The sequence below is a fragment of the Mesorhizobium sp. WSM3860 genome (assembly GCF_002294995.1).
GTDB lineage: Bacteria > Pseudomonadota > Alphaproteobacteria > Rhizobiales > Rhizobiaceae > Mesorhizobium.
Map to the genome: position 1 here is coordinate 1 of NZ_NSGF01000023.1, position 82,226 is coordinate 82,226.

Annotated in this window: 88 protein-coding genes; 41 read left to right on the forward strand and 47 right to left on the reverse strand. The window is 63.7% G+C overall.

Translation table 11 applies throughout. The features are described 5' to 3' along the window. Positions 1-469: 469 nt before the first annotated feature. The 7 genes from CK220_RS26570 to CK220_RS26600 all read right to left on the reverse strand — a co-directional run bounded on the left by CK220_RS26570 (position 470) and on the right by CK220_RS26600 (position 8,700). Positions 470-1,594, reverse strand: a complete 1,125-nt coding sequence (locus CK220_RS26570; protein WP_095814367.1) for a DUF2333 family protein — start codon at positions 1,592-1,594, stop codon at positions 470-472. A gap of 16 nt (positions 1,595-1,610) precedes the next feature. Beyond that, entirely contained in the window at positions 1,611-2,918 is a 1,308-nt protein-coding gene (locus CK220_RS26575) for a DUF6638 family protein (protein ID WP_095814368.1), read from the reverse strand. Positions 2,919-3,027: 109 nt separating this feature from the next. Further along, positions 3,028-3,444, reverse strand: coding sequence for a DUF559 domain-containing protein (locus tag CK220_RS26580; protein ID WP_095814435.1), 417 nt, complete (start codon positions 3,442-3,444; stop codon positions 3,028-3,030). 102 nt (positions 3,445-3,546) lie between these two features. Continuing rightward, on the reverse strand, positions 3,547-5,457 hold the full coding sequence (locus CK220_RS26585; RefSeq protein WP_095814369.1) for an ATP-binding protein: 1,911 nt from the start codon (positions 5,455-5,457) through the stop codon (positions 3,547-3,549). A gap of 24 nt (positions 5,458-5,481) precedes the next feature. Further along, a complete protein-coding gene (locus tag CK220_RS26590; protein ID WP_095814370.1) occupies positions 5,482-6,627 on the reverse strand; it encodes a hypothetical protein in 1,146 nt (381 codons plus the stop codon). 34 nt (positions 6,628-6,661) lie between these two features. Continuing rightward, positions 6,662-7,750 carry a hypothetical protein gene (locus CK220_RS26595; RefSeq protein ID WP_095814371.1) on the reverse strand — a complete coding sequence of 363 codons (1,089 nt, stop codon included), beginning with the start codon at positions 7,748-7,750 and terminating at the stop codon, positions 6,662-6,664. A gap of 338 nt (positions 7,751-8,088) precedes the next feature. After that, on the reverse strand, positions 8,089-8,700 hold the full coding sequence (locus tag CK220_RS26600; protein ID WP_095814372.1) for a thymidine kinase: 612 nt from the start codon (positions 8,698-8,700) through the stop codon (positions 8,089-8,091). 86 nt (positions 8,701-8,786) lie between these two features. On the opposite strand from CK220_RS26600, the gene CK220_RS32855 reads away from it, so the two are divergent. The 5 genes from CK220_RS32855 to CK220_RS26620 all read left to right on the forward strand — a co-directional run bounded on the left by CK220_RS32855 (position 8,787) and on the right by CK220_RS26620 (position 13,166). Next, a complete protein-coding gene (locus CK220_RS32855; RefSeq protein ID WP_280952759.1) occupies positions 8,787-8,909 on the forward strand; it encodes a hypothetical protein in 123 nt (40 codons plus the stop codon). 22 nt (positions 8,910-8,931) lie between these two features. Then, positions 8,932-9,867, forward strand: a complete 936-nt coding sequence (locus tag CK220_RS26605; protein ID WP_095814373.1) for a choline ABC transporter substrate-binding protein — start codon at positions 8,932-8,934, stop codon at positions 9,865-9,867. 121 nt (positions 9,868-9,988) lie between these two features. After that, entirely contained in the window at positions 9,989-10,843 is an 855-nt protein-coding gene (gene choW / locus CK220_RS26610; RefSeq protein ID WP_095814374.1) for a choline ABC transporter permease subunit, read from the forward strand. Further along, complete coding sequence (gene choV, locus CK220_RS26615) at positions 10,840-12,021, forward strand: choline ABC transporter ATP-binding protein (protein WP_095814375.1); 1,182 nt, start codon at positions 10,840-10,842, stop codon at positions 12,019-12,021. The genes choW and choV overlap by 4 nt, the downstream gene beginning before the upstream one ends. A 107-nt stretch (positions 12,022-12,128) precedes the next feature. Further along, on the forward strand, positions 12,129-13,166 hold the full coding sequence (locus CK220_RS26620; protein WP_095814376.1) for an MBL fold metallo-hydrolase: 1,038 nt from the start codon (positions 12,129-12,131) through the stop codon (positions 13,164-13,166). 12 nt (positions 13,167-13,178) lie between these two features. Here the strand turns inward: CK220_RS26620 and CK220_RS26625 are convergent, their stop codons facing one another. Next, positions 13,179-15,245, reverse strand: coding sequence for a BTAD domain-containing putative transcriptional regulator (locus CK220_RS26625; RefSeq protein ID WP_095814377.1), 2,067 nt, complete (start codon positions 15,243-15,245; stop codon positions 13,179-13,181). A 171-nt stretch (positions 15,246-15,416) separates the two neighbouring features. Between CK220_RS26625 and CK220_RS26630 the strand changes: the two genes are divergently transcribed. Then, entirely contained in the window at positions 15,417-16,502 is a 1,086-nt protein-coding gene (locus tag CK220_RS26630) for a pyridoxal-phosphate dependent enzyme (RefSeq protein WP_095814378.1), read from the forward strand. Between the two features lie 88 nt (positions 16,503-16,590). After that, positions 16,591-18,072 (forward strand): aspartate aminotransferase family protein, encoded by a 1,482-nt coding sequence (locus CK220_RS26635; RefSeq protein ID WP_095814379.1) that lies wholly within the window; start codon positions 16,591-16,593, stop codon positions 18,070-18,072. 26 nt (positions 18,073-18,098) lie between these two features. Here CK220_RS26635 and CK220_RS26640 read toward each other — a convergent pair whose 3' ends face one another. Continuing rightward, positions 18,099-18,473, reverse strand: coding sequence for a YciI family protein (locus CK220_RS26640; protein ID WP_095814380.1), 375 nt, complete (start codon positions 18,471-18,473; stop codon positions 18,099-18,101). A 17-nt stretch (positions 18,474-18,490) separates the two neighbouring features. On the opposite strand from CK220_RS26640, the gene CK220_RS32120 reads away from it, so the two are divergent. Further along, positions 18,491-18,643: a hypothetical protein gene (locus CK220_RS32120; RefSeq protein WP_176479224.1), complete on the forward strand. Its 153-nt coding sequence runs from the start codon at positions 18,491-18,493 to the stop codon at positions 18,641-18,643. 38 nt (positions 18,644-18,681) lie between these two features. Here the strand turns inward: CK220_RS32120 and CK220_RS26645 are convergent, their stop codons facing one another. Together CK220_RS26645 and CK220_RS26650 are read right to left on the reverse strand one after the other, a co-directional pair. Next, positions 18,682-20,091, reverse strand: coding sequence for an ATP-binding protein (locus CK220_RS26645; protein ID WP_095814381.1), 1,410 nt, complete (start codon positions 20,089-20,091; stop codon positions 18,682-18,684). Next, the gene (locus CK220_RS26650) at positions 20,088-20,804 is read right to left on the reverse strand and encodes a response regulator transcription factor (protein WP_095814382.1); all 717 of its coding nucleotides are present in this window, start codon (positions 20,802-20,804) and stop codon (positions 20,088-20,090) included. The genes CK220_RS26645 and CK220_RS26650 overlap by 4 nt, the downstream gene beginning before the upstream one ends. 238 nt (positions 20,805-21,042) lie before the next feature. Between CK220_RS26650 and CK220_RS26655 the strand changes: the two genes are divergently transcribed. The 4 genes from CK220_RS26655 (at position 21,043) to clpS (ending at position 22,551) form a co-directional block, all read left to right on the forward strand. Beyond that, positions 21,043-21,345 carry a hypothetical protein gene (locus CK220_RS26655; RefSeq protein WP_066994286.1) on the forward strand — a complete coding sequence of 101 codons (303 nt, stop codon included), beginning with the start codon at positions 21,043-21,045 and terminating at the stop codon, positions 21,343-21,345. Between the two features lie 40 nt (positions 21,346-21,385). Then, positions 21,386-21,634, forward strand: coding sequence for a hypothetical protein (locus CK220_RS26660; protein ID WP_095814383.1), 249 nt, complete (start codon positions 21,386-21,388; stop codon positions 21,632-21,634). Positions 21,635-21,778: 144 nt separating this feature from the next. Next, positions 21,779-22,120, forward strand: a complete 342-nt coding sequence (locus CK220_RS26665; protein ID WP_245429414.1) for a hypothetical protein — start codon at positions 21,779-21,781, stop codon at positions 22,118-22,120. Between the two features lie 125 nt (positions 22,121-22,245). After that, positions 22,246-22,551, forward strand: coding sequence for an ATP-dependent Clp protease adapter ClpS (gene clpS, locus CK220_RS26670; RefSeq protein ID WP_095814384.1), 306 nt, complete (start codon positions 22,246-22,248; stop codon positions 22,549-22,551). Positions 22,552-22,614: 63 nt separating this feature from the next. Here clpS and CK220_RS26675 read toward each other — a convergent pair whose 3' ends face one another. From CK220_RS26675 to CK220_RS26690, 4 genes are read right to left on the reverse strand one after another with little or no spacing between them, the layout of a single operon-like run. Beyond that, positions 22,615-24,702: a hypothetical protein gene (locus tag CK220_RS26675; RefSeq protein ID WP_095814385.1), complete on the reverse strand. Its 2,088-nt coding sequence runs from the start codon at positions 24,700-24,702 to the stop codon at positions 22,615-22,617. A 3-nt stretch (positions 24,703-24,705) separates the two neighbouring features. Further along, positions 24,706-27,522, reverse strand: a complete 2,817-nt coding sequence (locus CK220_RS26680) for a DUF4159 domain-containing protein (protein ID WP_095814386.1) — start codon at positions 27,520-27,522, stop codon at positions 24,706-24,708. Next, positions 27,519-28,478 carry a DUF58 domain-containing protein gene (locus tag CK220_RS26685; RefSeq protein ID WP_095814387.1) on the reverse strand — a complete coding sequence of 320 codons (960 nt, stop codon included), beginning with the start codon at positions 28,476-28,478 and terminating at the stop codon, positions 27,519-27,521. Before CK220_RS26685 ends, CK220_RS26680 begins: the two co-directional genes overlap by 4 nt. Continuing rightward, positions 28,478-29,482: a MoxR family ATPase gene (locus CK220_RS26690; RefSeq protein ID WP_095814388.1), complete on the reverse strand. Its 1,005-nt coding sequence runs from the start codon at positions 29,480-29,482 to the stop codon at positions 28,478-28,480. Before CK220_RS26690 ends, CK220_RS26685 begins: the two co-directional genes overlap by 1 nt. Before the next feature lie 153 nt (positions 29,483-29,635). Between CK220_RS26690 and CK220_RS26695 the strand changes: the two genes are divergently transcribed. From CK220_RS26695 to CK220_RS26705, 3 genes are read left to right on the forward strand one after another with little or no spacing between them, the layout of a single operon-like run. After that, positions 29,636-30,265 (forward strand): DUF1285 domain-containing protein, encoded by a 630-nt coding sequence (locus tag CK220_RS26695; RefSeq protein WP_095814389.1) that lies wholly within the window; start codon positions 29,636-29,638, stop codon positions 30,263-30,265. Continuing rightward, entirely contained in the window at positions 30,265-30,897 is a 633-nt protein-coding gene (locus CK220_RS26700) for a CoA pyrophosphatase (protein ID WP_095814390.1), read from the forward strand. Before CK220_RS26695 ends, CK220_RS26700 begins: the two co-directional genes overlap by 1 nt. Next, positions 30,894-32,162 carry a CCA tRNA nucleotidyltransferase gene (locus CK220_RS26705; RefSeq protein ID WP_095814391.1) on the forward strand — a complete coding sequence of 423 codons (1,269 nt, stop codon included), beginning with the start codon at positions 30,894-30,896 and terminating at the stop codon, positions 32,160-32,162. Before CK220_RS26700 ends, CK220_RS26705 begins: the two co-directional genes overlap by 4 nt. 24 nt (positions 32,163-32,186) lie before the next feature. Here the strand turns inward: CK220_RS26705 and CK220_RS26710 are convergent, their stop codons facing one another. From CK220_RS26710 to hemF, 6 genes are all read right to left on the reverse strand, one after another. Continuing rightward, positions 32,187-33,167: a S8 family serine peptidase gene (locus CK220_RS26710; RefSeq protein ID WP_095814392.1), complete on the reverse strand. Its 981-nt coding sequence runs from the start codon at positions 33,165-33,167 to the stop codon at positions 32,187-32,189. Between the two features lie 88 nt (positions 33,168-33,255). Beyond that, positions 33,256-33,834, reverse strand: a complete 579-nt coding sequence (locus CK220_RS26715; RefSeq protein WP_095814393.1) for a hypothetical protein — start codon at positions 33,832-33,834, stop codon at positions 33,256-33,258. Between the two features lie 269 nt (positions 33,835-34,103). Then, the gene (locus CK220_RS26720; RefSeq protein ID WP_059188453.1) at positions 34,104-34,289 is read right to left on the reverse strand and encodes a DUF1059 domain-containing protein; all 186 of its coding nucleotides are present in this window, start codon (positions 34,287-34,289) and stop codon (positions 34,104-34,106) included. 56 nt (positions 34,290-34,345) lie between these two features. Continuing rightward, complete coding sequence (locus CK220_RS31645; RefSeq protein ID WP_141245236.1) at positions 34,346-34,618, reverse strand: hypothetical protein; 273 nt, start codon at positions 34,616-34,618, stop codon at positions 34,346-34,348. After that, the gene (locus CK220_RS26725) at positions 34,615-34,875 is read right to left on the reverse strand and encodes a DUF1344 domain-containing protein (protein ID WP_095814394.1); all 261 of its coding nucleotides are present in this window, start codon (positions 34,873-34,875) and stop codon (positions 34,615-34,617) included. The genes CK220_RS31645 and CK220_RS26725 overlap by 4 nt, the downstream gene beginning before the upstream one ends. A gap of 243 nt (positions 34,876-35,118) precedes the next feature. Then, entirely contained in the window at positions 35,119-36,033 is a 915-nt protein-coding gene (gene hemF / locus CK220_RS26730) for an oxygen-dependent coproporphyrinogen oxidase (protein WP_095814436.1), read from the reverse strand. A gap of 118 nt (positions 36,034-36,151) precedes the next feature. Between hemF and CK220_RS26735 the strand changes: the two genes are divergently transcribed. After that, positions 36,152-36,409, forward strand: a complete 258-nt coding sequence (locus CK220_RS26735) for a hypothetical protein (RefSeq protein ID WP_066994316.1) — start codon at positions 36,152-36,154, stop codon at positions 36,407-36,409. 6 nt (positions 36,410-36,415) lie between these two features. Here the strand turns inward: CK220_RS26735 and soxR are convergent, their stop codons facing one another. Further along, positions 36,416-36,859, reverse strand: coding sequence for a redox-sensitive transcriptional activator SoxR (gene soxR, locus CK220_RS26740; protein WP_095814395.1), 444 nt, complete (start codon positions 36,857-36,859; stop codon positions 36,416-36,418). 148 nt (positions 36,860-37,007) lie between these two features. Next, positions 37,008-37,466 carry a tRNA (cytidine(34)-2'-O)-methyltransferase gene (locus CK220_RS26745; RefSeq protein ID WP_095814396.1) on the reverse strand — a complete coding sequence of 153 codons (459 nt, stop codon included), beginning with the start codon at positions 37,464-37,466 and terminating at the stop codon, positions 37,008-37,010. A 510-nt stretch (positions 37,467-37,976) separates the two neighbouring features. Between CK220_RS26745 and CK220_RS26755 the strand changes: the two genes are divergently transcribed. The 5 genes from CK220_RS26755 (at position 37,977) to CK220_RS26775 (ending at position 44,501) form a co-directional block, all read left to right on the forward strand. Beyond that, positions 37,977-38,414, forward strand: coding sequence for a hypothetical protein (locus CK220_RS26755; protein ID WP_245429415.1), 438 nt, complete (start codon positions 37,977-37,979; stop codon positions 38,412-38,414). Further along, positions 38,398-40,278, forward strand: a complete 1,881-nt coding sequence (locus CK220_RS26760) for an ABC transporter ATP-binding protein (protein WP_095814398.1) — start codon at positions 38,398-38,400, stop codon at positions 40,276-40,278. Before CK220_RS26755 ends, CK220_RS26760 begins: the two co-directional genes overlap by 17 nt. A 129-nt stretch (positions 40,279-40,407) precedes the next feature. After that, complete coding sequence (locus CK220_RS26765; protein ID WP_095814399.1) at positions 40,408-42,300, forward strand: ABC transporter ATP-binding protein; 1,893 nt, start codon at positions 40,408-40,410, stop codon at positions 42,298-42,300. Further along, on the forward strand, positions 42,297-44,180 hold the full coding sequence (locus CK220_RS26770) for an ABC transporter ATP-binding protein (protein WP_095814400.1): 1,884 nt from the start codon (positions 42,297-42,299) through the stop codon (positions 44,178-44,180). The genes CK220_RS26765 and CK220_RS26770 overlap by 4 nt, the downstream gene beginning before the upstream one ends. A 9-nt stretch (positions 44,181-44,189) precedes the next feature. Continuing rightward, on the forward strand, positions 44,190-44,501 hold the full coding sequence (locus CK220_RS26775; RefSeq protein WP_095814401.1) for a DUF6665 family protein: 312 nt from the start codon (positions 44,190-44,192) through the stop codon (positions 44,499-44,501). Here the strand turns inward: CK220_RS26775 and CK220_RS26780 are convergent. Then, the gene (locus CK220_RS26780) at positions 44,498-45,355 is read right to left on the reverse strand and encodes an alpha/beta hydrolase (protein ID WP_095814402.1); all 858 of its coding nucleotides are present in this window, start codon (positions 45,353-45,355) and stop codon (positions 44,498-44,500) included. The genes CK220_RS26775 and CK220_RS26780 overlap by 4 nt on opposite strands. Before the next feature lie 90 nt (positions 45,356-45,445). Beyond that, entirely contained in the window at positions 45,446-45,790 is a 345-nt protein-coding gene (locus tag CK220_RS26785; protein ID WP_095814403.1) for a cupin domain-containing protein, read from the reverse strand. A gap of 313 nt (positions 45,791-46,103) precedes the next feature. On the opposite strand from CK220_RS26785, the gene petA reads away from it, so the two are divergent. From petA to CK220_RS26810, 5 genes are all read left to right on the forward strand, one after another. Beyond that, positions 46,104-46,664, forward strand: a complete 561-nt coding sequence (gene petA / locus CK220_RS26790; protein ID WP_095814404.1) for a ubiquinol-cytochrome c reductase iron-sulfur subunit — start codon at positions 46,104-46,106, stop codon at positions 46,662-46,664. Between the two features lie 17 nt (positions 46,665-46,681). Then, positions 46,682-47,986 (forward strand): cytochrome b N-terminal domain-containing protein, encoded by a 1,305-nt coding sequence (locus tag CK220_RS26795; RefSeq protein ID WP_095814405.1) that lies wholly within the window; start codon positions 46,682-46,684, stop codon positions 47,984-47,986. A gap of 19 nt (positions 47,987-48,005) precedes the next feature. Next, entirely contained in the window at positions 48,006-48,860 is an 855-nt protein-coding gene (locus CK220_RS26800) for a cytochrome c1 (RefSeq protein ID WP_095814406.1), read from the forward strand. 138 nt (positions 48,861-48,998) lie between these two features. Then, positions 48,999-49,694 carry a phosphatase PAP2 family protein gene (locus CK220_RS26805; RefSeq protein ID WP_095814437.1) on the forward strand — a complete coding sequence of 232 codons (696 nt, stop codon included), beginning with the start codon at positions 48,999-49,001 and terminating at the stop codon, positions 49,692-49,694. 205 nt (positions 49,695-49,899) lie between these two features. Beyond that, complete coding sequence (locus CK220_RS26810; protein WP_066994354.1) at positions 49,900-50,445, forward strand: adenine phosphoribosyltransferase; 546 nt, start codon at positions 49,900-49,902, stop codon at positions 50,443-50,445. Between the two features lie 207 nt (positions 50,446-50,652). On the opposite strand, the gene CK220_RS26820 is transcribed toward CK220_RS26810, so the two are convergent. The 5 genes from CK220_RS26820 to CK220_RS26840 form a co-directional block, all read right to left on the reverse strand. Continuing rightward, positions 50,653-51,132, reverse strand: coding sequence for a MaoC family dehydratase (locus tag CK220_RS26820; protein ID WP_095814408.1), 480 nt, complete (start codon positions 51,130-51,132; stop codon positions 50,653-50,655). Then, a complete protein-coding gene (locus CK220_RS26825; RefSeq protein WP_095814438.1) occupies positions 51,129-51,590 on the reverse strand; it encodes a MaoC family dehydratase in 462 nt (153 codons plus the stop codon). The genes CK220_RS26820 and CK220_RS26825 overlap by 4 nt, the downstream gene beginning before the upstream one ends. Before the next feature lie 104 nt (positions 51,591-51,694). Beyond that, positions 51,695-52,798 carry a redox-regulated ATPase YchF gene (gene ychF, locus CK220_RS26830; RefSeq protein ID WP_095814409.1) on the reverse strand — a complete coding sequence of 368 codons (1,104 nt, stop codon included), beginning with the start codon at positions 52,796-52,798 and terminating at the stop codon, positions 51,695-51,697. Positions 52,799-52,892: 94 nt separating this feature from the next. After that, positions 52,893-53,615, reverse strand: coding sequence for an aminoacyl-tRNA hydrolase (gene pth / locus CK220_RS26835; RefSeq protein ID WP_095814410.1), 723 nt, complete (start codon positions 53,613-53,615; stop codon positions 52,893-52,895). Positions 53,616-53,640: 25 nt separating this feature from the next. Continuing rightward, on the reverse strand, positions 53,641-54,285 hold the full coding sequence (locus tag CK220_RS26840) for a 50S ribosomal protein L25/general stress protein Ctc (RefSeq protein WP_095814411.1): 645 nt from the start codon (positions 54,283-54,285) through the stop codon (positions 53,641-53,643). Between the two features lie 381 nt (positions 54,286-54,666). Between CK220_RS26840 and CK220_RS26845 the strand changes: the two genes are divergently transcribed. The 6 genes from CK220_RS26845 to CK220_RS26870 all read left to right on the forward strand — a co-directional run bounded on the left by CK220_RS26845 (position 54,667) and on the right by CK220_RS26870 (position 60,212). Further along, positions 54,667-55,320: a glutathione S-transferase family protein gene (locus tag CK220_RS26845; RefSeq protein ID WP_095814412.1), complete on the forward strand. Its 654-nt coding sequence runs from the start codon at positions 54,667-54,669 to the stop codon at positions 55,318-55,320. A 239-nt stretch (positions 55,321-55,559) separates the two neighbouring features. Continuing rightward, complete coding sequence (gene msuE / locus CK220_RS26850; RefSeq protein WP_095814413.1) at positions 55,560-56,117, forward strand: FMN reductase; 558 nt, start codon at positions 55,560-55,562, stop codon at positions 56,115-56,117. A 36-nt stretch (positions 56,118-56,153) separates the two neighbouring features. Continuing rightward, on the forward strand, positions 56,154-57,518 hold the full coding sequence (locus CK220_RS26855; protein WP_095814414.1) for an LLM class flavin-dependent oxidoreductase: 1,365 nt from the start codon (positions 56,154-56,156) through the stop codon (positions 57,516-57,518). 22 nt (positions 57,519-57,540) lie between these two features. Then, a complete protein-coding gene (locus CK220_RS26860) occupies positions 57,541-58,389 on the forward strand; it encodes an ABC transporter permease (protein ID WP_095814415.1) in 849 nt (282 codons plus the stop codon). A gap of 45 nt (positions 58,390-58,434) precedes the next feature. Continuing rightward, positions 58,435-59,433 (forward strand): ABC transporter substrate-binding protein, encoded by a 999-nt coding sequence (locus CK220_RS26865; RefSeq protein ID WP_095814439.1) that lies wholly within the window; start codon positions 58,435-58,437, stop codon positions 59,431-59,433. A 17-nt stretch (positions 59,434-59,450) separates the two neighbouring features. Beyond that, positions 59,451-60,212 carry an ABC transporter ATP-binding protein gene (locus CK220_RS26870; protein WP_095814416.1) on the forward strand — a complete coding sequence of 254 codons (762 nt, stop codon included), beginning with the start codon at positions 59,451-59,453 and terminating at the stop codon, positions 60,210-60,212. Positions 60,213-60,235: 23 nt separating this feature from the next. Here CK220_RS26870 and CK220_RS26875 read toward each other — a convergent pair whose 3' ends face one another. Then, positions 60,236-60,679, reverse strand: coding sequence for a MarR family transcriptional regulator (locus tag CK220_RS26875; protein ID WP_095814417.1), 444 nt, complete (start codon positions 60,677-60,679; stop codon positions 60,236-60,238). Positions 60,680-60,829: 150 nt separating this feature from the next. Here CK220_RS26875 and CK220_RS26880 point away from each other — a divergent pair, with 150 nt between their 5' ends. After that, positions 60,830-61,693 (forward strand): alpha/beta hydrolase, encoded by an 864-nt coding sequence (locus CK220_RS26880; protein ID WP_095814440.1) that lies wholly within the window; start codon positions 60,830-60,832, stop codon positions 61,691-61,693. A gap of 71 nt (positions 61,694-61,764) precedes the next feature. Here the strand turns inward: CK220_RS26880 and CK220_RS26885 are convergent, their stop codons facing one another. Next, positions 61,765-62,994 carry an MFS transporter gene (locus CK220_RS26885; protein ID WP_176479225.1) on the reverse strand — a complete coding sequence of 410 codons (1,230 nt, stop codon included), beginning with the start codon at positions 62,992-62,994 and terminating at the stop codon, positions 61,765-61,767. Positions 62,995-63,121: 127 nt separating this feature from the next. Between CK220_RS26885 and CK220_RS26890 the strand changes: the two genes are divergently transcribed. Then, positions 63,122-64,006, forward strand: a complete 885-nt coding sequence (locus CK220_RS26890) for a helix-turn-helix transcriptional regulator (protein ID WP_095814419.1) — start codon at positions 63,122-63,124, stop codon at positions 64,004-64,006. Here CK220_RS26890 and CK220_RS26895 read toward each other — a convergent pair. From CK220_RS26895 to lgt, 6 genes are all read right to left on the reverse strand, one after another. Next, on the reverse strand, positions 64,003-64,938 hold the full coding sequence (locus tag CK220_RS26895) for a ribose-phosphate pyrophosphokinase (protein ID WP_066994382.1): 936 nt from the start codon (positions 64,936-64,938) through the stop codon (positions 64,003-64,005). The genes CK220_RS26890 and CK220_RS26895 overlap by 4 nt on opposite strands. A 163-nt stretch (positions 64,939-65,101) precedes the next feature. Continuing rightward, on the reverse strand, positions 65,102-65,713 hold the full coding sequence (locus CK220_RS26900) for a hypothetical protein (RefSeq protein WP_095814420.1): 612 nt from the start codon (positions 65,711-65,713) through the stop codon (positions 65,102-65,104). Between the two features lie 55 nt (positions 65,714-65,768). After that, on the reverse strand, positions 65,769-66,920 hold the full coding sequence (locus CK220_RS26905; protein ID WP_095814421.1) for a Xaa-Pro peptidase family protein: 1,152 nt from the start codon (positions 66,918-66,920) through the stop codon (positions 65,769-65,771). Then, positions 66,920-67,708, reverse strand: a complete 789-nt coding sequence (gene pgeF / locus CK220_RS26910) for a peptidoglycan editing factor PgeF (protein ID WP_095814422.1) — start codon at positions 67,706-67,708, stop codon at positions 66,920-66,922. The genes CK220_RS26905 and pgeF overlap by 1 nt, the downstream gene beginning before the upstream one ends. 106 nt (positions 67,709-67,814) lie before the next feature. Further along, complete coding sequence (locus CK220_RS26915) at positions 67,815-68,882, reverse strand: class I SAM-dependent methyltransferase (protein ID WP_095814423.1); 1,068 nt, start codon at positions 68,880-68,882, stop codon at positions 67,815-67,817. Then, a complete protein-coding gene (gene lgt / locus CK220_RS26920; protein WP_095814424.1) occupies positions 68,879-69,733 on the reverse strand; it encodes a prolipoprotein diacylglyceryl transferase in 855 nt (284 codons plus the stop codon). The genes CK220_RS26915 and lgt overlap by 4 nt, the downstream gene beginning before the upstream one ends. A 132-nt stretch (positions 69,734-69,865) precedes the next feature. On the opposite strand from lgt, the gene CK220_RS26925 reads away from it, so the two are divergent. From CK220_RS26925 to CK220_RS26935, 3 genes are all read left to right on the forward strand, one after another. Next, positions 69,866-70,168 (forward strand): accessory factor UbiK family protein, encoded by a 303-nt coding sequence (locus CK220_RS26925; protein ID WP_095814425.1) that lies wholly within the window; start codon positions 69,866-69,868, stop codon positions 70,166-70,168. Between the two features lie 321 nt (positions 70,169-70,489). Then, positions 70,490-70,990 (forward strand): YbjN domain-containing protein, encoded by a 501-nt coding sequence (locus tag CK220_RS26930; protein ID WP_066994911.1) that lies wholly within the window; start codon positions 70,490-70,492, stop codon positions 70,988-70,990. A gap of 18 nt (positions 70,991-71,008) precedes the next feature. Next, entirely contained in the window at positions 71,009-71,368 is a 360-nt protein-coding gene (locus CK220_RS26935; protein ID WP_066994400.1) for a tRNA-binding protein, read from the forward strand. On the opposite strand, the gene CK220_RS26940 is transcribed toward CK220_RS26935, so the two are convergent. Genes CK220_RS26940 through CK220_RS26955 form a run of 5 tightly spaced genes read right to left on the reverse strand, consistent with a single transcriptional unit; the run spans position 71,360 to position 75,332 of the window. After that, positions 71,360-72,424, reverse strand: a complete 1,065-nt coding sequence (locus CK220_RS26940; RefSeq protein ID WP_095814426.1) for a glycosyltransferase family 1 protein — start codon at positions 72,422-72,424, stop codon at positions 71,360-71,362. The two genes, CK220_RS26935 and CK220_RS26940, sit on opposite strands and share 9 nt — an antisense overlap. Beyond that, the gene (locus tag CK220_RS32125; protein ID WP_176479226.1) at positions 72,412-72,573 is read right to left on the reverse strand and encodes a hypothetical protein; all 162 of its coding nucleotides are present in this window, start codon (positions 72,571-72,573) and stop codon (positions 72,412-72,414) included. Before CK220_RS32125 ends, CK220_RS26940 begins: the two co-directional genes overlap by 13 nt. A 54-nt stretch (positions 72,574-72,627) precedes the next feature. Next, positions 72,628-74,043, reverse strand: coding sequence for an ATP-binding protein (locus CK220_RS26945; RefSeq protein ID WP_095814427.1), 1,416 nt, complete (start codon positions 74,041-74,043; stop codon positions 72,628-72,630). Positions 74,044-74,092: 49 nt separating this feature from the next. Continuing rightward, positions 74,093-74,812 carry a response regulator transcription factor gene (locus CK220_RS26950; RefSeq protein ID WP_095814428.1) on the reverse strand — a complete coding sequence of 240 codons (720 nt, stop codon included), beginning with the start codon at positions 74,810-74,812 and terminating at the stop codon, positions 74,093-74,095. Then, entirely contained in the window at positions 74,799-75,332 is a 534-nt protein-coding gene (locus tag CK220_RS26955; protein ID WP_095814441.1) for a MarR family transcriptional regulator, read from the reverse strand. Before CK220_RS26955 ends, CK220_RS26950 begins: the two co-directional genes overlap by 14 nt. A 264-nt stretch (positions 75,333-75,596) precedes the next feature. Here CK220_RS26955 and CK220_RS26960 point away from each other — a divergent pair, with 264 nt between their 5' ends. Together CK220_RS26960 and CK220_RS26965 are read left to right on the forward strand one after the other, a co-directional pair. Continuing rightward, positions 75,597-76,490 carry a branched-chain amino acid aminotransferase gene (locus CK220_RS26960; protein WP_095814429.1) on the forward strand — a complete coding sequence of 298 codons (894 nt, stop codon included), beginning with the start codon at positions 75,597-75,599 and terminating at the stop codon, positions 76,488-76,490. 346 nt (positions 76,491-76,836) lie between these two features. Then, the gene (locus CK220_RS26965; protein ID WP_095814430.1) at positions 76,837-77,478 is read left to right on the forward strand and encodes an MBL fold metallo-hydrolase; all 642 of its coding nucleotides are present in this window, start codon (positions 76,837-76,839) and stop codon (positions 77,476-77,478) included. 66 nt (positions 77,479-77,544) lie between these two features. On the opposite strand, the gene CK220_RS26970 is transcribed toward CK220_RS26965, so the two are convergent. From CK220_RS26970 to CK220_RS26980, 3 genes are all read right to left on the reverse strand, one after another. Continuing rightward, positions 77,545-77,955, reverse strand: coding sequence for a BA14K family protein (locus tag CK220_RS26970; protein ID WP_095814431.1), 411 nt, complete (start codon positions 77,953-77,955; stop codon positions 77,545-77,547). 191 nt (positions 77,956-78,146) lie between these two features. Next, positions 78,147-78,359: a cold-shock protein gene (locus CK220_RS26975; RefSeq protein ID WP_008877668.1), complete on the reverse strand. Its 213-nt coding sequence runs from the start codon at positions 78,357-78,359 to the stop codon at positions 78,147-78,149. Between the two features lie 238 nt (positions 78,360-78,597). Then, complete coding sequence (locus CK220_RS26980; protein WP_006202520.1) at positions 78,598-78,810, reverse strand: cold-shock protein; 213 nt, start codon at positions 78,808-78,810, stop codon at positions 78,598-78,600. A gap of 458 nt (positions 78,811-79,268) precedes the next feature. Here CK220_RS26980 and CK220_RS26985 point away from each other — a divergent pair, with 458 nt between their 5' ends. Then, positions 79,269-79,679: a Kazal-type serine protease inhibitor domain-containing protein gene (locus CK220_RS26985; RefSeq protein ID WP_095814432.1), complete on the forward strand. Its 411-nt coding sequence runs from the start codon at positions 79,269-79,271 to the stop codon at positions 79,677-79,679. Positions 79,680-79,865: 186 nt separating this feature from the next. Continuing rightward, positions 79,866-81,506, forward strand: coding sequence for a tetratricopeptide repeat-containing sulfotransferase family protein (locus tag CK220_RS26990; RefSeq protein WP_095814433.1), 1,641 nt, complete (start codon positions 79,866-79,868; stop codon positions 81,504-81,506). A gap of 263 nt (positions 81,507-81,769) precedes the next feature. On the opposite strand, the gene CK220_RS26995 is transcribed toward CK220_RS26990, so the two are convergent. After that, a complete protein-coding gene (locus CK220_RS26995) occupies positions 81,770-82,123 on the reverse strand; it encodes a DUF1428 family protein (protein WP_095814434.1) in 354 nt (117 codons plus the stop codon). Between the last annotated feature and the right edge of the window lie 103 nt (positions 82,124-82,226).

Sequence of the window (82,226 nt, forward strand, 5' to 3'; positions counted from 1 at the left end):
TCGTAGGGGATGCCGATCTTGGCGCCGATCTCCTGGATCGGTTTCTTCCTGGCGGCGCGCGCGATCTCGATGTCGGACTTCACTTCGGCCATGACGGCTTTCCTCTGGATTGAGCGGTGGAGGGGAGGGGTTCGATCACTACAGCAATTCCGGGAAAAGTGTGAGACGGTTTTCTGTTCGGAATTGCCTGAAAACGAGGAAACAGGGCGGTTCTACGTTGCCGCCCGGACGCAAGGGCATGTTCTAACCCTGTCGCTGTCACGGCGTCAACTTTCATGCAACTATGTTTCCTGTGAAGAAATTATTGCAGTTCCCGGCCGACCTCCCCAAGGGTCTTCGGCGCCCGGTCGTTGCGCCCGTATAGAAGCCAGAGCGGGGGTCGTTCCGCCGTCTCAAAACAGCCGCGCAATGCACGGAATGCGACAGACGCGACGGCGCAAATCCGCCACTGTCCTGCGTGGCGGCGGCGCTATTGGCTAAGCACGTTGCTGATCTCGACCATGTTGGAGCGCACGCGCAGGATATAGAAGCCCATGGTCGTCAGATGCGTCGGCAGCAGCCAGCCGTCCTCGCGGCCGTTGGCGATAATGAAGGGCTGGATGCGCAGTGCCGAGACGAATTGCGCGTCCATCGTGTCCCACAAATTCTGCAGGTGCTTTTCCTTGATCACGTCCTCGAAGTCGGCCTGCGCCGCTTTCATCAGGCCGTAATAGGCGTAGAGCTGGCCATAGGCGAACCAGAAGCGGTCGTCGGCGCGGAAGTCGAACCAGCCGTCATTATGGTTCTCGGCGCGCTCCTTCAAGATCGCGGAGGTCGAGCCGATGTCGCTGGCGATGCGGTCGATATATTGCTTCAGATTGTCGGCGCGGGCATCGAACGTCGCCTGACAGCTGGCGAGGCGAGCGTTGAAGGAGCGCAGCTTGCGCACCGCGTCGCGGTAGTAGCTCGGCGTCGGCGTCTTGGGGCCGAACGGGTTAAGACCGAAATACCAGGTCTCTTCGTCGAATTGCAGATTGCCGCGTGCATCCTGCAGGTCGGCGTCGATCTGCGAGGTGGTGCGCACGCGGCCGAGATTGTCGGCTAGCTCGGTGGCGGTGCGCCGGACCGCCTGGTTGATGCCGCGCTGGAAGGACGCCTTGTTGTCCATCCACGGCGTGTGGTCCCAGTCGATGCCGAACAAGCCGAGCTTGTAAAGGATCATCGAGGAGACCCAGGCATTCTGGTTGACGTTAAAGTCCGTCAGATCGGCAGCCACCTGGGCTATCCCTGAGTTGCCGCAGGTCTTGGCGGTGTCGGTGCCGGCGCCGGCGGAGACCTGCTCGCCGGCCGAGACGCTGCGCTTCTCGAAGGTGTATTTGTCGGGATAGTTCGGGTCGAAATTGTTCCACCACTGGGTGGCGTAAAAGAAGTTGGCGTAAAGGCCGATCAAAACCAGCAAGGCAAGGCCGACCACCGCCTTCAGGATCCAGCCGCGCTGGCCATACCAGCGGCCGACCCATATGAACGGCCAGAGAATAATGCCGACGACGAAGCCTATGCCGCGGCCGATCCACTGGAAAATCCGGGTGAAGAAGTTCACGATCGGATCAAACATGGCTCTCGTCACCCCCTCAGTCCGTCAAGCCGTAAAGACGCGCGCGGAACGCCGCCTTGTCCTTCAAATATGTGGTTTTCAGAACGTCCACAACATGCGATCGCCAGGCATCGCTGAAGCCGTCGAAGTCCTTGTAGAAACCCGGTTTATTGAAGACGTAGCGCGAGACGAAGTCCTGCGGCACGAAATCCGAGATCAACTGATTGGTGAGCCAGGTATCGGGATGATCGGGCTTGGCGCGCACAACCAGGAAGCGCTGGCGCGGCGGCACATCTTCAAGCTTCAGGTGGCCGAACTGGGCGATCTCGCGCTTAGCGGCGTTGAGGAAGGGGAAATTGCCGTCGCTGGCGATCAGGTCGGCATGGCCGTGGATCCAGGTCTGCAGCCAGACCTTGTCGACGTCCGTCAGGTTGCGGTTGGGCTCGGCATCGCGGATCAGCGCCCGGACCACCATCTCGGCGCGGTGCTCGAGATAGCCCGAGGTTTCCACCCAGGAAGCGCGAGGCAGGTCAAGGCGGCCCGTGGCGGCGAGGAAGCGGAACACCTTGTCGGCGTCGTTGATCGACAGATAGCTCACCTGCCACGGCCGCGAGCGGCGGAAGCCGGGGGCGGCCGGATCGCTGATCACCGTCGTCATGTCGGGGTCGACGAAGACGTAGAGCCCGCCGAAATGGCTGGTCCAGTATGCATTGTGGCGGAAGATCACCTGATCGGGCACCAGCGCGTTCTCGCGGATGTCGCCGCAGACCTTGGCGAGATCGACCATGCGCTCAAGCATGGCGTTGTCGCGCCAGGCGTCGGGCTCCTGCTTCAGCCGGTCGACCAGCTTGCCGAGCTCGGCCGCCTTGCCGAGCACGTCCTCGGCCGACAAAACCTTGAACTCGACCTGATTGATCGACAGCAGGTCCTCGATGTCGTTGACCTTGGGAACGGAGTCCTCGATCTCGCCGTAGATGACGTCCTTGATGGTCAGCGCGTCGATGGCGCGCTGGTTCTTGGACATGAACTCGAACATCAACTGCGAGGTGTTGGAGAAGGCGGTGTGCACGACCGGCAGATCGATCTGCGACGGCGTCAGGATGATGAAGCGGCGGTTGACCTCGTTGGGATCGAGATAGTCGTAATCGCCGCATTCCTCGGCCACCTCGGGCGAGAAGCCGGTGCGGTCGATCTGGAAGCTCGTCAGCTTGGTCGGCTCGAGGCCGAAGGCGACGAGAGCCTTGTTGTAGCGCTGGATGAGATGCGGCTCGTCAACGACGAGCAGCCTGCCGTAGATCAGCTCGTTGTCGCGCAGAAGGTCGGGCTTTTTGGCGGGACGGGTCATTGGCAAGGGTCCGACGGATGTGGCCTCGAAAGGCGAAGCGGCGACGCCGACGCCCCCCTCTCCCCGTTCTTGACGGGGAGAGGGTAAGGGTGAGGGGCGGCGCCGACGATCAAAGATTTGTCTCCCCGTAGCCGCTGGCAGCAATAAATCGCAGCTCGTGCGTTTCGATCAGACGATCGAGACGGCATTCGATTGCAGCAAGTATGGTTTCGAGCACCTCATCCCGCTTCTTCAAGACATCGACATTCCAGAAGCGGAGAACGGACCAGTTGTTTGAGACCAGGAAGCGATCCCTGATCTGGTCGTAGCTGTTGCCTGCATGCTGGCTGCCATCGACCTCGACAACGAGCTGGCACTCCCTGCAGGCAAAATCAGCGAAATAGTTGCCTATCGGAAACTGCCGCACAAATTTAAGGCCGTTCAATCGTCTGTCGCGCAGTTCCATCCAAAGAGCTGTTTCCGCCTCGTTATCCGACTGCCGGAGGCGTCTTGCCCGTTTCGTTGTAGCGACTTCTGGTCCACGCACGGCGCTGCCCCTCACCCTTACCCTCTCCCCGTGAAGGACGGGGAAAGGGAGGCGCCGATGTCGGCACCACACCCTTCCGCACTTGCGGGCAGCGAAGGAAGCCTACGCATTCCAAAGCCCCTTCTTCTTCAGCTCCTCCATCTCGCGCGCAGCGCGTTCGCGCAGCCGCGCGTCGCGCAAAAGCTTCTCGACCGCCGCGTCGTCGGACTTGTCGGAGTAGCGGAATTCGGAATCGGCGTAGCGGTTGATCTCCTGCATGACCATGTCCATCGAGAACGGCCCGCGCAGATCCTCGATCATTGCCTTCTTATCGTCGTAGCTCTTGTGCATGAAAGCTTCCGGCTTCTCGAACCATTCGTCCGGCAGCTCGACGTCCATGGCGCGCATCTTGATGGCGTCGGTGACGTTCTTGATGGCGCGGCCGGTGAAGCGCGGCTCGGCGTCCTTGATCATGTGCAGGTAGGTGCCGATATCGGCCATCGTCTTCGGCGCGCCGTTCTCCTTCATATAGCGCTCATAGACCTTCATCAGCCCGTTTTCCTGCGGCTTCTCGTGCTCCTCATAAGCCTCAGTCACGGCGCGCTGTATTTCCTGCGCCGCATAGAGCTCGTGCTCGCCCAGCGGGATCTTGTGGTTCTTGCCGGCGAGCAGCACGAAGATGTCGATATAGTCGTCGCGCGACTGCGGGCCGTCGACCAGCCAGCGGGCGCCGGCGCGCTGGCGCAGCGCATCGTCGACATTTTCGGGGTAGTTGGAAAACATCCCGAAGGAGCAGTTGCCGCGCACCACGGTGGAAGCGCCGGCAAAGGCATCCATGAGCACGCCCGTGATCTCCTGCTGGCCGGCGGATGCGCGGTCGTCGGAGCGGCGCGCAGCCACCTGGTCGATGTCGTCGATGGTGCCGAAGCCGATGGCCCGCGGATTGAGCACGTTGTTGATGAACTGGCGGCAGTTCTGGCCGGACTTGCCCTGGTAGGAAGAAATCTGGTCGACCCCGAAATTCTCATAGACGAAGGGATAGCCGGCGACCTGACAATAGTTGTTGACGAGCCCGGCTATCATCTGGATCAGCGTCGTCTTGCCGGTGCCGGGCGCGCCGTCGCCGATGAAGGTGAAGAGAAAGCCGCCGAGCTCGACGAAGGGGTTCAGCTCGCGTTCGAAATCATAGGCCATCAGCATCTTGGCGAGCTTGACCGACTGGTATTTGGCGATGTGATTGCCGACGACCTCTTCCGGCTTCTTGAAGGTCATCACCAGCGGCTTCAAGCGCTTGCCGGGCGCCACGTCGAAACCGTCGAGCGTGAAGTCGTCGACATCGATGCGGATATGCGCGTTCTCGAACGGACCGATGCCGTCGAAGCGTCCCTTGCGCGCGAGCAACCCGTCGATGGCGACGCGGGCGAAGGCGCGCGCCCTGGTCATCAGATCGGCATCGTCCTTCGAGCCGGCAATCGCCTTGTCGAGGCCTGCCACGATCGACTTCACCGCGTCCTGCGGCGTGTCGAACAGGAAGTCGGGTTCGGGACTATCGTTCGGCGCCTCGCCGTCGCTGTCGATCAGTTGGAACAGGTAGGAGGCGAAGCTGAAAGCCGAAACATAGGCGGAGGCAGACAAAAGCTTCTTGAACCTCGCCGCCTCGTCGCCTTCGAGCGGGGCACGCGCGTTCTTGGCCTGCAGGCTTTCGAGATCGGAACCCTCGGCAAAGACATCCGCGATGGCCAGCGCGATCGCCAGCCCTCGCCGGGCGCGGTATAGAAGCATGTGCTGCGGGATGCTCATCAGCTGGTCGTCGGGATGGATTGCGGCGACCGTTTTCGACAGTTCGACCTCGCGCGTGCGGCGCACCGAACCGGCCGAGACGGTCGAGACGAAGCGCCGGTTGGTGCCGGCAAGCGCCGTGCCGGACTCGCGCGATGGTTCCTCCAGCACGACGATGCGGGTGATGAAGCTCTGCGCGGTGGCGCGGTGCTTTTCGATTGCCGCTTCCGAGATCGTGGTCAGCCCGGTGTCCATTACGGATGCTCCGCGGTTTGACGGTCACACATCGCTGATGACCTGCCCTTTGGACAGGATGTGGACCTTGTAGCCGGAAAAGATCTTCTGCGCTTCGCCCGCGGCATAGAGCGCCTGATAGGCCTCGTGCGGGATCAGCGCGTGGTTGTCATAGCTGGAGACGCCCTGGCGCGCCGCTTCGAGGTCGTCGGTGTTGATGAAGAATTCCTGCGTCGTCTTTTCGCTGGAGAACAGGCCCCTGCGGCCGGGCTTCTCGGACTTGGAAAAGACTTCCTGGATGGTCCAGGTGAGCAGCCAGGCGTTCTCCGGCTTGCGCACCTTGGTCAAAACCTCGGTCACCGTTGAATTGTTCTCGGTGATCCCGGCCGAATAGAAGGGGCCGAGCACGACGCGCCGCAGCTGCTTCGGATGCAGCGGCTCGAAATCCTTGTCGAGATTGACCGCGATGGTCGCCGGCGACAACGTGTAGGCGGAATTCTTCTCGGTGAAATCGTCGAAGCGATGGGCAAGCTCGGGGTTGAGCAGGCCGTCGACGGGGAGCGGAATGTCCACCTTCTCGTTCAGCTTGCCGTTGGCGTCGACGAGCTGGCGCACCATGCTCTCGGAGGAGTCCTCGACCGTCACCATATAGATCAGCGGCAGGTTGGCACTGCCGTCGAACGAGGCCCAGTGGACGAGGTAATAAGGCCGCATGGTCTTGGGATTGACCGAGACTTTGGCCGTCTGCGCCAGGCTGAACGGACCGAAGGTGGTCTCGCTCTTGATGCCCTCCAGATAGAGCCGCTCGGCCAGCGACCTTTGCAGCGCCACAGGAAATTCCTTGTGGCGCAGGATGAAGTCGGCCATCTCCTCGCGCAACTCGCCGGCCTGCGGAATGTTGGCCAGCCGGCTATCTGCCTGACGGCGGTCGTTCTCCAGCTCGAGCAGGTTCTGGAACACCGGATAGCCGCTGTCGGCGCGCGAGATGCGGAACGTATCCATGAAGCCCAGCCGGTTGCGCCAGCAGGCGAAAGAATTTTCCAGCCGGGCGATATATTCGGCGACGATCTTGGCGACGATGCCGTGCCGGTAGAGCGGCGAGCGGTCGTCGCGCATGAACACTTCCAGCCCGCTCAGCGCCGCGGTGATGGCGAAGAAGTAGCGCGCCGCCGCTTCATTTTCGGGGGTCATGGCACCGCCCTGGAGAAGAATGCCGTCACGCCGCCTACTGCTGCACGTAATTCGCCGAATTGTGCTTCTTCATCACCTCGTCGAAGCGGCGGGCGAAGGCGTCGTCGGCAAGTTTCTTGCGGCGCTGGATGTCGGCGGTGGCCACCATATTCTTCTCGTGCATCTCCAAGAGATCGCCGATGTGCTTCTGCGAAGCGGCGCCGATGCCCGCCATCGTCTCTTCGGCCGTGTTGTCGACCTGGCTGCCCAGCGTGTTGATCTTGTGGGCGACGTCCTGCTGGGCGGCCGTCTTCAGCGAGTCTTCCAGAGCTTTGTAGAGCACGATGCGCTGCTCGGTGTCGATTGTCAGCTTGTTGATCAGCGTCGACTGCGCGGCGATCTGGTTGTTGAGGGAATCGACAAACGTCTGAAACATCGAGGTGTAGCGCTCCAGCGTCTGGCTTTCGGCCAGCAGCTCCTGCTCCTTGGCCTGCTTCTCGTTGTATTCGGTCGCCATCTTCGAACGCTCGCCCTCGAGCTGGGTGCGCTCCTTCTGGCTGGTCGAGGCGGCGATCTTGTTCTCGATGTCGAGCAGCATCGGGTTGAGTTCCTCGATGCGTTTCTGCACCGCCTCGAGATTGGTCATCGTCGCCTTGCGGCGCTCGATCACCTGCGACAGGCTTGCTTCCGAGGTCTTGTAGCGCTGGTCGAGGATCTGCTTCTGGGCTTTCAGGATGCCGACGATGGTGTCTGATTTCGCCAGCAGCTCCTGCAAATTGCCAGCGAGCGACATGTTGCGCACGCGGTCGGTGCGCATGCGCTGCTTGCGCTGCTCGGAGAAGACGCCGACGAGATTTTCCCAGCCGGTGTAGCTCTTCATGCTCTCGAATTCGGCGCCGAAGACATTGGTGGCGTCCTCCAGCCCGATAATCAGGTCGGCAATATTGCCTTCCATGACCTTCTGCTGCTTCAGCACGTCCTCGATGCGGGCGTTCTCGATGTCGAAATTGGCATCGCCGATCTTCCTGTCGGCCTGCGCGAGCGTGTCGAGCACGGTTCCGGACTGCTCGATCTTGGTGCGCATGTCCTCGACGACCTGCTTGGTCTTGGCAATCTCGGCATCGAAATTCTGCAACGTCGCCATAGGGGCCTCCCGCTTCGGCATCCGGTTTCGTGTCGCACGTCGCTGCGAATATATGTGGGGGCTCAAGCGATTGAAAGAAGGAAGACAAAGAGCCGTGGCAAAACAAAAGAATTGGCCAGGCCCTTGAAAGATAAGGCAAGCATGCTCATGGCCAGAGTAATGCCGGTCGCCTTCAGGCAGCTTTAGCTGGCATGCCTTAAGCTCTTGTTTTTGCGAACAAGCTGCGGCGCTGGGAAGTGTGCAAAATCTCTTGTGCCGAATCGTGGCAAATCACCGGCCACCAGCCGGCCGATGGCAGCGATTGCCCGACTTAGCCGGCCGTCGCGAGGCTCCCCGTCTCAGTTGCGGGCAAAGCCGATGAAGTCGTCGGGCGCAGCCCTGCCCATTTCCTCTTCCCAGTGCCGGCGGCAGAGCGATACATAGACGTCCTTGCCGATCGCCACCTGCTGGCCTTGCTTGGCCACCTTGCCGTCGGGACCGAGGCGAACGACCATCGTCGCCTTGCGGCCGCAGCGGCAGATGGTGCGCACCTCGCGCAGATCGTCGGCGATGGCGAGCAGCGCGCGCGAGCCGGAAAACAACTTGCCCTGGAAATCGGTGCGCAGGCCATAGCACATGACCGGGATGTTCATCCGGTCGGCGATGCGGGCAAGCTGCCAGACCTGCTCCTCCTCGAGGAACTGCGCCTCGTCGACGAAGATGCAATGCACGGTGGTGTGCTCATGATGCTCGGCGACGCGGGCGTAGAGATCGTCGCCGTCGCGAAACATCTCGGCCTCGGTCTCGAGACCGATGCGCGACGAGATCAGTCCCTTGTCGCCCTTGCGATAATGGCCGGCGACGAACAGCATCGTCGTCATGCCGCGTTCGCGATAGTTGTAGGATGCCTGCAGCAGCATCGTCGTCTTGCCGGCATTCATCGTTGCGTAGTTGAAGTAGAGCTTGGCCATATGGGTCTTTAAGCTCAATTGCCGCGGCGCGGGGAGGGGGCCGCGGGCTCATTCCACCAAAAAGCGGACCCGGCGGAAAGCGCGGCATGTCGCTGAATGGCAAGCGCGCGCCGTTGATCGCGGTGTGGAACCGCTTGAAACCGCATCAAAATGGTGTTTGGCTGACGAAACGAGGCGGGCGCAAGAACCGTGACTTCGCGCCGCTTTAAGAACCGCAATGGGAGAAAGTTCATGTCGCGTATGAAATCCTTCGTCGCCGGCCTCGGGCTGGCGGCGCTTCTGTCCACGACCGCGGCCTATGCCGGCGATCCGGCGAGCTGCAAGGCCGTGCGTCTGTCGGATGTCGGCTGGACCGATATCCAGGCAACCACCGGGCTGGCTTCGGTGCTGCTCACCGCTCTCGGCTACGAGCCGCAGGTGATCCAGCTTTCGGTGCCGGTAACCTATGCGTCGCTGAAGAACAAGGACCTCGACGTCTTTCTCGGCAACTGGATGCCGTCGATGACCAATGACATCAAGGACTATACCGCCGACGGCTCGGTCGAGACGGTAAGCACCAACCTGACCGGCGCCGGCTACGGCATCGTCGTGCCGACCTATGTCGCGGATGCGGGCGTCAAGACACTGACCGATCTCGGCAAGTTCAAGGACAAGTTCAACGGCAAGATCTACGGCATCGAGGCCGGCAATGACGGCAACCGCATCATCCTCGACATGATCAAGAACCCGAAGGACAATCTCGAAGGCTTCGAGCTGGTCGAGTCCTCGGAAGCCGGCATGCTGACGCAGGCCGAGCAGTCGATGAAGAACAATGAGTGGATCGCCTTCCTCGGCTGGACGCCGCATCCGGTCATGGGCGCCATGAAGATCACCTATCTCGAGGGCATGGGCGACAGCGGTTTCGGGGCCGCGACCGTTTATACCAACACGCGCAAGGGCTACGCCGCCGAGTGCCCGAATGCCGGCAAGTTCATCTCCAACCTGAAATTCAATCTCGACATGGAAGGCGAGATGATGGACGCGATCCTGAAGGGCGGCGATGCCCAGACGGTCGCGACCGACTGGCTGAAGAAGCATCCGGACGCGATCGCGCCCTGGATCGCCGGCGTGACCACCTTCGACGGCGGCGATGCGGCTGCGGCCATCAAGACCGCGCTCGGGGGCTGAGCCGGCTTTGAGTCCGGCATGATCTCCGGAAAGGGGCAGCCGCTGGAAAAGGCTGCCCTTTTTCATATGCTGTGAAAAGGTGACCGCCCGGCAAGGGCGGCGAGGATCAACGAGGGGAAAGATGGATCCGATCTCTAAATTTCTGGTCGCCTACAAGATTCCCATAGGTCCATGGGGCAAGGCCTTCTTCGGCTTCCTCACCGACAATTTCGACACCGTCTTCAGGGCCTTTTCGAACGGCCTGAACTTCATCCTCGACGGGGCGGTGGACATCCTGCTCATGGTGCCGCCGGTGCTGCTGGCCCTGGTCGTCGCCGTCATAGCCTGGTTCCTGCAGCGCTCGCGGCCGCTGGCCATCGGCGTCTTCATCGGCCTCATCTTCATCATCAACCAGAACCTCTGGAAGCAGACGGTGCAGACGCTAGTGCTGGTCGTCGCCGCCGCCGCCATGGCAATGGCGATCGGCGTGCCGCTCGGCATCTGGGCGGCGCACAAGCCGAAGGTCTACCGCGTCATGCTGCCGGTGCTGGACCTGATGCAGACGCTGCCGACCTTCGTCTACCTGATCCCGGTGTTGACGCTGTTCGGGCTCGGCAACGCGCCCGGCCTCATCGTCACCATCATCTTCGTCATCCCGACAGCCGTGCGGCTCACCCATCTCGGCGTGGTCTCTGTGCCAAAGGCGATCATCGAGGCGGGTGAAGCCTTCGGTGCCACCAAACGCCAGCTCCTGTGGAAGGTCGAGCTGCCCTCTGCGCTCCCCACCATCATGGCGGGGCTGACCCAGTCGATCATGCTGTCGCTGTCGATGGTGGTGTTCGCCGCCCTGATCGGCGCCGGCGGCCTCGGCACCGAGATCAACCGCGCTCTCGGCTCACGCCGCATCGATCTGGGACTTGAGGCAGGCCTGGCCATCGTCGTGCTCGCCATCGTGCTCGACCGGATGACCCGCATCGGCGTTGGAGGCAAGAAATGACCGTCGCGGTTGACTTCAAGAACGTCGACATCGTCTTCGGCGCCGATCAGGCCGGTTCGCTGGCCCTGATCGACAAGGGCGCAACCCGTGCCGAAATCCTCGAAAAGACCGGCAACGTGCTGGGCTGCGCCGGCGCCAACCTCACCGTGCATGAGGGCGAGATTTCGGTGCTGATGGGCCTTTCCGGCTCCGGCAAGTCGACGCTGCTGAGGGCCGTCAACCGGCTGAATGTAGTGTCGCGCGGCCAGGTTCTGGTCAAAGACGGCGACCGCACGGTCGACGTCGTCACCTGCGACGAGCCGACGCTGAGACGTCTGCGGCAGAAGCAGGTGGCGATGGTGTTCCAGCAGTTCGGCCTGCTGCCATGGCGCACGGTCGAGGAGAATGTCGGCTTCGGTCTGGAGCTCGCCGGCGTGCCGGAGGCCGAGCGCAAGGCACGGGTGCAGAAGCAGCTCCAGCTGGTCCATCTCGACCAATGGTCGAAGAAATACGCGCATGAGCTTTCGGGCGGCATGCAGCAGCGCGTCGGCTTGGCGCGTGCCTTCGCCACCGAGGCGCCGATCCTGTTGATGGACGAGCCGTTCTCGGCGCTCGATCCGCTGATCCGCACCAAGTTGCAGGACGAGCTCCTGCAGCTCCAGGCGGAGCTGAAAAAGACCATCATTTTCGTCAGCCACGACCTCGAGGAGGCGCTGAAGATCGGCAGCTACATCACGATCATGGAAGGCGGGCGCATCGTCCAGACCGGCGCGCCGGAAGACATCGTGCTGCGCCCGGCCAACGACTATGTCCGCGACTTCATCGCCAATGTGAATCCGCTCTCGGTGCTCACCGCCTGGAACGTGATGCGCGACCGCCGCGATCTCGAGCAGGGCGAGAATGGCTGGGTCTGGCTCGACCGACGCAAGACGACGCGCTTCAAGATCGACGAGCACGGCCTGGTGGCGGCGGCCGAACGCGACGGCAAGCCGGCGGTGTGGGTATCCTGCGCCGAGGTCGAGAGGCAGCCGGAGGAGGGTGCGCAGGTGTTCTGGGCCAATCCCGGGACGTCGCTTAAGACGGTGATGCTCGCCATGCACCGCTCGCAGACGGCACCGGTCGCGCTGTTCGACGAAGGCTCGCGCTTCGTCGGCGCGATCGGCATCCGCGACGTGCTGAGCGCGGTGCTCAGGCGGTAGCAGTTCGGCCTTTGGATCAAGCATGAAGTGTTCGCTGGCGGGCATCTCATGCTTGTTCTAGACTTGGTCGGCAGCCGGGTGGGCCGCTCGCGCATGGGGCCGATAAAATGATCTTCCGTCAGCTTTTCGATTCCGTTTCGGGCACTTATTCCTACCTTCTCGCCAGCCGGCCCGGCGGCGAGGCGCTGATCATCGATCCGGTGCTGGAGAAGGTTGAACGCTACCTGCAGCTGGTCAACGAGCTCGACCTCAGACTGGTCAAAGCGGTCGACACACATCTCCATGCCGACCACATCACCGGGCTCGGCGCGCTGCGCGACAAGACGCATTGCGTGACCGTGATGGGTGAGCAGACCAAGGCCGACGTCGTGTCGATGCGGCTTGCCGACGGCGACAAGCTTGCCATCGAGGGGCTGGCGCTGGACGTCGTCTATACGCCCGGCCACACCGACGATTCCTACAGCTTCGTCCTGCCGGACCGCGTCTTTACCGGCGACACGCTGCTCATTCGCGGCACTGGCCGCACCGACTTCCAGAACGGCGATCCGCGCCAGCAATATGAATCGATCTTCGGCCGTCTGCTCAAGCTTCCCGACGAGACGCTGATCTTTCCGGCACACGACTACAAGGGCGAGACCGTGTCAACGATCGGCGAGGAAAAGGCGTTCAACCCGCGCCTGCAGGTGAAGTCGGTGGACGAATACGTGAACATCATGACCAATCTGAAGCTGTCCAATCCGAAGATGATGGATGTGGCCGTGCCGGCCAACATGCGGGTGGGGCTGCATCAGGACGACATCGCCAGCCGCGGCTGGGCAGTGACCGCCGAACAGGCGCTGGCGCTGGTCGGTCGGCCCGATGTGGCGCTGATCGACCTGCGCGAGCAGTCCGAACGGGATCGCCACGGCGTCATCCCCGGCGCGATCCATCTGCCCTATGCGCGGCTGCAGGAGAACATCGCCGCCGGCGGCATGCTGCATGAGCTGGCGAAATCGACAGCCAAGCAGATCCTGTTCTATTGCGCCTTCGGCGAGCGCTCGGCGATGGCCGTGCAGGCGGCGCAGGATCGCGGGATATCGAGCGCCCGCCACATCCAGGGCGGCATCGATGCGTGGCGGAAGGCGAGCGGGCCGCTGATGCACTGAAAAAGCGCTTGTTCAGTTCAGCCCGATGAGCTTCGCGCCCCTGCGGAACAGGGCTTCGCCGTCCCGGTCGAAGCGGAAGGTGGCGATGAAATCGTCCGCCCGATAGTCGGGCCATGTGGTGCGGATCGCGGCGGCGAAGTTTCGCGCCTCGTTCTGGCGGCCGGCCAGCGCCAGGCAATGCGCGGCGATCGCCAGGATGATGACATGCGCGTTGGGCCTGGCCGCAGCTTTCAGCGCCCATTCGGCGGCTTCGTCGTATTCGCCCAAGCGTGCATGGGCCATGGCCCGCGCGCCCATCATGCCGAACAGCAGTGGGTCAAAGGGGCTGAGATGGCGCGAGTGATCGGAGGAGCCGATCGCCGATTGCGGATCGCCCGACTGCGAATGGACAAAGGACAGGGCATAGTGGCCGAGCGCGAAGTTCGGGCTGAGGTCGACGGCCTTTGCCAGCTCGAGCAGCGAACCGTCCTGCTCGCCGCGCAGCCATAAGGCGCGGCCCATCGCCCAGTGCGCGGCCGGATTGCGGTCATCGACCAGGAGGCTGTGACCGGCAGTTGCGAAAGCCAGTGACGCCTCACGGTCGCGATCGCCCCAACGCTGGAAGGCATTCTGCCAATGCGTGAAGGAGAGGCCTGCATAGGCGCGGGCAAAGGTCGGGTCGAGCTTCAGGGCGTCATTGAAGAATTGCTGCGCCCGCTCATTTTCCTGGCGGGTGAACCGGTACATATGCCAGAGCCCGCGATGATAGGCTTCCCACGCATTCAGCGAATTCGGCGCCTTCAGCATTGCCCGGTTTCGTTCGACGGTCGCGATCTCGGCGGCGATCGACGACACGATGCTGTTGCCGATATCGTCTATCACCGTGAAGATCTCGTCCGGCCTGTGCTCGAAGGTCTCGGCCCACACGATCCTCGCGGTGCGGACCTCAACGAGCTCGACCGAGACGATGACCCTGCCCGAAAGGCTGCGGAGCGAGCCTGTCGCTACGTAGTCGACATTCAACCGGCGCCCGGCGTCCTCCGGCGCGATGTCCTTCTCGGCCAGCGCGAAGACCGATCCGCGGGCAATGACGAAGAAATCGCGAAGCTTGGCGAGCCGCGTGATGATGTCGTGGGTCAAGCCGTCGGCAAGCCCGCCGCGAAAATTGACGGCGCTTTCCGCGAACGGCATCACCGCCAGCGAGGCCCGGCGCACCGCGGCGGGTTCGGATTCGACGGCAACGATCGGTGCTTGCGGGGCCGGAAGAGCTAGCCCGGATCGCGCGCATGGCGTTGCGCTGGAATGGCGGGCTTTTATCTCATGCCATGCTTCCCGCAAGGGAGCGACATCCAGCTCCTCGGAGCGGAAGAGTTCCGCCGCGGTCGCGAGATGCTCCTCACCGGCGCCGATCTGTCCTCGCCGCGCAAGGTTTTCCAGGAGCGCCACATGTGCGCGTCCATCGAAGGGCGCGAGTTCCAGCCATCTGTCCAGATAGGCGCCCGCTTCATCGGCTCCCTGCGGGAGCAGGCCGATGATGTGCTCCAGAACGGCGACGTGGCATGAGCTGAAACGGCGGCGTTGCGCGGTCAGCCAACTGGTGAAATGCGGGCTCCGATCGAGCTCCAGCCCGTCAAGGAAATCGCCGGCGAAGAGCTGCGCAAGCGCCCGAAGACGCCCGAGGCTGAGCGTCTCAATCCCCTCGGCGACCGCCGCGGCCGCTTCGACGGCATCGACGTTCGTATCGGCAAGACGAAGCGCCACGGTGTCGCCTTCGGTCTCTACCCTGTGCCGGCCCGGTTCGTTAAGCGCGCCGCGAAGCTTGCTCAGGCACCAGCGAAGCTCGCCGCGCGGATCGTTCGGCACGTCCCACAGAAGCTCGCAAAGCCGGCTGCGGCTGACGGGATGTGGCGCAAGCGCAAGATAGGCCAGCAGCGCGCGCAGCTTGCGCGAGGAAGGCAATTTAACCGGCTCGCCGCCACGGGCGAGCGTCAGTTGCCCAAGCAGTCGCAAGCACAGGCCGGCGGCAGTGTCGTTCGGGCTCGATCGGCTGGATTCCACGTATGTTCCCACGCTTTCTCCAACGCTCACCAGTTGGTCCATGTTCTATCACCAAAGACGACAGGAAGCATCCGGCAGCCCAATTCCATGCCGGAATGCCGCCGTTGCCGCATTCGCGGCAGGTCAAGCAACCTAACGCGGCAAGGTGTCGAAACCGCGCCGCCCAAGCCGCCGGTCTGTAACCGGCGCGTGAGATAGCGAGGAGCAAAGCCCATGTTGCAGCAGTTGAAAATCAGGACCACTGCCGGTCGCGGCCGTCTGTTCGATAGCATTCTCGACACAGTCGGCGACACGCCGGTGATCCGCATCAACAATCTCGGCCCCGGCCACGCGACCATCTATGTGAAGGCCGAGTTCTTCAATCCGGCGGCCTCGGTGAAGGACCGGCTGGCGCTCAACATCATCGAGGAAGGCGAACGCAGCGGCAAGCTGAAGCCGGGCCAGACCGTCGTCGAGGCGACAAGCGGCAACACCGGCATCGGCCTTGCCATGGTCTGCGCGCAGAAGGGCTACCCGCTGGTGGTGACGATGGCCGACAGCTTCTCCATCGAGCGCCGCAAGCTGATGCGCATGCTGGGCGCCAAGGTGGTGCTGACACCGCGCGCCCAGAAGGGTTTCGGGATGTACAAGAAGGCGGTCGAGCTCGCCGACGCCAACGGCTGGTTCCTGGCCCGCCAGTTCGAGACGGAAGCCAATGCCGCCATCCATGAGGCGACCACGGCGCGCGAGATCATCAACGATTTCGCAGGCTCGCGGCTCGACGTGCTGGTCACCGGCTACGGCACCGGCGGCACCGTGGCCGGTGTCGGCCGGGTGCTGCGCCGCGAGCGGCCGGATGTCCGCATCGTGCTTGCCGAACCGGCGAACGCGCAGCTTATCGGCAGCGGCAAGGCGCAGGAGCGTGGCCAAGGCGGTGCCCCGTCCGCCAGCCATCCCGCCTTCGAGCCGCATCCGATCCAGGGCTGGACGCCCGACTTCATCCCCAACGTGCTGCAGGAGGCGATCGACAAGCGCTACTATGACGATGTGGTGCCGATCGCCGGTCCGGAAGGCATTAAATGGGCCAAGGCCCTGGCGCAGCAGGAAGGCATCTTCACCGGCATTTCAGGCGGCGCCACCTTCGCCGTCGCGCGCCAGATCGCGGGGACCGCTCCGGCCGGCTCGGTGATCCTGTGCATGCTGCCCGACACCGGCGAGCGCTACATGTCGACGCCGCTCTTCGACGGCATCGAGGCTGAGATGAATGCCGAGGAGATGGCATTGTCGCGCTCGACACCAAGCTGCCGGTTCGACGCCTGAAGACAAATCGCGGCGCTGCTGTCCACTGGGATGGCGGCGCCGCGCGACGATCCAGGAAATGATCGGGTGCCTTTTGGGGGTGGAGCGAATGGACAGCGTGCAGGAAACAGCGGTGATGGATGAGACGCTCGACCCGCCAGACTGGGCCGAGACGCAGGCCCTGTCGCATCGGATCGTCGAGGATGCCGTCGCTTATCTCAAGGATGTCCGGGATCGTCCGGTGTGGCGCCAAATGCCGGCCGAGGTTCGCGCCTTCTTTTCGGCGCCGCTGCCGCGCGAGCCGGCGCCGATAGCCGACGTCTATGGCGATGTCGCCCGCAATGTCATGGCCTATCCGATGGGCAATATCCATCCGCGCTTCTGGTCCTGGTATATGGGCTCAAGCAATTTCACGGGCGCGCTCGGCGATTTTCTGGCGTCGGTACAGGGCTCGAACCTCGGCGGCGGCAATCACGCCGCCGGGCTGCTGGACAGCCAGGTGGTCGACTGGTGCAAGGAGATGGTGGGCTTCCCGGCTTCGGCCAGCGGCACGCTAGTCAGCGGCGGCTCGATGGCCAACCTCATCGGGCTGACCGTGGCGCGCAATGCCAAAGCCGGCGTCGATGTGCGCGAAAGAGGGGTCGGGGCGATCCCAAAGCCGTTGCGCTTCTACGCCTCGGACCAGGTCCATTCCTGTCATCGCAAGGCCATGGAAGCGCTCGGCCTCGGCAACCGGGCGCTGCGGCGCGTCTCGACCGACGCGGATTTGCGCTTCGATGTCGATGCGCTGAAGACCGCCATCGCGGAAGACCGCGCGGCAGGTTTCAAGCCGGCTTGCATCATCGGCACCGCAGGCACCGTCAATACCGGCGCGATCGACGACCTCAAGGCGTTGGCCGTGTTGGCGGCGGAGGAAGACCTCTGGTTTCATGTCGATGGCTGCATCGGCGCCCTGATCGCCATCGCGCCTGAAAACAGATCGCTTGTTGCCGGCATCGAACGCGCCCATTCCATCGCGCTCGACCCGCACAAATGGCTGCACGCGCCCTTCGAAGCGGGCTGTGCGCTGGTTCGCGATGCCGTCGCCCACCGCAACACGTTCGCCGTCACGCCGGAATATCTGGAATCGACGCCGCGCGGCCTCGCCTCCGGGCAATGGCTGCACGACTATGGCCTGCAGACATCGCGCGGCTTTCGGGCGCTCAAGATCTGGATGGCGCTCAAGGAGCATGGCATCGAGAAATTCGGGCGGCTGATCGACCAGAACATCGCTCAGGCCGGTTATCTGACCGAGCTGATCCGGGCCGAGCCGGCGCTCGAGCCGACGGCGCCGACCACCATCAACATCGTCTGCTTCCGCCATCGCCTGGACGGCGCCTCCGAGGAACGGCTCAAGGCATTCAACACCGAAATCATGCTCAGGCTGCAGGAAGACGGCATCGCCGCCGTCTCCGACACCACGGTGCACGGGCAGCATTGCCTGCGGGTGGCGATCACCAACCACCGAACGCGGCGCGACGACCTCGATCTCCTGCTGCATGAGACGCTTCGCATTGGAGCGGAAATCAAGGCTGCGAGCCCACCGGTCTGAAGCGAGGCAAGACCGAAAGCTCTATCTCAGCTGACCGCCAGCGGCGCTCCCGGCAGATAAAGCGCGATCGGCCGGATCTCATAGACAGCGGTGGGATTCACGCGCTTGAGATCGCGAGCCACCGCTATCGCCTCGTCCTGGTTGGCGCAATCGAGGACATAGAGGCCGAGCAACTGCTCCTTGGTCTCAGCAAAGGGGCCGTCGATCACCAGGCCGTCGCCCGGACCGCGCAGCGTGACGGCTTTCGCCGTCTCGCCCAGCCTGGCCGCCGGGCCCAGCTTGCCGGCGCGGGTCAGCCTGTCGTTGATCTCGAGCAGATCTTTCATGACGGCGGCATCCTCGTCGGGCGTCCAGGACTGGACGGTCTCTTCGACGTGATAGGCAAGGATCGCGTAGAACATGGTTCGGCTCCTTGTGCATGGACCTGAAAATCGGAGTCGATTTTGCGTCGCTGACCTTCGGTTCGGTAAGGATCATGCACCAAATTGAAGTGCTGCAGCGTCCTTTGCGCGACCTGGAGGATGCACGGCGCTGTAGGCGTGCCGCACTATCACAAGTATGGCGCGGCTGATCCAGTCCCTCGCAGCAGCCGGGAAAGCGCCTGCTGACTCAAGCTGCCAGCGGCAGGCGCAGTTCCGTCAGCAGGCCGCCGCCGGGATGGTTGGAAAGGCTGATCTCGCCGCCGGCGCCGCGGGCGATGTTGCGGGCGATGGTGAGGCCGAGGCCCAGCCCGCCGGTCTCGCGGTTGCGCGACTGTTCGAGGCGCACGAAGGAACCGAACACCTGATCCAGCTTTGCCTGCGGAATGCCCGGTCCTTCATCGCGGATGCCGAGCGTGATGGTGTCGCCAGAGCGCCGCACGCCGATATGCGCCTTCTTGCCATAGGTGACTGCGTTCTGGACGAGATTGGTGATGCAGCGGCGCAGCGCCACCGGCCGCGCGATGCAGACCAGGCCGCGCGAAGGCGTGGCGTCCTCGTCGAACGAAGCATCCTCGAACATGTCGGCGACCGACTCCACGAGCGACCAGAAGTCGATCCGCTCGGCCTTTTCCTCGGTGACCTCGAATTTGGCGAAGTCGATCACCGAGCTTGCAATGCTCTCGATGTCGGCAAGGTCATGCGCCAGCGCTTCACGGGCCCGCGATTTGCGCAGCAGCTCGAGACGCAATCGCATCCTGGTCAGCGGCGTGCGCAGATCATGCGCCAGTGCCGCCGCCAGGTGCTCGCGGTCCTCGACATAATCGCGCAGGCGCATTTGCATGGCGTTGACCGCCTTTGCCGCGGCGCGGATCTCGCGGCTGCCGGTCTCGGCGATGGGCGGGCTTTTGAGGTCCTTGCCGATGCGGTTCACCGCGGTCTCCATCATGCGATAGGGCGCGGTCAGCCGGCGCAGCGACCAGATCGACATCACGATGATCAGTCCTGCTATCAGCGAATAGAGCGGCAGGCTGTCCCAACTCAGGATCGGCCCAGCCGGCGTGATCGGCTCGGTGAAATTCAGCCACTGGCCGTCGGAAAAGCGCAGCGATGCCGTCAGCTTGTCGCTCTGGGCGAAATCCGCGGCCAGCACCAGCAGATCGCGCTCGACCTGGCCGACATCCTTGTTCATCACCTGGCCGTCCGGGACATCGGCTTCCTGGGTCGCCGGATCGCGTCGCACGCGGGCGTCGGTGATGCCGAACTTGGACAGCCGGCCGACCAGGATGTCCTCCAGCTCGGCAAGCTGGTCATCGCCGGCGATCGAGGAGGTGACGGCGGGGGTGTCCGAAACGGTCAGCGCATAGGTGGCATTGAAAAGACCGGACGCGGTCGCCTTGCGTTCTTCAGGCGTGGCGTCATGCATCAGCTGCACCAGCGAATAGGCGCGGTCGTTCAGCCGGTAGAGATCAACCACATCGTTGGCGGCGGCGCGGTCGCGCGCCACGATATAAAGCGTCGCGACCTGGCTGATCATCAGGCCGGCAATGACGATGAGCAGAACCCAGACAGGCAGGGTTTGCGGCAGCAAGCGTCTCATTCGGAGGTCGTTTCGGGCAGAAACTGATAACCGCCGCTGCGTACGGTCAAGATCAGTTTCGGCGTCTTCGGATCGTCCTCCATCTTGCGGCGCAGGCGGCTCACCAGGATGTCGACGCTGCGGTCGAAGCTATAGCCGGTGTCGCCGCCGGACAGCTCGATGAGTTGCTCGCGGGTGAGTACGCGCTGCGCGCTCTTGACGAAGGTCTGCAGCAGGTTGAACTCCGCCATCGTCAGTTCCACCCGCACGTCGTCGGGCGCCGTCAGCCGGCGGCGTGAGCAATCCATCGTCCAGCCGGCAAAGCGGTAGATCTGCTTGGCTGTGGGCCGGCGCGGCTCGGCAGTGCCGTTGCGCCTCAGTACCGCGCGGATGCGGGCGAGCAATTCGCGCGGATCGAAGGGTTTCGGCACATAATCATCAGCGCCCATCTCGAGGCCGACGACACGATCCGTCGTCTCGGTCACCGCGGTCAGCATGATGATCGGTGTCGTGTGGTTGGCGCGGATCTCGCGGCAAAGTTCCAGCCCGCTTTTTCCGGGAAGCATCACATCGAGGACGATCAGGTCGACCTGCGCGCGGCGCAGGATCGCCTCCATCTCGGTACCGTCGGCAGCCACCGTCGTGCGCAGCCCCCGCTTCTGGAAAAATTCCTGAAGCAGGTCCCGTATGCCCTTGTCGTCATCGACGATCAGTATGTGCGAGTCGGATTTCACGAGAACCCCGCGATTTGCTGCAGCCAAGCCGCCCTTCGGTGATCACCCACACGATAGAATTCGGGCCACATCTTGGCCAGTGGTGGCGACGTGGGACGGAATGGCTTCCCCAGAAACAATTCAGAAACAAAATTCTACAGTCGGGAAAAACTCGTGAAAAATTTCAAGGGCATAACTGGTGCCGTGGCGGTCAGGTCATCGGCTGCGACGCAAGTTTCCGGAGTAACGGGCAAGACCGATGCAGAGGTTCTGGATCAGCGTGATGGGTGCTTTGCTCAGCATGTCGCTCATCACAGCCGCGGTCGGGGCCTCCAACGCAAAGGTAACGCCGCTGACCCGGACCGAGCGCTGCACCAATCTCAACCGTCAAGTTGACGAAGCCCTCGAAACCCATGCCGCGGCAACGCAGGTCACCGCGGCGAAGGCACTTCAAAGAAAGGGAAACCGGTTCTGCGCTGCCAAGAAACAGGCGCAGGGCATCCGGATGCTCGCAAACGCTTTGAAGCTGCTTGGAGTGACACCGATCGACCCGGTTCAGTGACGCTCAACTCCTCGACCCGCATGAAAAAGGAAATGAAGCCATGAAAAAGTCCCTCCTCTCCGCCCTCGGCCTCGCTGTTGCTCTCGCTTTCTCGATGCCGGCTGTCGGCAACGCCGCCGCCACGACGACCGCTGCTCCTGCCGCCTCGACCACGACCACGGCTCCGGCCGCTGATGCTACGGCGAAGACCGCTCCGAAGAAGGTCGCCGCCAAGAAGGTCTGCAAGGTGACCAAGACCCACAAGTGCCCGGTCAAGAAGGCCCCGAAGAAGGACGCGAAGAAGTCCTAATCCAGGCTTCGGTCCTGATCTTTCAAGACCGCTCCGGCCGAAACCGGCCGGGGCGGTTTCCGGCGGCCGAAACCTGACACCGGCAGCTTGCGCCGCGCCACTTCCTTAACCCGATCGCAATGCCGGTGCCGTAGGACAATCCGCATGAAGAAGCGGCGTTCGTCCATGATGCGCTCGCTGGCTCTCGGCGGCTTGATTGCCACCGCGGCGGCAAAAGCGCTGATCATCTTTAGAGCCAGCCCAGTGCCGGATCCCGCCAGCGGCAGGACCGAGCCGGAACTTTTCGCGCCGGCGATCTCATCGAGCTTCGACTACATCACGCCGGCACAGAGCTGGATCCTGATCGTGCTGTCGGGCGCGACGCTGATCGGGTTCGTCGCCTGGATGTTTGCCGCCTTCATGGAGCGCGGTTTCAACATGGACGACGGCGACTCCGGCAAAACCGACACCGTGATGCGTCGCACGATCGGTCGACAGGGGCGTTGAAGCGCAAACAACGCTGTCCCACCTTCATCGTCCTTCGATCCTCCGCCCTCCAGCGGACAGATGGACGAATGCTTCCTTGGATGAGAGAGTGCAAGCCAGACCCAGTTTCCAACTGGTGAATTCCGATGCCTGAGACCGTCCTCAAACCGCGTGCCAAGACCCAGCCGAAGACCGAGCGGCCGAAGCTCTACAAGGTGATCCTGGTCAATGACGACTTCACGCCGCGGGAGTTCGTGGTGACGGTGCTGAAAGGCGAATTCAAGCTCAGCGAGGATCAGGCGCATCGCGTGATGATCACCGCGCACACGCGCGGCGTCTGCGTGGTCGCCGTCTTCACGCGCGACGTCGCCGAGACCAAGGCCGCGCGAGCAACCGACGCGGGCAAGGCCAAGGGCTATCCGCTGCTGTTCACGACCGAGCCGGAAGAGTAGGGCGGCTCTACCTCAGCCCATGTACTGGGAGAGGGAGAGCGAGACGGGCAGAAGGAAAAGGCTCTACCTTCCTTCGCGATACCACATCGAGCCGATGGCCAAGAGCAGCAGGCCGAGGCCGAGGAAGCCGCCGAACAGCGGCACGCGCGAGACGGCCTTCAGCGTGCTGTCGTCGGTGGTGCGGAGCCCGATCCAATCGTTCCCCGATGCCGCGCCCGAGGAGCGGACCGGCACGATCGAAGGCAGCGCCACACCGCCCGCCAGATCGCCAAGCATGGAGGATGGCGCGAGCCGGCGCACGCTGCCGCCGGTCGCCTCGGCCGGCGCCTTCAGCCTGTCCTCGGTGGAAACGACATCGGCGAATTCCGGCGCATTGATCGGGCCGACATGGGCAAGCGCGGTGAGGTCGCCGTTGCCGACCTGATAGAGGCCGATCTCGCTGGTCTGCAGGCTGCCCGTGAAAATCCCTGGTTCGGCCTTTTCCAGTTTGACCGTCATCGTCTTGCCGGAAGGCGTGATCACCTGGGCGGGCCCGGGATCATCGCTCATCGTCTGGCGGCGAATTTCCAGCACCATGCCACGACCGTCGGCGGTCAGCCGTTCTTCTTCAAGGTCGGGTTCCTTCATCAGCCAATGGGCGATGCGCCGATAGAGCTGGACATGCGGCCCGCCGCCTTCGAAGCCGCGCGCCCACAGCCAGCCCTGATCGGAAAGCAGCATGCCGACCCGCCCTTCGCCCTTGCGGTCAAGCACAAGCAGGGGGCGGTCGTCGGCCCCTTTCATCACCACCTGGCCCTCGGGGTTCTTGACGCCGATGGTGCGGAACCAGCGGCTCCAGCGCGGCGGATCGGCGGCGGAGCCGTCGAGCCCGCGCGTGACCGGGTGGCGCTGGCCAAGATCGGTGAGACGCGGATAGAAGGCCTTGTCGACGACCTCGCCGCTCGGCATCGCGGGCAGGGCCGACATCAGCGGTGTGCGGGCGATGGAGCTGTCGCCGGCATATTCGGGGCCGGCGGCAATCAGCAGCGCGCCACCCTTTTCGACATATTCGGAGATGTAGTCGTAATAGAGGATCGGCAGCACGTCGCGATGCTGGTAGCGGTCGAAGATGATCAGATCGAAATCCTTGATCTTCTCGACGAACAGCTCGCGCGTCGGGAAGGCGATCAGCGACAGCTCGTTGATCGGCGTGCCGTCCTGCTTTTCCGGCGGCCGCAGAATGGTGAAGTGGACGAGGTCGACCGAAGCGTCGGATTTCAACAGGTTGCGCCAGGTGCGCTCGCCGGCATGCGGCTCGCCGGAGACCAGAAGCACGCGCAGATGATCGCGAATGCCGTCGACCAGCGCGATGGCGCGGTTGTTGGCGTCGGTCAGCTCGCCCGGCTCGTGATCGATCGAAAGCTGGACGATGTTGCGGCCGGCGTTGGGAATGGTGACTTCAAGCTTCATCGGCTGGCCGATGGTCGCATGCTCGACAGAGACCTGCTCGCCATTGACCGAGACCCGCACGTCGACCGGGCCGCCCTGGCCTTTCGTGGAAATGACCCGATAGCTCATGTCGAGCGGCTTGCCGACGAGGCCGAAGCGCGGCGCGTTCTCGAAGCGGATGCGGCGGTCCTTCTCGTGCTCGTTGCCGGTGATCAGCGCATGAAGCGGCGCGTTGAATTCCGGAGCGCCGGCCGGCGCGTCATGCACCTCGCCATCGGTGATCATGATGGCACCGCCGATGCGCGAGGGCGGCACATCGCGGAAAGCGCTTTCCAGCGCGCCGAACAGCCTGGTTTCCGTGCGCTCATCGGCGGCCTCGGATTTGCCGGCCTCGACGACGCGGACGTCGAATTGCTTGAAGCGGCCGAGGCGCTGCTGAAGGCCGGTCAGCGCCTCGTCGGTCTGCTTGGTGCGCTCGCCGATGTCCTGGCTCTGGCTGCGATCGACGATGACAGCGACGACGCTCTTCAATGCCTCGCGTTCCTCGTCGAGGAAAACGGGATTGAGCAGTGCCGCGCCCAGCGCGAGCAGGGCGATGAAGCGCAAGACAGAGCCGCGCTGACGGAACCACAGGCCGGCCAGCGCGAGCAGCGCGAGCGGCACGATGACGGCCCAGAACAGCGGCCAGGAAACGAGCGGCTCGAAGGAGATCGACCAGTTCATGATCTACTGTCCCAGCCGTTCGAGCAGGACGGGCACATGCACCTGGTCGGATTTGTAGTTGCCGGTCAGCATGTACATCATGATGTTGACGCCGGCGCGCAACGCGTAGACGCGCTGCATCGGATCCGGCGGCACGGTCGGCAGCATCGCATCGCCGTTCTCGTCGACCGCCCAGGCGCCGGCGAAATCGTTACCGGTGATCATGATCGGAGAGACGCCGTCGCCGGTGCGCACGGGACGGTTCTCGGTATTGCTGGCGTCGAGCGAGGCCTCGACCCAGAGCGGACTGCCGTTGAAGCGGCCGGGAAACTCGGGAAGGATGAAGAAGGACTTCGTCAGCACATGGTCCGAGGGCACCGGCTCCAGCGGCGGCACGTTCAGATTGCCGAGGATGTCGCGCAGCCGCTCGGTGGCCGGGCTTGCCGAGCCGGCGCCGATGCCGTTGGAGAACTGGTCGCGCGTGTCGAAGAGAACCGTGCCGCCCTGCTGCATATAGGCGTCGATGCGGGCGATTGCCGCTTGGCTGGGCATCGGCGCGGTGGCGTCGATCGGCCAATAGATCAGCGGATAGAAGGTCAGTTCGTCCTTGGAGATGTCGACGCCCGCCGGCGGGCCGGGTTCCAGCGCGGTCTTTTCGATCAGGAAGCGGGTGAGGCCTTCGAGGCCGGCGCGGCTGATTGAATCGACGCCGGGCTCGCCGGTGATCACATAGGCGATCCGAGTTTTCGAAATGTCCTCGATCGCCTGGGAATCGCCCGGCTTCGAATCATCGGCGCGGGCAAGATCGGCGTGGCCGAAGAGCCCACCGAACACGATCAGCACGGCAGCGGCGGTCGCCGCGGCGCGGCGCGGCCGGCGCGAGAACAGCCCACCCATCCAGAACACGGCAAGTGTGTCGAGCACCATCAGCAAGAGGGCCAATGTGACCAGCGGGCCTTTCAGGTTCTCCGATTCGTCGAAGGCGTAAGGGATGGCTGTCACCGGCAGCGAGATCTGCGGCCGAGCAAGCGGCGCGAATGTGCTTGAGGCGTTGAGCAGGTTATGCGCAAAAACGCCGGTTTCCGAACCGTAGAGGCCGGGCGGGTTTTCCAGCGTCACCGGAAGCAGGCCGGCCGCCGGCACGAGCGGCCGCGCATCGGGCGTCGGCGGCACCAGTGCGCCGTCGGCGCCGATCATACGATAGGGCGCCAGCGATGCTGCGGCGGCCTCGGCATTGGCGACCGCGGCGCCCTGGTTGCGCGACAATTGCACTATGCGCCTCAGCATCTCGACGAAACTGCCGGAGATCGGCAGGTTCGACCAGGTCGCCTCCGGTGTCACATGGAAGAGCACCAGCGTGCCCTTGTCCTTCTTCATGCCCGTGACCAGCGGCGTGCCGTCGGCAAGCGTCGCCCAGGTGCGCTCGACGATGTCGGGCGTCGGCTCGGCCAGCACCTGCCGGCTGACCGTCACCTCGGTCGGCGGCGCGAGATCGGCGAACGGGCCGTTCTTCGGGAATTCGATGACCGGTTGCGGCGTCGTCCATGAAAGTGCGCCGCCCAGCGCGCGCTCGCCGCTGCGCAGCCGGACCGGCAAGAGATCATCGTCGTTGCCGGCGGCGGCTAGCCTTGAACCGGCAAAGCGCACCAGCGTGCCGCCATTGTTCACCCAGTCGACCAGCCGTTGCCGGACCTGCGCGGGGATGGTCCCGACATCGGCCATGATGATCATCGCCGGCTTCTGGTCGAGAAGCTGCGGAATGGCATCGGCCAGATCGGCGCTCGACGGCTCCACCAGATCGGCGAAAGGCTGCAGGGCGCGGCGAATGTAATAAAGCGGCGACAGCAGCGGCTGCGCCTGGTCTGCCTCGGCCTGCGAAAGCAGACCGACACGGCGGCGCTTGGAGCTCTCGTCCAGCACGCGAACGGCACCGGCCTGGTGCTCGCCATCGAGTGCTATCGAGGCGAAGTCGTTGCGCAATTCGAAGGGCACCCTCATCGTTCCGGTGGCGGTGGCCTGACCCGGCGCGAAGGTTAGCGTCGCGTCGGCGATGCGGCGGCCCTTGTCGTCGAAGGCGCCCGCCGTGACCTGCGCCGGCGCCGGGTCGCCCGGCGCGCGGATGGCTGTGAGCGTGAAACCGTCGACCTGATTGTCGGCGCCGGTCAGGCCGGTGACAGAGAGCCGGTCCGAGGTGGCCCAGACCAGCCTCGCGGCATTCTTTTCCAGGAGCGTCTTGAACGCCGCTTCGTCGCCATTGGCGGCAAGGCCATCGGCAAGCACGGCGACGCTGGCGCCAGGCAGGCGCTCCAATGTGGCTGCGACGCGGCCATAGACGGCAGGGCGGTCGGTCGGGATCGGGCGCGGCTTTGCCGCGCGCAGGCGGTCGAGCGCGGCCGATGCATCGAAGGGGCCGATCTCGGCATTCGGTTTCTCGGCGGTAAAGGCGATGACGACCGGCACGCCGTTCGAGCCGGCGTCGGCAATCAGCCGCTCGGCGGTGGCGACGCGCTTGCCCCAGTCGGCGGCGCTTGCCCAGTCGTTGTCGATCACCAGCGCGAGCGCCGAGCCCTCCGCCGGCAGCTTTTCGCGCGGATTGAAGATCGGCTCGGCGAGCGCGGTGACGATGAGGGCGGCCATCAGCAGGCGAAGCAATGTCAGCCACCAGGGGCTTTGATGCGGCGTCTCCTCGCGCCTCAGGACGCGGGCGAGGATCCTCAGCGGCGGAAAGACCTCGGTCCGCGGCCTGGGCGGCGTCAGCCTCAGCAGGTACCAGATCACCGGCAGGGCCAGCAGACCCCACAGCACCATCGGCGCGCCGAAGGATAGCGGCAGCCAACTCATGCGACCGCCTTTCCGGCATCGCCACCGGCGGTCAGCCCGGCATGACCCGAGGTCAGCCCCGGACGGCTGCTGTCGGCGGTCATCGCCATGTGGACCCGCACGAGCGCCTCGGAGGCGAGGCGGTCGGTATGGTTGACGGTAAAGCTCCAGCCGAGGCGCTTGCACCAGCCGGCCAGTTCCTGGCGGCGAGCGATATAGAGCAGGCGGTATTCGTCTTTAAGCGTTTCGGCGCGGCCGGCGGTCAGCTTGTCGCCGGTCTCGGGATCGGTGAATTCGGTGCGGCCGGCATAAGGGAAGGTCTCCTCGGCCGGGTCGGCGACCTCGATCAGATGCGCGCGCACACCGTGACGCGCGAGCACGTCGAGCCAGGCCATGGTCTCCTCGACCGGGTCGAGGAAGTCGCTGACGATGACGATGTCGCAGAAGCGGCGGATTGCCGAGAGATCGGGCTTGGCCGCCAGGTTGCCGGCATGGCTGAGCTGGGCCGCGATGCGTTCGGCGCCGTTGCGGGCGGTGAACGGGTCTGTGAGGCCCGGCCAGGCGATGCGCTCGCCGCTGCGCGACAGGAGCTCGGCCAACGCAAGCGCCAGCACCAGCGCACGCGATTCCTTGGAAACGCCGGCTCCCGCTGACTTGTAGAGCATGGACGGGGAGGGGTCCGACCAGAGCCAGACGGTATGGGCCGCCTCCCACTCGCGGTCGCGCACATATGTGTGGTCGTCGCGGGCTGACCGGCGCCAGTCGATGCGCGAGGCATCGCCTTCGACATAGGGGCGGAACTGCCAGAAATTCTCGCCGATGCCGCGCTTGCGGCGGCCATGCCAGCCGGCGATCACCGTGTTGACGATGCGGCGCGCCTCGACCAGCAGATCCGGCACCAGAGAGGCCCGCAACCGGCCACGGGCGAGCGCGTCGCGCGTCGCAACCGGTGCCTGGACCTCGCCTATTCGACCCATCAGATGCCTTTTGCCAGTTTCGCCACCACGTCGCGCACGGATGTGCCTTCGGCGCGGGCGGCGAAAGTCAGCGCCATGCGATGCTGCAGCACCGGCTCGGCCAGGGCACGGATGTCGTCGACCGATGGCGCCAGCCTGCCATCATATAGGGCGCGTGCTCGGGCGCACAGGGTCAGCGCCTGGCTGGCGCGCGGACCAGGACCCCAGGCGACATGCTTGTCGGTGTCGGCAATGCCCTGACCGGGACGAGCCGAGCGTACCAGCTTGAGGATCGCTTCGACGACGGTTTCTGGCACCGGCATGCGGCGGATCAGCGTCTGAATCTCCTTCAGCCTGGCCGGCTGCAGCACATTGTCGGCCCTGGCCTCCTCGACGCCGGTGGTTTCGAGCAGGATGCGGCGTTCGGCCTCGATCTCCGGATAGAGGATGTCGACCTGCATCAGGAAACGGTCGAGCTGGGCTTCCGGCAGCGGATAGGTGCCTTCCTGCTCCAGCGGGTTCTGCGTCGCCAGCACATGGAACGGCGAGGGCAGGTCGTGGCGAACGCCGGCAATGGTGACGTGATATTCCTGCATCGCCTGCAGCAGCGCCGACTGCGTGCGGGGCGAGGCTCGGTTGATCTCGTCGGCCATCAAAAGCTGCGAGAAGATAGGCCCGCGGATGAAGCGGAAGGATCGTTTGCCAAGCTCATCCTGCTCCATCACCTCGGAGCCGAGAATGTCGGACGGCATCAGGTCGGGCGTGAACTGGATGCGGCGGGAATCGAGGCCGAGCACGATGCCAAGCGTCTCGACCAGCTTGGTCTTGGCGAGGCCCGGCACGCCGACGAGCAGCGCATGGCCGCCGGCAAGCAGCGCAACGAGCGTGCGCTCGACGACGGCTTCCTGGCCGAAGATCACGCGGCCTATGCCGTCGCGAACCTTGGAGATGTCCGACAGCGCCTTCTCGGCTTGCTCGATCATCGCCTTGTCGCTCAACGGGCTTTCCTTGATCATCACGCTCATGCCGCTCGATCCTTGTGGTTGGAAATACCGGCTTGCATTCTCGATTCGCAGAATGCCGCGATTCGGCCTCGCCCGGCGCCTGCGATTGAACTTAAATCACAGGCTAGGGCTGACAAGGCTGACAATCGGGACAACAGTGACTATTTCGTGACCATGACGCATCGCACAGAATCCGGTGAAAAGGGCCTGACCAGCGCCACCGAGGCGCGCGGGCTGGAGGCGCTGATCTCGCGAGCGGCGCGCGCCGGCAAGGGGCCGGCTCCGGTGGAGCGTTGGAATCCGGACTTCTGCGGCGATCTCGATATGGAGATCAGGGCCGACGGCACCTGGTTCTATCTGGGCACGCCGATCGGGCGGATGCCGCTGGTGCAGCTCTTTTCCAGCGTCTTGCGCAAGGACGCCGACGGCAAGACTTATCTGGTGACGCCGGTGGAGCGCGTGGGCATCCGCGTCGTCGACGCGCCCTTCATCGCCGTCGAGATGAACGTGTCCGGGACCGGCCACGGCCAGGTCTTTACCTTCCGCACCAATGTCGGGGACGTGGTCACCGCCGGGCCCGGCCATCCGCTGCGCTTCGTCGACGAGGACGCCACCGGCGGGCTCAAGCCCTATCTGCTGGTGCGCGGGCGGCTGGAAGCCTTGGTGGCGCGGCCGGTGATGTACGAACTGGTCGAGCATGGCGAGGTGATCGACGTCGGCGGCAGGGCAATGTTCGCCGTCCGCTCCGGCGGCGAAGTCTATCCGATCATGCCGGCCGAAAAGCTCGAGCGGCTAAGCGCGTGATGGATCAGGTGGCGCCGGTACCGTTCTCGATCGCGGATTTTCGCGCCCGCGCAGCGGCGCAGGCCGAGGTGCAATACGGCGACGAGTTCGGCGACCACCGCTTCAATCCAGGCCATCCCAGGCTGAAGCATATAAAACCGTTGCGCGACGCCGCGGTTCTGATCCCGGTCATCGATCATGCCGACGGCGCCACGGTGCTGCTCACCAAGCGGGCCGAGAAGCTGCGCAGCCATTCCGGCCAGGTCGCTTTTCCCGGCGGCACCATCGATCCGACCGATCCCGGTCCTGAGGCCACCGCGCTGCGGGAGAGCTTCGAGGAGATCGGCCTCGACCGGGATCACATCGAAATCATAGGCCGCATGCCCGACTATGTCTCCGGCAGCGGCTACCGCATCGTGCCGGTGCTTTCGGTGGTGCGGCCGGGCTTTTCGCTGATGCTCAACGCCGACGAGGTCGACGCCGCCTTCGAGGTGCCGCTGCGCTTCCTGATGGACCCTGTCAACCACGCGCGCGACAGCCGCATGTGGAACGACCTCGAATGGTTCTTCTACGAGATGCCCTATGGCGGCCAGCGGATCTGGGGCGTCACCGCCGGCATCATCCGCACACTCTATGAAAGGCTCTATGCGTGAGCGCTGAGGTGTCTCTCTCGGGCAGGGCCGATTGGCTGGGCGAAAAGCACCTGCAGAAGCTGCTTGCCGCGCTGAAGGAGGGCGGCGAGGAGGCGCGCGTGGCCGGTGGAGCGGTGCGTAATGCACTGATCGGCCAGCCGGTCGCCGACATCGACATCGCCACGACGACGGTGCCAGAGGACACGATCCGCCGCGCCCAGGCCGCCGGCTTCAAGACCGTGCCGACAGGGATCGAGCACGGCACCATCACTGCGATCGCCGGCGGCAAGGCCTATGAGGTCACGACGCTCAGGGCCGACATCGAGACTGACGGTCGGCGGGCGAAAGTCATCTTCGGACGCGACTGGAAGGCCGACGCGGCGCGGCGCGACTTCACCATCAACGCGCTTTACGCCGAAGCCGACGGCGCCATCGTCGATCTTGTCGGCGGCGTCGCCGATATCGAGGCGCGGCGGCTGCGCTTCATCGGCGACCCGGAAGCGCGCATCCGCGAGGATTATCTGCGCATCCTGCGCTTCTTCCGCTTCTTCGCCTGGTATGGCGATGGCCGGCCCGACGCGGAGGGCCTGAAGGCCTGCGCCAGGCTGAAGGACGGGCTCGGCAGGCTTTCGGCCGAACGCGTCTGGTCCGAACTGAAGAAGCTGCTTTCGGCGCCCGACCCCTCGCGCGCCCTGCTGTGGATGCGCCAGGCCGGCGTTCTCACCGCCGTGCTGCCGGAGAGCGAGAAATGGGGCATCGACGCCATCCACGGGCTGGTCAGGACCGAAAAGGATCTCGGCTGGGATGCCGATCCGCTGCTCAGGCTGGAGGCCGTCGTTCCGCCGGATGCCGCGCGCATGAAGACGCTTGCTGAAAGGCTGAGGTTTTCGACCGACGAGGGGGAGCGCCTGCGACACTGGGCCCTGACGGTTCCGCCTGAACCCAAGACGACCGAGACGGAATTGTCGAAGAAGCTCTATTTCGGCGACCGCGAAGGCTTTGTCGATCGGCTGCGGCACGCGCTCGCCGCCGCGCGGACACGGGCCATCGAGGACAATCGGGCGATGATGGAAGCCGGTGGTTTCTTGCGCCTGCTCGGCTTCGCCTTGAAATGGCAAAAGCCGACCTTTCCGATCAAGGGCGCCGACCTGACCGAACTCGGCGCCGCGCCCGGCCCGAAGCTTGGCGCCACGCTGAAGAATCTCGAAAGGGAATGGGTGGATTCAGCATTCGCCATGGATCGCGGCGCACTGCTCAAACGCGCCGCGCAGGCACTTCAGGCTTAGATGAGGCCTAAATCGTTGGCCCGCTCAGTGTATCGCCACTGGGGCCAGGGCACGCGAAAGGCTTGCCTCGCCCTTGCCGTAGACGGAGGGGTCGTAGTTGACCAGCGTGTCGGTGCGAGCCGTGTTGAGCAGGTCATTGGTGATCTGAACCGGGGTCGCCTTGGTGAATTTGCTGCCGATGATTGCGGCATATCCGGAGATTATCGGCGCGGCGAAGGACGTGCCGTAAAGGCCGGTCTTGTCCCCTTCGACGCCGACCACCAGGAAGTGGCTCTGCACGGTCGGGTCGGAGCCGGCGTAATTGGAATACCAGGCAAGCTGCGCCTTGTTGGACGTCGTGCCGTTTGTCGACAGCGCGCCAACAAAGATCGCCGTCGGTTTGCCGATCAGAGCGAGATCGAGATAATCCTGCTGGCCGCTGGTGACGCCGCCGACCGCGACCGAATCGTTGCCCGCCGCTTTCGAGACGATGGCCGATCCCTTGCTGGCGTAGGAGATGATCGATTGCTCCTCCTTGGCCCAGCCGATCTGGTTCACGCTGTAACCAGCGTTCGCGTACATGCCGTAGCTGAGGTTGAGCACGTTGCGGCCACTTGCCAGCGGGACGGCCGAACCCGTCGAGAAGTCCTTGGAGCGGATGGTCGCCGCAGGAGCGATCATGCTTGCTTCCTCGCGCGTCCACTCTCCGTGCCGCTGGTACCGCGTGCCGATGCCGAAATTGCCGGAAAAGCGCGATGAACTGCTGAAGTCGTCGACGATGGTGATGGTGACGCCCTTACCCTTGTAGCCAGCCGCCCACGCGGCGCCGACATCGGGGCTCATCCAGCTCTGCACCGCTTGTGTCGTTCGCGCAACCGGTATCTTTGCGCTTACGCATATGGACCCGCCGCCGTGGCAGAGTGCGGCCGCCTGGTCGGCGTCGAGAGCTTCCTGCGCCGACGCGATGGATGCCGGCAGAATGGTCAGTGCCGCGGCAATGCCGAGCTTCCAGAAATTACCAGACATGGTCTTACTCCCGGTCAAAGCAGTAACGAGGACGGATGATCGCGAAGTTCGGGAGCAGGAAGATTTCTCATGCGCGGCATCCCGGCGATCAGAAAGTAACACGGTAATTGAGCCACAGGCGCAGCCTTTCGGGGGTAGCGTTAACCAGATATTTCAGCGTGTCCTCAGGCGCCGTCTCCCCGGCCGCAAGCCGGCAGTTGACGCTGTAGGTGCCCAGTTCCCCGTAGTCGGCCACGCAGGGCTTTTCGCTCAGGTTGCCGCCGACGGTCGAGGTCACCGAAAGGGAGAGAGTGCTGTTGAGGCTCGGATGGGTCTGGGTGAGAAAACCGAGCTTGAGGCTCGGCGCGATGCGGTATTTCTCGGCTCGTTCGCCGGTTCCCACTCCCCACAGAATGCCGCTGTTTTCGGTAAGTTGCGTGAGGAAGTCGACCTGCATGTCGACCCAATTGCTGTGGTACCAACGATTGAACGAGACCCAGCTCCCGTCCTGCAGCTCATAGCCGCCATTGGCGAGGCCTCTGGCCCGGTCGCTGAGCCATGACCCCTGGTGGATGTTCACGAGCGACGTGGTCACTTCCTGGGTCATCGCCGGCGAGGCGCCAACGACTACGCACAGCAACAGTGCGGCTGCGCCGAAACCGTCTCGATTGTTGGATCTTTCGCGCATGCGCGAAGCACCTCGCCCCACCGGATCCAGACGCGCCTTGTGGCGAACGGCTCCTCGGGCAGCCGCCGTGGCCGGATCATGCGCGCGACGATCGCATGGAGACCGTTACCGCGGGGTTATCCAAGCCGGTATGAATATAAGTTTTTGCTTGAATTCGGCGAAGCCAGCCGCTGCCAGCGATGAGACGCAAACGAAGCGAGATGCGCCTGGATGCTGCATCCAATTGGCCGTCTTTGCTGATGGTCGTACGAAAATGGCGACCGGATGCCTCAGGCCGCGTCGCGGACCTTTTGGATGCGCGAACGGATCGCCTCGATCATGGTCTCGCGGATGATGGTTTCGCCATGGGTTTCACGCATGTGCTCGACGGCGCGGCGCATGACCTCGGCTTCCTCCTCGGCGCGCGTGTGCCAATCGCAGCCCGGGACGAGTGTCCCGCATTGGAACTCCTTCATGGTGTTTTTCCTTTCCTAGGTCCGGAGCCATGATCCGCTCCAGCTGTTTGTTGCCGTTACGCAATTCCGCATGCAAAGACGCTTCGAATTTTTTCCTGAAATTGCCCCGATGGAAAACCATAACACATGTCGCCGGCTTCGGTTGCATTGGAGCCGGTGGCGAATTGTTTTTTCAGGGTCTCCGCGCGAAATGAAAGGCGGAGCATTGCTGCTCCGCCCGTTGCCACCTGGTTTCCATGAAACGATGAACCGCTCTGCATTTTTGTTTTGACGCAATTCCGGCGGACCGCTTCAACCTTTCTGCAATTGCTAGCCGTGCGCGCCGTCACTTCATGATCTTGACAGCCTCGGCAATCTTATCCTTGCCGCTCATATCCCAGGAAACGCGAACCTTCTCGCCCGGCTTGATGCCCGGGTCCTTGAAGGCCTTGGACAGCGTGAAGGTCGATCCGTTGTCCAGAACAAGGCTCATGGCCGTTCCATCAAAGCTCTTGACCGTGCCCGTGGTGTGCTTGACCGCGGCGAATGCGGTGCCACCGGAAGCGAGAAAGGCAGCGGTTGCCGCCGTCACAATAAGTTTGCGCATAGATGCTCTCCTGGAATGCGGGCACCGTTTGGGAAGGCACTCCGCTCGATCAGGGCCGTCCGGACGCGTCGGGTCGCGGCTCGTAGCAGTGACGAGCCGCCGGCGCTTCCCGACCCGGCGACCTTAAATAAATCAATTTTTTCAAAAGCATATTAGACGAAAAAGAAATCTCCCCTGCCACATTGGCGGTCAAAATTCGGCGAATGGGACAGCAATGCGGCTGGCCTTCCGCTCACCGGATTTTTACGGCCACTTTACCTCGGGCGGCAGGCTGGAGAGGATCGAGGCGACATTGCCGCCGGTTTTCAGGCCGAAGATGGTGCCGCGATCGTGAAGCAAGTTGAATTCGACGTAACGGCCGCGCCGGACGAGCTGTTCCTCGCGGTCGCCGTCGGTCCAGTTCTGGTTGAAATTGCTTCGGACCAGATGGGAATAGACGACGAGGAAAGAGCGACCGACATCCTGGACGAAGTTGAAATCGGCGTCCCAGTCGCCCTTGCCCTCATCCGAATGCAGCCAGTCGAAAAAGATGCCGCCGACGCCGCGCGCCTCGTTGCGATGCGGCAGGAAGAAGTACTCGTCGCACCACGCCTTGAATTTCGGGTAATCGGCCACGGCGGCGTTCTTCTCGCAGGCGAACTGCATGGCGCGGTGGAAGGCGATCGTGTCGGGATCATCCTGGGTACGGCGTCGGTCGAGCACCGGCGTCAGGTCGGCGCCGCCGCCGAACCAGTGGCGCGTGGTCACGACCATGCGTGTGTTCATATGCACGGCCGGAACGTTGGGGTTCCAGGGGTGCGCGATCAGCGAAATGCCGCTCGCCCAGAAGCGCGGATCCTCGTCGGCGCCCGGGATCTGCTTGCGGAATTCGGGAGAGAATTCGCCGTGAACGGTCGAGGTATGCACGCCGATTTTCTCGAAGACGCGGCCGCGCATCATCGACATGGTGCCGCCGCCCCCTTTGCCCTCGTCGCGCTCCCAGGGCGACTTCTCGAAATGCCCGGGCGACCATGCCGATTGCGGTCCAGTGAGTTCCTGCTCGATCTGCTCGAAGGCGGCGCAGATGCGCTCGCGCAGCGCTTCGAACCAGAGGCAGGCCTTCATCTTCTTCTGCTCGATGTCGTCAGGCAGGCCCACCGCAATGTCGGATCGTTCCAATTCCGTCTCCAGTCCAGGCGGCTTGCCCGACAAATGACTCGTTTTTTCTGCGCGCGATCCCTAATCTCTTAAGGGCAAGGGTCAAGTCCTGTCTGACCAAGGTGCAAGGAGTTTGCTCGTGCGCACCCCGGCAAGGCCGCCGCTGGATGGCTTGAAGAAGAGGCTGGAGCGCTCACGGGCCGAGCGCGAAAGAGAGCCGCGCGACGGATTTTTGCGCGAGACTTTCGTACTGCCGCGGCCGGCCGCGCGCCTCAAGGCCAAGGAATGGTTCGAGCGCTTTCCCAAGCAGGCCTATTGGACCGAGATCGAAAGCTGGTTCGAGCGCCCGGGCGACGTCATCGAATTCACGATGCGACGGCTGCCGGCGGCGGATTGAAAATCCTCAGGGCACCAGTAGCCGTCTCGCTCCAGTTCCCTCTCTGGCCAGTCGGTCCTCGTTGTTCCGAAGCGGGCATTTGTCGATCGACATGCAACCGCAGCCGATGCAGTCGGTCAGGCCGTCGCGCAGCTTCTTCAATTGGGCGATCTTATGATCGAGGCCGTCGCGCCAAGCCGTTGAAAGCTGATTCCAATCCTCGCGCGTCGGCGTGCGGCCCTCGGGCAGGGATTGGAATGCCGCGGCGATTTCGGCGAGTGAGATGCCGACCTCCTGGGCGACGCCGATGATCGCCACCCGTCGCAGCACGTCGCGGCCGTAGCGCCGTTGGTTGCCCGCGGTGCGATGGCTGCGGATCAGCCCGCGCGCTTCGTAAAAATGGAGCGCCGAGACCGCGACGCCACTGCGCATCGCCACTTGGCCGACCGTCAATTCCTTCACCGGAGCCATCTCGCACTTTCCGCTTGACCTCAAGTTAGGTTGAGCTTGTAGCGAGGAAACCCTGACAAGGCAAACTGAGGAGAAGGCGATGTGCGCCTGGGTGAGACTGACGCCGCAAGTGGGAGGCGTTCGCGACAACGAGCCAGGCTTGAGCACCCTATCCGAGCTGGCGGACCGCTTCGCCCGCGACCATCGCGACGGACAGCGCGACATTGATGCTGCGGGCGCCCGGCCGCATCGGAATGGTCAGTCGCGCATCCGCCGCCTGATGAACCTCTTCCGGCACGCCGGCGGATTCGCGGCCGAACAGAAGGACGTCGCCGGCGGCGAAGGCAAACTCCGTGTAAGCGGTCGCGGCCTTGGTGGTGAGCAGCACAAGTCGGCGCGAATTCGTTCGGCGCCATTCCTCGAAGGCGTGCCAGTCGGCATGGCGGGAAAGCGCCGCCATTTCGAGATAGTCCATGCCGGCCCGTTTCAGCGCCCGATCGGAGAGCGGGAAACCGGCCGGCTCGATGATGTCGACGCCAAGATCAAGGCAGGCGGCGAAGCGCAGGATCGTCCCGGTATTGCCGGCGATATCCGGTTGGTAGAGCGCGATGCGGAGACGGTCGTTCATTTCCGCATCCTTCTAATAAGTGGCAGAACGGCCACAGGCGGCTCCAGCTTTTGGCGATTTCTAGACTGGCGGGTGGCCATTTTCTGCGAAGTCGAGTATATGCCCATCATCGTCAACCCGAACCGAAGGAGGGGGACCACATGAAGACCATGCATTTTTTCCAGCTCCTCTCCGGGCAGCTCCTCTCCGGGGCTCACGTATGCCCAAGGGCGGTTTCGGTACGACGATTCTTCTGACACTTTAAGACCTGATCGCACCGATTCCCGCCGAACCCAGTTTTCGGCCTTCGAAGGAATCTTGCGATGTTTCTCAAACTGGCAAAGGGGCGCCGTGCCCCACCTCAACGTGTCGACACCGACGCTGGTCGTCGTGTCGGGACCGACGCTTGTCGTCGTGTCGGGACTGGCGCTTGCCGTCATGTCCTGACCGCGTTGCGTCCCTCCGGCCCGAATGCCGGAGGTCGGGCTCGCATCACCCTTTTTAACGCATTTGCACATGGAGGACGGACCGATGTTCGATCCCTTTAAAATACCGGGTTCAAGAAGCTTGCATGAGCGCAAGGTGGCGACCTGGGCCCTGCTGATCGGCGAGACTTACTCGTCGGCGGTGCACGCCGAGACGCGCCGGCGTCCGCATCGCGGCATGCTGCCGGACGTCGACTTCTCGCGCGCCGTGCCCGACCCGGGCCGACCCTCGCTGGTGCGCCGGATCATCCGCATGGTCCGGCCGGGTAAAACCAGGGCTGGCGACAGCTTGTCGTCAGGATCCTCTGGCAAGCCTGTCGGCGAAAGGCCCGCGACACCCTATATTGCGCGAAGCAGGGCCGGCGATACGGACAATTCCGTATCGCCGGCCCGCGGCGCCGTGCGGCCGAAAAGGCCTTACCAATCGATCCCGCGCCGCGTGAGCGCACAGCCGTCGAGTGCCTTGAATGTTCCGCTGGTTTGAAAAGAGGCTCGATCCGTTTCCCGCCGCGGAGCCGGTCGAGCCGCCGAAGACGCTGGTCGCCTTCTGCGTGCATTATACGCGCGGGGCCTGGCCCTATATCCTCGTCGATGCCGTGCTGGTGGCAGCGATAGCCCTTGCCGAAGCGTGGATGTTCGGTTTCATGGGCCGCATCGTCGACTGGCTGTCGGCGCAGAATCGCGAAACCTTCCTTGCGACGGAGAGCTGGAAACTCGCCGGCATGGCTTTCATCGTGCTGTTCGCGCTGCCCGGCACGGTATGGCTGCATTCGCTGCTCAACCAGCAGACGCTGATGGGCAACTATCCCATGCGCATCCGCTGGCAGGTGCATCGCTACCTGCTCAAGCAGTCGATGGCCTTCTACCAGGACGAGTTTGCCGGCCGTATCGCCACCAAGCTGATGCAGACCGCTCTTGCCGTGCGCGAATGCGTCATCAAGCTGATCGATGTCCTAAACTATGTCGTGGTCTACTTCCTCAGCATGCTGTTCATCGTCGGCTCGGCAGACTTGCGACTGGCGGTGCCCTTGGGTGTATGGCTGGTCGGCTATATCGGGCTCTTGCGCTTTTTCATCCCGAAGCTCGGCAAGGTCGGCGAGGAGCAGGCCAATGCGCGCTCGACCATGACCGGCCGCGTCGTCGACAGCTACACCAATATCCAGACGGTGAAGCTGTTTTCGCATGCCCGCCGCGAGGCAACTTTCGCCAAGGAGGGCATGGCGAGCTTCCTCGATACCGTCTACCGCTCGATGCGGCTGGTGACGCAGTTATACGGGATGCTCTACATCCTGAATTCGCTGCTTCTGTTTTCCGTGACGGTGATCTCGCTGTGGCTTTGGCTGGGCCAGGCGGTGACGATCGGCGCAGTCGCCGTGGTTATCGGCCTGGTGCTCAGGATGTGGGGCATGTCGCAGTGGATCATGTGGGAGATGTCGAGCCTGTTCGAAAATATCGGCACGGTGCAAGACGGCATCCAGTCGATCTCGCTGCCGCGCCTGGTCGAGGACCGCCCGGGCGCCAGCGACATCGCCGTCAGCCAGGGCGAGATCCGTTTCGAGGAGATTCGCTTCCACTACGGCAAGCAGAAGGGCGTCATCGAGAACCTGTCGCTCACTGTGAAACCCGGCGAAAAGGTCGGCATCGTCGGCCGCTCCGGCGCCGGCAAGTCGACACTGGTCAACCTGTTGTTGCGCTTTTACGACCTGGAAAGCGGCAGGATACTCATCGATGGCCAGGAGATCGCCGGGGTAACGCAGGATTCGTTGCGCGCGCAGATCGGCATGGTGACGCAGGATACCTCGCTGCTGCACCGGTCGGTGCGGGAGAATATCCTCTACGGGCGGCCTGACGCGACCGACGAGATGCTGATCGAGGCGGCCCGGCGCGCGGAGGCGCTCGATTTCATCGGCGCGCTTTCGGACCATAACGGCCGCAAGGCATTCGATGCCCATGTCGGCGACCGCGGCGTCAAATTGTCCGGCGGCCAGCGGCAGCGCATCGCCATTGCCCGCGTTATGCTGAAGGACGCACCGATCCTCATCCTCGACGAGGCGACGTCGGCGCTCGATTCGGAAGCCGAGGCGGCGATCCAGGAGAACCTCTACAAGCTGATGCAAGGCAAGACCGTGATCGCCATCGCGCATCGGCTGTCGACCATCGCGGCGATGGACAGGCTCGTCGTCATGGACAAGGGGCGCATCATCGAGGAGGGCTCGCACGAAGAGCTTGTCGCCAAGGGCGGCCTTTATGCCCAGCTCTGGCAGCGCCAGTCGGGTGGCTTCCTGCTCGATGATGCGCCGGCTGAGTCCGATGCCAAAGGCCCTCAATCCGAGATGGCGGCGGAGTAACGCGATCGCGATTGGCATCAAGGTTACGGCAATTGCGGGGAATCGATCCGGGGCGTAACCACGACCTGTCAGAGGCCTGCCGGCGACCAAATCGGGTGCCGGCGGGTTTCCGGCGTCTATGAGAGAAAAATGTTCGACCGCATCTTCACCTGGTTCGAAAGCCATTATTCGCCGGTGGCGCTGGCCGAAGACAGGCAGCCGCCAATGGGACTTTGGCGGTTCTACTGGTATTTCATAAGGCAGTTTCGCGCCGCCTATTGGCTGCGCATGATCATCGTTGCCGTCGCGGCAATAGTCGACGCGATGCTGCCGATTTTCGTCGGCCTGATCGTGGGCCTGCTCTCCAACACCAGGCCGGGCGATTTCTTCGCCGCGCATGGGCCGCTGCTCGTCATGATGGCGATCGTCGTGCTGCTGCGTCCGCTGTCGATGGTCATCGACGCGCTCATCCGCAACCACGCCATCGCGCCGAACCTCATCGACCTCATCCGCTGGCAAAGCCATTGGCATGTCGTGCGCCAGGACTGGTCATTCTTCCAGAACGACTTCGCCGGCCGCATCGGAACAAAGGTCATGCAAAGCGGCGACTCGGTGGAGATGAGCGTCAATCTTACCGTCGATGCCGTCTGGTACGCGCTGGTCTTCGTTGCCGTCGCCATCGTTGTGCTGGCGCGGCTCGACCCGCTTCTTCTGGCTGTGGTGGCGGTCTGGCTGGTGTTCTATTGCCTGATCTTCTGGTTTGCGATGCCGAGGATCACCCAGCGCTCGTCCCAACTGTCGGAGCGGTGGTCGCAGGTGAGCGGCCGCATGGTCGACAGCTACACGAACATCCTGACGCTGAAGACGTTCTCGACCGGCGAGCACGAAGACAAATATGTCTCGCAAGCCGTCGTCGAGCACGCCGACACGTTTTACCAGCTGATGCGCGTTTTCACACTGATGTGGTCGGCCCTGTTCGTCCTCAACGCGGCGCTGCTCATCGCCATAAGCTGGCTGGCGCTGGCCGGCTGGAACGCCGGCGCCATGACCACGGCGGCCGTGGCGACGGCGATACCGTTCGCGCTGCAGATCGCCAACATCTCCGGCAGGATCCTCGATGTCGGCGCAAACGTCTTCCGGCAGATCGGCGTCGCCAGCAATTCGATGACGACGATCGCGCGCCCCATCACCATGCAGGACCAGTCGGACGCGCCGGCCCTCGTGGTCAAAGCCGGCGGCATCGAGTTCGACCAGGTGAACTTCAACTATTGGCGCAAGGACGGCAAAGGCGGCGTTATCGACAATCTGTCGCTGAAGATCGCGCCGGGCGAGCGGGTCGGCCTGATCGGCCGTTCCGGGGCCGGCAAGTCGACGCTGGTCAATCTCGTGCTGCGGCTGTTCGACGTGCAGGACGGCAAGGTGCTGATCGACGGACAGGATATCCGCAACGTCTCGCAGGAAAGCGTTCGCGCGGCGATCGGCTTCGTCAATCAGGATACGTCGCTCTTGCATCGATCCGTTCGCGAGAACCTCAAGTATGGACGCCAGTCCGCCAGCGACGAGGCGATGTTCAGCGCCGCCAAGGCCGCACAGATCGACGATGTGATCGCGGGGCTGACAGATCCGCATGGGCAAAGCGGCTATGAGGCGCTTGTCGGCGAGCGCGGCGTGAAGCTGTCCGGCGGCCAGCGGCAACGCATCGCCATTGCCCGCGTTATGCTGAAGGACGCGCCGATCCTCATTCTCGACGAGGCTACGTCTGCGCTCGATTCGGAGGTGGAGGCCGCCATCCAGGAGAACCTCTACAAGCTCATGCAGGGCAAGACGGTCATCGCCATCGCCCACCGCCTGTCGACCATCGCGGCGATGGATCGGCTCGTCGTCATGGACAAGGGCCGCATCGTCGAGGACGGCTCGCATGAGGCGTTGATCGCCAAGGGCGGGCTCTATGCCCAGCTCTGGCGGCGCCAGTCGGGCGGCTTTCTGCTCGAGGAAAAACAGGCGGCCGAAGATCTGCCGACGAAAGGTGAAGCCGCGGAATGATGCAGGCCGTCTATCGCTGGTTCGAAAGCTGGGTCTACCCGTTCCGCGAGCCAGCGAATCTTCGGCCACCTGCCAGCGTTGGCGGCTTCCTCTGGCACTATGTCGGGCAAGCGAAGCTCGCCTTCTTCGCCATGCTGATCATCGGCGGCATCGCGCCGCTGGTCGAGGCTGGGCTGTTCTATTTCGTCGGACGGCTGGTCGATATCCTCGACCAGCTTCCCGGCGAACGCAGCTGGCACGCGCTGTGGGCCGCCGCCGGGCCAGAGCTGCTGTTCATGGGCGCGGTGGTGCTGATCATCCGCACGCTGGTGGTCGGCCTTTCGGCGCTGGTCGACGAGCAGACGATCACGCCGGGCTTTTACAGCCTCGTGCGCTGGCAGGCGCACCGGCACGTCTCGCGCCAGTCCTACGCTTTCTTCCAAAACGATTTCGCCGGGCGCATCGCCACCAAGGTCTGGCAGGCGGGGCAGGCCACCGGCGATCTCATGGAAAGTTTCATCGAGGTCGTCTGGTTCATGATCGTCTACACGGTGACGACGCTGGCACTGGTCGCCGGCCTCGACCTCAGGCTGGCGGTGTTGGTGGTGATCTGGATCGTTGCTTTCGGCTGGCTGGCCAGGCTCTATTTGCCGGCGATCCGCAAGCATGCCGAGGCAACCGCCGAGGCCGGCTCGATGATCACCGGCCGCATCGTCGATTCCTATTCCAATGTGCAGACGCTGAAGCTGTTCGCGGCCGACGGCGACGACCGCTACATCCGCAGCGGCTTCGACATCTATCTCGATGCGCTGCGGCCCTTCACCCGCCGCCTGACCGGCGTGCGCATGGCGCTGACGACGCTTTCCGGCGTCATGATCACGACGATCGCCGCCTTTGCCGTCTATCTCTGGGTGGAAGGCTCGATCACCGTCGGTGCCGTCGCCTTCACGCTCTCGCTGGTGCTGAGGCTCAACATGCTGTTGGGACGGGTGATGATGCAGCTCAACGGCATCCTCAGGAACCTCGGCGTGCTGGAGAATTCCAAGGCGCTGATCTCGCAGCCGCTCGGCCTGACCGACGCTCCGGACGCCAGGCAGCTGGTGGTGGCCGGTGGCCGCATCGACCTCAAGAACGTCACCTTTCACTACGGCAAGGGGGCAGGGGTCCTCGACGGCATCGACCTCGTCGTGCGTCCGGGCGAGAAGGTCGGGCTGGTCGGGCCGTCCGGCGCCGGCAAGACGACGCTGGCCAATCTCATTCTGCGCCTCTACGACCTCGAGGGCGGCAGGATCCTGATCGACGGCCAAGATATCGCCGGGGTTACGCAGAATTCGCTGCGCGCGAATATCGGCGTGGTCAGCCAGGACACGGCGCTGTTCCACCGCTCGCTGCGCGACAACATCAAGCTCGGCATGGCGGACGCTACCGACGCTCAGGTGATCGCCGCGGCGCGCAGAGCCGAGGCGCATGACTTCATCATGGGGCTGCGCGACAATCGCGAGCGCCTTGGCTACGAAGCCTATGTCGGCGAGCGCGGCGTCAAGCTCTCCGGCGGCCAGCGCCAGCGCGTGGCGATCGCCCGCCTCTTCCTCAAGGATGCGCCGATCCTCATCCTTGACGAGGCGACCTCGGCACTCGATTCCGACATCGAGGCGGCGATCCAGGAAAACCTGGCAAGGCTGATGGAGAACAAGACCGTCATCGCCATCGCCCACCGGCTTTCCACCATCGCAGCGCTCGACCGGCTGGTCGTGCTCGACGGCGGCCGCATCGTCGAACAAGGCACGCATGACGAGCTGGTGGCGCTGGACGGTCTTTATGCGCGGCTCTGGAAACGGCAGTCCGGCGGCTTCCTGTTCAATGAGGAAAGCGTGCTGGAAGAGACGCGCCCGGCGGAGTAGAACGCAGCCATGTCGGTCAGAATGCCCAGCAATTTCGGACGGTCAGGCGCGCAGGAGAGCGCTCTCGATCTGCTCGGCCACGAAATACTCGCCGAAAAGGCCGCCGCCCTCGGTCGCGCCGGCCAGCGCGTCGAAGAGACCTTGACGAAGCTGCGCGAAAATGGGGAAGGCGGTAATCGCAACCGGCTGCTGAAAGAAGCGGCAGAAGCCGTCCACGCCTATTTCATCCAGCGCGAACTCTGCGGGCCGCGCAAGCACGAGGCCGTGATCCGCGAATACGACATCCCGCGCGCGGTGCTGGTCAGGCTCGGCGCCAGCTAGACTAGGCCGACTTCCTTGCGAAACCGCGCCAGGCGCAAGGCGAGCGCTCCGGGATTCTCATCGGCGACGAAGTGCCCGCTATCAGGAATGATGTCGCCCTCGACATTGGAGAGGCCGGCGGCCTTCAAGCCATTGAGGTAATCGGTGATCTCGCCGGTCTCGGCTGCGCCCCTGAGGCAGAGCACCGGCGTATCGATCGGGCTTGCCGGCGGAACGGCATTGGCCTTGGCGTCCTCGGAAAAGGCGCGGTACCAGTCGAAGCCCGCCTTGAGGCTTTCCGGCCGCGAGTAGGCCTTGGCGTAGATGTCTCTTGCCTCGGCCGGGATAGCGGATTTTTCCTTCGACAGGGTGTCGAAGAAGAAGTCGAAATAGGCGCGCTCGTGACGCCCAACCAGCAGTTCCGGGAGAGCAGGAACCGCGTGGAAGGCGAAGTGCCAGAGGTTTGGATTGCGGATGACCTTGTCCCACGGCGCCACGCCCGGAACCACAACATCCATGATCGCGGCGGTGGAGAGGATTTCGGGATGGTTGCGCAAAAGCGCGAAGACGATCTGGCCGCCGACATCATGGCCAGCCACTATAACTTGTCGCAGGCCGCAGGCTTCAATCAAGGCCGCTATCACCCTGGCCAGATCGGCTTTCTCGCCGGTTTTGCGCGTCCCTTGCGAGCCGCCTATACCCGGCAGGTCCGGCGCGATCACGCGCTGATCGGTGGCCAGCCGACCGATCACGTTCTCGAAGGCATGGGAACTTTGAGGCCAGCCGTGGAGCAGCACGAGGCCGGGCGCATCCCGTGGTCCGGCTTCTCGGATCGCAATGGTCAGTCCTTCAACCACGATGCTGGAAGGTTCCATCGCCCGGCTTCCATCTGTCCGATCGCTCCGACCGACAGAACTAGGCGGGAATCGGTCCGGGGACAGGCCTGGCCTCTCGAATAAGCCGGATCACTCCAGCCATTCGGTGATGAAGCTGCCGTTCTCGTGGATGTCGGTGGTCTCGAGCGGACCGGGGCCGAGATTGGTGAATTTGTGCGGCGTGTCTGCCGGCACGATCAGAATTTGGCCTGCGGTAGCCGTTATCTGCCGGTCGCCGACCGTGAACAGGCCGGTGCCGGAACGGATGACGAAGATCTCCGCGTAAGGATGCTTATGCAGACGCGGGCCGCCGCCGATCTCGGGCTGATAGTTGAAGATCAGGCAGGAGTTGGAGCCAAATGCGCCGCATTGCAGCTCGCCTTGCCAACGGTCGGGCGTGCTCGCCCATCTGTCGCGGTCGATGACATGCGCCATGGCTCGACAATAGACCGGGCCGGCGGTTGCTGTCGAGGCAAGCGGAGCTCCGATTTACCGCTGAAGTTAGCGCTATTTAGCGCTGTTCGGTGGCCCGATCATGAAGCCGTGGCGCGGGCCGCGGCATATGCCCGCGACAATGTGCCCTTGTGCCTCCGCGCGTCTGGACAAAAACGGGCTTCACGCATAAACGGAACCTCCAAATGCCGGAGCAATTCGCTAGCCTGTTCGCCATGCGCTGTCGGGCCGGCGCGATTGAGCGGGGACAAGGCTCGGCCGCCGGCACGGAAAGAGGCGAAAGGATCAGGCACCCGTGAGCGCAACCGATATCCACGATCCCAACCGTCGCGATTTTCTCTATATTGCCACCGGCATGGCCGGCGTGGTCGGCGCAGGGGCCCTCGCCTGGCCGTTCATCGACCAGATGCAACCGGATGCCTCGACGCTGGCACTGGCTTCTGTCGAGGTCGATGTCTCCTCGCTGCAGCCCGGCAGTTCGCTGGTCGTCAAGTGGCGCGGCAAGCCGGTCGTAGTGCGCAACCGCACCGACAAGGAAATGAAGGACGGCGCGGCGGTCAGCCTCAACGATCTCAAGGATCCGATCGCCCGCAACGCCAACTTGCCGGCCGATGCGCCGGCGACCGACGCCAACCGCACAACGCCCGGCAAGGAGGCCTGGATGGTCATGGTGCAGGTCTGCACCCATCTCGGCTGCATCCCGCTCGGCCAGGAAGGTGATTTCGGCGGCTGGTTCTGCCCGTGCCACGGCTCGGTGTACGATACCGCCGGCCGCATCCGCAAAGGCCCGGCGCCGGAGAACATGGCGATCCCGGTGTTTAAATTCATTTCCGATACCAAGATCCTTATCGGTTGAGGCAGGGGGATATTTCGATGAGCGAGGGACACTCCACCTACACACCGAAAACGGGCCTCGGACGCTGGTTCGACGCCCGTATGCCGCTTCCCCGGCTTGTCTATGACAGCTTCGTTGCCTATCCGGTGCCGCGCAACCTCAACTACATGTGGACGTTCGGCGGCATCCTGTCGATCATGCTGGTGTCGCAGATCCTCACCGGCATCGTGCTGGCCATGCACTACACGTCCGACACCACACTCGCCTTCGATTCGGTCGAGAAGATCATGCGCGACGTGAATTCGGGGTGGCTGCTGCGCTATCTCCATTCCAACGGCGCCTCCTTCTTCTTCGTCGCCGTCTACATCCATATCTTCCGCGGCCTGTTCTACGGCTCCTACAAGACGCCGCGCGAGCTGCTCTGGATCCTCGGCTGCATCATCTACCTGCTGATGATGGCCACCGGCTTCATGGGCTACGTGCTGCCGTGGGGACAGATGAGCTTCTGGGGCGCCACCGTCATCACCGGCTTCTTCAGCGCCATCCCGCTGGTCGGAAACTGGATCCAGGAACTGCTGCTCGGCGGTTTCGCCGTCGACAATCCGACGCTGAACCGCTTCTTCGCGCTGCATTACCTATTGCCGTTCATGATCGCCGGCGTCGTCGTGCTGCACATCTGGGCTCTGCATGTCGTCGGCCAGTCGAACCCGACCGGCATCGAGGTCAAGTCGAAGACCGACACCGTCGCCTTCACGCCCTATGCGACCATCAAGGACGCGTTCGGCATGATCGTGTTCCTGTTTGTCTTCGCCTATTTCGTCTTCTACCTGCCGAACTTCCTCGGCCACCCGGACAACTATACGGTCGCCAATCCGCTGAAGACGCCGGCCCACATCGTTCCGGAATGGTACTTCCTGCCGTTCTACGCGATCCTGCGCGCCATCACCTTCAACATCGGACCGATCAACTCCAAGCTCGGCGGCGTGCTGTGCATGTTCGGCGCCATCGCCATGCTGTTCCTGGTGCCGTGGCTCGACACCTCCAAGGTGCGCTCGGCGGTCTACCGGCCCTGGTATAAGCTGTTCTTCTGGCTGTTCGTGGCCGACGCCATTCTGCTCGGATGGCTCGGCTCGCAGCCGGCGGAAGGCTCTTACGTGTTCATGGCGCAGATGGCGACGCTGTTCTACTTCGCCTTCTTCCTGGTCGTCATGCCGGTGCTCGGCCTGATCGAGACGCCGCGGCGCCTGCCGAACTCCATCACCGAGGCTGTGCTGGAAAAGAAAAACAAGGGGGCCGGCGGGCATCCGGCAGGCGCGGTCAGCGCGCCGGAAACCAAGGGCTGAGAATCTGAGGGGATTTGGCATGAAGAAGATTCTCACCTCGCTGGCGCTGCTTGGCCTGGTGGTCGCGGGCACCGCTGCCATCGCCGAAGAGGAACACAACGCGGCGGCCCCGACGCATTTCCCGATCAATGAACCGAAGGAAATGAGCTGGAGCTTCGCCGGGCCGTTCGGCACCTACGACAAGGCCCAGCTGCAGCGCGGCCTGAAGGTCTACAAGGAAGTCTGCTCGGCCTGCCACTCGATGAACCTGGTGGCGTTCCGCACGCTGGAAGGCCTCGGCTATTCGGAAGCGCAGGTCAAGACGCTTGCCGCCGAGTACACCATCCATGACGGCCCGAACGATGCCGGCGACATGTTCGACCGCCCGGGCAAGCCGTCGGATCACTTCCCGGCGCCGTTCCCGAACGAACAGGCCGCCGCATCCGCCAATGGCGGCGCCGCTCCGCCCGACATGTCGCTGCTCGCCAAGGCGCGCGGCGTCGAGCGCGGCTTTCCGCGCTTCGTCTTCGACATCTTCACCCAGTACGCCCAGGGCGGCCCGGACTACATCCACTCGCTCTTGACCGGCTACGACCAGACGCCGCCGGCCGGCATGGTTATCCCGGAAGGCACGCACTACAATCCGTACTTCCTGTCCGGCGTGTCGCTGAAGATGCCGAAGCCGCTTTCGGACGGCCAGGTGACCTACGACGACGGCTCGCCGCAGACGGTCGACCAGTATTCGCGCGACGTGTCGGCCTTCCTGATGTGGGCCGCCGAGCCGCATCTCGAAGACCGCAAGAAGACCGGCTTCCGCGTGCTGGTGTTCCTGCTGCTGTTCGGCGCGCTGGTCTACCTGACCAAGCGCAAGGTATGGGCCGAAGTGGCGCACTGAGCCGCGATCGGTCGAACACCTTCGAGGGGCGCCGCAAAGGCGCCCTTTTCATATTTCCGGACCGCTTTGATCCGGCCATGTCACATGGCTGTCATTGCGCATGGCGATCCTGCGTTGCCCACCTCAAAGGATCATCCCATGAAAAGACTTGCGCCGCTTGCAGCCGTGGTGCTGCTTCTTGTCGCCAGCTCGGCAGTCCGCGCCGAGGACGCTCAGCCCTTCGTCACCAACAAGGACATCGACCTGACGATGATCCTGCCGCCGCCGCCGGCCAATGACTCGGCCGAGACCAAAGCAGAGCTCGGCGAGGTACTGACCCTGCAGGTGACGCGAACTCCCGAAATGGAAAAGCGTGCCGTCGCCGATGCGGAAGAGGATGTGTGGCGCTTCGCCGATGTCATGGGACCGAAATTCAGCAAGGAGACGCTGCCGAAGTTCAGCGCCTTCTTCGACCGCGTGGTGGCGACCGAAGGTGCGGTCGTCGATCCTGCCAAGGACGTCTGGAAGCGTCCGCGTCCGCATCAGCTCAGTGATCTGGTCAAGCCCGCGGTGAAGCTGTCGAATTCAGGTTCCTGGCCGTCGGGCCATGCGACGGTCGGCACCATGATGGGCATCATCCTGTCCGACATGGTGCCGGAGAAGCGGGCCGAGATCATGGCCCGCGCGGCCGATTATGCCCATAACCGCGTGGTCGGCGGCATCCATTATCCGTCGGATGTCGAGACGGGCAAGATTTCCGGCAGCGTGATCGCAGCGGTGCTGCTCAGCCGGCCCGATTTCAAGGCCGAGTTCGAAGTGGCGCGGTCCGAGCTGCGGTCCGACCTCGGCATGTGACCCGCCCGCCACCGACGTTTCTGCAAGGGCGCCATGGGGCGCCCTTTTCGATTGCGGCGCCGGCACGGGAGCAAGGCAGGCGATGCCGATCGTTTGCCGGATGCGCTTGTCTCCCGGGCTCCATCGCGGTAGCCGTTGTTGGTTGCGTTGCGCCGGGCGCGCCGACGCCGTTATACCCGACAGCCGGACACGCGGAGCTCGTCTCATGAAACCCTCGCTCGAAGACACGCTGCTTGCCGCCATCCGCACCATTCCGGATTACCCCAAACCCGGCATCCTGTTTCGCGATATCACGACGCTGCTCGGTGACGCTCGCGCCTTTCGCCGCGCCATCGACGAGCTGGTGCATCCTTACGCCGGGCTGAAGATCGACAAGATCGCCGGCATCGAGGCGCGCGGCTTCATCCTGGGCGGCGCAGTGGCGCACCAGCTTTCGGCGGGTTTCGTCCCGATCCGCAAGAAGGGCAAGCTGCCTTACGAGACCGTGCGCGTCGCCTACAGCCTCGAATATGGTCTGGACGAGATGGAGATGCACAAGGACGGCGTCTCGCAAGGCGAGAAGGTGATCCTGGTCGACGATCTGATCGCCACCGGCGGCACGGCGGAGGCGGCCGTCAAGCTGCTCAGGCAGATCGGCGCCGACATCGTCGCCGCCTGCTTCGTCATCGACCTGCCGGATCTCGGCGGGCGCCAGAAGCTGGAAGCGCTCGGCGTGCCGGTGAGGACGCTGATCGGTTTCGAGGGGCATTAGGCAGTGGTGAATGGTGAATAGGGAATAGGGAATAGGGAATAGGGAATAGGGAATAGGGAATAGGGAATAGGGAATAGGGAATAGGGAATAGGGAATAGTCAATAGTGAAGCTCGGTCTCAATGAAGAGCGTCCGCGCCCATTGCTTACTACTTACTACTCACTACTTACCATTCACCATTCACCATTCACCATTCACCATTCACCATTCACCATTCACCATTCACCTTCACCAGCACCGCGCTGTCGAACTCGATGACCTTGTCGCCGGTGGAGTCAAAACCTTCGGAACGCAGCGTGAGCAGGCTCCAGCCGGGGCGGCCGGCGAGGGGACGGTGGGCAAGCGCTGTGCGGGTGAAGGTCACGGTCTCGCCGGCATAGACCGGCTTCAGCCATTTGAGATTGCGAAACCCGGGCGAGGGGCCGAATTCGGGCTGCGGGCCCGGACCGGTCCAGCGTACGCCCTCGGTCTCCATGCGCTTTTCGAGGTTGTATTTCATCCATGTGGCGGCGGTGTGCCACCCGGAGGCGCAGAGCCCGCCAAGCACGCTTTTCGTCGCCGCCTCCTCGTCGACATGGAAGATTTGCGGATCGTATTTCCTGGCGAACGCCTTGATCTCGTCCGCTTCGAATTTGTGCGAGCCGAGCGTGACGGTTTCGCCGATCAGGAAATACTCGTCGAGGGTCATGCCGCGGCCTCGCGGGTCAGGAACATGCCGGTGTTCTCCAACTCGAACACGCATTCGCCGCGCTGGTTGAACAACTCGCTGCGCATGCTGACCAAGCCGAGCTGAGGCCTCGATTTGGACTGGCGCTTGGTAAGCACGGTGACCTTGCCGGTGAGCCGGTCGCCGGCCAGAACCGGCTTCTTCCATTTCACAAGCTCGATGCCGGGCGAACCTTGCGAGGTCGAATCGAGCAGGAAGGCGTCGCACAGCATGCGCATGAACATCGCGCAGGTATGCCAGCCCGAAGCCGAAAGCCCGCCCAGGATGCTGGCCTTGCCGGCCGCCTCGTCGAGATGCATCGGCTGGGCATCGAATTCGCTGGCGAATTCGATGATCTCGTCAGCACTGACAGTCTTGCTGCCGAGGTCGAGCGAGGCGCCCTCGACGAAATCCTCATAGGCCCAGGTCTTTCCTGTCATGTCGGCAATCCGGTTGACGAATGCGTCATCCCCAAGGTCGGGCATCCCGGATGACGGCCCGGGGCAATTTGGTCAAGTGATTTCTGGTAAGCCAGCCAAGCCGATCAGGTGTTGAACTTGAACAGCATGATGTCGCCGTCCTGGACGACATACTCCTTGCCTTCGTCGCGCGCCTTGCCGGCTTCCTTGGCCGCCACTTCGCCGCCGAGCGTGACGAAGTCGTTGTAAGAGATCGTCTGGGCGCGGATGAAGCCGCGTTCGAAGTCGGTGTGAATGACACCGGCCGCTTGCGGTGCCTTGTCGCCCTTGTGGATCGTCCAGGCGCGCGTCTCCTTCGGCCCGACGGTGAAATAGGTGATCAGGTGCAAGAGCTCGTAGCCGGCGCGGATCACCTTGTTGAGGCCCGGCTCATCAAGGCCGATCGAGGCGAGGAACTCCATTTCCTCCTCGTCGGAAAGCTGGGCAACTTCCGCCTCGATCGCCGCCGAGATCACCACCGTGCCGGCGCCCTGCGAGGCGGCCATTTTCTCCACCGCCTTTGTGTGCTCGTTGCCGGTGGCAGCGTCCGCCTCAGCGACGTTGCAGACATAGAGCACGGGATGCGATGTGAGCAGGTTCAGGCCCTGCAGGATGCGCAGATCCTCCGCCGCGATGCCATTGAGGAGGACGCGGGTCGGGCGGCCTGCCTGCAGCAATTCGAGCGCCGCCTCCATCATCGGCAGAACGGTCATTGCTTCCTTGTCCTTGCCGGCGGCGCGCTTGCGGACCTGCACGATGCGGCGCTCCAGGCTTTCGAGATCGGCGAGCATCAACTCGGTCTCGACGGTCTCGGCGTCGGCGACCGGATCGATGCGGCCCTCGACATGGGTGATGTCGTCATCCTCGAAGCAGCGCAGCACATGCACGATGGCGTCGACTTCGCGGATGTTGGCGAGGAACTGGTTGCCCAGCCCTTCGCCCTTGGAGGCGCCGCGCACCAGTCCGGCAATGTCGACGAAGGAGATGCGGGTCGGGATGATCTCCTTCGACTTGCCGATCGCGGCGATCTTCTGCAGCCGCGGGTCCGGAACCGCGACCTCGCCGGTGTTCGGCTCGATGGTGCAGAAAGGATAGTTGGCGGCCTGCGCGGCGGCCGTCCTGGTCAACGCGTTGAACAGCGTCGACTTGCCGACGTTGGGCAAGCCAACGATGCCACATTTGAAACCCATGTTCGTCCGGTCCTATTGGGAATTCGAGATTTGGTGAGGGCTATGGGCGAAAGCGCGGACGATCGTCAAGCCCTTGGCATGATCGTTTGGGCGCTCAGTCTTTTCCGAACAGCTTCTTCAGCATCGCGGCCATCGGCCCGCTCTCGGGAACCTTCGCCGGAGGCTGCTGCGCGCGGGCCTGGCGGATATGGCTCTGCTGTTTTGGCGCCTTGGGCGGCGGCCGATCGTCCTCGCCGGTCGGCACGAGCTTTTCGCGCAGCGCCAGCGTGATGCGGTTCATGAAGGAGTTGTCGTCGCCCATGGCCAGCAGTCCGGCGTCCTCGGCGATCGCGTCGAGCAACACGTCGAGCCATTCACGGTCGGCCTTGGCGAAATCGCCGAGCACATGCCCGTGCACCATCTCTTTGACGCCGGGATGGCCGACGCCGATGCGGACCCGGCGATAGGCATTGCCGACATGCTGGTCGAGTGAGCGGATGCCGTTGTGGCCGCCGGAACCGCCGCCGACCTTGACCCTGAGCTTGCCGGCGGCAAGGTCGATCTCGTCGTAGAAGACGGTGAGGGCAGCGGCATCGAGCTTGTAGAAGCGCAACGCCTCGCCGACCGACTGGCCGGATAAATTCATGAAGGTCTGCGGCTTGATCAAAAGGATCTTCTCGCCGCCCAGCGCGCCCTCGGCGATCAGGCCCTGGAACTTCTTCGACCAGGGCGAAAAAGAATGGCGGCGGGCAATCGCGTCCGCCGCCATGAAACCGACATTGTGTCGGTTGTTCTGATATTTCGCGCCCGGATTGCCGAGGCCTGCAAAGACAAGCATCGTCGTCTCCTGGCGCCGAGAGAAACTACTTCTCTTCGGCCTCAGCGGCCTCAGCTTCCGGCGCTGCCGGTTCGGCAGTCTCCTCCGTCTCCGGCTTCATTGCCGCGGAGCCGGCAATGGTCGCGATGGTGAAGTCGCGATCGGAGATCACCGGCTTGACGCCGGCCGGCAGGGCAACCGCCGAAATGTGGATCGAGTCGCCGATTTCGGTGCCGGCGAGATCGACGGTGATGAATTCGGGGATCGCGTTGGCAGGGCAATGGAACTCGACTTCGTGACGAACGATGTTGAGCACGCCGCCGCGCTTGATGCCGGGCGACTTGTCCTCATTGATGAAGTGGACGGGCACGTCGACATTGACCTCGGTGTCCTTGCCGATGCGCAGGAAGTCGACATGGACCGGGAAGTCCTTGACCGGGTCGAGCTGAAAATCCTTCGGCAGGACCTGGATCTTCTTGCCGTCGACATCGATCGTCGCGATCGTGGTCAGAAACCCGCCGCCGTGGATCTTGTAGAAGATGTCCTTGTAGTTGAGGGCGATCGCCAGGGGGGGCTGCTTGTCGCCGTAAATAACTGCAGGCACTTTGCCGTTGCGACGAACTGCACGGGCGGACCCCTTACCGACCTGTTCGCGCGCTTCGGCCTTGAGCTCGTAAGCCTCGTGGCTCATGGCATTTCCTTTCGCGTGTTATGGAGCGTTCGCGGCGGGCAAGCCCCTCCGTAAACGTCGAAAGCCGTCGCGGCCTTGCATAGTCGATCCAAACGCTTTTGGCTGTCCAAATGCTTTGGGGATCATGCAGGCCTGGCCGGCCTTCCTCCGCGTTGCCTCCAAGGGTGTCTACGCGGGTGGCGGCTCTATAGCGGAAGGCGACGAGAGGCGCAAGCCGTTGACCCGGAAGCCTTTGACCAAGGTCGGTTTGAGCATAGTCGACGCTTCCCCCTGACGCCAAGTTGGATCTGCCAGCCTGCTCCGAGCGCCGTCTGCGTCCGTCATGTAGCATCGGCCAGGTTTCAATCGTCCTTAGCATTGGAAGGACCTCTGGAGATCAACATGAAACTTCTGTTCAGCCGCAATCCCAATCCTCGCCTCGCTGTCGCGACGGCGCGCTATCTCAAGGCGGAGGTCGCGTACGAATTCGCGTCGCCCATGGCGCCTGGGCAAGCCGAGCGCTATCGCGCGCTGAACCCCAATTTGACCTTGCCCATCTTGGCCGGCCCGGGATGGAGCCTCTGGGAAGCCGATGCGATCGCCTGCCGGCTCTCACGCGACATGCGTTCGGATTTCTGGCGCACCGGCGACGACGAGCCGGAGATGATCCGCTGGCTGAGCTGGGGCAAGGAAAATTTCGTCAGGGCCTGCGACATGGTGCATTTCGAGCGCGGCACGAAACAGCGCTGGGGGCTGGGGCCGATCGACAAGGCATTGGTCGAGGAGGGGCTGAGGCAGTTCCACGTGACAGCCGCCATCCTTGAAGCCGAGCTTTGCGGGCGCCAATGGCTGGTCGGCAATTCGGTTTGCTATGCCGACTTTCGTATGGCGACCTTTCTCGCGTTCAATGATGCCGCCCGGTTGCCGCTTGAGGACTATCCGTCGCTCAGGCGCTGGTATCGGCGGATCGAGGATATCGATGCCTGGCGCGACCCGTTCCAAGGGCTGGATGCGCCGCAACTGCCGCCGGTCAGCAGCGAGGCGGTGCCGGGCTAAGCAAGGATTTTGAACGGTCCTTCTTGAATCGACGATGCCTGCGAGTCCGTGGGGGAAATGGCTATAGCCGCGCCGTCCGGACGATGGGCCTCGGGCCGGAACTCCGCATCCGCTGAACCAATCAACGGTCAAAGGACGCAAACTCAATCCCTCTCCCGGGCTCGTTTTGAAATCATCTCGCTCACTTAATTCTATAAAGTTTGTAGCCTTAATGAATAAAGCAGCGTGGAGAGGCGGAGATGACGAAGAAGCTGGTGGTGGGGATATCCGGCAACCTGACCCGCCCGTCTAAGACCAAGGCCTTCATCAGCCATATTGCCGGCGACGTCGCCGGCCGGATCGGTGCGGCACCTGCGGTCTTCGACATCGAGGACCTCGGTCCATCCTTTCCTCCGGCACGGCGCCTCGGCGATCTCGACCCGGCGGCGCGCGGGATCGTTGAGCAATTCGTCAACGCCGGCGTTCTGGTGGTTGGGTCGCCGACTTTCAAAGGCAGTTATACCGGCCTTTTCAAGCACTTGTTCGACCTCCTCGATCCGTCGTCACTGCGCGGAAAGCCAATCATTCTGGCGGCGACCGGCGGCGGTGAGCGCCATTCGCTGATCGTCGAGCACCAGTTGCGGCCGCTGTTCGGCTTCTTCGAGGCGCTGACGATGCCGACCGCGATCTACGCCTCGGACAAGGATTTTGCCGACGGCCTCCTAGTATCGGAAGCCATCCACGCCCGCGCCCGGCAGGCGGTCGCCGAGGTTGTCAAGGCTGTTGGCGCCAGCCGCAACGTCGGCCTCGCCGCCTGACTCAAAACCAGTCTTTTCCGAACCGAAGGATCAGCCATGACCAGCCCCAGCAAGTCTCGACAGATCAAGCTTGGCGCCTTCCTGCCCGGCGGCGGCCAGCATGTCGCGGCCTGGCGTCATCCGGACTCGCCGGCCGACGGTGCGACCAATTTCGAATTTCACAAGAAGCTCGCACTGGCCGCCGAGCGCGGCCTGTTCGATGCGTATTTCCTCGCCGACAATCTGACCGTCGGGCTCGGCGCCCGCGAAGGCGGCAACGCCAAGATCGCCGGTTTCGAGCCGGTGACTTTGTTCGCGGCATTGGCGCCGCTCACTACCCATCTCGGCTTCATCGCCACCGCCTCGACCACTTATGAAGAGCCTTACACGCTCGCCCGCAAATTCGCTTCGCTCGACCTTCTGTCGAATGGCCGGGCCGGCTGGAACGTGGTGACCTCAGCGGGCGACGACACGGCGCGCAACTTCAATCGCGACGTCCAGCCCAACCATGCCGAGCGCTACGCGAGGGCGCATGAGCATGTCGAAACCGTCAAGGCGCTGTGGGACAGCTGGGAAGACGACGCCTTCATCCGCGACAAGAAGACCGGCCGCTTCTACGACCAGGACAGACTGCACGACATCAACCACAAGGGCGAGCATTTCAGCGTCAAGGGGCCGCTCAACGTGCCGCGGCCGGTGCAAGGCCATCCCGTGGTGGTGCAGGCCGGGCAATCCGAGGACGGTCGCAGGCTTGCGGCTGCCTCGGCCGAGGTGATCTTCACCGCACATCAGAACCTCACCTCCGCGCAGGAATTCTACCGCGATATCAAGGCGCGCGTGGCCGCGGCCGGCCGCGATCCGGCGCAGGTGCTGATCATGCCGGGTGTGGCGCCTTTCGTCGGCCGCACCGAGGAGGAAGCCCGCGCCAAGTACCAGCAGTTGAACGACCTAATCCTGCCGGAGGATGGCGTGGCGCTGCTCAACGCGCTTGCCGGCCAGACGCTCGACCTCCGGGACTATCCGCTCGACGGGCCGCTGCCGCCGAGCAAAGAGACCGAAGGCATGAGGAGCCGGCAGGCGCTGATCCGCCAGATCGCCGACGAACACAATTTTACGATCCGCCAGCTCTATCAATGGGTGGCGACCGCGCGCGGCCACTATACGGTGATCGGAAGCGCCGCCCAGATCGCTGATCAGCTGGAGGAATGGTTCACCAGCGAGGCCGCGGACGGCTTCAATATCCTGCCGCCCTGGCTGCCCGGCGCGCTCGACGATTTCGTCGACCTGGTCATCCCCGAACTGCAGCGCCGCGGCCTGTTCCGCACCGCCTATGAAGGCAGGACGCTGCGCGAAAATCTCGGCCTCAGGCGGCCTGAGAATCCGTGGACGGTCGCACGCTCGACCGTGCTCGCCGCCGAATGATCCTCAAACGAAAGGCAAGACGATGATGATGCAGCACATCGAACGAGCGGTCGGCATCGGCGGGCGCAATGGCGGCAATGGCTTCGGCACCGAGGCCGTGCGGCTGGCCGGTCGCGCCTCGGCGCGGATCCTGTCGCGCTATGGCGTGCTTCTCGGCTTCCTGGCGCTCTGGCAGGTGGCGGCGGCGAGCGGCTGGGTCAACACGGCGGTGCTGCCGCCGATCGACACAATTGCCGTAGCGCTGTGGAAGGGGCTCGCCGGCGGCAGCCTGCTCGGCGATATCGCCATCAGCCTGCAGCGCGCCGGCCTCGCCTTCGCGGCGGCGGTCATCGTCGCCATTCCGCTCGGCCTCGTGATGGGGCAGGTGCGGGCGGTCGAAACCGCGTTGGACCCCATCCTGCAATTGTTCCGCCAGACTTCGGCACTGGCGCTCTATCCGGTGTTCATCCTGCTCCTGGGCCTGGGCGAGGCTTCCAAGGTGTTCGTGATTTTCTGGGCGACGCTCTTTCCGTTGCTGCTCAACACCATCAGCGGTGTGAAAGAGGTCGATCCGAAGCTGCTCGAAATGGCGCGCGTCTACGGCGCTCGGCGGCTGACCATATTCCGCCGCGTCGTGCTGCCGGGAGCCGTGCCTTCGATCTTCGTCGGCTTGCGGCTCGGCGCCACCACCGCGCTGCTGCTGCTGATTGCCTCCGAAATGATCGGCGCCAACAAGGGCATCGGCTTCCAGGTGATGAATGCGCAGTACAACTTCCAGATCCCGCTGATGTTCGCGGCGATCGTCATCCTCGCAGCCCTTGGCCTGATCGCCAACCAGGCGCTGGTTGGCCTGCAGCGGCGGCTCTGCCGCTGGAGCAACTCCGTCGGCTGAGCAGCCAATCTTCCCAGTCATCCTGTAACCATGAAAGGCCGGACCATGACCATCACACGCCGTTCATTTCTCCTGCGGGCCCCGCTTGCCGCCGGCATCATCGCCGCCGGTCTGCCCGGCATCGCCCGCTCGCAGGCCGCTTCCGTCAAAATCCGCTACCTCGCCAGCCGCGGCGGCATTTCCCCGCACGAACTCGCCGACGAACTCGGCTATTTCAAAGGCCTCGGCATCGAGCTCGAGAATGTCGGCTATGCGGCGGGGGGTCCGGAATCGCTGTTCGCGCTCGCCTCCGGCAGCGTCGATTTGGGTTCGGCCGCGACGCCGGCCGTGATCAACTCGATCGCCGGCGGCAATGACTTCGTCGCTGCCTATCCGAGCAACGGCATCAACAAGGATGTGAAAAGCGTCTTCTATGTGCTGGAAGACAGTCCGATCAAATCGATCGCTGACATCGCCGGCAAGACGATCTCGGTCAACACGCTCGGCGCCCATCTCGACTACACGGTGCGCGAGGCGCTGCACAGTGTCGGCTTGCCGCCGGATGCGGCCAAACTGGTCGTAGTGCCGGGGCCGCAACTCGAGCAGACCCTGCGCTCGCATCAGGTCGATGTCGCCGGGCTCGGTTACTGGCAGGCGACTTTCGCTGGCCAACTGGTCAGCAATGGCGGGGTGCGCGGTGTCTTCAACGACACCGATGTGCTCGGCGAGATCGCCGGCGGTTTCGTGGTGCTGCGGCGCGATTTCATCGCCGCCAATCCGGACGCTGCCCGCAACTTCGTCGAACAGTCAGCGCGCGCCGCCGACTGGTCGCGACAGAACCCCGACCAGACGCGCAAGCTGCTCGCCGACATCCTCAACAGGCGCGGCGAGAATGGCGAACTGGCGCGCTACTGGACCGGCTTCGGCCTTCGCGAGAAGGCGGCGGTGACCGACCGCGACGTCGACTTCTGGGTGAGCATTCTAGAGCGTGACGGTCGTCTGCCGAAAGGCAAGCTCAAGGCCGCCGACATTCTCTACCGCCCGGGCGAAACCAAGATCAACTGAGCACGGAGGCAAGCGCCATGGCCACCGCACGCGGCGGCGAGGTCACGATACGCGACCTGTCCAAATCCTTCACGCTCGGCGGGCGTCAGCTTGCCGTGCTGCGCTCGCTCAGCCTCGACGTCCGCTCCGGCGAGTGCCTCGTCATCGTCGGCGCCAGCGGCTCCGGCAAGACGACGCTGCTGCGCGTCCTGGCCGGGCTGGAGCGGGCCGACGGCGGCGCCGTCGCCATCGACGGGAGAGAGATCGAGGGCGTCGGCGAGGAACGGGCGGTGATCTTCCAGGAGTCGCGGCTGCTGCCCTGGCTGACCGTGCTCGGCAATGTCGCTTTCGGCCTTGAAGTGCGCGGCGTACCCAAGCCGGAAGCCGAGAAGCGGGCAAGCTTCTATATCGCTCTGGTCGGCCTCGCCGAATTCAGCGATGCCTACCCAAGACAACTTTCGGGCGGCATGGCGCAGCGCGTCGGCATCGCCAGGGCGCTGACCGTGCAGCCGGAAATCCTGCTGCTGGACGAGCCGTTAGGGGCTCTCGACGCCATGACCAAGATCTCCATGCAGGAGGAACTGGCGCGCATCTGGAACGAGGAGGACGTCACCATGGTCTTGGTCACCCATGACCTCGAGGAGGCGATCTATCTCGCCGATAGGGTGCTGATCCTGCCCAAGGAAAAGGGCAAGGCGGCAAGGCTGATCGATGTCGATTTGCCACGCCCGCGCGACCGCAGCGAAACCCGCTTCGTGCGCTACCGCGAGGAGCTGCTGCGCGAGTTCGGCCTGCACTAAGCAGACCTTATAGCGCTTGGAGGTCAGGCAGCATCTGCCGTTCGGTCGCCGCTCAACGCATCCCGCAACGCCCGGACTTTTCGGGTGAGGGCATCGATCTCGGCCGAGGTCATGCCTGAGCGCTCGACCAGCGTTTCGCCCAGACAGTTGCATTGCGTGAGCAGCGCCCGGCCGGCCGCGGTGAGATCGACCTGCACCTGCCGCTCATCGTCATGGCTGCGCTGGCGGGTCACCAGCCCCGCCTGTTCCATGCGCTTGACCAGCGGCGTGACGGTGCTCGATTCCAGCGCCAGCCGGCGCGCTATGGTGCCGACCGACATGCCATCGGCCTCTCCAAGCGCATTGAGCACGAGATACTGGGGATAGGTGATCCCCATCGCGTCGAGCATGGGCTTGTAGGTGCGGTTGATCGCCATGCTCGTGGCGTAGAGTGCGAAACAGAGCTGATTGTCCAGCGGCAGAGGCATCGCGCCAATTTCCTTTTGTCGACGTCGCGAGGCTATTTAACACAAAACAAGATATCGCGACACATATTATCGTAGACAAGACGTGGCGGCTGCGATAGGCATTTCATTATCGCGATATCATTTATCGCGACATTGACCAAGGAGATTGAGATGACTGAAGCTTCGCATGCGAAGGCTGGCTCGGGCAGCGGCACGATCACCACCAAGGACGGCACGCAGATCTACTACAAGGATTGGGGCACCGGTCAGCCGGTTGTCTTCCACCATGGCTGGCCGCTGAGCAGCGACGACTGGGATGCCCAGATGCTGTTCTTCCTCTCCAGGGGCTATCGGGTCATCGCCCATGACCGTCGCGGCCACGGCCGTTCCAGCCAGACGGACACCGGCAATGAGATGGACACGTACGCCGCCGATGTGGCGGCGCTGGCTGCGCATCTCGACCTCGAGGACGCCATCCATGTCGGGCATTCCACAGGCGGTGGCGAAGTGGCGCGCTATGTCGCGCAGTACGGTTCCGGAGGCCGCGTCGCCAAGGCTGTGCTGCTCGGCGCGGTGCCGCCGATCATGCTCAAGACCGATGCCAATCCCGGCGGCCTGCCGATCGAAGTGTTCGACGGCTTTCGCTCAGCGCTGACAGCGAACCGCGCCCAGTTCTTCCGCGACGTTCCGGCCGGTCCGTTCTACGGCTTCAACCGTCCGGGCGCGACGGTGTCGGAAGGCGTCGTCGACAATTGGTGGCGGCAGGGCATGATGGGCAGCGCCAAGGCGCATTACGACTGCATCAAAGCGTTTTCGGAAACCGACTTCACCGAGGACCTGAAGAAGATCGAGGTGCCGGTGCTGGTCATGCATGGCGACGACGACCAGATCGTGCCGATCGCGGATTCGGCCCTGCTCGCGATCAAACTGCTCAAGAAGGGCGAGCTCAAAGTCTACAAGGGCCTTCCGCACGGCATGGCGACGACCCATGCGGACGTCATCAATGCCGACCTCCTGGCCTTCTTCCAGGCTTGAGTCCCAGCGCCAAAAAGCACCCGCCGTCGGGCGGGTGCTTTGCTCGCTGGAGCTCGTTCGGAGCAGCCGGCTCAGGCTTTCCTGGCCTCCTTCATGTTCGGCAGGAACACGGTCAGCAGGCCGAGGAAGGGCAGGTACGAGCAGACGTGGTAGACGAAGTCGATGCCCTTCATGTCGGCGACGACGCCGAGCACGGCCGCGGCGATGCCGCCCATGCCGAAGGCGAAGCCGAAGAAGATGCCGGCGATCATGCCGACGCGGCCGGGCACCAGTTCCTGCGCGAAGACGACGATGTTGGAGAAGGCCGACGACAGGATCAGGCCGATCACAACGGTAAGCACCATCGTCCATTCCAAATTGGCGTAAGGCAGGGCCAGCGTGAAGGGCAGAACGCCGACGATCGAGAACCAGATCATCGCCTTCTGGCCGTAGCGGTCGCCGAACGGGCCGCCGAGCAGGATGCCAAGCGCCGAGGCGCCGAGGAACAGGAAGAGCATCACCTGCGACATCTGCACCGAAACGCCGAACTTATGGATGGCGTAGAAGGTGTAGTAGCTGGACAGCGAGGCGATATAGGCGTTCTTGCTCAGCACCAGCAGCGTCAGCACCGCCAGTGCTCCCATGACTTTTTTGCGCGGGAAGGGCGAGACGTGGGCCGCCTGCTTGCGGGTGGCCATCGAAGCGCGCAACCGGCTGTACCAGCCGCCGACCTGCCACAGCACGACGATGCCGATCAGCGAGCCGACCGTGAACCAGGAAATGCTGGTCTGGCCGAAAGGCACGACGATGAAGGCGGCGAGCAGTGGGCCCATCGCCTGGCCGAAATTGCCGCCGACCTGGAACAGCGACTGCGCCAGGCCGAAGCGGCCGCCCGAGGCGAAGCGGGCGATGCGCGAGGATTCCGGATGGAAGATCGCCGAGCCGATGCCGATCAGCGAGGCGCCGATCAGGAGCAGCCAGTAATGGCCGGCATGCGCAAGCACCACCAGCCCGACCAGTGACGAGGCCATGCCCCAAGGCAAAGAATAGGGCATCGGCCGCTTGTCGGTGATCATGCCGATCACCGGCTGCAGCAGCGATGCCGTCACCTGGAAAGTGAAGGTAAGAAGGCCGATCTGCCAGAAATCGAGACCGTAATTCTCTTTCAGCAGCGGATAGATCGCCGAAAGCAGCGACTGCATGATGTCGTTGACGCAATGGCAGAAGCTCACCGCAAGAATGACGGTGAAGGCCGTCGCTTGCGCCGAGGTGTGGCTTGCCGGTGCTGGGGTGCCGACGGCGGCGGCGGTCGTATCGGTCAAGGCAATGGCTCCGGTCTTTTTGGCGGCGAACCGCAGGCAGCTTTATAGGACGCTTGCCTTATAATCGGCTTGAATGGCGACTTCTTTCGTGGTTTGGTCCAATAGTTTCGCAAGTGGGCCACATCGAATGCCGCATGGCCGGGAAATCTTCAGGGGCGATGCCGCCGAACTCGGCCGGCTGCATGAAAGCCGCTGGCAATGGCTGGAAGAGGCGATCGGGCCGGCGGTCGCGCTGCCGACCGAATATCCCGACCGCTACCACGTGCCGCAGCACCGCCACAGCCGCAGCCAGTTGCTGCATGCGCTTGTCGGCGTCGTGCTGGTGACGACCAAGCACGGCCGCTGGATGGTGCCGCCCGACCATGCGATGTGGATACCGGCCGGCATCGAGCACTCCGTCGAGATGCTTGGCGACGTCTCGATGCGCTCGGTTTATGTCGTGCCGGATGCGATTCCCGGCCTGCCTGAGGGCTTGCGCGTCGTCGGCATCACCGAGCTCATGCACAGCCTGATCGTGGAATCGGAGAAGCTGCCGCAGGGCGGCGAGCTCGAAGGGCGCGCCGGGCTGATCATGGGGCTCCTGCTGCATGAGATCCCGAACCTGCCGGAGCGGCCGCTCGGCCTGCCTTTTCCGTCGGATCCGAAGCTCGCGGCGCTCTGCCGGCGCTTTGTCGCGGCGCCCTCGCCACATGCGACGATCGACGGATGGGCGGATGCCGCGGGCATGAGCCGGCGCTCCTTCACACGCGCCTTCCACCGCCAGACCGGGCTGTCGCTCTCCACTTGGCGCCAGCAGGCCTGCCTGTTCGCGGCGCTGCCGAGGCTCGCCGACGGCGAGCCTATCACCAGGGTGGCGCTCGATCTTGGCTATGACAGCGTGCCGGCCTTCATCACCATGTTCAAGCGCATGCTCGGCAGCTCGCCGCGCGACTATATGCGCGGCGCGCGCGAGTCAGGCGAGGGGCCAAAGCGATCAAGCGGCCCGGTTCAGGCCAGCAGCGCCGCGGTCTAGTCGAACAGGCTCGACACCGATTCCTCGGTCGCCGTGCGCGAGATCGCCTCGCCCATCAGGTCGGCGATCGAGATGACGCGGATGTTGGGCGCGTCGAGCACCGCCTGGCTCGGCTGGATGGAATCGGTGATCACCAGTTCCTGCAGTTTCGAGCCACTGATGCGGGCAACCGCGCCGCCCGAGAGCACGCCATGGGTGATGTAGGCAGTGACGCTGGTCGCGCCGTTGGCGAGCAAGGCATCGGCCGCGTTGCAGAGCGTGCCGCCGGAATCGACGATGTCGTCGATCAAGAGGCAGTCCTTGCCGGCCACGGCGCCGATGATGTTCATCACCTCGGATTCGCCGGGGCGCTCGCGGCGCTTGTCGACGATGGCGAGCTGCGCATCGAAGCGTTTTGCAAGCGCGCGCGCCCGCACCACGCCGCCAATGTCGGGCGAGACGACGACGACATTGCCGAGCTGCTTGTATTTCGCCTTCACGTCGCGGGCCATCACCGGCACCGAGAACAGATTGTCGGTCGGGATGTCGAAGAAGCCCTGGATCTGGCCGGCATGCAGGTCGAGCGTCAGCACGCGATCGGCGCCGGCGCGGGTGATCATGTTGGCGACGAGCTTGGCCGAAATCGGCGTGCGGCCTGAGGCGCGGCGGTCCTGCCTGGCGTAGCCGAAATAGGGAATGACCGCCGTAATCCGCCTTGCCGAGGAGCGCATGAAGGCGTCCATCATGATGAGCAGTTCCATCAGATGGTCGTTGGTCGGATAGGAGGTCGACTGCAGGATGAAGACATCCTCGCCGCGCACGTTCTCCTGGATCTCGACGAAGATCTCCTGATCGGCGAAGCGCCTGACGCTGGCCTTACCCAGCGGGATGTTGAGATAGCGAGCGACCGCTTCGGCCAGCACCCTGTTGGAATTGCCCGCGAAAAGCTTCATGCACCGTTCCTGGTGAAGGATGGAGAGACCGGACAGACTCTCATGAGCCTTTTAAGCGGGCTTTTAGCGGCCCGCGCCGGTATTGCAAGCCTCGTGATCGGGAATCGTTCGACAAGGCGCAACAAAGGCCGGCTGGATCGCAAGCCGGCAACAGGTTGGTCGATCAACCGGCGCCGCCGCTGCCGAGCCAGGCGGTGAACTGGTCGATCGTCTGGTCGGCGATGGCCTGCATGGTTGCCGGCGCTACCGCCGGCCAGCCTTCGCCGCTGCCGACGGAAGCCGCTTTCTGTTGCCCATTGATGCGATGCAGGCGGTTGCCCGACGGATCGTAGATGTCCCAGACATAGATGACGGTGGTGTCCTTGCCTTCGGACATCGTCGAAAAATAGCCCTTCAGCACATGCGTCGCCGTCTGATCGGTGCTGCCGACAAGGGTCACGCCGCGCTGCCTGGCGCGCGTCTGCAATTCCGCCGTCAAGGGGGCTGCGGCCTCCACCGAGGCGCCGACGATCGGCGCAACTTGCAGCCGGGTCTTGGCGATGGCGGCGGCCTGAGCCGGCGTGGCGGGCGTTGGAGCCGCCGCGGTCGCTGTGGGCGCAGGCGCGGTCGTCGTTGGCGGTGTGGTGGCCGACGTGCCTTGGGTGGCAGGCAATGCCTGGGCCGAATTCGTCGGCGGCTTGACGGCAGAAGGATCGAGGACGTCCTTGGCGTTGGTGCAGGCGGCAAGCGCCAGCGCCGCAAGCAATGACACGGTCGTCACCTGCGATCGTCTCATTTGCCCGACAACTCCCTGGTGGCGAACGCCCCCGCGTGAACCAACCATTATGGATTCACTGCACGATCAAGTCGAGATCATGGCGCGACAGCGGCTTCGGCGCCGATTCCGTGGTAAGATAGGTGCGGCCGAGCGTCATCGCCGTCTCGGTTTCCGAATCCATGATGATCATGTGCGCGAACAGCGTCATGTTGGGCGCGATCGGCTCCAGATTGCCCTGGTAGAACATCGGCATATCCATCCAGGACGGCGTGAAACGGGCGCCGAGCGAATAGCCGCAGGCGTTCAGCCGGTGCTTGGTCAGATTATGCGCCTCGAGCGTACGGGCATGCGCATCGAAGACGTCGCCGAAAGTGTTGCCCGGCGTCATCGCCTTCTCGACCGCAAGCAGAGCCGCGCGGGCGGCGTCGAACAGTTCCTGGTGGCGCTTCGATACCTTGCCGGTCAAAACGGTGCGCATCATCGCCGCGTGATAGTGATGGAAGACGCCCGCCCATTCGAGCGTCAGCTGGTCGTTCTTGGTGAGCTTGCGGCGGCCGGCCTTGTAGCGGCAGAGCAGGGCATCGGCACCGGAGCCGATGATGAACTCGTTGGCGGGATAGTCGCCGCCGCCGGCAAAAATTGCTCCTTGCATCGCGGCCAGGATCAGCGCCTCGTCGCCGCCCTGCTTGATCAGGGGCAGAGCGGCATCGAGCGCATCGTCGGCGAGGCTTGCGGCTTTTTCGGCTTTGGCGATCTCGGCCGGACTCTTGAAGAGGCGCAGCCGGCCGACGATTCCGGAAGCATCGGCGATCTGGCCGAAGGTCTGCAACTGCTCGTCCACACGGCGGCCATTGTAGGCGGTCAGGCCATGCGTGTCGTATTCGACGCCGATGCGCGCGCCGAGCAGGTCGAGATCGTTGAGCAGGTTGCGCAGATCGATCGCGGGATTGGCGCCATCACGATCGGTCCACAATAGGATATTGTCGATGGTCGAGGTGTTTCGCGCCTGCCTCAAATCGGCCGAGCGGGTGAGCAGCACCATCGAGCCGTCGGCCTTCACCACCAGACACTGGAAGAAACAGAAGCCGAAAGTGTCGTAGCCGGTCAGCCAGTACATGCTCTCCTGCGCGAACAAAAGCACAGCGTCGAGCTTCTTCTCGGCCATCTCGATCAGCAGCCGGTCGCGCCGCGCGTCGAATTCCGAACGTTCGAAATGCAGCGCCATTAGTCTTTCTCCAGAACGATTGCCGAGACCTGCCGCCCGTAATCCGCTTCCTTGCGGTGGGTGGTGCGCCGGTAGGAATAGAAAAGGTCTTCTTCCGCGTAAGTGCAGCGGCCGAGCCCGTCGGCGGTCACGCCGGCCTTGCGCAGCCGGTCGACCGTATATTGGTTGAGGTCGAACATCGAGTGGCCGGGGTTCTGCGACGACCTGAAATAGCGCTGATTGCCAGCGTCGGCCTCGACGAAGCGGGCGAGGAATTCCGGGCCGACCTCGTAATTGTCGGGGCTGATGGAAGGGCCGAGCACGGCCACGATGCGATCGCGGCGGGCGCCGAGCCCTTCCATCGCGGCCACGGTGTTTTCGAGCACGCCGGTGAAGGCGCCTTTCCAGCCGGCATGGGCCGCGCCGATGACGCGCGCCCCCGCGTCGGCGAACAGCACCGGTCCGCAATCGGCCGTCGAGGCGCCGATAGCGATGCCCGGCCGGTCGGTGACGATGGCGTCGGCCTTGGGGCGAGGGACGGCGAAAGGCTCCCTGGCGATGACGACATCGGGAGAATGGACCTGATGCGCGGTGAGGAGACGATCCGCCGGCACGCCCATCCAGTCGGCGACGCGGCGACGGTTCTCGGCGACCAGCGTCTGGTCGTCGCTGGAGCCCGTGCCGATGTTGAGGCCTCGATAGATGCCGCTGGAGACGCCGCCGATGCGGGTGAAATAGCCGTGGCGTATGCCCTGCGCCTGCTCAAGCAGCGGCGAGCGCACTGGATCGGGTCTGGTCTGATTCAGCATGGAAGGGTTTGTTGTCCGCGCGGGCGATTTCGTCAAGGTGGAGTTCGGTTGGGGGGTGAGGCTCGGGCAAGTGGCAGGGCCAGCTTGCACGGGTTGCCCGCCGATGTCAGCCAGTTTTCGCCGCCGGCCGGATCTTCATCACCTTGAACAGCTCGCCCATCGAATCGAGGCCGGCAAGGCGCTCGACCGCGTCGGAAATCGCCTGCCGCGCGACGTCATCGGCCCTGGCGCCAAGCGCGCCGGCGCGCTCGAGCAGGCCCATGCCGAGCAGGAATTCACCCTGCGTGGTCAGCTCCGCCTGGAGGCCGTGCTCCCGGACGGCTGCGGCCAACGCGGCGAAATCGACATGAGCGGTAAGGTCGGCCTCGCCGGGATTGGCCAGCACGTCTTCGTGACCGTGCCTGCGCACAGCCTGCAATGTGTCGCCGATGCCCGGCTCAAGATGGCCGTAATCGATGAACAGCCCGGCGCCGCCATGGCCGGCGATACGCTTGGCAATCGCCGCCATCAGCGCCGCGCGGGCCGGCGCCAGCTCGACGATCGCGCCTTGCACAGCATCGGCCGCGCCAGCCGGCAGCAGCGCCGGGTCGACGGAACCCGCGCCGGCGAAGAAATGAAGATTGTCGGCATCGTCTAGCCCGACCATGCGCTCGCGCCAGCCTGCGCCGACATAGACGAACTGGCGGATCGGCACCGCGTCGAACAGCTCGTTGCCGACGATGAAGAGCGGTTGCAGCGGCAGCGTGTCGATGGTTTGGTGCCAGCTCAGGGCCGAACTCTGGCCGGCAAGCGTCTCTTTCTGGATTTCGGCCAGGCGCGGACTGGTCTCGATCATGGCGAAGGAAGCCTCGGCGGCAAGCGCCGGATCAAGCCGCGACCAGGTGCGCAGCATGTCCTTCATCAGCGTGCCGCGACCGGGACCGATTTCGGCGAAGGTGGCTGGGAGCGGCCGGCCCACACCTTGCCAGGCCTGGTAGAGCCAGACGGCGACAAGCTCGCCGAACATCTGGCTGATCTCCGGCGCGGTGACGAAGTCGCCGGCGGCGCCGAAGGGCTCGCGCGTCGTATAATAGCCGTCCTCAGGGTCGAACAGGCAGAGCGCCATGTATTCGCTGACCGGGATCGGCCCCACCGCGCCGATCAGGCCGACCATGCGCTCCTTCAGCCCGGTCATGCCGGCTGCGTCTGCGTCATCGGCTTTGCGGTGGCCATGGCCCAGATGCCGGCGAGCACCATCGGCGAGGACAGGACCATGCCCATGGTCAGCCAGTTGGTGCCGAGCAGATAACCGAGCTGCTGGTCAGGCTCGCGGAAGAACTCGACGAAGATGCGCGACAGGCCGTAGCCGCAGATGAAGGCGCCGCCGACGAAGCGCGGTGTCTTCAGCTTCAGCCGCGAGTGGGTGAGGAAGCGTAGCACAAGGAAGAGCACAAGACCTTCCAGCAGCGCCTCGTAGAGCTGGCTGGGATGCCGGGTGAACGGGCCGCCATTGGGGAATTCGATCGCCCAGGGCACGTCCGACGGCCGGCCCCAGAGTTCCGAATTGATGAAATTGGCCACACGCACCAGCCCAAGGCCGACCGGCACGCCGGCCGAGACGACGTCAAACAGCGTCCAGGTGTGAATGCCGCGCTTGAGCGAAAAGAGCGTCATGGCGAGGATGACGCCGAGCAGTCCGCCATGGAACGACATGCCGCCCTGCCAGACCGCAAAGATGTCGAGCGGATGCGCGATATAGCGTGGAAGGTCGTAGAAGAGGACATAGCCGGTCCGCCCGCCGAGCACCACGCCGATCGCCGCCCAGACGATGAAATCGTCAAGGTCCTCGGGCTTCATCGGCAGCTTGCCGTCCGGCCAAAGGCTGGCATTCGCGGCCAGACGCTTGGCGTACCACCAGGCGAAGAGAATGCCGACGATGTAGCCGACCCCATACCAATGCACGGCCAGCGGCCCGATATGGACGATGACCGGGTCGATATTGGGGAAGGGCATGGAGGCCAGCGGCAGCAGGAAATATTCGCTCAAACTGGGTCTCTCCGGTTGCGGTCGTCTATCGGGCGCGGACCATGCGGCAGGGTTTTGGCGGGGTCAAGGCAGGCTTCGCTTGCAATCCGTGCCGCGCGCCACTACGTCAAAATAGCCAAGCGAGGATTTGCCATGTCGACCGGAACGAACCGCATTCTCGATGAATTCGCCAAGCTGATGACCGATGCCGCGGGGGCAGCCCAAGGCGTCAGGCGCGAGATGGAGACGGCTTTCCGCAGCCAGGCCGAGCGCCTGCTCAACTCCATGGATGTCGTGAAACGCGAAGAGTTCGAGGCCGCCCGCGAGATGGCCGTCAAGGCAAGAGAAGACAACGTCCAGCTTGCGGTGCGCCTCGAAGCGCTGGAGGCCAAGCTCGCCGAATTGACCGGGCAGGCCGCACCTGCAGCTGCGGCGAAGCCCAGATCAAAAAAATAATCGTAAACTTTTCCACAAAGCGCGATCCGAAAAATCGCTTTGCCGTGAATCGCTTACCGGCATTGCATGAATCTTTTTGACAGCGCCTTTCCACATGCGAATGACGCAGTGCGAAAAATTGGGCTGTTCACGCGACTCCCGATCAATAGACTGAATTTGTTGCATGATTCGAAGCAGGGTCATGCGCCGGGCGGTGGGGTCCGGTTGGGGTCTTCGCGTTTGGAAAGTCCTGGCCGTCCGAGTTCTAGACAAGATTGTTCGTTGTGCGTGCCCTCTCTCGCGGAGCGTGTGGCGGCGCTCTCAGAACGACAGGAAGCATTCATGGAACTCCTCGAACTCGAATTCTCCCGCGAAATCCACCCGGTGGACGTCATCGAGCAGGTGGCCCACAACAATGACTGGTCCTTCGAACGCGCCGGCGATGACGAGATCTCGATTTCGGTGACAGGCAGCTGGACCGACTATCATGTCTCCTTCTCCTGGATGGAAGATTTCGAGGCGCTGCATCTGGCCTGCGCCTTCGACATCAAGGTGCCGGAAACGCGCGCGCTGGAAGTGATGCGGCTTCTGTCGCTGATCAACGAACAGATGCTGTTCGGCCATTTCGACCTGTGGGAGCAGGAGGGCGCGATCATGTTCCGGCAATCGCTGCTGCTCGCCGGCGGCGTGGAGCCGTCGAGCCAGCAGGTCGAGGTGCTTCTGTCCTCGGCGTTGGAGGCCTGCGAATGCTATTTCCAGGCCTTCCAATTCGTCGTCTGGTCGGGTACGTCGGCCAAGGACGCGCTGTCCAGCGTGCTCTTTGAAACCCATGGAAGCGCCTGAGCCAAGCCAACACCGCCGATGAGTTCCAGCAGCGAGCGCAAGCCCGAGATCAGCTTTGCCGATTTCGATCGTGTCGACATCCGTGCCGGCACGATCGTCGAGGCTGAGCCCTTCCCGGAGGCGCGCAAGCCGGCATTCAAGCTGAAGATCGATTTCGGCCCGGCTATCGGGGTGAAGAAGTCGTCGGCGCAGATCACCAAATATTATGCGCCGGAGACGCTGATCGGCCGGCAGGTCTTCGCGGTGGTCAATTTCCCGCCGCGCCAGATCGGCCCGTTCATGTCGGAAGTGCTGACGCTTGGCTTTCCGGACGAGGAAGGCGCCGTCGTGCTCGGGGCCATCGAGCGCAAAGTGCCGGATGGCGGGCGTCTATTCTAGGACAAGCCTGGGCCGGCCTGACGTTACCGCATCCTGATCGGCGCGTTTGCGCGGCATCCCCAGCGCTTCTTCGACCGCGTCGAGGAACATCTCGGCGCATGCCCTCCAGCTGTAGCGCAGGGCGCGCTGACGCGCCTCCGCGCGGTCAATGTGAAGCGCTTTGAGCGCCGCCTCGCGCAAATCCTCGGATACGGCCCCGCCGACCCCGTCGCCGACGATGTCGATCGGTCCGGTCACCGGATAGGCGGCCACCGGCGTGCCGCTGGCCAGAGCCTCGATGATGACGTTGCCGAAGGTGTCGGTGCGGCTCGGAAAGACAAAGACGTCGGCCGAGGCGTAGATTTCCGCCAGTTCGTCATTCGGACGATGGCCGAGGAAATGCGCGTTCGGATAGCGGGCGCTGAGCTTTGCCAGTTCCGGCCCCTCGCCGACCACCACCTTGCTGCCGGGGAGATCGAGATCGAGGAAGGCGGTCAGGTTCTTTTCGATCGCGACACGGCCGACGCAGAGGAAGATGGGGCGGGGAAAGCTGGTGTCCTTGCGTTTGTCCGGCCGGAAATGATCGGTGTCGACGCCGCGAGTCCAGGGCCTCAGCTTATCGAAGCCGCGCGAGGCAAGGTCGTCCGCCAGCGATTGCGTGGCGACCAGCGTGCCCTGTCCGGAATTGTGGAAGTCGCGCAGCCAGCTATAGGCCCAGCTCTCCGGAACCGGCAGGCGAGCGCTGAGATATTCGGGAAAACGCGTGTGGTAGCTGGTGGTAAAGGGACGGCCGGCCTTGCGGCAGTAGCGGCGCGCCATGATGCCGAGCGGCCCTTCGGTGACAATGTGGATGTGGTCGGCCTTGCGCGCTTCGATCAGCCGAGCGACATGACCGGGGGTTGTCAAGGCGAGCCGAATGTCCGGATAGGTCGGCAGCGGCAAGGTGCGGAAGATGTTCGGCGTCAGGAAATCGACCTGGACATCGAAGGATTTCAGCGTTTCGGTAAGCCGCTCCAGCGTGTGAACCACGCCGTTGACCTGCGGTCGCCATGCATCGGTGACCATCAGGATCCGCATGACAACCCTTCGCACAGATTCTTGAGCGCGCCGGCACGGTGGCGGAACGGCAGCCAGGCTGCAGCTCTCGCTTCGCTCCAGCGCACCCGGGCGGGTGCGGGATCGAAGCGGGGCGGCATGGCCGAATCGATAAAGGTCGCGCGCTTCATGCGCGCTCTTGAGCATGATTTCATGACGGGCCGATGAACGCCGTCTTTGCCCGATTAGGCTGGCACCTTGATCACGGCCCGCAGACCGCCCAGCGGACTGTCTTCAAGCATAATGTCGCCGCCGTGGCTGCGGGCGATGTCGCGGGCGATCGACAGGCCGAGGCCGGTGCCGCTGGCATCGAGGTTGCGCGCTTCGTCGAGCCGCAGGAATGGCTTGAACACTTCTTCGCGCTTGTCGGGCGCGATGCCGGGACCGTCATCGTCGATGGTGACGGTCAGCGAGCCGCGGCCGTGATTGGCGTGGACCTCGACCGTCTTGGCATATCGGAAGGCATTGCCGATGACGTTGGACATCAGCCTGGCAAAGGCGTTCGGCCGCACATGCACGGTCGGATCGCCGGTCAGTGTCGTCGACAGCCTGCATTTGCGCAGTTGCGCTTCCTCGCCAAGCTTCTGGAAATAGGCGTCGAGATCGAAGCGGCCGGTGTCTTCCGCCGCCTCGCCGCGGGCAAAGGAGAGATAGCCCTCCAGCATCGACTGCATATCGTCGATGTCCTGGTTCAGCGCGGCCTTGGTCTCGGCCTTGCCGCCGGCCAGTGCCAGCTGCAGCTTGAAGCGGGTCAGAATGGTCCTGAGATCATGGCTAACGCCGGTCAGCATGGCGGTGCGCTGCTCGATCTGGCGCTCGATGCGCTCGCGCATCTGGATGAAGGCGAAGCCGGCGCGCCGCACTTCCTCTGCGCCGCGCGGACGGAAATCGCGCGGCATCGGCCGGCCCTTGCCGAAGCTCTCGGCGGCTTCGGCCAAGGTCAGGATCGGCCTTATTTGATTGCGCAGGAAGGGGATGGCGATCATCAAGAGGACCAGCGAGGTGCCGACCATCCAGATCAGGAAGATATGGGTGTTCGAGGCATAGGCCTGGCTGCGACGCACGAAGACGCGCAGGACCTTGCCTTCGAGCTGGACGCGGACCTCGACGACGTTGGAGTTGCCGACCGTGTCGATCCAGAATGGACGGTTGATCTGCCGGGTAATCTCCGACGACAGGGCCGTGTCGAGGATTGAGAAGAACGGCTTCGGTCCGGGGGCCGGCAGGGGATCGGGCGGCAGCAGATCCACTTTCAGCTGCATGCGGTCTTGGGCGATGCGGATGATGTTGGCGTAATCGGCGTCGTGGGGATAGGTCTCCATCATGTCGATGATGGCAGCGATGTCGGCGATCGTCGCCTGCGACAGGCGTTGGGTGACTGTCTGCCAGTGGCGCTCCATGAAGACGAAGGCGACGACCGACTGCAAAAGGATCATCGGCGCGATGACGATGATCAGGGAGCGGGCATAAAGCCGCTTCGGCATGTAGAGCGCGACCAGGCGCCAGAACCGGTTCCAGGCGCGCGGCATCGCCCTCAACGTCCGCAAAGCGAGATCGCCGAGGCTCCCGGTCTTGGGCTTTTCCAGTTGCGTGGTCGCCATTCGCCCTTCCGCTCATCGATGGCCGTAGCAAAGGGCCGTCGAGAGTAGTCTATTCCACGCTGAGCCGATACCCAATACCGCGCACGGTCTGCAGCCACACCGGATTGGACGGATCGCGCTCGATCTTGCGGCGCAGCCGGTTGATCTGGACATCGATGGTCCGCTCGCCGACATCCGATTCGTCGCCGACGAGCTCGTGCCGCGGTATGGTTTCGCCCGCCCGGGCGGCGAAGATCGCCAGGATTTCCTGCTCGCGGTCGGTCAGCTTCAGCGCCTCGCCGCCACGCTTCAGTTCGCGCTTGGCGATCTGGAAGGTGTAGGGGCCGAAGACGAGCTGCTCGACTTTCGGCGTCGTCGCCGGGCCGCCGCGGCGCAGGATGTTGTTGATGCGCAGGATGAGCTCGCGCGGATCGAAGGGCTTCGGCAGATAGTCGTCCGCGCCGGCCTCGAGCCCGGTGATACGGCTGTCGGTTTCCGACAGCGCCGTCAGCATCAGGATCGGCACGTTCTTCTCGGCCCGCAGCGCCTTGGTGAGGTCGACGCCGGTTTCGCCGGGCATCATGACGTCAAGCACGAGCAGGTCGAAGTCCAGCCCGGCGAGCTTGCGCCGGGCCTCGCCGGAGTTGCCGGCGACGGTGACGCGAAAGCCGTTCTCGGACAAATATTGCTTGAGCAGATTGCGGATGCGGGTGTCGTCGTCGACCACCAGCAGATGCGGCGCATCATCGCCGGGCGCTGCCGGATGATCAACCTTCTCAGTGGTCTCCATTTTTCTTCCCCGATGTTTGCGCAGGCACAATGTTGATCTGCGCTCTAAGTTCCGGATTGACCATGGCCTCCAGGAATCTTTCGATCGAGGCGCGTTCGGCGGTCCCGGAATCCTCCAATGCAGCACGGATGCGGCGCGACTGTGGCCGTGCCAGCGCCAGTGCCAGCGCGCGGCCCTTGGCAGTCGGATAGAGCTCGCGCTGCCGGCGGTCGCGTAACCCTTGCACCTGGACGATATGGTCCGTGTCGATCAGCTGCTTCAACACCCGCGCCAGGCTCTGTTTGGTGATCTTCAGCACGTCGAGCAGCTCGGCAACTGTCAGGCCGGGCCTGCGGTTGACGAAATGCAAGACGCGGTGATGGGCCCGGCCGAAGCCGTAATCGGCAAGGATCTGGTCGGGATCGGAGGTGAAGTCGCGATAGGCGAAGAAAAACAGCTCGATGATGGCAAAGTCGATGCCGTCCTCGTCGGTGATCGCCGTCCTGATCGGTTTTCCGGCTGCGGAGCTTCGATCCGTCATCATTTCTCCAGGCCAAGCGGGGGAATTACGTCAGTACTGTTGACGTAATTTCCCGCAAATGATAATTTTTGACAAGCTTTTCGGCGGATTGCGAACGAAAAGGCAAACGGAAGCCGTTTTTCCGGAACTTCCTAAGTTTGCCATGGATTGAATATCCGCCTACGTTTCCAGGCACAGGCCGGCGGTTTCGGACCCAGTGGCGGGGCCGACACGAAAGGCCATATGACACAACGATTGGCGGGCGCCCGCCCGCGGGAGGTTTCCATGGCATCCGTTCCCTTCGATCAACTGGACGGCTTCATCTGGATGAACGGCGAGTTCGTCAAATGGGGCGACGCCAAGATCCACGTGCTGACCCATGGCCTGCACTATGCCAGCGCGGTCTTCGAGGGCGAGCGCGCCTATGGCGGCCAGATCTTCAGGCTGACCGAGCACAATGAGCGCCTGCATGAATCGGCGCGCCTGCTCGGCTTCAAGATTCCCTATTCGGTCGGCGAGATCGACGAGGCTTGCCGCTCGCTTCTGAAGAAGCAGGGTTTCCAGGACGCCTATGTGCGTCCGATCGCCTGGCGCGGCAGCGAGCAGATGGGTGTTTCGGCGCAGAACAACCGCATCAACTGCGCCATCGCCATCTGGCAGTGGCCGAGCTATTTCGACCCGGCGCAGAAGCTGAAGGGCATCCGTCTCGACGTCGCCGAATGGCGCCGGCCCGACCCGCGCACGGCGCCGTCCAAGTCCAAGGCCGCCGGCCTCTACATGATCTGCACGCTCTCCAAGCACGCCGCCGAGGCCAAGGGCTACGCCGACGCCATGATGCTCGACTGGCGCGGCCAGGTGGCGGAAGCCACCGGCGCCAACATCTTCTTCGTCAAGGACGGCAAGATCCACACGCCGACGCCCGACTGCTTTCTCGACGGCATCACCCGCCGCACCGTCATCGGCCTGGCCAAGGAGCGCGGCTTCGAGGTGATCGAGCGTGCCATCATGCCCGAAGAGCTCGATGGTTTTGAGCAGTGCTTCCTTACCGGCACGGCCGCTGAAGTCACGCCAGTCTCGGAAATCGGTCCGTACCGATTCGAGGTCGGCGAGATCGCCAAGACGTTGATGAACGACTATTCTGCCGCCGTGCAGCCAAAGCACGCCATCGCCGCAGAATAGCGATAGTCACAGCTGTTTTCTGCAATAGGGGGCGGTTTTCGGGCCGCCCCTTTTATTTAAGCGGCAGCGCAGAATTCGGCGCCTCATGGGCGCGGTCGGTCCGGCGACGGCAGCGGCAGCAGCCGGTGGGACCGGGCAGGGCGCTGAACATACAAAACAGCATCGTCGGCGCCGGCGGCAGTGCCATTCTGACGGTTAGTCGGCGACGTTTTGAACGCGATGCAGAAATTGGCCCGGCAAATTTCGGGCTTCGCATGGCGGCTATGGCTGTATTTCTTTCAGAGATCATCGGTGGACGCAGTCGGCTGTGCTCTCTACATCAGGGCAATACCTCGAAAGGAAAGCCATGGGTCAGCTCAATGCCGGCATCGTGCCGGTCACGCCCTTCCAGCAGAATTGCACCATTCTCTTCGACGTGGACGACAAACAAGGTGTCGTCGTCGATCCGGGCGGCGACGTCGACAAGATACTGGCAGTGCTTAAGGACAACGCGATCACGGCGAAGGCGATCTGGATCACCCACGGCCATATCGATCATGCCGGCGGCGCGATGGATCTGAAGGATGCACTCGGCATCGACATCATCGGCCCGCACGAGGCCGATCGGCCGCTGCTTGCCAATCTCGAGAACCAGGCCAGGCGTTTCGCGCTTACCGATCCGGCGCGCAATTGCATTCCGGACCGTTTCCTCGGTGAAGGCGACACGGTCTCGTTCGGAGAGCATTCGTTCGAGGTGCTGCATTGCCCCGGGCACGCGCCGGGCCATGTCGTCTACTACAACCGAGCGGCCAAATTCGCCCATGTCGGCGACGTGCTGTTTCGCGGCTCGATCGGCCGCACCGATCTGCCGGGCGGCGATCACGCCGCGCTGATCGCGTCGATCAAGGATAAGCTGCTGCCGCTCGGCGATGACATCGGCTTCATCTGCGGTCACGGTCCGGGCGGCCGCTTCGGCGAGGAGCGCCGGACGAATCCCTTCCTGGCCTGATCCTCTCCGCAAAGAAAAGAGCGCCGCTGGAGGGCGGCGCTTTTTTCCGGGCTGGAACCCTAAGTTTTAGTTGGCAACGCAGAAATACTGTTCGCCATCGTTGCCGGTGAACGTTCCGGTACGCGAGTTGAACGAGCGGTAGCGGTCCGAGCAATACTCGTACCATTCGCGGGTCCACGGCTCGGCATAGCGGTCGGCATAGACGACGCGCGGCTGTACATAGTAGCGGCGCACGGGCCGGTCGACATAATAGCCGTCATCGTAGGCTGGATCGTAGTATCTCGGCCCTGGGTTGCTGAGAGCGCTACCGATCAGGGCGCCCGCCGCCAGGCCGACAACGCCGGCGGCGACGGCGTCGCCGCCATGATGATGATGACGACGCCAGCGCCAATCGTCAGCATTTGCCGCCGAGAAGGTGGCCAAAGTGGTCGCGGCGACGCCGGCGGTCACAATGGCGGTCTTGAGAATTCGGTTCATTTTCGGTCTCCTTCGCGCCGCCCCGCGTATTTTCAGGGGATGCGGGTCGGCTTTAGCAAGGGTTAGTAGAAGACCGTGGCTGAACAGAGGCTGAACGGAACTGGGCGAACGATTTCGAGGCTCGAACAAAATTCCGAGCTCTGCCGGAGCGTCTCGCTGCTCAGTCTCCGTCGGATCTGTCTTGAGCCGGCTTAGCCGACAGACAGATTGACGGCCTTCGGGCCCTTGCCTCGCTTGTCGGGCTCGGTGTCGAATGTCACTTTCTGCCCATCCTCAAGACCGGGAAGGCCCGACGCCTGCACGGCCGAAATATGGACGAAGACGTCCTTCGCGCCATCGTCGGGCGTGATGAAGCCGAAGCCCTTGGCATGGTTGAAGAATTTGACGGTGCCGGTCTGCGGCATGGGAAGCTCCTTTGATCCCATCAAGTCAGTCTCGGGCCGGCAAATTGCCCGAGAGGAAATTTGTCCTTTATTTTAGCGCTATCGGCAAGAGAAAGTTTTCGCCTGCCAATCCAACTATTTGCCGGACAAAAAAGGGCGCGACGGAACCGTCGCGCCCTCGAAAACTCAAGCTTCCTGCGAAGCCCATTCATGAACCTGCCGCGCCATTGATCAGCGGAAGACAGGCAGCGTCGCCCGCTCAGGCGGCGCGGAGGTTGACCGCCTTCGGGCCCTTGCCCATACGGTCAGGCTCGACGTCGAAGGTGACCTTCTGGCCGTCGACGAGCGTGCGCAGGCCGGAGGCCTCGATCGCGGAGATGTGGACGAACACGTCCTTGGCGCCGCCGTCAGGCGTGATGAAGCCGAAGCCTTTGGTGGCGTTGAAGAACTTTACGGTGCCGGTCTGGGCCATGGGGGAACTCCTTCACCCGTATCAGTCTGGTGGGCTCGCCCGCTGCCTTGGGCTGATCCCGGTGTTGCTTCGGCAGTCATGCATTCGCGCATGGTCAAAGCCCCCGCCGAAAAACGGGGCCGTCAGAGATTCACACTATCGGGGAAAGGTCGTCCAAAACGTGCCGCTCTCCGGGTCGCAAATGCCCGAACACCAAATTTATTACACGGAAATGTGATGGTTGCAAGACTACACCGCGGGCAGCCCTCGGCACGCCCAACGCGAGGGCATCGATAGAACCCGGCGCCATGACCGGTCATCGGCCAGAAAAGAGCCAGGCATGGGCCAGTGCGAGACGCCGCTCGGCGACAAATTTCGGTACGGGCAAAGCACAAGCCGGGGTTGCGTTCGAGCCCAAAATGGCGAGGAATTGGGCGGGCTGGCGCGGCCGCGCCTGAGCCAGGATCGGAGAGGGACCTATGCGATTTCTTGCGGCAATCGTTTCGCGGCAGGGCCTTGTCGCCCTGCTTCTGTCGGCATTGCTGACGGCCTGTACCGTGGTCGTCGACGAAGGGCCCGGCCCACGCCCGCCGAGGCCGCATCCGCAGCTCTGCACCATGCAATACGAACCGGTCTGCGCAAGACGCGGCGGCGATCGCCAGACCTTCGCCAATGCTTGCCTTGCCGACAGGGCAGGCTATCGCATCGTGCGCGACGGTCCTTGCCGGGATGGTGGCGGTGGGGGCGGCGGCGGTGGCGGCGAGCAAACCTTCTGCACCCGCGAATACGCGCCGGTCTGCGCCAGGCGCCACGGCGAGGTGCGCACTTTCCCGAATGCATGCGAAGCCCGCGCGGCGGACTATCGCATCATCGGCGACGGGCCTTGCTAGCGAGGCCGGGTGCGTTTCGCATTGCGGGCAAGTCGTCGGAGCGCTGCCCACACACTTGCATCTCCCGCCCGCTTGGCTTAGGTCCGGCGGGCGGACAAACACGGCAGGTTTCCCATTAACAGAGATCAGAGAAGAGCGGCAAACGCGGGCGGCAAGGCCGGTTCGGCCAGCCCGCTCGATCCTTATGTGCAAAAGGCATTGCAACTGCACCAGGCGGGGCGCCGGCAAGAAGCGGAATCGCTTTACCGGCAGGTGCTGGGTCAACAGCCGAACCATGCCGCCGCGCTGCATTTCCTCGGGCTTCTCCTGCACCAGACCGGCCGCAGCGAGGAAGGGCTCGACCTCATCGAGCAGTCGGTGACGCTGCAGCCCCAAAATGCCGATTTCCTCAACAACATGGGCACGGTGATGCGCGACCTCGGCCGCGTCGCCGCCGCCGTCGATTTCTTCCGCGGCGCGGTGGACATCCGCCCGGACCAATTGGCGGCGCGCGACAATCTCGGCTCGTCGCTGAAGCAGCTCGGCCAGTTCGACGGCGCCGAGGAGATCTATCGCGGCACGATCGGCCGCAACCCGTTCCATGTCCGCGCCCGCATCGGCCTTGCCGAAACGCTGCAGGAAGCCGGGCGGCTGGACGAGGCGATTGCGCTCTTCCGCGAGTCGCTGTCGATCCGGCCCAAGGATGCCGAGCTGCTCTATGGGCTGGGCGTCGCCATGATGGAGAAGGGCAAGCTCGCCGAGGCCGCCGATCTTGCCCGCCAGGCGGTGGCGATCGCTCCGGCCATTGCGAAAGCCTGGCTGTTGCTGACCCAGGTCAAGCGCCAGACCGAGCGCGACGCCGAGCTTGCCCGCATGGAGGCCGAGCACGCCAAGGCGCCGCAGGATAGCCTTGCGCGCATGCAGCTTTCCTTCGGCCTCGGCAAGGCCAATGACGATCTGAACGATTATGGCCGCGCCTTCGACTATTTCGCCGAAGGCAATGCGATCCGCCGCAAGGGCATCGACTACGACCCGGTGAGAACGCGCGACGAGTTCGAAGCGATGAAGGCGGCCTTCGACAAGGCCTTCTTCGAAAAGCGCAGGCCGAGCGACATTTCCGACGACACGCCGATCTTCGTCGTCGGCATGCCGCGTTCCGGCACGACGCTGGTCGAGCAGATCATCGCCAGCCATCCGCAGGTCTTTGGCGCGGGCGAGCTCAGCATCCTGAAGACGGTCGTCGGCAAGCAGTTTCCGATGAGCATGCCGGGCGGCTTTCCATCAGGGATAGCCGACATGCCGGACAAGGGCTTTGCCGAGGCCGGGCAGGCCTATGTCGAGATGCTGCACAGCCGCTATCCGGGCTTCCGCCATGTCACCGACAAGATGCCGGGCAACTTCCTGCTGGTCGGCTTCCTGCACATGATGCTGCCGAACGCCAAGATCGTGCATTGCGCGCGCGACGCGGCGGCCACGTGCCTGTCGATCTTCAAGGTGCATTTCCGCGGCGACAGCCACCGCTACGGCTACGATCTCGGCGAACTCGCCGATTTCCATAACCTCTACACCGACATCATGGCGCATTGGCACAAGGTGCTGCCCGGCGTCGTGCACGACGTCCGCTACGAGGATTTCGTCGCCGATCAGGAAGGCCAGACGCGGGCGCTGATGGCGCATCTCGGCCTGCCCTGGGACGACAAGGTGCTGTCGTTCCACGAGACCGACCGGCCGGTGCGAACGGCATCGGCCGCGCAGGTGCGCCAGCCGATATATCAGGGCTCGGTCGATCTGTGGAAGCGTTATGGGGAGCGGCTGAAGCCGCTGCTCGACAAGCTCCAGAACGGATAGGGCGGCATTACACTGGTGGGCCGCTTGCTCCGAGTCATCGCAGGCCTTCGAGATTAGCCGCCGCCTCGCAACCTCGTCATTCCAGGGCGAAGCAGGAGCGAAGCTCCGTCGCGGAGACCCTGGAATCCATGCCGTTACCTGCGCGAAGATTGCAGCGGAGCAGAATTCTGGACCGTAGCGGCGCCTCTATGTCACGGCATGGATCCTCGGGTCTGCGCAGGAGCTCCGCTCCTGCTCCGCCCATGGATGACGACTTCGCGCGACTACAGCTCCACGAACGGCTGGAAGCCGCCGAAGATCATGCGCTTGCCATCGAACGGCATCGTCGGCCAATCGGCTTTCAACCGCTCGTCGGCCATGATCTTGGCCATGATGGCGTCGCGGCTCTGCCTGTTTTCATAGACGACCCAGGCGAAGACGACGACTTCGTCATCCTTGGCCTGGACGGCGCGCGGGAACGAGGTCAACTCGCCATAGGGCACGTCGTCGCCGATGCATTCGACATAGGCGAGCGCGCCGTACTCCTTCCAGATGGCGCCGGCCTGTGTGGCCATTTTCTTGTAGTCTTCGAGATTTGCCTTCGGCACAGCGAGCACGAAGCCATCGACATAGGACATGGTGAACTCCTTGGTTGGGTGCGGCTTGTCCAGCCGATAGATGGGTAACACTTTGAACCGGATACATGGGTTACAGTTTTCCCCCTGAGTTGCTGTCCGCCGC

What these genes read in the sequence shown, in the direction of transcription:
- CK220_RS26805 (WP_095814437.1), top strand. Translation starts at nt 48,999, where the DNA reads ATGAAAAGACTTGCGCCGCTTGCAGCCGTGGTGCTGCTTCTTGTCGCC.
- CK220_RS26600 (WP_095814372.1), bottom strand. Translation starts at nt 8,700, where the DNA reads ATGGCCAAGCTCTACTTCAACTACGCAACGATGAATGCCGGCAAGACG.
- CK220_RS32125 (WP_176479226.1), bottom strand. Translation starts at nt 72,573, where the DNA reads ATGAAGCGCGCGACCTTTATCGATTCGGCCATGCCGCCCCGCTTCGAT.
- CK220_RS26895 (WP_066994382.1), bottom strand. Translation starts at nt 64,938, where the DNA reads ATGAAGCTTTTCGCGGGCAATTCCAACAGGGTGCTGGCCGAAGCGGTC.
- CK220_RS26950 (WP_095814428.1), bottom strand. Translation starts at nt 74,812, where the DNA reads ATGGAGACCACTGAGAAGGTTGATCATCCGGCAGCGCCCGGCGATGAT.
- CK220_RS26935 (WP_066994400.1), top strand. Translation starts at nt 71,009, where the DNA reads ATGAGTTCCAGCAGCGAGCGCAAGCCCGAGATCAGCTTTGCCGATTTC.
- CK220_RS26575 (WP_095814368.1), bottom strand. Translation starts at nt 2,918, where the DNA reads ATGACCCGTCCCGCCAAAAAGCCCGACCTTCTGCGCGACAACGAGCTG.
- msuE (WP_095814413.1), top strand. Translation starts at nt 55,560, where the DNA reads ATGACGAAGAAGCTGGTGGTGGGGATATCCGGCAACCTGACCCGCCCG.
- CK220_RS26775 (WP_095814401.1), top strand. Translation starts at nt 44,190, where the DNA reads ATGTCGGTCAGAATGCCCAGCAATTTCGGACGGTCAGGCGCGCAGGAG.
- clpS (WP_095814384.1), top strand. Translation starts at nt 22,246, where the DNA reads ATGCCTGAGACCGTCCTCAAACCGCGTGCCAAGACCCAGCCGAAGACC.
- CK220_RS32120 (WP_176479224.1), top strand. Translation starts at nt 18,491, where the DNA reads ATGGACCTGAAAATCGGAGTCGATTTTGCGTCGCTGACCTTCGGTTCG.
- CK220_RS32855 (WP_280952759.1), top strand. Translation starts at nt 8,787, where the DNA reads ATGTCGCTGAATGGCAAGCGCGCGCCGTTGATCGCGGTGTGGAACCGC.
- CK220_RS26595 (WP_095814371.1), bottom strand. Translation starts at nt 7,750, where the DNA reads ATGGCGACGTTGCAGAATTTCGATGCCGAGATTGCCAAGACCAAGCAG.
- CK220_RS26795 (WP_095814405.1), top strand. Translation starts at nt 46,682, where the DNA reads ATGAGCGAGGGACACTCCACCTACACACCGAAAACGGGCCTCGGACGC.
- CK220_RS26640 (WP_095814380.1), bottom strand. Translation starts at nt 18,473, where the DNA reads ATGTTCTACGCGATCCTTGCCTATCACGTCGAAGAGACCGTCCAGTCC.
- CK220_RS26975 (WP_008877668.1), bottom strand. Translation starts at nt 78,359, where the DNA reads ATGCCGCAGACCGGCACCGTCAAATTCTTCAACCATGCCAAGGGCTTC.
- CK220_RS26725 (WP_095814394.1), bottom strand. Translation starts at nt 34,875, where the DNA reads ATGCGCAAACTTATTGTGACGGCGGCAACCGCTGCCTTTCTCGCTTCC.
- CK220_RS26860 (WP_095814415.1), top strand. Translation starts at nt 57,541, where the DNA reads ATGATGATGCAGCACATCGAACGAGCGGTCGGCATCGGCGGGCGCAAT.
- soxR (WP_095814395.1), bottom strand. Translation starts at nt 36,859, where the DNA reads ATGGCTCCGGTGAAGGAATTGACGGTCGGCCAAGTGGCGATGCGCAGT.
- CK220_RS26780 (WP_095814402.1), bottom strand. Translation starts at nt 45,355, where the DNA reads ATGGAACCTTCCAGCATCGTGGTTGAAGGACTGACCATTGCGATCCGA.
- CK220_RS26970 (WP_095814431.1), bottom strand. Translation starts at nt 77,955, where the DNA reads ATGAACCGAATTCTCAAGACCGCCATTGTGACCGCCGGCGTCGCCGCG.
- CK220_RS26925 (WP_095814425.1), top strand. Translation starts at nt 69,866, where the DNA reads ATGTCGACCGGAACGAACCGCATTCTCGATGAATTCGCCAAGCTGATG.
- CK220_RS26700 (WP_095814390.1), top strand. Translation starts at nt 30,265, where the DNA reads ATGGATCAGGTGGCGCCGGTACCGTTCTCGATCGCGGATTTTCGCGCC.
- CK220_RS26710 (WP_095814392.1), bottom strand. Translation starts at nt 33,167, where the DNA reads ATGTCTGGTAATTTCTGGAAGCTCGGCATTGCCGCGGCACTGACCATT.
- CK220_RS26855 (WP_095814414.1), top strand. Translation starts at nt 56,154, where the DNA reads ATGACCAGCCCCAGCAAGTCTCGACAGATCAAGCTTGGCGCCTTCCTG.
- CK220_RS26875 (WP_095814417.1), bottom strand. Translation starts at nt 60,679, where the DNA reads ATGCCTCTGCCGCTGGACAATCAGCTCTGTTTCGCACTCTACGCCACG.
- CK220_RS26820 (WP_095814408.1), bottom strand. Translation starts at nt 51,132, where the DNA reads ATGACCCTCGACGAGTATTTCCTGATCGGCGAAACCGTCACGCTCGGC.
- CK220_RS26570 (WP_095814367.1), bottom strand. Translation starts at nt 1,594, where the DNA reads ATGTTTGATCCGATCGTGAACTTCTTCACCCGGATTTTCCAGTGGATC.
- pgeF (WP_095814422.1), bottom strand. Translation starts at nt 67,708, where the DNA reads ATGCTGAATCAGACCAGACCCGATCCAGTGCGCTCGCCGCTGCTTGAG.
- CK220_RS26880 (WP_095814440.1), top strand. Translation starts at nt 60,830, where the DNA reads ATGACTGAAGCTTCGCATGCGAAGGCTGGCTCGGGCAGCGGCACGATC.
- CK220_RS26905 (WP_095814421.1), bottom strand. Translation starts at nt 66,920, where the DNA reads ATGGCGCTGCATTTCGAACGTTCGGAATTCGACGCGCGGCGCGACCGG.
- choV (WP_095814375.1), top strand. Translation starts at nt 10,840, where the DNA reads ATGACCGTCGCGGTTGACTTCAAGAACGTCGACATCGTCTTCGGCGCC.
- CK220_RS26785 (WP_095814403.1), bottom strand. Translation starts at nt 45,790, where the DNA reads ATGGCGCATGTCATCGACCGCGACAGATGGGCGAGCACGCCCGACCGT.
- CK220_RS26715 (WP_095814393.1), bottom strand. Translation starts at nt 33,834, where the DNA reads ATGCGCGAAAGATCCAACAATCGAGACGGTTTCGGCGCAGCCGCACTG.
- CK220_RS26755 (WP_245429415.1), top strand. Translation starts at nt 37,977, where the DNA reads ATGTTCGATCCCTTTAAAATACCGGGTTCAAGAAGCTTGCATGAGCGC.
- CK220_RS26900 (WP_095814420.1), bottom strand. Translation starts at nt 65,713, where the DNA reads ATGAGACGATCGCAGGTGACGACCGTGTCATTGCTTGCGGCGCTGGCG.
- CK220_RS26695 (WP_095814389.1), top strand. Translation starts at nt 29,636, where the DNA reads ATGACGCATCGCACAGAATCCGGTGAAAAGGGCCTGACCAGCGCCACC.
- CK220_RS26590 (WP_095814370.1), bottom strand. Translation starts at nt 6,627, where the DNA reads ATGACCCCCGAAAATGAAGCGGCGGCGCGCTACTTCTTCGCCATCACC.
- choW (WP_095814374.1), top strand. Translation starts at nt 9,989, where the DNA reads ATGGATCCGATCTCTAAATTTCTGGTCGCCTACAAGATTCCCATAGGT.
- CK220_RS26940 (WP_095814426.1), bottom strand. Translation starts at nt 72,424, where the DNA reads ATGCGGATCCTGATGGTCACCGATGCATGGCGACCGCAGGTCAACGGC.
- CK220_RS26810 (WP_066994354.1), top strand. Translation starts at nt 49,900, where the DNA reads ATGAAACCCTCGCTCGAAGACACGCTGCTTGCCGCCATCCGCACCATT.
- CK220_RS26930 (WP_066994911.1), top strand. Translation starts at nt 70,490, where the DNA reads ATGGAACTCCTCGAACTCGAATTCTCCCGCGAAATCCACCCGGTGGAC.
- CK220_RS26800 (WP_095814406.1), top strand. Translation starts at nt 48,006, where the DNA reads ATGAAGAAGATTCTCACCTCGCTGGCGCTGCTTGGCCTGGTGGTCGCG.
- CK220_RS26745 (WP_095814396.1), bottom strand. Translation starts at nt 37,466, where the DNA reads ATGAACGACCGTCTCCGCATCGCGCTCTACCAACCGGATATCGCCGGC.
- CK220_RS26985 (WP_095814432.1), top strand. Translation starts at nt 79,269, where the DNA reads ATGCGATTTCTTGCGGCAATCGTTTCGCGGCAGGGCCTTGTCGCCCTG.
- CK220_RS26635 (WP_095814379.1), top strand. Translation starts at nt 16,591, where the DNA reads ATGGACAGCGTGCAGGAAACAGCGGTGATGGATGAGACGCTCGACCCG.
- CK220_RS26680 (WP_095814386.1), bottom strand. Translation starts at nt 27,522, where the DNA reads ATGAGTTGGCTGCCGCTATCCTTCGGCGCGCCGATGGTGCTGTGGGGT.
- CK220_RS26675 (WP_095814385.1), bottom strand. Translation starts at nt 24,702, where the DNA reads ATGAACTGGTCGATCTCCTTCGAGCCGCTCGTTTCCTGGCCGCTGTTC.
- CK220_RS26965 (WP_095814430.1), top strand. Translation starts at nt 76,837, where the DNA reads ATGGGTCAGCTCAATGCCGGCATCGTGCCGGTCACGCCCTTCCAGCAG.
- CK220_RS26655 (WP_066994286.1), top strand. Translation starts at nt 21,043, where the DNA reads ATGCAGAGGTTCTGGATCAGCGTGATGGGTGCTTTGCTCAGCATGTCG.
- CK220_RS26690 (WP_095814388.1), bottom strand. Translation starts at nt 29,482, where the DNA reads ATGAGCGTGATGATCAAGGAAAGCCCGTTGAGCGACAAGGCGATGATC.
- CK220_RS26585 (WP_095814369.1), bottom strand. Translation starts at nt 5,457, where the DNA reads ATGGACACCGGGCTGACCACGATCTCGGAAGCGGCAATCGAAAAGCAC.
- CK220_RS26865 (WP_095814439.1), top strand. Translation starts at nt 58,435, where the DNA reads ATGACCATCACACGCCGTTCATTTCTCCTGCGGGCCCCGCTTGCCGCC.
- ychF (WP_095814409.1), bottom strand. Translation starts at nt 52,798, where the DNA reads ATGGGTTTCAAATGTGGCATCGTTGGCTTGCCCAACGTCGGCAAGTCG.
- CK220_RS26720 (WP_059188453.1), bottom strand. Translation starts at nt 34,289, where the DNA reads ATGAAGGAGTTCCAATGCGGGACACTCGTCCCGGGCTGCGATTGGCAC.
- CK220_RS26890 (WP_095814419.1), top strand. Translation starts at nt 63,122, where the DNA reads ATGCCGCATGGCCGGGAAATCTTCAGGGGCGATGCCGCCGAACTCGGC.
- CK220_RS26840 (WP_095814411.1), bottom strand. Translation starts at nt 54,285, where the DNA reads ATGAGCCACGAGGCTTACGAGCTCAAGGCCGAAGCGCGCGAACAGGTC.
- CK220_RS26845 (WP_095814412.1), top strand. Translation starts at nt 54,667, where the DNA reads ATGAAACTTCTGTTCAGCCGCAATCCCAATCCTCGCCTCGCTGTCGCG.
- CK220_RS26620 (WP_095814376.1), top strand. Translation starts at nt 12,129, where the DNA reads ATGATCTTCCGTCAGCTTTTCGATTCCGTTTCGGGCACTTATTCCTAC.
- CK220_RS26645 (WP_095814381.1), bottom strand. Translation starts at nt 20,091, where the DNA reads ATGAGACGCTTGCTGCCGCAAACCCTGCCTGTCTGGGTTCTGCTCATC.
- CK220_RS26770 (WP_095814400.1), top strand. Translation starts at nt 42,297, where the DNA reads ATGATGCAGGCCGTCTATCGCTGGTTCGAAAGCTGGGTCTACCCGTTC.
- CK220_RS26995 (WP_095814434.1), bottom strand. Translation starts at nt 82,123, where the DNA reads ATGTCCTATGTCGATGGCTTCGTGCTCGCTGTGCCGAAGGCAAATCTC.
- CK220_RS26765 (WP_095814399.1), top strand. Translation starts at nt 40,408, where the DNA reads ATGTTCGACCGCATCTTCACCTGGTTCGAAAGCCATTATTCGCCGGTG.
- CK220_RS26825 (WP_095814438.1), bottom strand. Translation starts at nt 51,590, where the DNA reads ATGACAGGAAAGACCTGGGCCTATGAGGATTTCGTCGAGGGCGCCTCG.
- CK220_RS26980 (WP_006202520.1), bottom strand. Translation starts at nt 78,810, where the DNA reads ATGGCCCAGACCGGCACCGTAAAGTTCTTCAACGCCACCAAAGGCTTC.
- CK220_RS26660 (WP_095814383.1), top strand. Translation starts at nt 21,386, where the DNA reads ATGAAAAAGTCCCTCCTCTCCGCCCTCGGCCTCGCTGTTGCTCTCGCT.
- CK220_RS26915 (WP_095814423.1), bottom strand. Translation starts at nt 68,882, where the DNA reads ATGACCGGGCTGAAGGAGCGCATGGTCGGCCTGATCGGCGCGGTGGGG.
- CK220_RS26870 (WP_095814416.1), top strand. Translation starts at nt 59,451, where the DNA reads ATGGCCACCGCACGCGGCGGCGAGGTCACGATACGCGACCTGTCCAAA.
- CK220_RS26760 (WP_095814398.1), top strand. Translation starts at nt 38,398, where the DNA reads ATGTTCCGCTGGTTTGAAAAGAGGCTCGATCCGTTTCCCGCCGCGGAG.
- CK220_RS26625 (WP_095814377.1), bottom strand. Translation starts at nt 15,245, where the DNA reads ATGGACCAACTGGTGAGCGTTGGAGAAAGCGTGGGAACATACGTGGAA.
- pth (WP_095814410.1), bottom strand. Translation starts at nt 53,615, where the DNA reads ATGCTTGTCTTTGCAGGCCTCGGCAATCCGGGCGCGAAATATCAGAAC.
- CK220_RS26955 (WP_095814441.1), bottom strand. Translation starts at nt 75,332, where the DNA reads ATGACGGATCGAAGCTCCGCAGCCGGAAAACCGATCAGGACGGCGATC.
- CK220_RS26685 (WP_095814387.1), bottom strand. Translation starts at nt 28,478, where the DNA reads ATGGGTCGAATAGGCGAGGTCCAGGCACCGGTTGCGACGCGCGACGCG.
- CK220_RS26945 (WP_095814427.1), bottom strand. Translation starts at nt 74,043, where the DNA reads ATGGCGACCACGCAACTGGAAAAGCCCAAGACCGGGAGCCTCGGCGAT.
- CK220_RS26960 (WP_095814429.1), top strand. Translation starts at nt 75,597, where the DNA reads ATGGCATCCGTTCCCTTCGATCAACTGGACGGCTTCATCTGGATGAAC.
- CK220_RS26605 (WP_095814373.1), top strand. Translation starts at nt 8,932, where the DNA reads ATGTCGCGTATGAAATCCTTCGTCGCCGGCCTCGGGCTGGCGGCGCTT.
- CK220_RS26665 (WP_245429414.1), top strand. Translation starts at nt 21,779, where the DNA reads ATGAAGAAGCGGCGTTCGTCCATGATGCGCTCGCTGGCTCTCGGCGGC.
- CK220_RS26630 (WP_095814378.1), top strand. Translation starts at nt 15,417, where the DNA reads ATGTTGCAGCAGTTGAAAATCAGGACCACTGCCGGTCGCGGCCGTCTG.